Annotated in this window: 106 protein-coding genes and 2 pseudogenes (1 of these 108 only partly in view); 64 read left to right on the top strand and 44 right to left on the bottom strand. The window is 60.9% G+C overall.

The window, feature by feature from the left end:
• The 4 genes from tssC (EM858_RS12510) to tssA form a co-directional block, all read right to left on the bottom strand.
• A protein-coding gene (gene tssC, locus EM858_RS12510; protein ID WP_080820402.1) for a type VI secretion system contractile sheath large subunit crosses the window boundary here: on the bottom strand, window positions 1–471 show its 5' end (the start). 924 nt of this gene lie to the left of the window's left edge; only the first 471 of its 1,395 coding nucleotides appear in the window; it begins with the start codon at window positions 469–471; the stop codon falls past the left edge of the window.
• Between the two features lie 55 nt (window positions 472–526).
• Window positions 527–2,008, bottom strand: coding sequence for a type VI secretion system contractile sheath large subunit (gene tssC, locus EM858_RS12505; protein ID WP_035263814.1), 1,482 nt, complete (start codon window positions 2,006–2,008; stop codon window positions 527–529).
• A 99-nt stretch (window positions 2,009–2,107) separates the two neighbouring features.
• Window positions 2,108–2,617, bottom strand: a complete 510-nt coding sequence (gene tssB / locus EM858_RS12500; protein ID WP_035263819.1) for a type VI secretion system contractile sheath small subunit — start codon at window positions 2,615–2,617, stop codon at window positions 2,108–2,110.
• Between the two features lie 67 nt (window positions 2,618–2,684).
• On the bottom strand, window positions 2,685–3,740 hold the full coding sequence (gene tssA / locus EM858_RS12495; protein WP_127756869.1) for a type VI secretion system protein TssA: 1,056 nt from the start codon (window positions 3,738–3,740) through the stop codon (window positions 2,685–2,687).
• Between the two features lie 220 nt (window positions 3,741–3,960).
• Here tssA and tssH point away from each other — a divergent pair, with 220 nt between their 5' ends.
• The 8 genes from tssH to EM858_RS12455 all read left to right on the top strand — a co-directional run bounded on the left by tssH (window position 3,961) and on the right by EM858_RS12455 (window position 14,227).
• Window positions 3,961–6,615 (top strand): type VI secretion system ATPase TssH, encoded by a 2,655-nt coding sequence (gene tssH / locus EM858_RS12490; RefSeq protein ID WP_127756868.1) that lies wholly within the window; start codon window positions 3,961–3,963, stop codon window positions 6,613–6,615.
• Between the two features lie 57 nt (window positions 6,616–6,672).
• Complete coding sequence (locus tag EM858_RS12485; protein ID WP_003504561.1) at window positions 6,673–7,149, top strand: Hcp family type VI secretion system effector; 477 nt, start codon at window positions 6,673–6,675, stop codon at window positions 7,147–7,149.
• 109 nt (window positions 7,150–7,258) lie between these two features.
• A complete protein-coding gene (locus tag EM858_RS12480) occupies window positions 7,259–7,648 on the top strand; it encodes a Rap1a/Tai family immunity protein (protein ID WP_127756867.1) in 390 nt (129 codons plus the stop codon).
• Window positions 7,649–7,659: 11 nt separating this feature from the next.
• The gene (locus EM858_RS12475) at window positions 7,660–8,160 is read left to right on the top strand and encodes a type VI secretion system amidase effector protein Tae4 (protein ID WP_059761067.1); all 501 of its coding nucleotides are present in this window, start codon (window positions 7,660–7,662) and stop codon (window positions 8,158–8,160) included.
• A 13-nt stretch (window positions 8,161–8,173) separates the two neighbouring features.
• Complete coding sequence (tssI, locus tag EM858_RS12470; protein ID WP_127756866.1) at window positions 8,174–10,438, top strand: type VI secretion system tip protein TssI/VgrG; 2,265 nt, start codon at window positions 8,174–8,176, stop codon at window positions 10,436–10,438.
• A gap of 11 nt (window positions 10,439–10,449) precedes the next feature.
• On the top strand, window positions 10,450–11,565 hold the full coding sequence (locus EM858_RS12465; protein ID WP_080820410.1) for a DUF2169 domain-containing protein: 1,116 nt from the start codon (window positions 10,450–10,452) through the stop codon (window positions 11,563–11,565).
• On the top strand, window positions 11,562–13,130 hold the full coding sequence (locus tag EM858_RS27105) for a DUF4150 domain-containing protein (protein WP_080820412.1): 1,569 nt from the start codon (window positions 11,562–11,564) through the stop codon (window positions 13,128–13,130). The genes EM858_RS12465 and EM858_RS27105 overlap by 4 nt, the downstream gene beginning before the upstream one ends.
• Entirely contained in the window at window positions 13,127–14,227 is a 1,101-nt protein-coding gene (locus tag EM858_RS12455; protein WP_080820414.1) for a hypothetical protein, read from the top strand. Before EM858_RS27105 ends, EM858_RS12455 begins: the two co-directional genes overlap by 4 nt.
• Before the next feature lie 292 nt (window positions 14,228–14,519).
• On the opposite strand, the gene EM858_RS12450 is transcribed toward EM858_RS12455, so the two are convergent.
• The gene (locus EM858_RS12450) at window positions 14,520–16,505 is read right to left on the bottom strand and encodes a bifunctional diguanylate cyclase/phosphodiesterase (RefSeq protein WP_127756865.1); all 1,986 of its coding nucleotides are present in this window, start codon (window positions 16,503–16,505) and stop codon (window positions 14,520–14,522) included.
• A gap of 341 nt (window positions 16,506–16,846) precedes the next feature.
• Here EM858_RS12450 and EM858_RS12445 point away from each other — a divergent pair, with 341 nt between their 5' ends.
• The 4 genes and pseudogenes from EM858_RS12445 to EM858_RS12430 all read left to right on the top strand — a co-directional run bounded on the left by EM858_RS12445 (window position 16,847) and on the right by EM858_RS12430 (window position 21,763).
• Entirely contained in the window at window positions 16,847–17,686 is an 840-nt protein-coding gene (locus tag EM858_RS12445) for an inositol monophosphatase family protein (RefSeq protein ID WP_080820418.1), read from the top strand.
• Window positions 17,687–17,749: 63 nt separating this feature from the next.
• A complete protein-coding gene (locus EM858_RS12440) occupies window positions 17,750–18,358 on the top strand; it encodes a dual specificity protein phosphatase (protein ID WP_080820420.1) in 609 nt (202 codons plus the stop codon).
• Window positions 18,352–20,034: pseudogene (locus EM858_RS12435) on the top strand (metallophosphoesterase); the annotation flags it as partial. The gene EM858_RS12440 and the pseudogene EM858_RS12435, both read left to right, overlap by 7 nt.
• 85 nt (window positions 20,035–20,119) lie before the next feature.
• Window positions 20,120–21,763: a Na/Pi cotransporter family protein gene (locus tag EM858_RS12430; RefSeq protein WP_080820422.1), complete on the top strand. Its 1,644-nt coding sequence runs from the start codon at window positions 20,120–20,122 to the stop codon at window positions 21,761–21,763.
• Between the two features lie 48 nt (window positions 21,764–21,811).
• Here EM858_RS12430 and EM858_RS12425 read toward each other — a convergent pair whose 3' ends face one another.
• Entirely contained in the window at window positions 21,812–22,798 is a 987-nt protein-coding gene (locus EM858_RS12425; RefSeq protein WP_020811113.1) for a LacI family DNA-binding transcriptional regulator, read from the bottom strand.
• 513 nt (window positions 22,799–23,311) lie between these two features.
• Between EM858_RS12425 and EM858_RS12420 the strand changes: the two genes are divergently transcribed.
• The 7 genes from EM858_RS12420 (at window position 23,312) to EM858_RS12390 (ending at window position 31,441) form a co-directional block, all read left to right on the top strand.
• On the top strand, window positions 23,312–25,165 hold the full coding sequence (locus tag EM858_RS12420) for an iron ABC transporter permease (RefSeq protein ID WP_127756864.1): 1,854 nt from the start codon (window positions 23,312–23,314) through the stop codon (window positions 25,163–25,165).
• A complete protein-coding gene (locus EM858_RS12415; RefSeq protein WP_003522023.1) occupies window positions 25,165–26,298 on the top strand; it encodes an ABC transporter ATP-binding protein in 1,134 nt (377 codons plus the stop codon). The genes EM858_RS12420 and EM858_RS12415 overlap by 1 nt, the downstream gene beginning before the upstream one ends.
• A gap of 33 nt (window positions 26,299–26,331) precedes the next feature.
• Window positions 26,332–27,456: an ABC transporter substrate-binding protein gene (locus EM858_RS12410; RefSeq protein WP_127756863.1), complete on the top strand. Its 1,125-nt coding sequence runs from the start codon at window positions 26,332–26,334 to the stop codon at window positions 27,454–27,456.
• 14 nt (window positions 27,457–27,470) lie between these two features.
• Window positions 27,471–28,619 (top strand): ABC transporter substrate-binding protein, encoded by a 1,149-nt coding sequence (locus EM858_RS12405; RefSeq protein WP_127756862.1) that lies wholly within the window; start codon window positions 27,471–27,473, stop codon window positions 28,617–28,619.
• 49 nt (window positions 28,620–28,668) lie between these two features.
• Complete coding sequence (locus EM858_RS12400; RefSeq protein ID WP_127756861.1) at window positions 28,669–29,790, top strand: ABC transporter substrate-binding protein; 1,122 nt, start codon at window positions 28,669–28,671, stop codon at window positions 29,788–29,790.
• 61 nt (window positions 29,791–29,851) lie between these two features.
• The gene (locus EM858_RS12395) at window positions 29,852–30,766 is read left to right on the top strand and encodes an inositol monophosphatase family protein (RefSeq protein ID WP_164865415.1); all 915 of its coding nucleotides are present in this window, start codon (window positions 29,852–29,854) and stop codon (window positions 30,764–30,766) included.
• A 48-nt stretch (window positions 30,767–30,814) separates the two neighbouring features.
• A complete protein-coding gene (locus tag EM858_RS12390; protein ID WP_127756859.1) occupies window positions 30,815–31,441 on the top strand; it encodes a dual specificity protein phosphatase in 627 nt (208 codons plus the stop codon).
• A 19-nt stretch (window positions 31,442–31,460) separates the two neighbouring features.
• On the opposite strand, the gene EM858_RS12385 is transcribed toward EM858_RS12390, so the two are convergent.
• The 7 genes from EM858_RS12385 to EM858_RS12355 all read right to left on the bottom strand — a co-directional run bounded on the left by EM858_RS12385 (window position 31,461) and on the right by EM858_RS12355 (window position 37,905).
• Window positions 31,461–31,682 carry a hypothetical protein gene (locus EM858_RS12385; protein WP_127756858.1) on the bottom strand — a complete coding sequence of 74 codons (222 nt, stop codon included), beginning with the start codon at window positions 31,680–31,682 and terminating at the stop codon, window positions 31,461–31,463.
• A gap of 54 nt (window positions 31,683–31,736) precedes the next feature.
• Window positions 31,737–32,822 (bottom strand): ABC transporter ATP-binding protein, encoded by a 1,086-nt coding sequence (locus EM858_RS12380; protein ID WP_127756857.1) that lies wholly within the window; start codon window positions 32,820–32,822, stop codon window positions 31,737–31,739.
• Window positions 32,819–33,646 (bottom strand): carbohydrate ABC transporter permease, encoded by an 828-nt coding sequence (locus EM858_RS12375; protein ID WP_065655228.1) that lies wholly within the window; start codon window positions 33,644–33,646, stop codon window positions 32,819–32,821. The genes EM858_RS12380 and EM858_RS12375 overlap by 4 nt, the downstream gene beginning before the upstream one ends.
• Window positions 33,643–34,545 carry a sugar ABC transporter permease gene (locus tag EM858_RS12370; protein ID WP_127756856.1) on the bottom strand — a complete coding sequence of 301 codons (903 nt, stop codon included), beginning with the start codon at window positions 34,543–34,545 and terminating at the stop codon, window positions 33,643–33,645. The genes EM858_RS12375 and EM858_RS12370 overlap by 4 nt, the downstream gene beginning before the upstream one ends.
• 115 nt (window positions 34,546–34,660) lie before the next feature.
• Window positions 34,661–35,893: a sugar ABC transporter substrate-binding protein gene (locus EM858_RS12365; RefSeq protein WP_127756855.1), complete on the bottom strand. Its 1,233-nt coding sequence runs from the start codon at window positions 35,891–35,893 to the stop codon at window positions 34,661–34,663.
• A 62-nt stretch (window positions 35,894–35,955) separates the two neighbouring features.
• Window positions 35,956–36,858 (bottom strand): sugar phosphate isomerase/epimerase, encoded by a 903-nt coding sequence (locus EM858_RS12360; protein ID WP_127756854.1) that lies wholly within the window; start codon window positions 36,856–36,858, stop codon window positions 35,956–35,958.
• 12 nt (window positions 36,859–36,870) lie between these two features.
• On the bottom strand, window positions 36,871–37,905 hold the full coding sequence (locus tag EM858_RS12355; RefSeq protein ID WP_080820443.1) for a Gfo/Idh/MocA family oxidoreductase: 1,035 nt from the start codon (window positions 37,903–37,905) through the stop codon (window positions 36,871–36,873).
• Between the two features lie 139 nt (window positions 37,906–38,044).
• Between EM858_RS12355 and EM858_RS12350 the strand changes: the two genes are divergently transcribed.
• Window positions 38,045–39,073: a LacI family DNA-binding transcriptional regulator gene (locus tag EM858_RS12350; RefSeq protein ID WP_031234048.1), complete on the top strand. Its 1,029-nt coding sequence runs from the start codon at window positions 38,045–38,047 to the stop codon at window positions 39,071–39,073.
• A gap of 15 nt (window positions 39,074–39,088) precedes the next feature.
• Here EM858_RS12350 and EM858_RS12345 read toward each other — a convergent pair whose 3' ends face one another.
• Window positions 39,089–39,967 carry a hypothetical protein gene (locus tag EM858_RS12345; RefSeq protein WP_080820444.1) on the bottom strand — a complete coding sequence of 293 codons (879 nt, stop codon included), beginning with the start codon at window positions 39,965–39,967 and terminating at the stop codon, window positions 39,089–39,091.
• A 150-nt stretch (window positions 39,968–40,117) separates the two neighbouring features.
• Window positions 40,118–40,891, bottom strand: coding sequence for an SDR family oxidoreductase (locus EM858_RS12340; RefSeq protein ID WP_080820447.1), 774 nt, complete (start codon window positions 40,889–40,891; stop codon window positions 40,118–40,120).
• Window positions 40,892–41,028: 137 nt separating this feature from the next.
• Here EM858_RS12340 and EM858_RS12335 point away from each other — a divergent pair, with 137 nt between their 5' ends.
• On the top strand, window positions 41,029–41,928 hold the full coding sequence (locus EM858_RS12335; protein WP_080820449.1) for a LysR family transcriptional regulator: 900 nt from the start codon (window positions 41,029–41,031) through the stop codon (window positions 41,926–41,928).
• A 104-nt stretch (window positions 41,929–42,032) separates the two neighbouring features.
• Here the strand turns inward: EM858_RS12335 and EM858_RS12330 are convergent, their stop codons facing one another.
• On the bottom strand, window positions 42,033–42,428 hold the full coding sequence (locus EM858_RS12330; protein WP_080820451.1) for a cupin domain-containing protein: 396 nt from the start codon (window positions 42,426–42,428) through the stop codon (window positions 42,033–42,035).
• Between the two features lie 306 nt (window positions 42,429–42,734).
• Between EM858_RS12330 and EM858_RS12325 the strand changes: the two genes are divergently transcribed.
• From EM858_RS12325 to EM858_RS12275, 11 genes are all read left to right on the top strand, one after another.
• Window positions 42,735–43,757 carry a substrate-binding domain-containing protein gene (locus EM858_RS12325; RefSeq protein WP_080820452.1) on the top strand — a complete coding sequence of 341 codons (1,023 nt, stop codon included), beginning with the start codon at window positions 42,735–42,737 and terminating at the stop codon, window positions 43,755–43,757.
• A 103-nt stretch (window positions 43,758–43,860) separates the two neighbouring features.
• On the top strand, window positions 43,861–45,354 hold the full coding sequence (locus tag EM858_RS12320) for a sugar ABC transporter ATP-binding protein (protein ID WP_080820455.1): 1,494 nt from the start codon (window positions 43,861–43,863) through the stop codon (window positions 45,352–45,354).
• Window positions 45,351–46,295, top strand: a complete 945-nt coding sequence (locus EM858_RS12315; RefSeq protein WP_127756853.1) for an ABC transporter permease — start codon at window positions 45,351–45,353, stop codon at window positions 46,293–46,295. Before EM858_RS12320 ends, EM858_RS12315 begins: the two co-directional genes overlap by 4 nt.
• A 1-nt stretch (window position 46,296) precedes the next feature.
• Window positions 46,297–47,265: an ABC transporter permease gene (locus EM858_RS12310; protein WP_080820458.1), complete on the top strand. Its 969-nt coding sequence runs from the start codon at window positions 46,297–46,299 to the stop codon at window positions 47,263–47,265.
• A 3-nt stretch (window positions 47,266–47,268) separates the two neighbouring features.
• Complete coding sequence (locus EM858_RS12305) at window positions 47,269–48,291, top strand: LacI family DNA-binding transcriptional regulator (protein ID WP_020811084.1); 1,023 nt, start codon at window positions 47,269–47,271, stop codon at window positions 48,289–48,291.
• A 33-nt stretch (window positions 48,292–48,324) separates the two neighbouring features.
• Window positions 48,325–49,374 carry a sugar phosphate isomerase/epimerase gene (locus tag EM858_RS12300; RefSeq protein WP_080820460.1) on the top strand — a complete coding sequence of 350 codons (1,050 nt, stop codon included), beginning with the start codon at window positions 48,325–48,327 and terminating at the stop codon, window positions 49,372–49,374.
• A gap of 11 nt (window positions 49,375–49,385) precedes the next feature.
• Window positions 49,386–50,555, top strand: a complete 1,170-nt coding sequence (locus EM858_RS12295; protein ID WP_080820462.1) for a Gfo/Idh/MocA family oxidoreductase — start codon at window positions 49,386–49,388, stop codon at window positions 50,553–50,555.
• A gap of 129 nt (window positions 50,556–50,684) precedes the next feature.
• Window positions 50,685–51,539, top strand: coding sequence for a sugar phosphate isomerase/epimerase (locus tag EM858_RS12290; protein ID WP_162936920.1), 855 nt, complete (start codon window positions 50,685–50,687; stop codon window positions 51,537–51,539).
• Between the two features lie 150 nt (window positions 51,540–51,689).
• On the top strand, window positions 51,690–53,375 hold the full coding sequence (locus EM858_RS12285; protein WP_127756852.1) for a GMC family oxidoreductase: 1,686 nt from the start codon (window positions 51,690–51,692) through the stop codon (window positions 53,373–53,375).
• On the top strand, window positions 53,375–53,935 hold the full coding sequence (locus EM858_RS12280; RefSeq protein WP_080820467.1) for a gluconate 2-dehydrogenase subunit 3 family protein: 561 nt from the start codon (window positions 53,375–53,377) through the stop codon (window positions 53,933–53,935). The genes EM858_RS12285 and EM858_RS12280 overlap by 1 nt, the downstream gene beginning before the upstream one ends.
• Window positions 53,936–54,005: 70 nt before the next feature.
• Complete coding sequence (locus EM858_RS12275; protein ID WP_080821061.1) at window positions 54,006–54,401, top strand: cytochrome c family protein; 396 nt, start codon at window positions 54,006–54,008, stop codon at window positions 54,399–54,401.
• A 33-nt stretch (window positions 54,402–54,434) separates the two neighbouring features.
• Here the strand turns inward: EM858_RS12275 and EM858_RS12270 are convergent, their stop codons facing one another.
• The 3 genes from EM858_RS12270 to nirK form a co-directional block, all read right to left on the bottom strand.
• A complete protein-coding gene (locus EM858_RS12270; protein ID WP_080820468.1) occupies window positions 54,435–55,136 on the bottom strand; it encodes a Crp/Fnr family transcriptional regulator in 702 nt (233 codons plus the stop codon).
• A 149-nt stretch (window positions 55,137–55,285) separates the two neighbouring features.
• Window positions 55,286–56,203 (bottom strand): formylglycine-generating enzyme family protein, encoded by a 918-nt coding sequence (locus EM858_RS12265; protein ID WP_127756851.1) that lies wholly within the window; start codon window positions 56,201–56,203, stop codon window positions 55,286–55,288.
• 109 nt (window positions 56,204–56,312) lie between these two features.
• Window positions 56,313–57,455 carry a copper-containing nitrite reductase gene (gene nirK, locus EM858_RS12260; RefSeq protein ID WP_127756850.1) on the bottom strand — a complete coding sequence of 381 codons (1,143 nt, stop codon included), beginning with the start codon at window positions 57,453–57,455 and terminating at the stop codon, window positions 56,313–56,315.
• A 236-nt stretch (window positions 57,456–57,691) separates the two neighbouring features.
• Between nirK and EM858_RS12255 the strand changes: the two genes are divergently transcribed.
• Window positions 57,692–58,924, top strand: coding sequence for an NnrS family protein (locus tag EM858_RS12255; RefSeq protein ID WP_127756849.1), 1,233 nt, complete (start codon window positions 57,692–57,694; stop codon window positions 58,922–58,924).
• A gap of 86 nt (window positions 58,925–59,010) precedes the next feature.
• On the opposite strand, the gene EM858_RS12250 is transcribed toward EM858_RS12255, so the two are convergent.
• The 8 genes from EM858_RS12250 to EM858_RS12215 all read right to left on the bottom strand — a co-directional run bounded on the left by EM858_RS12250 (window position 59,011) and on the right by EM858_RS12215 (window position 65,738).
• Window positions 59,011–59,544 (bottom strand): DUF2249 domain-containing protein, encoded by a 534-nt coding sequence (locus EM858_RS12250; protein WP_065117775.1) that lies wholly within the window; start codon window positions 59,542–59,544, stop codon window positions 59,011–59,013.
• Window positions 59,545–59,622: 78 nt separating this feature from the next.
• Window positions 59,623–59,928: a DUF2249 domain-containing protein gene (locus tag EM858_RS12245; protein WP_164865414.1), complete on the bottom strand. Its 306-nt coding sequence runs from the start codon at window positions 59,926–59,928 to the stop codon at window positions 59,623–59,625.
• Window positions 59,929–60,074: 146 nt separating this feature from the next.
• A complete protein-coding gene (locus EM858_RS12240; protein WP_127756847.1) occupies window positions 60,075–61,973 on the bottom strand; it encodes a nitric oxide reductase activation protein NorD in 1,899 nt (632 codons plus the stop codon).
• A 67-nt stretch (window positions 61,974–62,040) separates the two neighbouring features.
• Window positions 62,041–62,853: a MoxR family ATPase gene (locus EM858_RS12235; protein WP_127756846.1), complete on the bottom strand. Its 813-nt coding sequence runs from the start codon at window positions 62,851–62,853 to the stop codon at window positions 62,041–62,043.
• A 65-nt stretch (window positions 62,854–62,918) separates the two neighbouring features.
• Window positions 62,919–64,265: a nitric-oxide reductase large subunit gene (locus EM858_RS12230; RefSeq protein WP_110758675.1), complete on the bottom strand. Its 1,347-nt coding sequence runs from the start codon at window positions 64,263–64,265 to the stop codon at window positions 62,919–62,921.
• 24 nt (window positions 64,266–64,289) lie between these two features.
• On the bottom strand, window positions 64,290–64,742 hold the full coding sequence (locus EM858_RS12225) for a cytochrome c (RefSeq protein ID WP_046800955.1): 453 nt from the start codon (window positions 64,740–64,742) through the stop codon (window positions 64,290–64,292).
• A 166-nt stretch (window positions 64,743–64,908) separates the two neighbouring features.
• Window positions 64,909–65,199: a hypothetical protein gene (locus EM858_RS12220; RefSeq protein ID WP_065117942.1), complete on the bottom strand. Its 291-nt coding sequence runs from the start codon at window positions 65,197–65,199 to the stop codon at window positions 64,909–64,911.
• A 5-nt stretch (window positions 65,200–65,204) separates the two neighbouring features.
• Entirely contained in the window at window positions 65,205–65,738 is a 534-nt protein-coding gene (locus tag EM858_RS12215) for a cytochrome c oxidase subunit 3 (RefSeq protein WP_127756845.1), read from the bottom strand.
• Between the two features lie 137 nt (window positions 65,739–65,875).
• Between EM858_RS12215 and EM858_RS12210 the strand changes: the two genes are divergently transcribed.
• Together EM858_RS12210 and EM858_RS12205 are read left to right on the top strand one after the other, a co-directional pair.
• Complete coding sequence (locus EM858_RS12210) at window positions 65,876–66,031, top strand: hypothetical protein (protein ID WP_003520964.1); 156 nt, start codon at window positions 65,876–65,878, stop codon at window positions 66,029–66,031.
• 12 nt (window positions 66,032–66,043) lie between these two features.
• Window positions 66,044–66,721, top strand: a complete 678-nt coding sequence (locus EM858_RS12205) for an NnrU family protein (protein ID WP_127756844.1) — start codon at window positions 66,044–66,046, stop codon at window positions 66,719–66,721.
• 4 nt (window positions 66,722–66,725) lie between these two features.
• Here EM858_RS12205 and EM858_RS12200 read toward each other — a convergent pair whose 3' ends face one another.
• Genes EM858_RS12200 through EM858_RS12190 form a run of 3 tightly spaced genes read right to left on the bottom strand, consistent with a single transcriptional unit; the run spans window position 66,726 to window position 69,234 of the window.
• Window positions 66,726–67,310, bottom strand: a complete 585-nt coding sequence (locus tag EM858_RS12200; protein WP_205529923.1) for a UbiX family flavin prenyltransferase — start codon at window positions 67,308–67,310, stop codon at window positions 66,726–66,728.
• 2 nt (window positions 67,311–67,312) lie between these two features.
• On the bottom strand, window positions 67,313–68,827 hold the full coding sequence (locus tag EM858_RS12195; protein ID WP_162936923.1) for a UbiD family decarboxylase: 1,515 nt from the start codon (window positions 68,825–68,827) through the stop codon (window positions 67,313–67,315).
• A 56-nt stretch (window positions 68,828–68,883) separates the two neighbouring features.
• Window positions 68,884–69,234: a DUF488 domain-containing protein gene (locus tag EM858_RS12190; protein WP_080820490.1), complete on the bottom strand. Its 351-nt coding sequence runs from the start codon at window positions 69,232–69,234 to the stop codon at window positions 68,884–68,886.
• Between the two features lie 149 nt (window positions 69,235–69,383).
• Between EM858_RS12190 and EM858_RS12185 the strand changes: the two genes are divergently transcribed.
• From EM858_RS12185 to EM858_RS12120, 14 genes are all read left to right on the top strand, one after another.
• Window positions 69,384–69,899 carry an SCP2 domain-containing protein gene (locus EM858_RS12185; RefSeq protein ID WP_080820492.1) on the top strand — a complete coding sequence of 172 codons (516 nt, stop codon included), beginning with the start codon at window positions 69,384–69,386 and terminating at the stop codon, window positions 69,897–69,899.
• On the top strand, window positions 69,890–70,867 hold the full coding sequence (locus tag EM858_RS12180; RefSeq protein ID WP_080820494.1) for a peptidase U32 family protein: 978 nt from the start codon (window positions 69,890–69,892) through the stop codon (window positions 70,865–70,867). Before EM858_RS12185 ends, EM858_RS12180 begins: the two co-directional genes overlap by 10 nt.
• 5 nt (window positions 70,868–70,872) lie before the next feature.
• A complete protein-coding gene (locus EM858_RS12175) occupies window positions 70,873–71,811 on the top strand; it encodes a U32 family peptidase (RefSeq protein WP_080821064.1) in 939 nt (312 codons plus the stop codon).
• Window positions 71,808–72,191 (top strand): hypothetical protein, encoded by a 384-nt coding sequence (locus tag EM858_RS12170; RefSeq protein ID WP_080820496.1) that lies wholly within the window; start codon window positions 71,808–71,810, stop codon window positions 72,189–72,191. The genes EM858_RS12175 and EM858_RS12170 overlap by 4 nt, the downstream gene beginning before the upstream one ends.
• Window positions 72,192–72,339: 148 nt before the next feature.
• Window positions 72,340–73,323: an ABC transporter substrate-binding protein gene (locus EM858_RS12165; protein ID WP_080820498.1), complete on the top strand. Its 984-nt coding sequence runs from the start codon at window positions 72,340–72,342 to the stop codon at window positions 73,321–73,323.
• Between the two features lie 5 nt (window positions 73,324–73,328).
• Entirely contained in the window at window positions 73,329–74,138 is an 810-nt protein-coding gene (locus tag EM858_RS12160) for an ABC transporter permease (protein ID WP_127756843.1), read from the top strand.
• Window positions 74,135–74,887, top strand: coding sequence for an ATP-binding cassette domain-containing protein (locus EM858_RS12155; RefSeq protein ID WP_080820501.1), 753 nt, complete (start codon window positions 74,135–74,137; stop codon window positions 74,885–74,887). Before EM858_RS12160 ends, EM858_RS12155 begins: the two co-directional genes overlap by 4 nt.
• On the top strand, window positions 74,884–76,071 hold the full coding sequence (locus tag EM858_RS12150; RefSeq protein WP_127756842.1) for an NnrS family protein: 1,188 nt from the start codon (window positions 74,884–74,886) through the stop codon (window positions 76,069–76,071). Before EM858_RS12155 ends, EM858_RS12150 begins: the two co-directional genes overlap by 4 nt.
• 201 nt (window positions 76,072–76,272) lie before the next feature.
• Entirely contained in the window at window positions 76,273–76,458 is a 186-nt protein-coding gene (napE, locus tag EM858_RS12145) for a periplasmic nitrate reductase, NapE protein (RefSeq protein ID WP_022557563.1), read from the top strand.
• 7 nt (window positions 76,459–76,465) lie between these two features.
• The gene (locus tag EM858_RS12140) at window positions 76,466–76,966 is read left to right on the top strand and encodes a ferredoxin-type protein NapF (RefSeq protein WP_035208404.1); all 501 of its coding nucleotides are present in this window, start codon (window positions 76,466–76,468) and stop codon (window positions 76,964–76,966) included.
• The gene (locus EM858_RS12135; RefSeq protein ID WP_080820504.1) at window positions 76,959–77,246 is read left to right on the top strand and encodes a chaperone NapD; all 288 of its coding nucleotides are present in this window, start codon (window positions 76,959–76,961) and stop codon (window positions 77,244–77,246) included. The genes EM858_RS12140 and EM858_RS12135 overlap by 8 nt, the downstream gene beginning before the upstream one ends.
• Window positions 77,221–79,725 (top strand): periplasmic nitrate reductase subunit alpha, encoded by a 2,505-nt coding sequence (gene napA / locus EM858_RS12130; protein WP_080820506.1) that lies wholly within the window; start codon window positions 77,221–77,223, stop codon window positions 79,723–79,725. Before EM858_RS12135 ends, napA begins: the two co-directional genes overlap by 26 nt.
• Complete coding sequence (locus tag EM858_RS12125) at window positions 79,695–80,186, top strand: nitrate reductase cytochrome c-type subunit (RefSeq protein WP_080820507.1); 492 nt, start codon at window positions 79,695–79,697, stop codon at window positions 80,184–80,186. The genes napA and EM858_RS12125 overlap by 31 nt, the downstream gene beginning before the upstream one ends.
• Before the next feature lie 2 nt (window positions 80,187–80,188).
• Entirely contained in the window at window positions 80,189–80,884 is a 696-nt protein-coding gene (locus EM858_RS12120) for a cytochrome c3 family protein (RefSeq protein WP_031234041.1), read from the top strand.
• A 36-nt stretch (window positions 80,885–80,920) separates the two neighbouring features.
• On the opposite strand, the gene EM858_RS12115 is transcribed toward EM858_RS12120, so the two are convergent.
• Entirely contained in the window at window positions 80,921–81,394 is a 474-nt protein-coding gene (locus EM858_RS12115) for a LysR substrate-binding domain-containing protein (protein WP_244557358.1), read from the bottom strand.
• Between EM858_RS12115 and EM858_RS12110 the strand changes: the two genes are divergently transcribed.
• From EM858_RS12110 to EM858_RS12080, 7 genes are all read left to right on the top strand, one after another.
• Complete coding sequence (locus tag EM858_RS12110) at window positions 81,357–81,824, top strand: metallophosphoesterase (protein ID WP_233284796.1); 468 nt, start codon at window positions 81,357–81,359, stop codon at window positions 81,822–81,824. The genes EM858_RS12115 and EM858_RS12110 overlap by 38 nt on opposite strands.
• A gap of 144 nt (window positions 81,825–81,968) precedes the next feature.
• Window positions 81,969–82,736 carry an FCD domain-containing protein gene (locus EM858_RS12105; RefSeq protein WP_080820509.1) on the top strand — a complete coding sequence of 256 codons (768 nt, stop codon included), beginning with the start codon at window positions 81,969–81,971 and terminating at the stop codon, window positions 82,734–82,736.
• On the top strand, window positions 82,723–83,496 hold the full coding sequence (locus tag EM858_RS12100; protein WP_080820511.1) for an SDR family oxidoreductase: 774 nt from the start codon (window positions 82,723–82,725) through the stop codon (window positions 83,494–83,496). Before EM858_RS12105 ends, EM858_RS12100 begins: the two co-directional genes overlap by 14 nt.
• Before the next feature lie 124 nt (window positions 83,497–83,620).
• A complete protein-coding gene (locus EM858_RS12095) occupies window positions 83,621–84,694 on the top strand; it encodes a Gfo/Idh/MocA family oxidoreductase (RefSeq protein ID WP_080820512.1) in 1,074 nt (357 codons plus the stop codon).
• A complete protein-coding gene (locus EM858_RS12090) occupies window positions 84,694–85,515 on the top strand; it encodes a sugar phosphate isomerase/epimerase (RefSeq protein WP_127756841.1) in 822 nt (273 codons plus the stop codon). Before EM858_RS12095 ends, EM858_RS12090 begins: the two co-directional genes overlap by 1 nt.
• Window positions 85,512–86,339 carry an alpha/beta hydrolase gene (locus EM858_RS12085; protein WP_127756840.1) on the top strand — a complete coding sequence of 276 codons (828 nt, stop codon included), beginning with the start codon at window positions 85,512–85,514 and terminating at the stop codon, window positions 86,337–86,339. Before EM858_RS12090 ends, EM858_RS12085 begins: the two co-directional genes overlap by 4 nt.
• The gene (locus tag EM858_RS12080; RefSeq protein WP_080820517.1) at window positions 86,336–87,037 is read left to right on the top strand and encodes a ribulose-phosphate 3-epimerase; all 702 of its coding nucleotides are present in this window, start codon (window positions 86,336–86,338) and stop codon (window positions 87,035–87,037) included. Before EM858_RS12085 ends, EM858_RS12080 begins: the two co-directional genes overlap by 4 nt.
• An 84-nt stretch (window positions 87,038–87,121) precedes the next feature.
• On the opposite strand, the gene EM858_RS12075 is transcribed toward EM858_RS12080, so the two are convergent.
• The 5 genes from EM858_RS12075 to EM858_RS12055 all read right to left on the bottom strand — a co-directional run bounded on the left by EM858_RS12075 (window position 87,122) and on the right by EM858_RS12055 (window position 92,037).
• Window positions 87,122–87,937, bottom strand: coding sequence for a DeoR/GlpR family DNA-binding transcription regulator (locus tag EM858_RS12075; protein ID WP_127756839.1), 816 nt, complete (start codon window positions 87,935–87,937; stop codon window positions 87,122–87,124).
• Between the two features lie 125 nt (window positions 87,938–88,062).
• Window positions 88,063–88,806 carry an ATP-binding cassette domain-containing protein gene (locus EM858_RS12070; protein ID WP_080820521.1) on the bottom strand — a complete coding sequence of 248 codons (744 nt, stop codon included), beginning with the start codon at window positions 88,804–88,806 and terminating at the stop codon, window positions 88,063–88,065.
• Window positions 88,799–89,845: a ribose ABC transporter gene (locus EM858_RS12065; protein ID WP_233284797.1), complete on the bottom strand. Its 1,047-nt coding sequence runs from the start codon at window positions 89,843–89,845 to the stop codon at window positions 88,799–88,801. Before EM858_RS12065 ends, EM858_RS12070 begins: the two co-directional genes overlap by 8 nt.
• 125 nt (window positions 89,846–89,970) lie before the next feature.
• On the bottom strand, window positions 89,971–90,960 hold the full coding sequence (locus tag EM858_RS12060; protein ID WP_080820523.1) for an ABC transporter substrate-binding protein: 990 nt from the start codon (window positions 90,958–90,960) through the stop codon (window positions 89,971–89,973).
• A gap of 159 nt (window positions 90,961–91,119) precedes the next feature.
• Window positions 91,120–92,037 (bottom strand): sugar-binding domain-containing protein, encoded by a 918-nt coding sequence (locus EM858_RS12055; protein WP_127756894.1) that lies wholly within the window; start codon window positions 92,035–92,037, stop codon window positions 91,120–91,122.
• A 262-nt stretch (window positions 92,038–92,299) separates the two neighbouring features.
• Between EM858_RS12055 and EM858_RS12050 the strand changes: the two genes are divergently transcribed.
• From EM858_RS12050 to EM858_RS12040, 3 genes are all read left to right on the top strand, one after another.
• A complete protein-coding gene (locus EM858_RS12050; protein WP_080820525.1) occupies window positions 92,300–93,217 on the top strand; it encodes a tagatose-bisphosphate aldolase in 918 nt (305 codons plus the stop codon).
• Between the two features lie 21 nt (window positions 93,218–93,238).
• On the top strand, window positions 93,239–94,702 hold the full coding sequence (locus EM858_RS12045) for an ROK family protein (protein ID WP_120947773.1): 1,464 nt from the start codon (window positions 93,239–93,241) through the stop codon (window positions 94,700–94,702).
• Between the two features lie 309 nt (window positions 94,703–95,011).
• Window positions 95,012–96,442 carry an NAD-dependent succinate-semialdehyde dehydrogenase gene (locus EM858_RS12040; RefSeq protein WP_080821067.1) on the top strand — a complete coding sequence of 477 codons (1,431 nt, stop codon included), beginning with the start codon at window positions 95,012–95,014 and terminating at the stop codon, window positions 96,440–96,442.
• Between the two features lie 236 nt (window positions 96,443–96,678).
• Here EM858_RS12040 and EM858_RS27390 read toward each other — a convergent pair whose 3' ends face one another.
• A complete protein-coding gene (locus tag EM858_RS27390; RefSeq protein ID WP_245482991.1) occupies window positions 96,679–96,954 on the bottom strand; it encodes a hypothetical protein in 276 nt (91 codons plus the stop codon).
• On the opposite strand from EM858_RS27390, the gene EM858_RS12035 reads away from it, so the two are divergent.
• The 3 genes from EM858_RS12035 to EM858_RS12030 are packed head-to-tail and all read left to right on the top strand — an operon-like array spanning window position 96,953 to window position 99,879.
• On the top strand, window positions 96,953–98,350 hold the full coding sequence (locus EM858_RS12035) for a type I secretion system permease/ATPase (RefSeq protein ID WP_280960145.1): 1,398 nt from the start codon (window positions 96,953–96,955) through the stop codon (window positions 98,348–98,350). The two genes, EM858_RS27390 and EM858_RS12035, sit on opposite strands and share 2 nt — an antisense overlap.
• Window positions 98,233–98,571: an ATP-binding cassette domain-containing protein gene (locus tag EM858_RS27385; RefSeq protein ID WP_280960144.1), complete on the top strand. Its 339-nt coding sequence runs from the start codon at window positions 98,233–98,235 to the stop codon at window positions 98,569–98,571. Before EM858_RS12035 ends, EM858_RS27385 begins: the two co-directional genes overlap by 118 nt.
• Before the next feature lie 33 nt (window positions 98,572–98,604).
• Entirely contained in the window at window positions 98,605–99,879 is a 1,275-nt protein-coding gene (locus EM858_RS12030) for an HlyD family type I secretion periplasmic adaptor subunit (protein WP_127756838.1), read from the top strand.
• Window positions 99,880–100,281: 402 nt separating this feature from the next.
• Here EM858_RS12030 and EM858_RS12025 read toward each other — a convergent pair whose 3' ends face one another.
• The 6 genes from EM858_RS12025 to EM858_RS12000 form a co-directional block, all read right to left on the bottom strand.
• Entirely contained in the window at window positions 100,282–102,195 is a 1,914-nt protein-coding gene (locus EM858_RS12025) for a PhoX family phosphatase (protein WP_080820533.1), read from the bottom strand.
• A gap of 128 nt (window positions 102,196–102,323) precedes the next feature.
• On the bottom strand, window positions 102,324–103,037 hold the full coding sequence (locus EM858_RS12020) for a 4'-phosphopantetheinyl transferase (RefSeq protein ID WP_127756837.1): 714 nt from the start codon (window positions 103,035–103,037) through the stop codon (window positions 102,324–102,326).
• Window positions 103,038–103,100: 63 nt separating this feature from the next.
• The gene (dhbA, locus tag EM858_RS12015; protein WP_127756836.1) at window positions 103,101–103,856 is read right to left on the bottom strand and encodes a 2,3-dihydro-2,3-dihydroxybenzoate dehydrogenase; all 756 of its coding nucleotides are present in this window, start codon (window positions 103,854–103,856) and stop codon (window positions 103,101–103,103) included.
• Between the two features lie 13 nt (window positions 103,857–103,869).
• On the bottom strand, window positions 103,870–104,739 hold the full coding sequence (locus EM858_RS12010; RefSeq protein WP_127756835.1) for an isochorismatase: 870 nt from the start codon (window positions 104,737–104,739) through the stop codon (window positions 103,870–103,872).
• A 97-nt stretch (window positions 104,740–104,836) separates the two neighbouring features.
• Complete coding sequence (locus EM858_RS12005) at window positions 104,837–106,462, bottom strand: (2,3-dihydroxybenzoyl)adenylate synthase (RefSeq protein ID WP_127756834.1); 1,626 nt, start codon at window positions 106,460–106,462, stop codon at window positions 104,837–104,839.
• Window positions 106,463–106,480: 18 nt separating this feature from the next.
• Complete coding sequence (locus tag EM858_RS12000) at window positions 106,481–107,656, bottom strand: isochorismate synthase MenF (RefSeq protein ID WP_127756833.1); 1,176 nt, start codon at window positions 107,654–107,656, stop codon at window positions 106,481–106,483.
• Window positions 107,657–107,737: 81 nt separating this feature from the next.
• Between EM858_RS12000 and EM858_RS11995 the strand changes: the two genes are divergently transcribed.
• Complete coding sequence (locus tag EM858_RS11995) at window positions 107,738–112,186, top strand: amino acid adenylation domain-containing protein (RefSeq protein WP_127756832.1); 4,449 nt, start codon at window positions 107,738–107,740, stop codon at window positions 112,184–112,186.
• A 60-nt stretch (window positions 112,187–112,246) separates the two neighbouring features.
• Entirely contained in the window at window positions 112,247–113,593 is a 1,347-nt protein-coding gene (locus EM858_RS11990; protein ID WP_127756831.1) for a condensation domain-containing protein, read from the top strand.
• A 61-nt stretch (window positions 113,594–113,654) separates the two neighbouring features.
• Here the strand turns inward: EM858_RS11990 and EM858_RS27305 are convergent.
• Window positions 113,655–113,925 (bottom strand): annotated as a pseudogene (locus tag EM858_RS27305) (IS481 family transposase); the annotation flags it as partial.

Raw genomic sequence — 113,925 nt, 5'->3', positions numbered from 1 at the left:
TTCGGCGAAGTCCTGCAGGCCGACGGCGGAAGGTGCTGCCGCCGCGACGAAGGGGCAGAAGGCGGCCGCAGCCACCATGCCGATCTGCGACAGCGTGGTGATGGAATCGGCGCCCTGAAGATCATCGGGGGAAAAGGCGTAGTCGCCGATCAGCAGGCCGACCGGCTCGCCGCCCGGCATGCCGAATTCGCGGTTATAGACGACTTCGAAAAGGTGGCTCTGGTCGAAGTCGGTGGCGCGTTCGGTGTTGCGGGCAAGATCGCGCCAGCTGGCGTTCAGCAGCTTCACCTTGACGTCTGCGCCGCGGCCAGCCTCGCGAACGACCATGGCAAGCCCGCGCCATCTCGCTTCCATCGCCTGAAAATCAGGGTGGTGGAGAATGGCGTTCACCTGGCCGGTCAGCGCATCGTCGATGAGGGCGATGAGCTGGTCGGCGAAAATGCGGGCGTCCGGAAAGGACTGATACGCCATGAGCGGGCTCCGGGTGACGAACGGGGCCGGGGTGGCGGACCACCCCGGTCCGGGTTCAGTTCTTGGACGGAATACGGGCGACCATGCGCAGCGAGGTCGTCAGTTCTTCCATCTGCAACCAGGGCCGCATCCATGCGACCGCATTGTAGGCGCCGGGTTTGCCCGGCACTTCCTGCACGGTCACCTTGGCATCGCGCAGCGGATATTTCGCCCGGCTTTCCTCGCCCGCCTCGTCATTGGCGTTGACGTAGTTGGCGATCCAGCGGTTGAGCCAGACTTCGCAATCGGACGCCTCCATGAAGGAGCCGATCTTGTCGCGGCCCATCACCTTGAGGTAATGCGCGAAGCGGGACGTGGCCATGATATAGGGCAGGCGGGCCGAAACGGCGGCGTTGGCCGTGGCTTCCGGCTTGTCGTAAAGCTTCGGCTTGTGCGCGGTCTGGGCGCCGAAGAACACCGCATAATCCGTGTTCTTGTAGTGGCAGAGCGGCAGGAAGCCGAGCTTGCCGAGTTCAGCGTCGCGGCGGTCGGTAATGCCCACTTCCGTCGGGCATTTCAGATCGAGATCGCCGTCATCGCTGGAGAAGACGTGCATGGGCAGATTTTCCACCCGGCCGCCATTTTCCGCACCACGGATTGCCGTGCACCAGCCGCTCTTTGCAAAAGCGTCGGTCAGCTTCGTTCCCATGACATAGGCGGCGTTCATCCAGCAATATTCGTCATGCTGCAGGTCGCCATTCACCGCACCCCTGGTTTCGTCATAGGCGAAATCGTCAATCGGGTTGGTTTTCGGGCCATAGGGCATGCGCGCCAGCACACGCGGCAAAGCGAGCGTCACGAAACGGGAATCGTCGCTTTCGCGGAAGCTGCGCCACTTGGCATATTCCACCGTGTCGAAAATCTTCTCGAGATCGCGTGGACGGGCGAGATCGCGATAGTCCTCGAAACCGAACATGTGCGGGCTTGCCGCCGAGATGAACGGTGCGAAAGCCGCCGCCGCAATCGATGAGACGCCCTGCAGCAGCTGCACGTCATCGAAGGAATTGTCGAATTCGTAATCGCCGATGATCGCGCCGAGCGGCTCGCCGCCGGGGGTGCCGAATTCGTCTTCGTAGATCGCCTTGAAGAGGCGCGACTGATCGAATTCCACGGCCTTTTCCAGATCGCGCGCCAGTTCCCGCTTGCCGGCGTTCATGACGCGGATCTTCAGGTTGACGCTCGTTTCGGAATTCTTGACGAGATAGTTGAGCCCGCGCCAGGTGCCTTCGAGCTTGGCGAATTCCGGCGCCTGCATGATGGCGGCGAGCTGTTCGGAAATCGTCCGGTCCAGTTCGGCAATGGCGTGGTTGAGGGTGACGGTGAGGTTGCGGTCGTATTTGACCGTTCCCTTCAGCGCCTGGTCTGTCAGCGTGCGCAGAAGATTTTGCGCGCGGTCCGGTTCGGTCTGGCGGGTTGCGGCAACCACCTTGGACAGCAGTCCCTGATCTTCGGCGGTCGTTGCCTGTGCTTCGTTTTTCAGCAGGCTTTCAGCGCTCATGTTTCAGTCCTTCCACATGCGGCTTTGAAAAAATGCCGCTTGAACAGTTGAAGCCCCGCAGTCGGGGCCGTTCGGGGAGGTTTTCCTCCGCACAGGCGATTATTTGCTCGCGCCGTTCTTTTCCTTGAGTTCGGAAACCAGCGTTGCGAGATCGGTCTTGTTCTGCAGAATATCTTCCAGCATCCGTTCCAGATCTTCCGAACGGTCGGCCTTGGAAAGCAGGTCGCGCAGCTCGTTGCGGGCGTCCAGAAGCGCCTTGAGGGCAGGAACCTGCTGCACGACGGCGCCGGGTTCGAAATCGTCCATGCTTTCGAACTTCAGGTTGACCTGCATGTCCGTGCCGTCTTTCTGCAGCGTGTTGGCAACGGCAATGTTGAGGCCAGGGGTCATGCGGCGCATCACCTCATCGAAATTGTCGCGGTCGATCTGAACGAACTTGCGCTCGCCGAACGGCTTCAGCGGCTGGGTCGGATTGCCCGAGAAATCGCCGAGAACGCCGACGACGAAGGGCAGTTCCTTGACCACCATCGCGCCTTCGGTTTCGACTTCATATTTGATGTGGACGCGGGGCTTGCGAACCCGTTCCAGCTTTTCGTGTACACTTGCCATTTCAACCTCCTTGATGCCCCTTGGCATGGCTGACTGTGAGGGGACGGGGTTTCCGTCCCTTGCCTCGTTATTTTCCGTTGTTGTCTCCGCCGGGTTTGATCCCGGCGGCCGTCAGAACTGCATTGCGGGCCTGTGCTTCGGGCAGAAGCTCCGCCAGCAGTTCGGAAAAATCCATGCGCCCCCTGCGAACCAGCGTTTCGATGGAGAGCGAGATCGGCGAATGCGGTTCGGTCCGGCGAAAGTAACGCGCAACCGAAAGAAGAGTTTCAAACGCTTCATCGCGTGAAGATATGCCTTCCGGTGACGTCGTGGGTGTTCGTACGGCCGGTTGCCCGTTGTCGTTCGTTCCAGGAATTGCGGCTACCGTCTGCTCGACCGGTGCCGGCTCCAGCTCGCGCCCACCCAGCGTGCGAATGGCCGCAGCAGCTTCGATGAGCGTGTTGCGGATGTTGGAGCTGGGCGGTGCGGACTGGCCGCAGCGTTCGGAAAGAACCGCCATGATGGCGTCGAAGCTGGAGAGGCAGGCGTTTACCTCGGCCAGATGGGAAGACATGGCGGCAACGCCCGCTTCCGATGCCAGCCGATACAGTTCTTCGCGCCGTTTGCTCTCGTTGGGTCGCTGCGCCAGCTGGAAATCCCAGAGGCTGTGCTCTCCAAATTTCCCTCCGGGGATCAGCGGCGCAAGCCGAAGCGGCTGCACAAGCGTTCCCTCGGTGCCGATGCCGTTCAATCCCGCAAAAGGTGCAAATTTTTCCTCATCATTATCATCGCTGATGGAGCGTAATGAGTCCCAGTGGTTGTAAAAAAGATCGCCACAAAGCTCATAGATTTCTCGCAGTCCAGGAAAGCCGCGCAGCCGCAGGCTTGCTTCGGCAAGCCACGCCAATATTTCTATGTCCTTGCTTTCGGAATATATAATCTGCAATCCAAGATTGCTGACATTGTCCCAGCTACTGGAGATCTTTAAGTTATCCTGTGGGGACGCGGCACGCTCTTCTGTGCGTGCCTGGTTTCTTTCATCCTTAATTCTATAGTATATTTCACGCGTTCTTGAATCGATGCGGATGTTTTCTCCGCAATCTTCAAAAAATTCTATATCTCTTTTAACATGCGGCGCGTTCAAGAGCAGTCTATCCCCAGAAAATAGTAATGGATTTTTTGCATTTACTTCCCTTACGTAAGGCTATTCCTCAGACAGACTTATTCAAAATGTGTCTAAATTGTGGCGTCTACTGCCTAATCTAACCCGATAAAAAATAAACTTCGGGGTGGACAACCCGGTTTCATCATCATAGTTATTCCACGTCACGTTGTGGAATGAACCCGGGCAGGAGGCTCATTGCATGTCGCATATCGATCTCAATCGCCTCGTTGAAGCGCTTGAGCCTGACCTGCGCGTCACCCTTGAAGCTGCGGCTTCTGTTGCGGTGCGTATGGGGCACAGGTACGTGGATATCCCGCATTGGCTGCTGGCGGTTGTAGATGCCGGCATCTATGCGAAAACATTCGAAGAATTAAAAATTCCACTTCCGGTATTGCAGGCGGAAATCGGCCGCAGCCTGGAAGAAGCCGTTATCGGCGATGGAGAGGCCTTGTCGCTCTCCCAGAACATTCTGACGGCAGGCCGCGAGGCATGGGTTCTCGCGTCGCTGGAGGCCGGGCGCGACCGCGTGACGCTTTGCGACCTGCTTCTGGCGATGGACGAGGAAACCTCGCTGCGCTCTTTCGTCCGCTCGGCATTTCCGTCGCTGAAGGCGATGGATCGCGCGGCACTCGAACGCCTTCGCAGTTCGGTTGAAGACAGCAACGGAAGAGCGGTTCCTTCCGCGACGGCGGGTGCTGCGCCGGCCGCGGGCCAGAACGATTTTCTGCGCCTTTACACGCAGGACATGACCGCCGACGCCCGGAACGGCAAGGTCGATCCGGTGATCGGGCGCGATGATGAACTGCGCCAACTCGTTGATATTCTTACGCGCCGTCGTCAGAACAATCCCATTCTGGTGGGTGAGGCCGGTGTCGGCAAAACGGCGGTCGCCGAAGCGCTGGCGCTGGAAATCGCTTCCGGGAATGTGCCGGAAAAATTGCGCAACGTCCGCCTGCTGAACCTCGATATTTCGCTGCTGCAGGCCGGCGCCGGCGTGAAGGGTGAGTTCGAGCGCCGTCTTCATGGCGTGATCGATGCGGTAAAACGCTCGGCCGAGCCGGTCATCCTGTTCATCGACGAGGCGCACGGGCTTGTCGGCGCAGGCGGTGCGGCCGGACAGGGCGATGCGGCCAATATTCTCAAGCCCGCTCTTGCGCGCGGCGAAGTGCGCACCGTCGCGGCCACGACCTGGAGCGAATACAAGAAATATTTCGAAAAGGATGCGGCGCTGACGCGTCGTTTCCAGCCCGTGCATGTGCGCGAGCCGGATGAGACGACTGCGATCCGTATGTTGCGCGGCGTCGCCGATAGCTTTGTCAGCCATCATAACGTTATCGTTCGTGACGAGGCGATTGTGGCGGCGGTGCAATTATCGGCGCGTTACATGCCGGCGCGGCAATTGCCGGACAAGGCCGTCAGCCTTCTCGATACGGCCGCGGCCGCCGTTTCGCTGGCGCGGCAGACCCTGCCGGAACGGCTGCGCGCCATGGAAAGCGAGCGGCGTCTTCTGACCGATGAGTTGAACTGGCTTCTGCGTGAACCGCAGGATGACGAGATGCAAAGCCGTATCCAGTCGATACGCGACGAAGTCGAGAAGGTCGAGAGCGGGATCGACGACCTGCGCGGCAGTTACGATGCGGAAATGGCTGAACTCGGCGAAGAGCAGCCCGTTGAAACCGGCGCGTCGAATGTGTCGCGCCTGCGGCCTGCGGCTGAGACCAAACCGGCAAATGCCGAAAGACTCGTGCCGACGGTGGTCGATCGTGAAGCGATCGCATCCGTCGTATCGCGCTGGACCGGAATTCCGCTCGGTAAGCTTCTGGCCGACCAGATCGAAAGCGCGCGCACATTGGATGCGCGCATGCGACAGCGGGTCGTGGGGCAGGATGCTGCAATCGGCCGCATTGCCGATGCCATGCGCACCGCCCGTGCCGGATTGTCCGATCCACGCCGCCCGCCCGCCGTGTTCTTCCTCGTCGGCATGTCCGGAACGGGAAAGACCGAGACGGCCCTGTCGCTGGCCGACCTGCTCTATGGCGGCAACAGCCATCTGACGACGATCAACATGTCGGAGTTCAAGGAGGAGCACAAGGTTTCGCTGCTTCTCGGTTCGCCGCCCGGTTATGTCGGTTTCGGCGAAGGCGGCGTGTTGACGGAAGCGGTGCGCCGCCGGCCGTTCGGCGTTCTCCTTCTTGATGAGATCGACAAGGCCCATCCTGGCGTCCAGGATATTTTCTATCAGGTGTTCGACAAGGGTGTGCTTCGCGATGGCGAAGGCCGCGATGTCGATTTCAAGAACACCACGATCTTCATGACGGCCAATACCGGATCAGAGCTGCTGGCCGCGCTTTCCGCCGATCCGGATACGATGCCGGAAGGCGAGGCGCTGGAAGCGCTGCTGATGCCGGAACTGACCAGACAGTTCAAGCCCGCATTCCTCGGGCGCACGATCATCCTGCCCTTCATGCCGCTCGGTGCGGAAGAGCTCGCAAGGATCGTGGATATGCAGATCGGCAAGATCAGGGAGCGTGTTCTCGCAACATACGGCGCCGACCTGACCCTTTCCGATGCCGCGCGCGACGCGTTGGTGGCGCGCGCCGGTGCAAGTGAAATTGGCGCACGCGCCATCGAAATCATGATCGGCAAGGATCTCCTGCCGCCTCTTTCCAGCTTTTTCCTCGAAAAAGTCATCGCGGGAGAACGCGTGGGCAAGATCGTTGTCGATTTTGGTGAAAACAGGTTCGGCATTCGTGCCGAAGCGGCTGGGGAAACAGATGAATTCGCCGCGCCCGAAGAGGGTGGGGTGGATGAAGTTGCCGCGTCGGAAGGGGCTACCCGACGCATGCGGCATTAAACGAAGGGTAACGCGGCCTCGAAGCAAGAGGTCATTTCAGCTACAGGAGCTTACAGCATGCCAATTTATCTGCAGATTGACGGTATCCAGGGCGACGCCACGCATGAGGAACACCGCAAGTGGATGGACATCGAAGCCATTCACTGGAACGTAGCGCGCAACATGAACACGTCTGCCGGTTCTGCTGCAAACCGCGAAGCATCCGAACCGACCATTTCGGAAGTCATTCTGACCAAGGTTAGCGATTCTTCTTCCACCAAGCTTTTCCAGGAAGCCTGCGCCGGCCGCACTGGCAAGCTTGCAACCATCCATCTGGTGACCACGGGCAATCCGGGCAACACCTATATCGAGTATCTGCTGACGAACACACTCATCGCCAGCTACTCGGTGGATTCCAGCGGTGACCGTCCGGTGGAAACCATCAAGCTCAACTTCACCAAGATGGAAGTGAAGTACACGCCGTTCGACGACAACAACTCGCCGCAGTCTCCGATGATCGCCTCTTACGATCTGGCGACGACGAAGGCCGCTTGATAGCGACGCGACCCGGTGCCGGTATTTGCCGGCACCGGAACGTTTTCATTGCAGTTTTGCAGCTCACGTCGTGATGTTTCTCATCCACGCTGGACGAGGCGGGTTTTTCATGCGCTCCCTATATGCGTTTTTTGTTTCCGTGCCGGTTGTTCTGGCTCTGTCCGGTCTTTCGCCGGCGGGTGCCGAGGAACGGACATGGATATTCTCCGGTGCCGAACTCAAGCAGGGCATCGAGGGCAAACTTGCCCCGGAAGTGTCTGATCCGGAAATGCGGCGGCTGGTTTCCGTCGCAAAATCGAGCGCCTATATCGCCGGTGTGGCCGATCTGACAAGCGGATCGGACTGGTGCGGTGCGGGTGCCGTGGCGCCCCATGAACTCACCGACCGGATCTACACCTATCTCGGCGATCTTCCTGCGGAAAAACTGGATGAACAGGCAGCCACTCTCGTGCGGGAGGCGCTCAAGGTCTCCTTTCCCTGTGAGCAGAAAAGTAACTAGTGGGACGAACCATGCGCGTTAACTTTGACACTCTCTATAAGAATTATCCGAGCAGCGACCCGTCGCATCCGAACTATCTCAGCCAGCGTGATCTGTTCACGGAAATCGGCTGGGACGATTTCATCGGCAATCCGAACTATCACAATACCTGCGCCATCCGCGTCAGCATCGCTTTCGTGAAGTCGGGCATCAACATCGTGCCCGCCTCGCACCGCATCCAGAAGGGCCCCTATGCCGGTAAGGGCATAGAGGTGAACATGCGCCGCCTTGCCAGCCTGATGAAGCGGACGAGCTATCTTGGCGAACCCGAACCTTTCACCCCCGCGACGGCGCGCAATGGCATCGGCGCTCGCAACGGTGTCGTGGCGTTCAACAATATCCCCGGCTACACCGGCGGCGGTCACATCGATCTTGTGCGGGGCGGCTCGGAAGCCACCCAGTGCGCTTCGGCCTGCTACTACAATTCGGAAACGATCTGGTTCTGGCCCCTGCAGTCCAGCCGCGGGTCCTGATTAGGAGTATCCCATGAACGACCAGCCTTCGTTTTCCGATTTCGTTCAGGCGAGCCGCGTTCTGAAGGTGTCTTCGCCACTCGGCGAAGATCAGCTTCTGCCGGAGCGCCTGTCCGTCGAGGAGGGCGTATCGCAGCTCTTCGACATTCGCCTGACGGTGCGGGCCAAGAAGGAAGCGGTCAAGCCCGAGGAACTGATCGGACGGCTGGTCGATATCTCCATCGAAATCAGCCAGGGCGAGGGCGATGGCGGCGGTGTTCGCCGCCCCTTCAACGGCCTGGTGACGGAGCTGCATGAGGGCCCGCCGATCACACGCGGCATGCGCTCCTATGCGCTGACGATCCGCCCGCAGATGTGGCTTCTGTCGCGCCGCTCGGATTGCCGCATCTGGATGGACAAGACGGCGGTGGAGGTCGTCGAGACGCTGTTTTCCGAACACGGCATTCCCGCTCCCGATACGTCAGGCATCATTTCTCCGCCGCCTGCACAGCACTACAGCGTCCAGTTTAACGAGACGGACCTCGACTATCTTTTGCGCCGTTTCGAGGAGGACGGCCTGTTCTACTGGTTCAGCCATGAGGATGGTTCCCACAAGCTGCATGTGGCCGATAGCGCCAGCGGCTGGCTTGGGCCGTCGCCGGCCGCGCAAGGGGAGGGGACGGTGCGTCTGGCGCAGGGGTCTTCGGATCGCAACCACATCAACGACTGGGCACGGCGTTTCTCCTATGTCTCGGGCCAGCGTGCGGGCGCCGACTGGAATTTCGAGACGCCGGGCATGGTGCCGGGCACGATGACGCCGTCGCTGGTGCAGATGCCGGATGCGACGAAGCGCGAGCTTTACGAATATCCGGCCCGCATCAAGACGGTGGAAGAGGCCGAGCGGGCGCAGAAACTGCGCACCCAGTCCATCGAAGCCGATCACGACCGGGTTTTCGGTTCGTCCACCTCGCGCATTCTGGAGGCCGGCCGCCGCTTCACGCCTTACGAGGTTGCCCATCCCGAACACGCCTATGAAGAGCATGTGATCATCAGGGCAAGCCACAATATCGTCGACCTCTCCTATGAGACCAATGGCAACGAGCCGGAATATCGCAATCACTTCGAGGCGATCCCCGCCCGTGTGCCGCTGACGCCGCACCGGTCGACAAAACGCCCGCGCATCGAAGGCACGCAGGTGGCGATCGTCGCCGGCCCCGAGGGCGAGGAAATCCATCCGGATCAATATGGCCGCATCAAGCTGTGGTTCCCGTGGGATCGCAAGGCGAAGAAGGATGGCACGGATACGTGCTGGGTGCGGGTCAGCCAGGCATGGGGCGGCGGCACATGGGGTGCGCAGGTCATTCCGCGCATCGGCATGGAAGTGATGGTCGCTTTTGTCGATGGCGACCCGGACAAGCCGCTGGTCATCGGCGTGGTCAACAATCCGGCCAATTCCGTGCCCTATGACCTGCCGGCCAACAAGACGCGGATGGTGCTGCGCTCGAACAGCCACAAGGGCGACGGTTTCAACGAAATCACTTTCGAGGATGAGGCCGGCAAGGAGAACCAGTTCTTCCACGCCCAGAAGGACCAGACGACGCGGGTCTTGAATGACCGGACCAAGCGCATCGACCGGCATGAGGTTGCCTCGGTTGGCGGCAACCGCGCGGTGGAAGTTTCCGGCAACCAGAAACACGAGATCGGCGGCTCGGTAAACACCGTCGTCGGCGGCACGGGGCCGATGGCGATGATGGCCATGGCCGGCGTGCAGGCGCTCTCCGGTCAGACGGCGGGGCTGCTTTCGCAGGCCGCCCAGATCGCCGGCGGCGGTGGCCCGGGCGTTGCGGCCTTCGCCACCACGCTCGCCTCATCAGCACTCGGCTTCCTCGGCGCAGGCGGTCTTTCCTCGCGTGAGGGCGTCGTTTCCGGCCCGAGCCCGCGTGCGGATGCGGGCACGGCGCTTGCCGGCTCCGGCTCGGGCGTGGGTTCCGATGCTTCGGGATTGTTTCCGCTGCCGGGCATCATGAACACGATCGTCGGGGCGTTTCAGTCTACATCCGTCGGTGTGGCGCAGGCTGAACAGATCGGGGTGAGCAAGGTTACGAATGTAGGCCAGACGTCGCTGGAGAGCGTCGGAAAGTTTAAGAAGATTGCAGTCGGTGAAGAGTTCGTCATCGAATGCGGCGATTCCAAATTCATCATGAAGGCGAATGGCGAGGTCATCATTCTTGGCAAGACCTTCAACTTCGTGGCGACGGATCATTTTCAGCTTCGCGGCAAGCCGATCGATCTGAACTGACGGAGGCGGTCTTGGAACTTCAGAACCGCCTGCCGTTTCCCGCCATGGCTTTCCGTCAGTTCGATGCCGAAGGAGGGCTCGATTGTATTGTCTCCGTGCGTGCAACATTCATGCATGCTCAGGGCGGTTCGCTGGATGTCGCAGCCGAGCAGGAAAGTTTTCAGTGGGAGGATGCCTATGAGGGCGATCCGCACCAGACCGTCCTCCTGCGCCAAAGCGATCTTACCCCGGACAAGCCCGGCACGGATATAACCTTTCTCGGGAATGCGTGGTCTGCGAGTGGCGAGCCGGAGAAATCCTGGCGTGCCTCCATCCGCGTTGGTGGAGTTTTCAAGGAAATCGAGGTTTTCGGCAGACGCTTTTGGCAACCTGTCGTTAAGGAGAAATGGGCAGGTTTTGCCGCTAGGGAAGCCAAACGTGTCGTAGCGGATTGGAAACTGAGCGATCCTGAACCGGCTAGAAGCGTGGCCATATGCTGGCGTAACGCTTATGGCGGCGCGATCCCTGGCACAGGTGACGCGGGGACGGAAACACCGATTGACGTGGAGCGCCGAAACCCGCTTGGGTGCGGCATCGTCAATCTTGAGATGCCTGCCGACGCCGGGCCTGTTCCAGCTCCGCAGATCGCTGCCGTTGGTGAGCATTCCGATTGGCGGAGCACGCCGGAACCGCAGGGATTTGGGCTCGTTTCGCCTTGGTGGCAGTTCCGTCAGCAATATTCCGGAACTTATGACGACGGTTGGCGGGAGGAGAGGCACCCCCTCTTGCCGCGTGATTTTGATCCACGCTTCTGGCAGGCGGCCCATCCTGATCTCATCGCGACGCCTCACCTCAAGGGTGACGAGAACTACGAGCTCGTTAATCTGAGTTCTGAGCATCCGGTCGCGAAAGGCTCGTTGCCTGGCCTTACCCTCGGTGTCCATTGCTCTCGCGAAGATCGCGATGAATGGCACGTGCTGAAGCTCGATGGCGTGCAATTCGACTGGCGCAATGACGGACGGGTGCTTCTGACCTGGCGCATCAGGTTTCCTCTTACCGATGCCGGTGAAACAAAACTCACCCTGACGCGCGTTCGTCTGAAGTCGCCCGAAACCGAAGCGGCTCTGACCGAGAGGGAGACAGCATGAGCATCCCCCGCGACAATTATATCGGAGAGCCCGAATATCCCGGCACATGGACCACGGGCACACCGCGTGAGGGACTGCGTGACATCGATGAGGCGCGCATCGTCTCTTTGGCACCTGATGTATGCCTGACACCGGTTGGCTCGTCGGTAGTGCCTATTCCCTATCCGGTCGTGGATTTTTGCGGCCATGATAAAAACTATACGCCGTCTGTTCGGTTCACCGGCAAAAAGGCAATGGTGATGCGTTCGTGCACGACACATGTGCACGGCGATGCGCCCGGCAGCCGCAAGGGGGTAAAATCCGGTACGGTGGAAAGCATCTGCGAACCCATCGGGCACGCCGATCAGGTGCGTGCTGAAGGCTCGCATGTCATTCGCCACCTCGATCGTTTTTATATGAACAACAGGAATACCCAGGGTGAGGCGATCTTCGTCCGCAGCACGCAGACCTATGACCCTCCCAAGGACGATGATCCGGTGCGGGGATCGCTCCGATGGCAGGACGGGTCGGACGAAGGCCGGGTTATCAGCGATGCGTCGCCCGAGCCGTTTAAAGAGGGCGAGAAATACGCTTATGCGGGATCGGCTGCCGCAGCGACGACTGGGGCTGCTCAAAACTCTGCGCAAGCACTTCGCGGAGGAATGCCGGCGACAAGGCCGACTGTCCCCCAGACTGTTCCTCGTGGTCCGGGAAGGGTGATAACCCCGGGACCCGCCCGAGCGCCTCAGTGGTATCGTACCCCGCCTCACAGGGTTGTGAGCGATCTTGCAAAAGTTGGCCGTCTCGCGAGGGTGGGCATTTGGGCCCGCCGCCTAAATGTCATCGGGATATTATCAAGCGTCCTTATCCCCGATAATGGTGCAAATCTGTCTGACGTCGTCCCACGGGACGATCAGGAGCGGCGGATCAAAGAAATGTTCGACGAGGGTGTCGACGCCGGACATGACAGCTGGGAGATGCGGGATTGGGCGATGGAGGAGCTCCGTCGGCATCGGCAGCGAGTGCGTGAGGAACCAGAAAGTCGGCCACAGGCATTACCCCAGAGCGAAACCGTACGTGTCTCCGATCGGGACGAATACCGCAAGAAGTGTCAGGTCGACCGTTACGGCAAGATGAAGAGCGTCTGCGGTCAGTACGGCATGCAGGCTCACCATATAGTTCCGGACTGGACGCTTCGTTATGGCGCGAGAGAGGAGGCCGATAAGCGCATTCCGAATATGCCCAGCCTTAATGATGGTATGGCTATATGTGTTATTGGCAATGCCCGGGTAGAGCAAACCGAGCACTGGGGTGGTCATCTGGCGGACAAGGCGATCGAAAATGCCGGTAGAAATTCAACGCCACCTTTTACGGCGCCCTTACATAAAGTAGTTCAGGCGTCGGCCCAGGCTATGATAAGCGTGAGGCCCGATTGTGCAAAAGAGATTATGGCAGCCCTGACGACCCAATATGCTGGAAAAAATCCGTTCCAGCTTTTACGAGCTAAACAATATCCTCCCCTTCCTGAAGAAACCATATCGGCTTTGAAGTCTGGAGCTGTTGAAGGAGCGACCAGAAAACCATGAAAACCAAGCTGCCTATCGATTTTACGAGAGCATATGCGAGGTCGGGCAAAACGCTCGCCGTTGTCGCAACGAGAGACAATGCTGAGCCTTTCGATCCTGATGGCCGATTTTATCGGTATGATCGTGACGACGTGCCGCCGCAGGACTGGACGTATTCCGACTTCGGTTTCCATATTCAAAGCATGACTGTGTATCATAGCGCTGAGCACGCTACGCCAGATGGTTATTTCGTTTTGCTGTCGTCGGAGGGTGACGTTTATCACACCTACTGGAAGGAGAATTTTCAAGAGAAAATTCAGGGAGCCGGTAGTTGGAGTGACGATTCGAAAGGCTATGGGCGTCTCACTCGCATCCGCGAGATCGGGCAACACCTATATGCCTGCGGAGAGGGGGGGCAAATCTATGTTCGCAAGGGGAACAATGATTGGCGTCTCCTGACCGATAAATTGTTGCTGAACCCAAATGCGCAGGAGGAAGCAAAGCCTGAAAAAGAGCCGGAATTTCTTTCTCCGGAATGGCAGGAATGGGTCACTCAGTCGGCCCTCAATCCAGCCTCCCGCGATATACTGTTCTTTGACATAAACGGGTTGTCGGAAGAAGCCATCTATCTTTGCGGGGAGGAGGGACCCGGTACCAAACCGGTCCTTTGTTTCTGGGATGGTCATGAGTTGCACGAACTGAAAATTCCAATTCCGGTAGCCGCTTTGACCGGAATTTACATCGAGAATCCTGACAGCGTCTGGATATGTGGGAGAGAAGGTGTTCTCATACACGGAAGTCACACACGGGGATTTTCGCCTGTCGCATTACGGCAGCAGCATAATCTCTTTCACATGATCACTCCGTATCGGGAAAAACTCGTCATGGCGGCGAGCGTTCGTCCCGGCGGTCTTTATGAGTATGACCCCAAGACAGGACGTTTTGGCAGATTTGATCCTCCTCTTCCGCGCTTGAGCAATCGTGATGATAACGAATCTATCGACAATGGTCCGTTTTTTGCGCAGGTGATCGAAAACGTGCTTTGGGTCGTCGCATCGAAAGATGTTTTCCGCTTCGATGGTGCGGCTTGGGAGCGGATAGAACACCCAGATCTCTGAGTTGCGAGCTTCCGAAGGCTTCGAATGTTATTGGTGCGGCGGTCTGCCTGAGGCCTTCTAAAATCGCAGCAACGTGGACCGGGAGGGAAATGGCATGAGCCTCCCCCGACAACTACAGCGGCGAACCACAATACCGAGACACATGGGCCACCGGGACGCTGCAATAGGCTGCATGTCCTTGATGAGGCCCGTATCATCTCTTTGGCGCTTGATGTATCCCTGACTCAGGTTGGCTCATCGGTGATGTCTATTCCGGCGCTGGGGAAGTTTTAATTGGAGAGGGCATCGGAGCTTACCACCAAGCCTTGTTTGGATTTTTGAGAGCTATGGATTTGGTGCGATGTTTGGGACTCGCCTGTCCCGAGAGAAACGCACTGATATCCTCTTCCCGAAGCGGCGGCGCATAGATATAGCCCTGCACCAGCGTGGCGCCGAGGCCTTCGAGTGCGGTAAGCTCGGCTTGTGTTTCCACCCCTTCCACCACGCATTCCAGTCCCATGTCGCGGCTGAGGGTGAGAAGGGATTTTACGATTTTGTAGCTGGCCGGTTTTTCGTGCAGGTCCGTGACGAAGCTGCGGTCGATCTTGATCTTGGTCAGCGGCAATGCATGCAGTCGCGTCAGGCTGGAATAGCCGGTGCCGAAATCGTCCAGCGATATGCCGCAGCCGAGACGCCGCAGCATTTCGACCGATTGCCTGACCTGTTCGAAATCATGGGCAAAAGCCGTCTCGGTAATTTCAAGGTCCAGCCGCCGCGCATCGAAGCTGCTGTTTTCGATGATGCCGAGCAGGGAAAGCACGCCCTCATGGGAATTGAGGTCCTGCGCCGAAAGGTTGAACGACAGGCGCAGGGAAGGCTCCCATTTGGCGGCGGAGGCGAGCGCCATCTTGAGAAGCGGCCGCGTCAGCGAACCGACGATGCCGGCTCGCTCGGCGATGGGGAAGAACTGGCAAGGCGGCACATATCCGAGAACCGGGCTATGCCAGCGCGCCAGCGCTTCAAACCCTGCCGTCCTTCCGTCGCGTATATCGACGATCGGCTGGAAAACGACCGAAAGCTCGTTTTCCATATCCCGCTGTTTAAGCAGGTGCTCGATGCGGGCTTCGATATTGATCTGCTTTTCGTGCTCCGCATCGAACAGAACGGCGTCGCCACGCCGGGTTTTCTTGGCGTGGTAAAGGGCATAATCCGCCCTGTCGAAAAGCTGTTCAAGCGTGGAGGCGAGGTTCGGAAACACGGCAATTCCCATGGAAGCGGAAACATGCACGGTGCCTTCCGGCATATGGTAAGGCGCCCTCAACTGCTCGGAGATCGCATTGGCATTTGCGACGAGTTGCGCGTCATCCGGTATGATCGGGGCGACGATGGCGAATTCGTCACCGCCCAGCCGAAAGGCCCTGCTGGCTTTCAGATTGGCGGTGAGGCGTTTGCTGACATTGACAAGCAGCCTGTCTCCCACGGAGTGTCCGTAAAGATCGTTGACGGGCTTGAACCCGTCCAGATCGATGACACCCAGCGCCAGCCGGGTTCCGTTGGCCCTGGCTTTTTCGAGCTCGGCTTCAAGATGGGCGAAAAAGGCGCGGCGGTTGGGCAGTTCCGTCAGGCTGTCGATATTGGCAAGCAGCAGGTTTTCGTTGCTCAGCGCTTCCGTGCGCTGTTGTGAAATGACCATGCGCTCGAAATTGCGGTAGTTGGTCAGCAGAATGGACATCATGCCGGTGCAGACCAGCAGCACGTTGATGGCGATGGCAACAAAGGTCGGTTGCCGCGATGCCAGAAAAAAGGCGATGAAGGCGCCATTGACGATGAGCGTCACCGTGAAGGCGGCCGAGCGCACATACATCAGACAGAAAATGCAGGAAATGACGGTAATCGCCATATAGAAGGCGACGTGGGATTGCGTATAGGCATCCCCATAGGGCACCAGCAGGAAAGACCAGAGCGTGAATGCCATGGCGATGCCGGCAGCGAGGCGATTGGTGCGCCGAAGGGCTGCATGCGCCACCCGCGGTTCGGGATCCATGCCGCGCGTCCTCCACCAGAAGGCGACCCTGAGCGTGCAGCCGAGTGTGAAGAGGGCGGGAACACCAACGGTGAGCCAAAGCGGCGCCAATCGCATATGCGTCACGGCAAGCGCCCATGTGCTTGAAAGCAGGATGAAATACATCATCGGCATCTGTCGGGTGAAAGCGCGGTACTGTGCTTTCAGCAGATCAGGATTGTCGGACCGGACGGACATGAAGTCCTGCAGTTTCTGTGTGGCGGTCAGTATTTTCATTCATGGCTCTTCAAGTACAGAGCGGCATTTGTAACATAATTCCCGTTACATCATTGGAAATACACAGGGTTAACCGAGAGACAACTACATCAACCGCAAGATGCAGGCACTGCGTTTCGCAACATTCCAATGTTTTCAGTATTAAATGTTTCCTGCGGGGATATTGGTAGTGGTGAAGCAACCCTTTGCTTCATGCCACGTGTTGCGACGAATCCATTCCATTGGCCTGATCGGCCCGCCCTCCTCCAATGTCCATCAACTCCTTTTCAAGGCCCCTTGAAAAGTTTGAACACGCGTGCAATATGAACGCGTGTTCAAACTTTGAGAAATGGTTCCTGCGCATGGATTCGATCCACTATCCCGATACACTGGCGGCGCGTGCCGAATTGTGCCGCAGCGTTATTCTTTCCGCCGGCGAACTGGTGCTGAAAGGTTTTCAGGGCGAGGCGACGCGCAGCTTTTCGATGAAGGGGCCGCAGGACTTTCTGACGGTGACGGATGCCGCCTCCGAAGCGCATATTCGCGGCGCGATCATGGCCGCTTTCCCGGAAGACAGTTTTTTCGGGGAAGAGGGCGGCGGCGAGATCGGTGAGCGCGTCTGGGTCGTGGATCCCATCGACGGCACCGCCAATTTTGCCCGTGGCATTCCGCATTTCTGCATCTCCATCGCCTATGTCGAAAGCGGCCAGACCGAAATCGGGGCGATCTATAGTCCCGCCCTTGGCGAGCTTTATTTCGCCCGTCGCGGTGAGGGAGCGACGCGCAACGGGCAACCGATCCGAACTGCGGAAACGGAGCGCTTCGATGCGGCTTCGATCGAGATGGGGTGGTCCACCCGTATCGCGAATACGACCTATCTCGATGTCGTCCGGAACCTGCTCGATATGGGCGCCAATGTCCGCCGCGCCGGCTCCGGCGCGCTGGCGCTTGCCTATGTGGCTGACGGCCGTTCCGATGGCTATCTCGAATTGCACATGAATTCATGGGATTGTCTTGCGGGGCTGCTACTCGTCAGCGAAGCTGGCGGCGATGTGTGCCCTTTTCTGGAGATCGGCAGTCTTCGGGATGGCGGGCCCGTGCTGGCCGCAGCCGCCGGAGTTGCCAAAGGCGTCAGCCAGGCATCGAATATAGCGCTGGCCGCGCGGCAGCTGTCGGATCGTCCGCGGGCGGCATCGGCGTGATTTAGGGGGCGGAGGCCCTTTCGCAGAGGGGGGCCTCGTGCTTCGTGCATGTGGAGGAATGAAATGGATGGACCCGTTTATGCCCGGCCCGCAATCAGCCTGATTGCGGAAGGGCTCGGTCTGCACAATGCCGCGCTTTACATTGGCGGCAGCGATGGTGCGAGCGATCTCGGGCTCCTTCGCCGGCATGGCATCACCACCGTCGTCAATTGCGCCGTCAATCTTGATATCAATCTCGTGCCGGCGGTGGCGGAAGAGGGCGACAGGCGCGCCGTGGGTTATGGCGATATCCGTTATTACAAGCTCGGCCTTATCGATGGCGAGGGCAGCCCCGACACCATGATGCTGGGCGCCTATTACATTCTCGACGGCGCGCTCCGCCAGACCATGCCGAAGCGGGAAACCTATCCCTTTGCAGATGGCGGCAATGTGCTCGTCAATTGCCGCAGCGGCCGCAGCCGTTCCGTCTCACTGGTGGCGCTTTTCCTGCACAAGCAGCAGCCGGATCTCTATCCGACCCTCGACGATGCGCTGGCCGTGATCCGCACGAAACGGGAATTGCGGCCTGACGAATGGTTCGAAACGCCGAAACCGATGCTTTACGCCGCCGCCCGCCGTGCTTCCGACTGGATCGACATGGTCGAGGGCAGAAAGACCGCTCAACCATGCTGACACGCACGCTTCCCTCCGTTGCCGTCATCGCAGACGCGCATTTCCATGACACGGCAGCCGATTTCGGATTTCCCGGCATCGAAATCGATGGCCAGCGCATCACCATGCGCAGCTGGTCGGATACGCGTGAATCCACCCGGGTTTTCAACGAGAGCGCCGATGCATTGCATGCGGCGCTGGAAGAAGTGCGGCAGCGCGGCATTCGCCATGTGGTGCTGCTTGGCGACTATACCGATGATGGCCAGCGCGTGACGACCGAAACGCTGAAGAACATCCTGCAACGCCACAGCGACGCCCACGGCACGGCCTTCTACGCATTGCCCGGAAACCACGATATTTTCGGCCCGCGCGGCCGGCACCATACCAAGGAGTTTCTGACGGAGAACGGCAAATGCCTTTCCGTTTCCAGCGATGCCCGGCGGGCCGGTGAGCGCGTCGTCGTGAGCCACGGGATGTATTGCGAAGGCTATCCTGTCGGCCTTGGCCCGATGGCGGCTTTCGGTTATTTCCGCCAGCCGGATTATCTGCATTGGGAAACCCCTTTCGGTGTTTCCGATGCGCCGGAGGACCGGCTGTACGCGGTGCGCTCACCCGATGGGCGCAATGTCTACCGCCTGATGGATGCCTCCTATCTGGTCGAGCCGGAGCCGGGCCTGTGGCTGCTGATGATCGACGCCAATATTTTCGAGCCGCTCGATGGCGAGTTCGAAGCGGGTGAGGAGGCGGCTTTCATCGACAGCACCTCCGGTGGCTGGAATGCGCTTTTGCGCTGCAAGCCCTTCCTCATCGACTGGATCGCTGATGTGCGCCGCAGGGCGGAGCTGCACGGCAAGACATTGCTCGGCTTTTCCCACTATCCGGCGCTCGATCCTTTCGATGGCGCAAGCGGTGCGGAAGGCGCTCTGTTCGGTGAAACCAATGTCGTGCGCCGCACGCCGCGCAAGGCGGTGGAGGATGCGCTGTTACAGGCCGGGCTTGCCGTTCATTTCAGCGGGCACCTGCACGTGGAAGGCGTGACCCGGCGCGGGGAGGGCGAAAATTCGCTCACCAATATCGCCGTGCCGTCGCTCGTTGCCTTTCCGCCCGCCTTCAAGGTCATCCACCCGTCGCGGCAAGAAATCCTTGTCGAGACGGTGGAGATGGCCGCTCTGCCGGTCAATGGCCGCATTTGCGCCGGTTACGCGCAGGAGACAGCACTGGCGGGCGAGGCGAGCGACCGGGCTTTTGCCGCCGGCAATTACGGTGAATTTCTGCTGGGCCACAAGCAGGCGCTGATCAGGCACCGTTATTTCCCCAGGGAATGGCCGGTCGAGGTTGTTACGGCAATTGCCGATAAAAGCGTTCGGGAGGTTCTCGACCTGCTTGGAGAAGAAGGCCGATCCTCCTCTGATGTTGCTGTCCTGTCTCTGGACCTGCCGATGTTCGAGCTGATTGCCGACTGGTATTGCCTGCGCCAGGGTGCCGGTCTGGCGCTGCCGCATATCGCGCCGCAACGGCTTTCCCTTTATCGAACGCTGGCGGAGCGCTTCGGCCGCGAGCCGGATCGCCACGATGGTTCGGTCGAAAGCTTTCTTGAAATCTTCTTCGGAGCCCTCGGCCTGTTTCTCGAGCGTGCCGAAGGCAGTCCGCGCGATCTGGAGCTTGGGCTCTCACCGCAGCATGAACGGATTGCGGTTGGAACTGAGGTGTTTGCAACAAGTGCGGCCGCCATGGTGGGTCTGAGCCCAGACCGGCGGCGAGAATGACAAGCGGGGTGATCCGATGGAATCTGTCGTGGTCAGCATCAATCTGTTCGGCGCAGTGGCGCTGCTGCTTTTCGGCCTTGGGCAAATCAAGGACGGAATGTCGCGCGCCTTCGGCGCCCGGCTCCGCATCGGCCTTGCGGCCGGCACGCGGGGCGGGTTTCGTTCTTTCATCGCCGGTCTCGTGGCGACAATCGCCTTGCAGAGTTCGACCGCCACGGCGTTGATGGTCGCCTCCTTCGTCGAAAAGGACCTCATCGCGCCGGCCATGGCGCAGATCGTGTTGCTCGGGGCCAATGTCGGCACGGCGATGACCGCCTGGATTGTGGCGCTTGGGCTTGGCTGGCTGTCGCCGATGCTCATCCTTGCCGGTGTTGTCCTGTCACGCGGAAAATCGGTGCAACGGCAGGGGGCCGGTGCGGCGCTCGCCGGTGTCGGCTTGATGCTGCTTTCGCTGCATCTTCTTTCGGCTGCGACATATCCCATAAGGCAATCGCCGGCGCTCGGTCTCTTCATCGGCATGCTCGGCAATGCCTGGCCGGTGGCTCTGATCTTCTCCGCCGTATTGGCCGCGCTCGCCTCCTCCAGTCTGGCGATTGTCGTTCTTATCCTGTCGCTTGCCGCAAGCGGCGGGGTTGAAACGAGCCTCGTGATCGTTCTGGTGCTCGGCGCCAATCTCGGCGGCGCGGTGCCGCCGGTGCTGGCGACGCTGAGAGCACCGGTTGCAGCGCGTCGGGTGGCCGTCGGCAACCTCATCGTCAGGGCAATCGGCTGTCTCGCGGCGCTGCCTCTTGCCGGATATGGCGCTGCGCTGCTGGAGATGTCGCCTTTTTCTCACGCCAATCTCGCGGTCGATGCGCATCTTTTCTTCAACCTGGCCGTCGCCGCCATCGCCTGGCCGCTCTCACCGCTGTTGCTGCGGGTAACGACGGCGCTGCTTCCGGAAAAAGAGAAAAGCGAAAGCCATCGCAGCTATCTCGACAGCCACGATCTCGATCAGCCGGTTGCCGCCCTTGCCGGCGCGAGCCGCGAGGTTCTTCTGGTCGGCGATCTGATCGAGCGCATGCTGCGGCAGGCGGGCGAAGCCATGCGTGACAGCGACGTTGCGAAACTCAATGATATCAGCGCGCTGGAAGGCCGGGTCGACCGGATACAGCACGACATTAAGGTCTATGTCTCGAAGGTGGGGCAGGACGGCTTGAGCGGGAAAGACCAAAGGCGTGCGATGGATATCGTCGAATATGCCATCAATCTCGAACATATCGGCGATATCATCGAGAAAGGCATCCGCCCGGAAATCGCCAAGAAGATCGATCTCGGACTGCGGTTTTCCGATGATGGCAAGAGCGAGCTTGAGCGTCTTTTTACCGTCACTCTCGACAATATCCGCATGGCGCAATCCGTCTTCGCAACCCGCAATGCCGCGCTTGCACGCCGGCTGGTGGAGGTGAAGGAAGATGTGCGGCGCCTCGAAAAGCAGTCGTCGGAGCGCCATCTCCAGCGCCTGCGCGACGGGCGGGCTGACAGCATTCAGACCAGCTCGGTGCATCTCGACATGTTGCGCGATCTGAAACGCATCAACGCCCATATTGCCGCCGTCGCCCATCCGATCCTCGATGAAAGCGGCCTTCTTATCGAAAGCCGCATCAAGCAGGTCGGTTAGGGGATATGGTAAAGCCGCATGACGGCTTATGCCCGGAACGCATTTGCTCTAGCGCGCGGTGATACGCTCGACCATGGAAACGGGTACGACCTGAAGCCGGGTTTCCGGCTCATCGCTATCGAGCGCGGTTAAAACCTTCTCGGTCAATGCGTCGAAGGATTGGGCAACGGTGGTCAGCTGGTAGCTTTTCCAGCCCGCCTGCGGAATATCGTCGAAGCCGACAATCGAGAGATCTTCCGGCACCCGGCGGCCCATTTCCAGCCGCGCGGCGTCCATGAAACCGAGCGCCAGCAGATCGGTCACGCAGAAAGCGCCGTCTATCGTCTTGTCGGATAGCAACTCGCAGCCGGCCTGATAACCGCTGTCATAGCTCGTCGGCCCGCCGGACCATGGAACGACCTCGATGCCTTCGATGGTCATGCGCTGGGTAAAGGCGGCGGCGCGGCGCAACTGTGCCGGCGTCTGGCTGCCGCTGGAAATGACCGCGACCTTTTTGCATTTCGCTTCCACAAGCCGCATGGCGGCAAGATCGGCGCCGCGGGAATCGTCGCTCAGCACCATATTTGTATCGGTGCGATCAAGACGCTGATTGATGAGAATGAGGCGTACGCCATTGGCGATGCATTCATCGACGATCGAGGCCGGCGGTTCGCCGGAGAGAACGACGATGGCCTGCGCACGGAATTCGAAGAGAAGCTCGATCAGCGGCGCAATGTCTTTGCGGGCATCCGCCGCATTCAGCAGCAGGCATTGCAGGCCACGACGCAGAAGGCCGATGCTGAGGAGATCGAGCTGCTTTGAAATGAAGGGAGAGCTGAGGTTGGCGCCGACGACCCCGATGAGATTGGAGCGGTCATTGTTGAGGCCCTGCGCCAGCCGGTTGACACGGTAGCCGAGTTCCTGCGCGGCTTTCAGTACCTTGCGCCGGACGGCCTTCGATACGCTGCCGCCGGGTGTGAAGGTGCGCGAGACGGCGGAGCGCGAAACCCCGGCCTTTTTCGCCACTTCTTCGGCCGTCACGAACCCTCTCGCCATTCAACTCCCCCGTTGCGAAATCCTATGCCTGATATCACAGGCCATATGATGTCGGCTATTCCAATTGAAATTTTTCACCCGCGCTCGGCAAGGCTGAGAAAAGGCCGCCTGCATTCCAGGAAAATGCCTCATCCGTTCCATTGTCGCCATGCAGGGGAAAAACGTTTCCCACGCAAGCTCGTTCAAAAATTACAGTTTTGTGACAAAAAACCATTTTAAAACAAATAAATAAGTTAGTGATCACGTGTGCATTTTTTCATTGACAAAATGTCTTTTAAGACGGATCATGCATTCCAAGGTCAAGGAAGATATGGAATTTTTATTCTACATCGGCCTTGCCGGCGATGTTTTCGGGAGGAGCTGGATCATCGTTATTTGTGGGCTGGACGCCCGCTTGTGAAGCATTGACGCATTGCTGAAGGTCAACGCACGCGCCGCCTGTTCTGAGGGTCGCGCGAAGGCGGGTGCTTGCCGGCGTGTGGCGGCAATTGCGTGGCCATATGGGGAGAGATAATGGCTCTTTTAAGCGAATCGACGAAGGCGGAGGCGCTGGGAAGTCCCCCGGCGACCGCGCCTTCGGCATGGCAGGCCTGGCGGTATCGTCTCAAGGTCGCGCTCAGGGAGCCGACGACGCTGATCGGCGTCCTGACGGCGCTGCTTTTCACCTATCTGATCGTCGTTCCGATCATTTCGATCATTCTCGACGCCGTCCGCGTCCAGTTCGGCCACGAACGGCGTCTCAGCAAGGATGTCGGCGATCTCACGCTTTATTATCTCGACAGGGCGTTTTTTTCGCCCGTCGCATCGGATCTTTTCTGGCGTCCGCTCTTCAATACGCTGACCGTGGCATTCGGGGCGATTGCGCTTTCGCTCGTCATCGGCACCGTGCTCGCCTGGCTTATCAGCCGGACGGACATGTTCGGCCGTCGCTGGTTCGCCACCGCCTTGATCGTGCCCTATATGCTGCCGGCCTGGACCTTTGCGCTTGCCTGGACGACGCTGTTTAAAAATCGCACCGTTGGCGGTCAGCCCGGCTGGTTCGAGGCGATAGGCCTCACTCCGCCGGATTGGGTGGCTTATGGGCGTTTCCCGATCACCATTATCCTTGCCCTGCACTACACGCCTTTCGTCATCCTGCTGTTCGGCTCGGCGCTTCGCCGCTTCGACTCGCAGCTTGAAGATTCCGCCCGCATTCTCGGCGCCCATCGTTATCAGGTGGCGTTGCAGGTCATCCTGCCGCTGATGCGCCCGGCGCTGCTTTCTTCCATGGTGCTGATCTTCGCGAAGTGCCTCGGCGAGTTCGGCGTGCCCTATGTTCTCGGGCTGCCCGTGAAGTTCGAGGTCCTGTCCACCTCGCTGTTCCGCAGCATTGCTTCGCGCCAGACCGGCGTTGCCGGCGTCGTTGCCGCCTCGATCATGCTCATCGGCATCATTACGCTCATGATCGACGCCCGCCTCGTTCGCGAAGCCCGCCGTTTCGTGACCATCGGTTCGAAGGGCTCGATGAACCGGCAGAGCCGTCTCGGCAAGATGCGGCTTCCGGCAACCGGCTTTGCGGCTGCCATCTTCATCCTCAGCGTCGGTCTGCCGCTTCTGACCCTGGCGCTTTCGACCGTCATGAAAATGCCGGCCCGCTTCACGTTCGACAACTTCACGCTCGATTACTGGATCGGCAGCAATCTCAACACGGTGGCTTTGCAGACCGGCGTGCTCCTGAGCCCCGATCTGTGGGCAGCCGCGAAAAACACGATGATGATCGTCGGTCTTGCCTCGCTCACATCCGGTATTCTCGGCCTGCTTGTCGGTTATGTCGTCATCCGCACACCGGTGCGGGCCCTGTCGGTCTATCTGCGACAGGTGACGTTCCTGCCTTATCTCGTGCCCGGCATCGCTTTTGCCGCCGCCTATCTGTCGCTCTTTGCCGTTCCGCGCGGGCCGATGCCGGCGCTTTATGGCACGGTGACGATCCTCATCCTGGCGCTGATTGCCGACCAGATGCCCTATGCCTCGCGCGCCGGCATTTCAGCAATGACGCAGCTTGGAAAGGATCCGGAAGAGGCGGCGCAGATCGCCGGCGCGGGCTGGTTCCGCCGCATGATCTCCATCGTTATCCCGATCCAGAAGGGATCGCTGGTGACCGGGGTTCTCCTGCCCTTCATTTCGGGCATCAAGGGCTTAAGCCTCTTCGTGATCCTCGCCGTGCCAAGCACGGATGTTCTGACCACCTATTCGCTGCGGCTGGTCGACTATCACTACACGCAGGCCGCCAACGCCGTGGTGCTGATCATCGCCGCCATCGCCTATTTCGGCACGCTGTTGGCCCAGAAGATGACCCGCACAAATCTTGCAGAAGGACTTGGAAGCTGATGCCTACCATCAACCTGCGCGGTGCGCAGAAAAACTATGGCGTGAACTCCGCAAATGCGGTTTCCGATCTTGATCTCGAAATTCGCGACGGCGAGTTCATGTGTCTGCTCGGCCCTTCCGGCTGCGGCAAGACCACGACGCTGCGCATGATCGCCGGCCTTGAAAACCTCTCCGGCGGGGAAATCCGCGTCGGCGACCGGGTGATCGATTCCGTTACCGAAGGCATCTTCGTGCCGCCGGAAAAACGTGAAATGGGTCTGGTCTTCCAGAGCTACGCTTTGTGGCCGCATCTGACCATCGAGCGCAATACGGATTTCGGTCTGCGCCTGCGCAAGCTGCCGAAAGCGGAGCGCGAAGCACGGGTGGAGCGCGTCATGCAGGCGCTCGATATCGCCAAATATCGCGACCGCTATCCGTCGCAGCTTTCCGGCGGACAGCAGCAGCGCGTGGCGCTCGCCCGCATGCTTGCGGTCAATCCGGGCGTTCTGCTTCTCGATGAGCCGCTCTCCAATCTGGATGCCCGCCTGCGGCTAGAAATGCGCGCCGAGCTGAAGCGGCTGCATAAAGAGTTCAAGACCACCATCGTCTTCGTGACGCATGACCAGTGGGAAGCCATGACGCTTGCCACCACCATCGCCGTCATGAACGAGGGCACACTGCAGCAGATGGGCACGCCGAACGATATCTATGACCGTCCGGCCAATCGTTTCGTCGCCGAATTCGTAGGAAGCCCGCCGATCAATATCCTGACCTTCGGCCAGCCCGGCGTGTCGGATATAGCCGACAGGGCGGAAGCCTATTTCGCAACGCGTTATCCGCAACTGCGCGGCATCGCCTCGATCGGCATGAGGCCAGAGGCGATGGGTTATGCGATGAAGCCCGAGGATGTGCCGCAGGGCAGCTTCTCCGGCGAGATGACGGTGACCGGCGTGCTGCCGACCGGCGGTAGCTGGATTCTCGAACTCAGAAGCGAGAACCATACGCTGTTCCTGACCACCCATTCTCTGCCGCGTATCGACAGCGGCGACCGCGTGTTCTTCCACGTGCCGCCCGAGGCCCTGCACGCCTTTGACGTGAGGGGTCAGCGCATCACCGAGGCGGACGCCGTTCTGCGCAACAGCACCTACAACTGAAAACGCCGCCGAGACGGCTGAAGGAGAAGCAGTATGAAGCGGACAATGACGTGCCTGAGCCGGCTGTTATGCGCAACGGCGATCGCCGCAACGCTTGGCGGCGCGGCGAAGGCGGGAGAACCTTTCGACCTCAATGCCCTGATCGAGGCGGCGAAAAAGGAAAAGCCGATCACCGTCTATGACAGCACGGGCAAGATCGTCGAAATGGCGAAGAACTTCGCGGCAAAATATGGTGTCGGCGCAGAGGGCGCGAAGGTGAAGGCCTCCGCCCAACTGGAAATGATCATCCGCGAGGCGCGCGCCAACAATATTCAGGGCGATGTCTCGATCATCAGCGATGCGCCTGCGGCGATGGCGCAGCTTATTCCGCTCGGTTTCGTCGAAAGCTGGCTGCCGCCGGATATGGCCGGCAATATTCCCTCGGAATATCAGGACCCGCTTACCGTCGTCACCAGCGCCAATGTCTGGGCCTATAACAGCGAGCTTTTCGACAAATGCCCCGTTTCCAACATCTGGGAACTGACCGACCCGAAGTGGAAGGGCAAGGTGGCGATGCAGGATCCGCTCGGCAAGGCCTCCTACGTCGACTGGTTCAACCAGATGGCCAGCCACGGCGACGGCGAGGTGAAGGCGGCCTATAAGGCGCTTCACGGCAAGGACCTCGAAACCGGGGAAAAGAGCGCGACTGCGGCCTGGGTGAAGGCGCTTGCCGCCAACGCTCCGCTGCTGACCGACGCCGATGCGGCCGCCGCCGAAGCCGTAGGCGCTCCCGGCCAGAAGGAGCCCTTCATGGGCCTCATCAGCTCGGCGAAGTTCCGCGACAATGCCGAGAAGGGCATGAAACTCGGCCTCTGCAAGGAGCTGAAACCCTGGGTCGGCTGGCTCTATCCGGGCGTCGGGCTGATCACCAAGGGCACGAACAGCCCGAACGCGGCGAAGCTCTTCATTCACTACATCATGACCGCCGAAGGCATCGCGCCGCAGGCGATCGACGGCAAGATGTCGACCAACAAAGAAGTGAGCCTGCCTGCGGATGAGCCGTCGGGTATCGGCGCCGTTCTCGATGACATTCTGCCCTACAGCATGGCGACCAGCCTTGAAGACTGGGACGCGCGTGAAACCTGGCAGGACTTCTGGCGTGTGAACTACAAAAAATAACGGGGGACCATCTGGTGACGATCACTACTCAGAACAAGAATGGCAATGAGCGCAGGCGGCGGAGGACCGCCTCCGTACTTTGCTTCGGCTTTTCGCTGGCGCTCAGCGGGGCCGCCCATGCGCAGGATGCCTTCAATCTCGATGCGCTCATCGACGCCGCGAAGAAGGAAAAGCCGATCACGGTTTATGCGGTGACCGGCAAGATCGTCGATACGGCACAGGCCTTCACCGCCAAATACGGCGTGCAGGCGAGCGGCAAGAAGGTGAATGAGGCAACGCAGGTCGAGTTGATGATCCGCGAACATCGGGCGGGCAATGTCGTCGGTGATGTCAGCGTGGCAACCGATGTCGCCTCCGCCATGGGCGAGCTTTTGCCGGAAGGCATCGCCACCAGCTGGACGCCGCCCGATCTCGAAGGCGATATTCCGCAAAAGCTGCGCGATCCGCTCGTGGTCGTCTCGGATCCGCATGTCTGGACCTACAATACCGAGAAATACGACGCATGCCCGGTCACCAACATCTGGCAGCTGACGGAGCCGAAGTGGAAGGGCAAGCTCGCCATGCTCGATCTCTTCGACAAGCCGCTTTATGCCGACTGGTTCAACCAGATCGAAACCCATCACGATGCCGATGTCGCCAGGGCCTATGAGGACCTTTACGGCAGGAAGCTGGAAACGGGCGAAAAAAGCGCAACCGCGGCCTGGGTGAAAGCCTTTGCCGAAAATGCACCGCTGCTGACGGATTCGAGTTCGGTGGCGGATGCGGCCGGTGCGCCGGGGCAGGCCGATCCTTTCTTCGTCATCACTTCGGTGGCGAAGTATCGTGACAACGAGGCCAAGGGGTTGAAGCTCGGTCTTTGCAGCGGCGTAAAGCCCTTTTCCGGCTTTCTTTATCCCGGTTTCGGGCTGATTGCCGGGCAAACGAAAAGCCCGAATGCGGCGAAGCTTTTCCTGCATTACCTGATGACGGAAGAAGGCATCGCGCCGCAGACCGCTGACGGTAAACTCTCCGGCAATATGAAAATAGCACTGCCGGCGGATGAGCCCTCGAAGGTCGCCAATCATCTCGATGAGCTGATGGCTTTCGACGCCGCAACGGCGGCCGACGACCTCGACAAGCGCGAAGGCTGGCAGGATTTCTGGCGTGTGAACTACAAAAAATAAACGGAAGGCGGGTGCGAGCCCGCCTGTCTTTTCCTTGGGAGGGGAAACGATGCGAAGAACCAATTTTAGAACCGCCTCGGCCATGGCCGCAGCTGCAGCGATTATGGGCGTTTCCGCACTGACTGCCACGGCTGAAGAGACTTTCGATCTCGATGCTGTTCTTGCGGCTGCGAAGCAGGAGAAGCCGATCAACATCTATGACAGCACCGGCAAGATCGTTGAGATGGCCGATAAATTCAGCGCCAAGTACGGGCTGAAGGCGACGGGAGTGAAGGTTTCCGCCAATAGCCAGCTGGAGATGATTATCCGCGAAAGCCAGTCGAACAATGTGCAGGGCGATGTGGTGCTGATCACCGATGCGCCTTCGGCGCTCGCCCAGCTTCTGCCGGCAGGTTTCGTCGAGAATTATCTGCCGGGCGACATGGCCTCTAAAATCCCGGCGCAGTTTCAAAACCCGCTGGCCATTTCCACCAATGCCAACGTCTGGGCCTATAATACCGAAGCCTATGGCAAATGCCCGGTGACGAATATCTGGGAACTGACCGAGCCGAAATGGAAAGGCAAGGTCGCCATGGTCGATCCGCTCAGCAAGAGCACCTATACGGACTGGTTCAACCAGCTTGAAGCCCACGGCAATGAAAAGGTGGCGGCAGCCTACAAGGCCCATTCCGGCAAGGAGATGGAGGAAAAGGGTGCGGCAGCCGCCTGGATCAAGGCGCTGGCCGCGAATGGTCCGCTCGCCACGGATGGCGACGACCCGGTGGCGGAGGCGGTGGGCGCGCCGGGTCAGAAGCAGCCCTTCTTCGGCCTGCTGAGTTCGGCCAAATTTCGCGACAATGCCGACAAGGGCTACAAGCTCGGCCTCTGCACCGATCTCGATCCCTGGGTCGGCTGGACCTATATCAAGCTCGGCCTGATGGCCTCCAAGACCAGAAGCCCGAACACGGCCAAGCTCTTTATCCATTACGTCCTGACGGAAGAGGGCATCGCCCCGCAGATGAAGGACGGCAAGCTGCCGACCAATACCGACATCAAGATGCCGGATGACGAGCCTTCGGGGCTGATGAAGGTCGCTGACCGGCTGATGGGCTACGATTCCGCCACCGGTCTCGATGATTTCGACCGCCGCGAGGAATGGCAGGATTTCTGGCGCGTCAACTATACGAAATAACCCCGGCTGGCGCGGCCCGTGCCGCGCCGCCTCCTCCTCTTTGCGAACGAACGGACTGGACATGCCGATGCAGACCTCATTGAGCGAACGGAAACCTGGAGACGAGGATGCGTTTTCCCGCTCTGTGCGGTTGATGAAGATCGCTGAAACAGCGGCGCGTGCCGTGCGCGATCCGCTGCTGGCGGCGTTTCGGTCGGATATGGCGGTGGATTACAAGGTCGATCTCCACGATATCGTGACCATCCATGACAAGCGCGCCGAGGCTGCCATCCGCGCCGTCATTCTCGAACGGGAGCCCAATTCGGCGATCATGGGCGAGGAGGGCGGCCAGATCGGTAGCGGTGAGGTGCAATGGTATGTCGATCCCATAGACGGCACGGCAAATTTCGCCCGCGGCCTTGCTTTCTGGTGCGTGTCCATCGCTGCCGTCATCGATGGAGAAGCCGTCGCCGGCGCGGTTTACGATTCCGTGGCGGACCAGATGTTTTCCGCCGATCTCAAAACCTCCTATCTTGATGGCGAAAGGCTGCATTCCCGCAGCGTTGCAGATGAGACGCGGGCGACGCTCATCACAGGCTATCCCGTCTCGCGCGATTTCCGGCTGGATGGGCGGGAAGCGGCGCTCGCCAATTTCGGCACTCTCGCCGAGACCTTTTCGACATTGCGCCGACCCGGCAGCGCTGCGCTCAGCATTGCCCATGTCGCGGCCGGCTGGACGGATGCGGCCGCCGGTTTCGGCGTCAATGCGTGGGATGTGGCCGCCGCCATTCTCATTCTCAAAAACGCCGGCGGAACCTATGAGCCGCTGACCCTCGGAAAGGTGGCGGAAGGTTCCGCCGATTTCCTTTGCCCGGGCTATATCGCCACGGGTGAGGGGGGCAGCTATCCGACATTGCAGCGGGTGGCGCGATCCATATCCGAAAGCCGCATCGCCAATGCAGCGATGCAACTGAACCAGTCGGCCGCGAAGGCCTGAAGACGCAATAGATGACGGCGGCCGTATAGACGCCGATGGAGACATGACATGCCGCAATCGCGACCGACCCCATTCCGTGAGCAAGAAACAGGCGAGCTGCCGAAGCTCAGCCGCATCTATGAGCAGCATCCGCTTTACAGCGTCGATCTCTTCATTTCCGGTAAGGAGGGGGCGAGCGACCTCAATCTTCTACGCCAGAACGGGATTACCACCGTCGTCAATTGCGCCGTCAATCTGGATTTCAATTTCGTGGAGCAGTCACAGGTCGTTTCCGACCACGAAGGCAGCGTCTATGGGCCGGGCGAAATCCGCTATTATAAGATCGGCCTGATCGACGGGAGCGGAAATCCCGATACCCAGATGGTTGCGGCCCATTATATCCTGCGAGCGGCGCTGGAGCAGATATTGCCCGACAAGCCCTCCTATCCCCGGCGGGAGCGTGGCAACGTGCTCATAAATTGCCGGGGCGGCCGTTCGCGTTCCGTCGCCATCGTTGCGCTTTTCCTGCATCTCACGCTGCCAACGGAGTTTCCGACGCTGGATGACGCCATCGGCTTCGTTCGCCTGAAACGCGAATTGCCGGAGAACGAATGGTACAAGGCGCCGAAACCCGTGCTTGCGGATGCTGCCCGCCGGGCCGCCGGCTGGATTGCCATGATCGACGCCGCGCATTGAAAGGCGGAAGACTGTCTGGTCAGTTTTGCGGTTCCAGCGCGTTTGCCGCAGCCTCGGCACGTGCGGCTGCCTCTTTTGCTTCCCGCTCGGCGCGCGAGGCCGCTTCCGGGTTGCTCGAACCGTCGTAACCTCCCATGGCGCGTTCCCCGATGGCGATGTGGACATCCTTGAGCTGGATGACGACGAGACCGGCGAGGATGGCCGCGCCGATAAAGAATACTGTTTTCCCGTTTATGGTCATTCGACTCCACGCTTCGTGTTTGCCGGCGGAGGAAACAGCCGGCAAAACCGCCGCTCAACGGGTCAGGAGGCCGACGCCCGTTTCCGCATCGAACAAATGCATATCGGACGGGTCGATGTCGAGGCCGATCGTTTCACCGGCCTTGACAGCGCTGCGTCCCTGCACCGCGATGACCAGTTCGATGGCGGTTCCCGTTGTGAGAAAGGTGGCCGAACCGGTCGTTTCCACGGCGGAAACCGGCAGCGTCAATGCCGCCCTGTCTGCTGCGGCCGGCCGGATATGTTCCGGCCTGATACCGACGATCACATCTTTGCCGGGCGGCAGGGAGGCCGGATTCCCGATCGATTGTTGCGGCTCGCTTTCGCCGAAGCTGAGCTGAAGGGACGCGCCATCCGGGCTGACGGTCGCCGGAATGAAATTCATGGCCGGCGAGCCGATGAAGCCCGCAACGAAACGATTGACCGGGCGGTCGTATAGTTCCAGCGGTGTGCCCTGCTGCTCGACGACCCCATCGCGCATGACGACGACATGATCGGCCATGGTCATCGCTTCGATCTGGTCATGCGTGACGTAGACCGAAGTGGCATGCAGGCGATCGTGCAGCGCGCGGATTTCTTTGCGCATGTGGACGCGTAGCGCCGCATCGAGATTGGAAAGCGGCTCATCGAACAGGAAGGCCTGCGGGTTGCGGATGATCGCCCGGCTCATGGCCACGCGCTGGCGCTGGCCCCCGGAAAGTTCGCGCGGATAACGCTTCATCAGCTTTGAAAGACCTGTTGTGGCGGCAACTTCTTCCGCCGCCTTGCGGGCCTCGGCCTTGGCGACGCCGCGCATACGCAGCGAATAGGTGAGATTTTCCTCCACGGTCATATGCGGGTAGAGCGCATAGGACTGGAACACCATGGCCACATCGCGCTTGCGCGGCGGCACGCCGTTCATGAGCCTGCCGGCAATGCGCATGTCGCCGGCCGATATGGTCTCCAGCCCGGCGAGCGAGCGCAGAAGCGTGGACTTGCCGCAGCCCGACGGGCCGACAAGCGCGACGAAGGTGCCCTTCTCGATGGAAAGGTTGATGTTCTTCAGCGCATGGAAGGCGCCGTAATATTTGTTGACGCCGGAAAGTTCGATCTGAAGGGTCATTTGAGCGCTCCTGAGGTCAGGCCGGAAACGATGCGGCGCTGCAAGAGAATGAAGAGGGCGAGAATGGGCGTCACATACATGGTCGCATAGGCCATGATGTTGTTCCATTCGCTGGTGTTGGGGCCCATGAAGGAATTGAGGCCGACGCTCGCCGGCTGTAGTTCGGCCGCCTGGATCATCGATTTCGAATAGACGAACTCGCCGAAGGCCTGCATGAAGATGAGGATGGCGCTGACGAGAATGCCGTTTCTGGCAAGCGGCAGCACGATGTTGAAAAACGCGCCGACTCGGGAATTACCGTCCACCAGCGCCGCCTCTTCCAGCTCCTGCGGCACGGCCATGAAAGTGGCGCGCACAAGCACCACGAAGAAGGGCATGCTTTTCGCCGCAATGGCGAGGATGACCGACAGGCGCGGATAATCCAGAAGCCCGAATTGCGAGAAACCAACGAAGATCGGTGTGATCATCAGCGATGCCGGCAGAACCTGCAGCATGAGGATGAGGAACAGGCCGATATCCACCCAGACATTGCGATAGCGCGCCAGCACATAGGCGCAGCCGACGCCGAGAATGGTGATCAGCAGCACCGCGCTGGAGGCAATCAGCACCGAATTCCACAGGTATCGGCCCATGTTGCGGCTGTTCCAGACATAGGCATAGGTCTGCCATTGCGGGTCCGTGGGCCAGAAGGCGGGCGGATTGGCGAACATTTCCGACCCGCTTTTGAGCGAGGTCAGATACATCCAATAAAGCGGGAAAAGGTAGATGATGGCGAGCACGATGGCGATAGCCAGCATCAGGCGGTTGCGGGTCGTGATGCTCATCCGCGCACCTCATGCCGTGTGGAGCGCACATAAACGATGGAGGCCAGCATGACGAAAACGATCATGATGACGGAGATCGTGGCGCCCCTGCCGAAATCATATTGCCGGAACGACAGGTCCCAGGCCCAATATTGCGCCACGTTGGAGCTGTTGTTCGGTCCGCCATCGGTAATGGCGGCGAAAAGATCGAATTGCTGCAGCGTGAAGATCAGCCCGAGCGAGACGATTGCACCGATGGTGGAGCGCATCATCGGCAGGGTGATGGTGTAGAAGCGCTGCCAGGCATTGGCGCCGTCCAGCTCCGCGGCTTCGTAGAGATCGCCGGGAATGGAGGCGAGGCCGACGGAAAGCAGGATCATGTTGAAGGAGGTGCCGAGCCAGACATTGGCGATGATGACGGCCCAGAGCGAAAAATTCGCATCGGAGCGCCAGAAGATATTGCCCGATATCAGGCCGCTTTCCCGCAGGAAGAAATTCAACACGCCGAAATCGCCCGAGAGGATCCAGTTCCAGATTGCGCCCACCACGAGGCCGGGCATGACCCATGACACGAGAAACAGGCCGCGCAGCCAGGTGGCGCCGGGAAAATTGACCCAGAAGAACAGCGCCAGACCGAAGCCGATGGCGAATTGCCCGGCAATCGAGGCCACGACAAAGGTGACGGTGTTGAAAAGGATCGGCAATGTTTCCGGCTGCCGGAACAGATCGATGTAATTCTTGAAGCCGACGAAGGGGCGCACGACGGTGCCCAGACTGAACATGTCGACTTCCTGAAAACTCATGACGATGTTGTAGATGAGCGGCAGCCCCGCCATGACGAACAGGAAGCCCAAAGGAAAGGCGACAAGGACGATATCGAAACCGCGACCGTCACTGAGGCTGGAAAACAGTTTTTTCATGAAACATCCTCGCAAGCTCCAGGCGGGGCCGCCGCCGCTTGTCGCGGCAGGCAGCCCCACCGGGAGGAACCCCTTGGGTGGAGGCCGGAGAAATCCGGCCGCCCGCCCAGATAGATCAGCCTTCGACCAGCTTTATCTTTTCAGCAGCCTGGTCGAGCGCGGCTTTCGGCGTCATCTGTCCCGAAAGCGCACCCTGAATGGCGTCCTGAATCGCCTTGGAAATCTTAGGCCATTCGGGCGAGGGGCCGCGCGGCTGCGCATATTTCAGCTGTTCTGCGAAGGTCTTCAGCGCCTCATCCTTCAACGCATTGCCGGTTGGCGGAACCGGAATATCCGAGCGCGCCGGCAACTGGCCGAAGTTCTTGAACATGTCCTTGTCCTTAGAGGCGAAGAACTCGATTGCCTTGAAGGCCTCTTCCGGATGTTTCGTCTTGGAGAAGATCGCCCAGTTATAGTCGCCCATCGCCGAAGACCGGGGGGCGTCGGGCGTGGGCACCGGCAGCAAAGCAACACCCCAGTCGAATTTGGCGTCCTTCAGCATGCGGTCGATTTCCCATGGGCCGGAAATCACCATGGCGGCGTTGCCGGCGTTGAAGGTGGCAGTGGAGTCCCACTGGCTGCGCGTCAGCGTATCCGGCGATGCCAGCTTTTCATCCAGCATCAGCTTCCACGTTTCGAGCGCTTTGACGGCGCCCTCGGTATTGATGTTCTTGTAGGTCGCGCCCGCCATCTGCGCCCAGGGCAGGAACTGGAAGGTGCCTTCTTCATTCGCCTTGGCGCTGAAGCTGATGCCATAGATGCTCTTTGAGGGGTCGGTCAGCTTGCGCGCCGCTTCCACCAGCTCGTCCCAGGTCTGCGGCGGTTTTGCCGCGTCCAGCCCTGCGGCCTTGAACAAGTCCTTGTTGTAATAAAGCGCAATCGTATTCGTGGCCTTCGGCACGCCGAAATATTTGCCGTCCCACATCACCGATTTCAGCGGTCCCGGAAAATAATTCTCCGTCCTGATGACATCCGACTTGGCGATCATATCGGTCACATCGAGAAAGGCGCCGCGTGCGGCGAACATGGCGTGGTTGGGGTTGTCGATGGCGATGATGTCGGGCGCATTGCCGGTGGAATAGGCGCGCATGGATTCGCTCACCACATCATCGAACTGCAATTGCCGGTATTCGATCTTGATGCCGTTATTGAGCGCGTTGAACTCTTTGATGAGGTTCGGCGCGGGCTGGATATCGCGATCCAGCGACCAGAGGGTCAACGTCACATCTTCTGCCTGCGCCGCAATAGCGCCGGCGGACACGCCCGCCAGCAGAAATGCGCCGGCCATCATGCATTTCGCAATACCCATAATCTCCTCCTCTTGGTTATCGTCTCTGCAATTTTCGAAAACCTTCTCCCAAAAGGTTTCCGTTATGTCGGATCGACGACGAAATCGCCGCCGCGGCATTTCTTCAGATAATTCAGGCCATGCACCTGGCCCGTCATTTCCAGCGCATCGCGATAGACGGGGTCATGCCAGCCTTCGATGTCGATGGAGCCGGTCCAGCCGGCGAGGCGCAGTTCGGAAATAATGTCCGTCCAGTTGCTGTCGCCGAAACCCGGCGTGCGCATGAAGACGAATTTTTCCTTGCCGAAAATGCCGTGCTCGCGAATGACATCCCAGCGGATGGTCGCGTCCTTGCCATGTACGTGGAAAATCTTGTCCGCCCATTTGCGGATCTGCGGCAGCGGGTCGATCAGATAGACCATCTGATGGCAGGGTTCCCATTCGATGCCGATATGCTCGTCCGGCGTTTCGTTGAAGATCAGTTCCCATGCGTCGGGATTGTGCGCGATATTCCAGTCGCCGGTTTGCCAGTTGCCGTCCATGGCGCAGTTTTCAAAAGCGATCTTCACGCCCTTGTCGGCGGCGCGTTTTGCAAGCTCGCTCCAGATTTGCCTGTATCGGGGAAGGCTCTCCGGCAGCGGTTTGCCGCGCAGCCGGCCGGTGAACCCCGCAACGCAGGTCGCGCCGAAATGGTGGGCATTGTCGATGCAGTCTTTCCAGCCCTGCAATGTCTCAAGGTCGATGTCGGTCTCTTCCAGCGGATTGCCGAACATGCCGAGCGTGCTGATGGTGATGTCGCGCTCACCGATCGCCTCGCGGCAGCGCTTGCCGAGTTCGGCAAGGTCCTGACCGTTGGTGGTCTGCCAGAAGAAGGGTTCGAAGCTTTCAAAGCCGAGGTCGGCGATCTGGCCGATGCGCTCAGCCGCCTGTCCCTTGGTGGCGCTGACCATGGTGCCGATGCGGATGGATGTTGCCGGATTGCTCACGTCTTTCAGTCCTTATGCTGCAATGGAAACACGCTGGCCGAGGCGGGCGCTTTCAATCGCGCCGATCACCATGGCAAGGCTGTTGATGTTGTCGAAGGAGGCCGTTTCCGGCATCTCACCCGTACGGATGGATTGAAGGAACGATAGAATGACGCTGGCGTGGCCGCGCGTATCCTTCTCGGAAATGGCTTCGGAAACGTTTACGGTCCTAAAGCCCCGCAGAAGCCCCTGTTCGTCGCCGGCCACGGAAGCGGAGAAATTGTCTTCCCCGTCCCAGAGGATCATGCCCTTGGAGCCGATCAGCCGCCAGCGTGCTTCCCAGCTGGTCCGCTCGCCTTCGGCGCACCAGGAGCCGCGATAGGTGAAGACGACATCATTCGAAAACTCGAAAATGGCGTTGGCGCTTGCTCCATGGGCATACCATGAGCCGGCCGGGTTCTTTTCCACGCAGAAGACGGAGAGGGGTTTTTCATTGGCGACGAAACGGGCCGCGTCGAAAGTGTGGATCGCCATGTCGAGAAGCAGGACGTTCTTCATTTCCTCGCGGAAGCCGCCGAAATGCGGCCCAAGGAAGAAATCGCAGTGGATGGCCGTCAAATCGCCGATGACGCCGTCTTCCAGCGCGCGGCGTAGCCGCCGGATACCCGCCACAAACCGCCGGTTTTGCACCACGGCATGAATTTTTCCGGCTTTTTTCGCCAGTTCTACCAGCGTGCCGGCTTCTTCCATGGAGGCGGCAAGCGGCTTTTCGCTCAGCACATGGCACCCGGCCTCAAGACCGGCCTCAACCACGGCGAAGCGCGCCTGCGGGATGACGATATCAAAAAGGATGTCGGCTTTCGTTTTAGCGAGAACCTCGCGGAGATCCGTGCCGATGACCGCATCGGTGAGGGCGAATTCTTCGGCAAGCACGCGGGCCGTGTTCTCGTTCAGGTCGACCAGACCGGCGATCCTGATCGCGCCGGCGATTTCCGGCGTGGATTGAATGGCACGCAGCCAGCCTTTGGCCATGGCTCCGCACCCGCATAAAACGGCATTGAATGTCATCTCATCTCCCCGGACTCTTTCGCAAACTCCTCTTTGCGCAGAGCGTCGTAAACGTTTACGAGACTATGCCGATGATGTTAGATATGTCAAGACCGTTAAGGGGCGCGTCGATTGCGCGCCGGGCCTGGGAGGGGAGTGCATGAAAGGAATTCGTCAGCTTGCCGATTATCTGGAGATATCGATAGGCACTGTTTCCCGTGCCCTGAACGGCAAGCCGGATGTGAATGAAGAAACGCGGCGGCGTGTTCTGGAAGCGGCGGAAAAGCTGGGTTATGTCGCCAACCAGTCCGGCCGCAGCCTCAGGCAGGGAACCACCAATGTCATCGGCCTGATGACCGGCAGCGACGCGCAGACCGTTGAAAACTCCGACAACTTCTTCCTGGGGGTGACGGACGGTCTGCAAAGCGTGTTTTCCGGGCATAATCTTGATCTCATCGTTCTGCCCTGCCCGGGGGAAGAGGATCCGGATGAATATCTGAAGCGCATGGTGGCGCGCCGCATGGTGGACGCGATGATCATTTCCGCGACGCGACGGATAGACAAACGTGTGGATTTCCTGAAGCAGACCCGGCTGCCTTTCGTGGCGCTCGGACGGACCGCTTCCAGCGACACTCACGCCTGGATCGACCTCGATTTCGAGGGCGTCGCGAAAAACGCGGTCGACCGCCTTGCCGCTGCCGGGCATCGTTCGATTGCGGTGGCGGTGCCCGACAGCGATATCAATCTCGGTTATGTTTTTCTGGAGGGATACAGGCGCGCGCTGGAAGACAATGGCATCGCCTACGATTCCTCGCTGGTCATCCGTGCGAAATCGAGCGAGCAGGGCGGTTATCACGCCGCCAGCGAGTGGCTGCAGATGCGGCCCCGGCCAACGGCGATCGTGCTGATCTACGAACTGATGGCGGTCGGCCTTTATCGCCGGCTTGCGGAAGTGGGCCTGAAACCGGGGCGCGATCTCGCCGTCATCGGCTTCCGCGATGGCCCGCGCGGCCAGTTTCTGGAACCACGGCTGACCAGTTTCCGCATGTCCCTGCATGATCTCGGCGTCACGGTGGCCCAGACGCTGCTATCGACCATGCCGGCCTACGCGCCGTTTTACCCCGATCAGGCGCGCCATTGCGTGTGGCCCATGCTTCTGGTGGCCGGCGAGAGCGACCCCGCCCCATAAGGAAGCAGAGGGGTATCAAAGCTTGAGGTCGTCAACGCTCACGACGCCGAAAGGATTGAATTTATATTCGTCCTCCTCATACCGTGTGTCGTCGGAGAGGGAGGCGCGACGGCCCTTCAGGGTGGCTTCAACGCCGTCACGCGCCAATTGCTCGGCGATATCGTCTATCAAGGCGGCGATCTTCAGCTGTTCGGCGTTCGTCGATGGTCGGTCTTGGTCTTTTTTGGTGAAGCGTACCTGCACATCAGGCAAGCCGATCAGGTGAAACCCAACGCTTGTCATGCCTTCGGCATCGTCTCCTATGGGGCGGCGTGCGAAAGCCAGACGGCAGGTTCTGGCAAGCGCCATCCCGTCATCGGCGGCCGCCTCGCCGCGCGACTGCTCGTAAAGCTGCTTCCAGCGCCTTGCGCCATGGGCGACGCCCGCACTTTCACCCTTCACCGCGGTAGCGCCGTGATCGAGCATGTGCTGTACAAATCCGAGGGCCTTTGCGGATGTCTTCACGGCCGTTTCGGCATCCATGGATGGGCCGAGCACGTAAAGAACCGAGCCGTGCGCGGCGACGGCTTGCTCATCCTCCGGCTGGTAGGCATCGGGGTCGACGCGATCCCAGCAGACATTGAACGATCGTTCCATTCGGTCGTCCGCCTCATCCTGTGAATAATCGTCATCCAGGCTGAAATCGGGCGCAAAATCATCGATGGCGGCGCGGGCGCTCTTCTGCAGCGCCGCCAGCCCATTTTCCGCGCCAAGAAAGCAGAGGATATGCCGGGGTTTGTATTCGGAACGGGATTCGGCAAAGGCCGCAGGCTTGCCCGATGCTGCGCCGAGAGACGGCCTTGCCAGTACAAGGCCGCCCAGAAATGCGAGAACGCCACGACGCCCGGAATTCATCCGATACCCCCAAGGTTTCCATCAACAGGATGAGGGGGTTTTACACCGGCATATATAATTCAGGCCATATGGCGTTCGATACTTTTTTGCATCGCGGTTCTGCTACCCGAAACGAGCCGCTGGCCTGAGCCGGGTGCCATCCGGCAGCGACTATTTCGTGGTGTAACCGCCATTGACCAGAATGGTCTGGCCGGTCATCCACCAGCCATCCGTGACGAGGAAGCGGATATAGGGAACGATGTCCTCGATATCGGTGAGACCGGTTTTCGAGAAGCCGGAAAGAGCGGCGGCGCTCTTGTGATAGGCCTGCGCCTCTGGCGTTTCCTGACCGTAGAAGAATGGTGTGTCCATCGGTCCGGGACCGATTGCCGTCACGGATATGCCGCGTTCGCCAAATTCCTTGGCCGCCGCGCGGGTAAAATGTTCCACCGGGGCCTTGGTGCCGGCATAGCTGGCGTAAAACGGCGTGAAGGCGCCAAGGAGCGATGTCACGAGGGTGCAGATCTTGCCGTTATCGCTCACCTGGCGACCGGCCTGCTGGAGGAAAAAGAAGGCCGACTTGGCGTTGACGGCAGTCATTTCGTCATATTCGGCTTCCGACGTGTCGAGGATCGGCTTTTTCAGCACCTTGCCGACGGTATTGATGGCGATATCCGGGCGGCCGATGGCGGCGACGGTATCGGCAAACAGCTTTTCGACCGCACCTGCCGTGGTGAGATCGGCCTGAAGGGCGACAGCCTCAGCGCCAGCCGCCTTCACGTCGGCCACCGTTGCCTCGGCATCCGCCCTGGTTGCGGGGCTGTTATAATGGATGGCGATGGCGCGGGCGCCCTGGCCGGCAAAATCGCGGGCAATCAATCCACCGAGATTTTTCGCGCCGCCGGCGATGATGGCGGTTTTGCCCTTGAGGGAATGGTCTGTCATGGGTCGGCCTCCTTTTGCCGTGCTCGGCCACGCTGGTGGCCGCTTTCGTTGCAGCAGGATATCGTCTAGCTTTGCGCGATAAAGGCGCTTATTCTGACATAACTTGTCAGAAAAACCGCACAATAAGGTGTTTTCGGTTGGACCGTATCGACCTGTTCCGCATCTTCACACGCGTCGTTGACTGCGCGAGTTTCACGCGGGCCGCCGATACGCTTGGCATACCGCGTTCTTCGGTTTCGGCGGCGGTGCAGGAACTGGAAGGGCGTGTCGGTGCGCGGCTGCTGAACCGCACGACGCGCAAGGTCTCGCCAACCGAGGATGGTTCGGCCTTTTACGAGCGCTGCCAGCGGCTGATCGCCGATGTCGAAGATGCGGAAAATCTCTTCCGGCAGACGGCGGCGCAGCCTTCGGGCCGGTTGCGGATCGACGTGCCGGGCCGGATCGGGCGGCTGGTCATCGCACCGGCACTGCCGGAATTTCTCGACCTTTATCCGCAGATCGACATAGGCCTCGGCGTTACCGACCGCGCTGTCGATCTGGTGGAAGACAATATCGATTGTGTGCTGCGCGTCGGACCGCTCAGCGATTCCGGCCTGATCGCGCGGCCGATCGGCAAGCTGCCGTTGATCAATGTCGCAAGCCCCTCCTATCTCGCGCATCATGGAGCGCCGAAAACGCCCCACGATCTTTCCCGCCATTGGGCGGTCAATTACGCGTCGCCCTCCAGCGGGCGGGTGGAAAACTGGGAATGGTTCGAAGGCGAGACGCTGCATTCGCTTTCCATGCGCGGCCGCGTCACCGTCAACAATGCCGAGGCCTATATCGCCTGCTGTCTCGCCGGTCTCGGCTTGATCCAGATACCGGCTTACGACGTCAGTCCGCATCTGGAGAACGGCGAACTCATCGAGGTCATGCCGGCCCATCGGGCCGAGCCGATGCCGATGACGTTGCTTTATCCCCATCGACAGCATCTGTCGCGGCGGCTGCAGGTCTTTGCGGAGTGGCTGGAGGCTCTGCTGCGACAACGGCTTCTGTAGCGTCGCGGTTTGCAGGCCACCGCCATTGGTTGCGGATGTTTCGTCACCGGTCGACGCTGCTGCACTGTTACGGGCTATTCATCCGCCACGCCGGCACATCCGCGTCAGCCGCCATATTGGTCATCCGTCACCTGTTCCATCCAGTCCACCACCTTGCCGTCCTTGACCTCCTGAAGTGCAATATGGGTCATGGCGACATCGGGTGCGGCACCGTGCCAGTGCCTTTCGCCCGGTGCGAACCATATGACATCACCGGGACGGATTTCCTCCACCGGGCCGCCTTCGCGCTGCGCCCGCCCGAGGCCGGAAACCACAATCAGGGTCTGGCCGAGGGGATGGGTGTGCCAGGCGGTGCGGGCGCCGGGTTCGAAGGTGACCTGAGCGCCCTGAACCCGCTCGGCATCAAAGGGGTTGAAGAGGGGATCGATGCGGACCTGCCCCGTGAACCACGCCTCGGGGCCTTTCGCCGATGCCCGTGTTCCTGCGCGCAATATTTCCATTGGTCATTCTCCTGATGGCTGACTCGAGGCGATTTGAAGCGGGAATCCTCCCATTGTCCACAGTGAAATGAAAACCGATATGATCTGCCGGCCAAGGACGTTTTCCGAAGCTCCGTGCCGCGATGGTTCCGGCCCATGTCCCCGATTTTTTCATGTCTTTTCCGCAGGTCGGAACCGCTCATCCGCCACCGTTCCACACCCTCCGATAAAAATTATTCTCGGGATTGACTCATTTATGAAAACGGTTACATTCGTCAATGTAAACGGTTTCATTAGTCAAAAACCGTGCTTGGAGGAGCAAATTTCATGTTTAGACATTTGATGGCTGCTGCCGCGATGGTGCTGGCGGCAGGCACGTCGGCGCATGCCCAGGAGCAGAGCTTCAAGATCGGTCTTTCCAATTCTTTCGTCGGCAGCGAATGGCGCACGCAGATGATCGAAGAGGCTCAGGCTGCCGCGAAAGCTTGGGGCGAAAAAGGCGTCAAGGTCGAAGTCGTCGTTCAGAGCGGCAATGTCGATGTGCAGGGGCAGATCGGCCATATCCGCAATTTCATGAACCAGGGCGTTGATGCGATCCTCATCAATCCCGGCAGCCCGACGGCTTTCGATCCGATCTTCGCGCAGGCCAAGGCGCGCAACATTCTCGTTATCGCGACTGACGCTGAAGTGTCTTCGAAGGATGCGATGTATGTCGGCATCGACCAGAAGGCATGGGCGGCACAGTCCGCGCAATGGCTTGCGGATGCGCTGAAGGGCAAGGGAAGCGTCGTCGCCATCAACGGGATCGCCGGCAACCCCGCCAACGAAGCCCGCGTTGCCGGTTATCGCGAAGTGTTCAAGAAATACCCTGACATCAAGGTACTGAACGAAGCCAATGCGAGCTGGGATCAGGCGCAGGGCCAGCAGGCCATGCAGAACCTTCTCGCCACCTATCCCGATATCAGCGGTGTGTGGGTGCAGGACGGCATGGCGGACGGCGCATGGCGCGCCATCGAAGCCGCCGGCAAGACCAAGGACATTGCCGCGACCGGTGAAATCCGCAAGGACTTCATGACCCGCTGGGAAAAGGAAAAGTTCAATTCCGGCGCTTCGGTCAATCCTCCGGGTGTCATGGCCAGCGCGCTCAACGTCGCTGTCCTGAAGCTGCAGGGCAAGGAATTCAAGGACGGTATTTTCGGCGGCACCTATGGTAATGCCATCTACATTCCGATCCCCTTCGTCAGCAACGACAACCTTGCCGACAATATCAAGGCCGCTGATGGCAAGCCTGGTTACTGGTCAGTCACGGCAACCGTGACGCCGGAGCAGGCCGGCGAGTTCTTCAAGTAAGAGCCGTTTCGGGTCGGCGGCGAACGCCGGCCCGAACCACAATTTCGTGTGCGGAAAGGGCCTTGGCCATCCGCCTGTGACAAGCATTATTCGGGGACTTGCGATGGCGAACGCTTTGGAAGCGGCCGGCATAACGAAGAATTTTGGCGCCGTGCGCGCGCTTTCCGACGGCAGGCTGACGGTTGGTCGCGGTGAAATTCACGCGCTTCTGGGCGCCAATGGCTGCGGCAAGAGCACGCTCTGCAAGATCGTTGCGGGCGCGGTCGCGCCGACCAGCGGCGCGATCAGGTTCAACGGCGCGGACGTGCGCTTCAAAAGCCCGCGGGACGCCGAAAATGCCGGTATTGCGCTATTTTATCAGGAACTCAGCCTCGTTCCGCAGCTTTCTGTCGCCGATAATATCTTTCTCGGTCGCGAGCCGAAGCGTGGCATCTTTGTCGACGGCAAGGAGCTGAAGGCCGAAGCGGCGAGACTGATCGCGCTGTTCGACGGCGTGGCTGGCGAAGGGCTGGAGCCGGATGCAATCGTCGGCAATCTGCCGCCAGATCAGCGCCAGCTCGTCGAAATCCTCAAGGTCTTCGCCCAGAATGCCAGCCTGATGATCATGGACGAGGCGACGGCGGCGCTCGATGGCCGCCAGTCCCAGCGCTTTTTCGAGATACTCCGGGCCAAGAAGGCGGACGGTATATCCACCATCATGATTTCCCACCGTCTCGACGAGGTCTTTGCCGTCTGCGACCGCATCACCGTGATGCGCAACGGCGCTACGATTTCCGAACTCGATACGGCGGCAACCACCCGCGAAGCCGTCGTGCATGACATGGTCGGCGATGTTCGGGCCGCTCCTGCCCGTCAGAACGGGCGTTCGGCTGCTGCGCCGAGCTTGAAGCTGGCGGATGTGGCGGGTGAGGGTGTTCGCGGTGTCTCTCTCGAAGCCTATCCGGGCGAAATCGTCGGTCTGGCCGGCCTGCAGGGGCAGGGCCAGTCGGCCTTGCTGAAGGGCCTTTTCGGCGCCAACCCATTTGCTGCCGGCCAAATCCGGTTTGAGGGCCGTGAAATCACCATCGGCAAGCCCTCGCAGGCGGTTCATAGCGGCTTTGCCTATGTCTCTGGCGACCGTGGCCGTGACGCTTCCCTTCAGGGCCGGTCGATCTTCGAAAATCTCGTCGCGGCGCTGATGGTGCGCGAAAAGATGCGGCTGGTCCGTCCCGCGACTCTGAAGCCGCGCGTGCAGAAGGTCGCGGATGACATGAAGACGAAGTTCGCCGGCCTCGATATGCCGATCGGCACGCTTTCGGGCGGCAACCAGCAGAAGATTTTCATCTCCCGCTGGCTCGCCACAGCACCGAAACTGCTGCTGCTCGACGATCCGACCAAGGGCATCGATCTTGGCGCGAAAGCGGATCTCTTCGCCCTGATGCGGCAGCAGGCCGATGCTGGCGCGACCATCCTTCTTTATTCCTCGGAGGATGCGGAAATCCTCGAATATGCCGACCGCATTCTTGTGTTCAACGGTGGACGCATTTCTGCGGAACTGACCGGAGCCGATATGACATCCGTAAACATGACCCGCGCCGCCTATGGAGATGCCGCATGAGCGCCTCCGGTTTTCTGCGCAGGCAGCCATGGGTCATCACCCTCGTCGTACTGGCGCTTCTCATCGCCGTGAACACGTTTCTGCAGCCTTCCTTCGTTCAGCCTTCCGTGCTGCAATCGAACCTGACGACGTTTCTGCCGCTGATCCTGGTGGCCATCGGCCAGACCTATGTCATTCTGGCGGGCGATATCGATCTGTCGGTCGGCAGCATCGTGGCGCTCGCCAATGTCGTTACCGTCAGCGTCATCGCCGCACTCGGCGGCACGACAGGCGCCGTCTTCGCCGGCATGGCGGTGGGTGCGGCTGTCGGGCTGCTGTGTGGACTGGTCAATGGCCTCTTCATTTCCGGCCTGCGCTTCCAGCCTATCGTCACCACTTTCGCGACCGGTATCATCTTCGCCGGGCTGGCGATCTGGGTCTTGCCGCAGGCAGGTCTTCCTGTGCCGGAAGCCTATTGGCAGACCTATTCCGGCAGCTTCATCGGCCTGCCATTCGTGTTGTGGGTACTGCTGGCGGGCATCGCCTTCACCCTCATCGTGTCGCGCATTCCTTTCCACACGCATCTGCTTGCCGTCGGCGGCAATCGCACCGGCGCCTTCCAGACGGGCCTGCGCCTTTCCGGCATTCGCATCGGCGCATACATGATCTCCGGCTTGTTCTCGGCGCTGGCAGCGCTCTGCCTGACGGGTGAAACGGCGTCGGGCGACCCGCTGCTCGGCGCAAGTCTGGCGCTGTCTTCCATCTCGGCGGTGGTTCTGGGCGGCACCGCATTGTCCGGCGGTTTCGGCAGCTCGACCGGGTCTATCGCCGGCGCGCTGGTGCTGGGCATGATCGGCAATGTGATTTTCTTTGCGGGCCTGCCCTTCGAGTACCAGACACTGGTGCAGGGTTTGATCGTACTGACGGCGCTGGCCGGCGGTGTTCTGGTGACGAGGCGTTGATATGACGAATCCCGGCTTGCAAATCAAAACCCTCCTTACCGATCCCCTGACCATCGCCATTGGCGCATCGGCCTTCCTGCTGCTGGTCGGCGAATTGTTGTCGCCCGGCTTCGCACAGGGGTCGCAGATCGTGCGGCTGCTGACGATTGCCGCCATTCTCGGCATCGTCGCGGCGGGCCAGAACCTCGTCATCCTCGGCGGCCGTGAAGGCATCGACCTTTCCGTCGGCGCGATGATCTCGCTTGGTGCCGTCCTTGCCGGCAATATGATGAACGGCCAGAATGCCGGCATTCCGCTTGCCATTCTCGTTGCCGGCGGCATTCCCTTCCTGATCGGCCTCATCAACGGCCTCGGCATTACCTTCGTGCGCATTCCGCCGCTGGTCATGACGCTTGGCATGACGGCGGTTATTCAGGGCGGGCTGGTCGTTTATTCGCAGGGCGTTCCATCAGGTGCGGCAGCGCCGCTGCTGGCAGGCTTCATCAACCGTCCGCTCATCTTCGGTATTCCCGGCGTGTTGTTCGTCTGGCTTGGCATCGCCGCGATCATGCTCTTCGTGCTGCGCCGCACCGCCTTTGGTTTCGCCATATATGCTATCGGTTCCAACGAGCGGGCGGCGACGCTCACCGGATTGCCCGTCTCTTTGATCCGCACGCTGCTTTATGGCCTTTCCGGCCTGTTTGCCGGGCTAACCGGGGTGTGCGTCATCGGTTACACCGGCACGTCCTTCATCTCCGTCGGTGACCAATATGTGCTTCCGTCGATCATTGCGGTCGTCATCGGCGGCACCTCGCTTGCCGGCGGTGCGGGCGGATATGTCGGAACCATGGCCGGGGCAGTTGCGCTCACCATTCTGCAAAGCGTACTGATAACGCTCAACCTCGATGTATGGGCACGGCAGATCATATTCGGTGTCACGTTGCTAGCGCTGATGCTGCTTTATGGCCGCCAAAAGCAGTTGCGTGTGTGACAGATGAGCAAAGACCAAGGTTCGAATATCAGGGAAGTTGCAGCTCTCGCGGGCGTTTCCATCGCGACCGTATCACGGGCGCTGCAACAACCCGACAAGGTTCGCCCGGAAACCCGCAAGAAGGTTTTCGACGCCGTCCGGCAGGCTAATTTCGTTCCCAACGCCCAGGCCGCGAGCTTCAGGCGTCAGTCCAACAACACCGTCATCCTTCTCGTTCGCGATATCGGTAACCCGTTTTATCTCGAAATCTACAAGGGCGTTGAGGAAGCGGCGGGCGAAGCGGGCTTCAAGGTGCTGATGGGCGATGCCCGCAACGACGAGAACCGCGTGGCGACCCATATCGACATGGTGCGCCAGAAACATGCCGACGGCCTGATCCTGATGACCGGCCAGTTTCCCGCCGAGCTTCTCGATCAGGGCGACGCGCTGCCGCCGATCGTGATCGCGTCGGAAACGGTACCCGGCCTCGCGCTGCCGACCGTCAAGGTGGACAACCGCGCCGCCTCCAAAAACGCCATGCGCCACCTCATCGAGGCGGGACATCAAAGGATTGTGCATCTGGCCGGTCCGGTCCCGGAAAGTCTGGCGCAGGAGCGTTTCGATGGTTATCGCGCGGCACTTGCCGAAGCCGGCATCGCTTATGCCGACGAACTGGTGGTGACGGGCGATTACAGCATCGAGGCCGGACGTCAGGCAATAGGCAGCCTTCTCGAAGGCGGCATTGCCTTCACCGCAATCTTCGCCTCGAGCGACCAGATGGCGATTGGCGCGATCAGCGAGTTGCGCGCGCGTGGGGTTTCGGTTCCGGCCGATGTCTCCGTCATCGGCTTCGACGACATCATCTTCGCCAATGCGTTTGAGCCGCCGCTGACGACGGTGCGTCAGCCCCGGCAGGAAATGGGCCGCAGGGCCATGGCGCTGATGGTGGACCGGCTGAACGGCAAACGCACGGCCGAGACCATCGTGCTGGATACGGAACTGGTGGTGCGCGGCTCGGTCGCGCCCTGCCGCCCGCCGCATCGGTAGCGGCCAGACTGTGAATGCAAGGAGTGTAAGGACATGAAGACGATCAAAGGCCCGGCGATTTTCCTCGCGCAATTTGTCGGGGACAAAGCCCCCTTCGACACGCTCGACAATCTCGGCCAATGGGCGGCTTCCCTCGGTTACAAGGGCATTCAGGTGCCGACCGATCCCAGGCTCTTCGATCTCGAGAAAGCCGCTGCATCCAAGACCTATTGCGACGATATCAAGGGTCGTCTGGCGGAAATGGGTATCGAGATCACCGAGCTTTCGACCCATATTCAGGGTCAGCTTGTCGCCGTTCATCCCGTTTATGATGAAATGTTCGATGGTTTCGCGCCGGCCGAACTGCGCGGAAAACCGCAGGCGCGGCAGGAATGGGCCGTCAATCAGCTGAAGTATGCGGCGAAAGCCTCGCAGCACCTTGGCCTCAAGAGCCATGCGACTTTCTCCGGCGCGCTTGCCTGGCCGTTCGTTTACCCATGGCCGCAGCGGCCGGCTGGGCTTGTCGAAATGGCCTTTGCCGAACTGGGCAAGCGCTGGACACCCATTCTCGATGCCTTCGAGGAGAATGGCATCGATCTCTGCTATGAGCTGCATCCGGGTGAGGACCTGCATGACGGCATCACCTTCGAGCGTTTCCTCGAGGCTACCGGCAATCACCCGCGCGCCAACATCCTCTACGATCCCTCCCACTTCGTCCTGCAGGCGCTGGATTATCTCGATTTCATCGACATCTACCACGAGCGTATCCGTGCCTTTCACGTGAAGGATGCCGAGTTCAATCCGACCGGCCGTTCCGGCGTTTATGGCGGTTATCAGAGCTGGGTCGACCGGCCGGGGCGGTTCCGCTCGCTGGGCGACGGGCATGTCGATTTCGGCGCCGTCTTTTCCAAGCTTACCCAATATGATTTCGACGGCTGGGCGGTGCTGGAGTGGGAATGCGCGCTGAAACACCCGGAAGACGGAGCACGCGAAGGCGCCGGCTTCATTGAAAACCACATCATCCGCGTGACCGAACGGGCTTTCGACGATTTCGCCAAAAGCGGTGTCGATGATGCCGCCAATCGTCGCCTTCTCGGTCTCTGAAAGGAAACTTCATGTCCTCCACGATAGCAAAATTTGATAGCCGCCGTATTCGTCTCGGCATGGTCGGCGGTGGTCAGGGCGCCTTTATCGGTGCGGTGCATCGCATCGCGGCCCGGCTGGATGACCGTTACGAACTGGTAGCCGGCGCGCTTTCCTCCGATCCCGCACGTGCAGCCGCTTCGGCAACCCTGCTCGGCATTGCACCGGAGCGTTCCTATGCCTCGTTCGAGGACATGGCGGCGGCCGAGGCTGGACGCGAGGACGGTATCGAGGCGGTCGCCATCGTCACGCCGAACCATCTGCATTTCGCCCCGTCCAAGGCCTTTCTCAAAGCCGGCATCCACGTCATCTGCGACAAGCCGGTTACCGCGACGCTGGAGGAAGCAAAAGCGCTGGCCGAGATCGTCAGGGCGTCCGACAGCCTGTTCGTTCTGACGCATAATTACACCGGCTACCCGATGCTGCGGCAGATGCGGGAAATGGTGGCGAGTGGCGAAATCGGCAAGCTGCGCCATGTTCAGGCCGAATATGCGCAGGACTGGCTGACTGAAGCCGTTGAAAAGACCGGCGCAAAGGGTGCGGAATGGCGCACGGACCCCAGCCGTTCCGGCGCTGGCGGGGCAATCGGCGATATCGGCACGCACGCTTTCAACGCCGCCGCCTTTGTGACGGGTGAAATCCCAAGCAGCCTTTATGCCGATCTGACGTCGTTCGTTCCGGGCCGGCAGCTGGATGACAGCGCCAATATTCTGCTGCGTTATGAAAGCGGCGCCAAGGGGATGCTCTGGGCGAGCCAGGTCGCCGTCGGCAATGAAAACGCGCTGTCGCTGCGGGTCTATGGCGATAAAGGCGGCCTTGAATGGCACCACCGGGTGCCGGACGAGCTGTGGTTCACGCCTTATGGCGAGCCTAAGCGGCTTATCACCCGCAACGGCGCAGGCGCAGGTGCTGCCGCCAACCGTGTCAGCCGCGTGCCATCCGGGCACCCGGAGGGATATCTCGAGGGTTTTGCGACGATCTACCGCGAAGCCGCAGATGCAATCATCGCGAAGAGGGAGGGAAAGACAGCCGCCGGGGATGTGATTTACCCCGGCATAGAGGACGGCCTTGCGGGTCTCGCATTCATCGATGCGGCCGTCCGGTCCAGTCGGACCTCGTCCTGGGTAGGGATCGACATCTAGATCATCGCTTATCGAGGACGGACGACGCAGGGCACAGGAGGTGGTGCCCGGCATAACCTGGCCGGAAGGCCGGGAAAGGCGTGGGCACACGTATCGTCATATTGATCAAACGGAAAGGGAGTTACGCGTTTGAAAACGTTCAAGTCAAAATTCGCTGGCATGGCATTCGTCGTTGGACTGGCGGCCGGTTTCGCAAATCCGGTTTTTGCCGATGACAGCAAGGTACTGCCGATTGCCGCGCAGATGTACACGCTGCGCAATTCCGGAACGCTGGAGGAGCAGCTTGCCATTCTCAACCGCGCCGGCGTCTCCGCCGTGGAAACGGTGGATATGCAGAAGGTCAGCGCCGGCGAGCTGAACACATTGCTGGAAAAGCACAAGATCAAGGTCATTTCCTCGCATGTGCCGATCGACAAGCTGCGCGGCAATCTCGATGAGGTCATCACCGAACAGAAGGCTGTCGGCAACCCCGTCGTGACCGTGCCGTTCCTGAAGCCGGAAGACCGCCCGAAGGACGCCGCCGGCTGGACCGCCTTCGGCAAGGAGCTTGGCGGTTACGCGGACAAGCTTTCCGCAGCAGGCCTCTCCATGGCCTATCACAACCATGACTTCGAGATGGTCAAATTCGATAGCAAGACGGCGCTTGAGCTTTTGCTCGACGCGGCAGGCCCGAAGCTGCAGGCCGAAGTCGATGTCGCCTGGGTGGCGCGCAGCGGCAACGATCCGGCCGAATTCCTCGGCACCTTGAAAGGCAAGGTTTTTGCCATCCACGCCAAGGACAATGCACCGGCCGGTACGGCGGAAAACGAGCGCGGCTTCGCCACACTGGGCACCGGCGTTCTCGACTGGAAGACGATCCTGCCGGCGGCCAAACATGCCGGCGCAAAATGGTTCATCCTTGAGCACGATCTTCCGCTCGATGCCGAAGCGGTGGTGACCAAGGGCAACGCGTTCCTCAACGAACACCTGCCGACCATTCAGTAAACACTGCAAGTAAAAACCAGAACCGCTCCCCGGCGGCCGGTTTCGCCGGGGCGCATGAGGTTCGACAGACGCATGACCAGTTTCCGCCGCGCCGCGACGGGAAGCGCTTTGCCCTGTCGTTTTTTCCAAGCTCACATCGGAGGAGTTATCATGGCAAACAATCATTATGATGCGATTGTTGTCGGCTCGGGCATCAGTGGAGGCTGGGCCGCAAAGGAGCTCACGCAAAAGGGCCTTAAGGTTCTGATGCTGGAGCGCGGCCGCAACATCGAACACATCACCGACTATCAGAATGCGGACAAGGAAGCCTGGGACTATCCCCACCGCAACCGCGCCACGCAGGAGATGAAGGCGAAATACCCTGTTCTCAGCCGCGACTACCTGCTGGAAGAGGCGACGCTCGGCATGTGGGCCGATGAGCAGGAAACGCCCTATGTCGAAGAAAAGCGCTTCGACTGGTTCCGCGGTTATCACGTCGGCGGCCGCTCGCTGCTCTGGGGACGCCAGACCTATCGCTGGTCGCAGACGGATTTCGAAGCCAATGTGAAAGACGGTATCGCCGTTGACTGGCCCATCCGTTATGAGGATGTTTCTCCCTGGTATGATTATGTCGAGCGTTTTGCCGGCATCTCCGGCAGCCGTGAGGGGCTGGATATTCTTCCCGATGGCGAATTCCTGCCGCCGATTCCGCTCAATTTCGTCGAGCAGGATGTCGCAAGCCGGTTGAAGAAGGCGTTCAATGGCACGCGCCACCTCATCAATTCGCGTTGCGCCAACATCACCCAGGAGCTTCCCGATCAGGAACGCACGCGCTGTCAGTTCCGCAACAAGTGTCGGCTGGGCTGTCCCTTCGGCGGCTATTTCAGCACGCAGGCCTCGACCCTGCCTGCGGCGGTCGCCACCGGCAATCTTACGCTCAGGCCTTTTTCAATCGTCAAGGAAATCTTGTATGACAAGGACAAGAAGAAGGCTCGTGGCGTCGAGATCATCGATGCCGAGACGAACCTGACCTATGAATATACCGCCGATATCATTTTCCTCAACGCTTCGACGCTGAACTCGACCTGGGTGCTGATGAACTCGGCCACCGATGTCTGGGAAGGCGGGCTTGGAAGCAGCTCGGGCGAACTTGGCCACAACGTGATGGACCACCATTTCCGCATGGGCGCCACCGGCCAGGTGGAAGGTTTCGAGGACTTCTACTTCAAGGGTCGCCGCCCGGCGGGCTTCTACATTCCGCGCTTCCGCAATACCGGCGACGACAAGCGCAAATATCTGCGCGGTTTCGGGTATCAGGGCTCGGCCAGCCGTTCGCGCTGGGAGCGGGAAATCGCCGAACTCAATATCGGTGCCGATTACAAGGAGGCGCTGACAGAGCCCGGTGGCTGGACCATCGGCATGACCGCCTTCGGTGAAATGCTGCCCTATCATGAGAACCGCGTGAAACTGGATCAAGACAAGAAGGACAAGTGGGGCCTGCCGGTCCTGTCAATGAATGTCGAGATGAAGCAGAACGAGTTCGATATGCGCGAAGACATGGTCAATGACGCCGTCGAGATGTTCGAGGCGGTCGGCATCAAGAATGTCAAGCCGTCGCGGGGCAGTTACGCCCCCGGCATGGGAATTCACGAAATGGGAACAGCCCGCATGGGCCGCGACCCGAAAACCTCCGTCCTCAACGGCAACAACCAGGTCTGGGATGCGCCCAACGTCTTTGTCACCGATGGCGCGTGCATGACTTCGGCCTCCTGCGTCAACCCGTCCCTGACCTACATGGCGCTGACGGCGCGTGCCGCCGATTTTGCCGTTTCCGAACGCAAGAAGGGGAACCTGTGATGAACAGACGCGAACTGCTGAAACTGATAGCCATTGCCACCGGCCTTCCGCTGATCGGCGCGGATGTTCTGACGGCCGCCGAAAGCGCTACCAAACCAGCCGGTAGTGTTCATGTCTTCACCGCGGAAGAAATCCGGTTTATGGACGAGGTGGCGGAAACCATCATTCCCCGCACCTCCACGCCGGGTGCGAAGGATGCTGAAGTGGGAGCATTCATGGCCGTCTATGCGGCCGATTGTTACACTGACGAACAACGGACGCTCTTCCTTTCGGCAATTTCCGATATTGAGAAGCGCAGCCAGACCGACCACAAGAAGGGCTTTCTGGAGCTGACGGCAAAACAGCGGCAGGCGCTGCTTTCCGCGCTGGACAAGCAGGCCAAGGCGGAACAGTCGCCGGCAAAGCCGCACGCCTTCACGCTCGTCAAGCAACTGACGCTGCTTGGTTTCTTCACCTCGAAGATCGGCGCCACGGAAGTTCTCGTTTATGACGAAATTCCCGGCGGTTTCGAAGATCGTGTTCCCTATAAGAAGGGCACGCCCGCCTGGGGCACGACCTGAACAGAGCAACCTCCGGCCCGTCCGCTTTTGCGGGCGGGCTGTATTTATGCGGCAAGACAAGGATGACACGATGCGCAAGACAATAATCATCGCGGCGGCAATGCTGACTGCAAGCGCCATTCCCGCTCTCTCGGAAGGCGATGTCGCCAAGGGAGAGGCGGCCTTCAAACGCTGTTCCGCCTGCCACGCCATTGGCGAGGGCGCGAAAAACCGGGTAGGCCCGCAGCTTAACGGCATCATCGGCCGTGCAGCGGGCGGCGTGGCTGACTATAATTATTCGGCAGCGATGAAAAAAGCGGGCGAGGACGGTCTTGTCTGGACGCCCGAAGAATTGCGGGATTTCCTGAGCGCGCCGAAAAAGAAAATACCCGGAAACAAGATGGCGCTGGCCGGCATCAGCAAGCCGGAAGATCTGGACAATCTCATCGCCTATATCGAAAGCGCGGCTTCGAAGCCGGCCGATTGACAGCAGCGGGACTGTCCGGCGGGCGTCTGCGCGCTATACCTGGCTGGTTTCGCCCTCTGCCAACTGAGCAAGCCCCGGCAGATTGCAGACCAGAAGCTTCTGCCGCCCGCCCTGCACCAGCCCCTTGCTCTCCCAGCTGGAGAGGATGCGGGAGACGGTGTGCAGTGTCGTGCCGGTCATCTCGGCAATATCCTGCCGCGAGATCGGGAAATCGATACGGATGCCGTCTTCCTCCTTGCGGCCCGCCTGCTGCGAAAGGCGCAGTACGGCATGGGCCACGCGGCGCTCCACTTCCTGCGTCGACATCTCGCGGATGCGCGTATGGGCTTCCTCGAGACGCTGGCCGATCGTCTGCATGGCGGAGACGGCAAGATGCGGGTTCTGCTCGACGAATTGCGGCCAGAGGTCCGTCTGCCACGACAGGATGACGCTTTCGGCCGCCGTCGTGGCGGTGCCGGGATAATCGGACCGTTGTAGGGCTCTTGCGAAACCGAAGAGATCACCGGGATGCACCACGCGCACGATGATCTGCTGGCCGTCATGCGTCACCTGCGTCACCTTCAGGCGGCCGTGGATAAGCAGGAAGAAATGCGTTGCCGACTGGCCCTGCTCGAAAATGGCTTCGCCGGGCGGTACCAGCCGGGATGTGGCGTGGGTCAGCAGTCCGTCCAGCTCATCGTCGGCCATCTTGGCAAACAAGGCCAGCGACCGGATGACGCTTCGGTCAATCTTCACTTGCACCCTCTCCGGTGATCGGACGATCCTCAAGGTGATTGCATTGGCAACCGGGGATCGGCCTTTTCTGTATTGTCAGCATACAGCACTATCATCGGCGGCAGAAGATCAAATGATATGAATCAAGCGCTTGTTTTAATTGACGATTATCAAGAAAACGGGGTGGTGGCACGAAGCCTTTCGAGAAGTGGCGCGTACCAGCGTGTGTCTCTTACGAGCCTGAACCCGAGATTATCAGGCGGTACGCCAACGGCGCAGCCGCCGCTTTTCGGGTTTTTGACGAAGGCGCTCATCGCCGCCCGGTGTTTTCCCGAAGCGACCGGGATACCGCAGGAGGCGACGCTATCGATCGCCTCACCATCCTTGCCGAGCGTCACGCGGTGGCTGCAGCTGGATGTCCATTCCCAGACATTGCCGCCGAAATCGGCAAGGCCATATTCGTTTTCGCCGAAGCTGCCATAGGATTGCGGAACGGGGTTGCCCGAGGCCTTGCGGCTGGTCTGCCGCTCGTAATCCGCCAGCCAGCGCAAAGCCGGGTTTTCACTATCGGCAGCGACACCCAGCGTCTCATCCGGAAAAAGCGAGCCGGCGGCGAAAGCCAGTTCAGCGTCGCTCGGCAGGCGCCAAACCTCGCCTGTCCGCTCGCTCAGCCACTTTGCATAGGCGTGGGCGTCATCCTGGCTGATACCGGTTGCCGGTATCTCGCCGCCGACCGGAGCGGCAAAGCCGGGTTCCGGCTGCTGGCAGCCGCCTTCCGCCACGCAGCGCGCATAATCCGCGCTCGACACCTGATATTTCATGATCGTCAGATTTTGTCGCATCGCCACGTCGACCATTGGGCCATCGACGGCATAACCATTGCGGAAATATTCGCCCTCCGCCCGGTAGGTGAAATGTCCGGCGGGCACTGTAACGACCTGTGGAGCCATCATGGCCGCGCGGTCATCAGCGCCGCTGCAGATGATCCCGGACTGGAAACCGATGGCCGTTGCCAGCAGTGTTGCAATCGAGAGCGGGAGAAGAAGCGAGACGGCATTTGGGAAGTGACTGTTGCCGGGAATGCCCATGGGAACCTGCCTGCGTCAAGAAGACGCCAAAGTTCGGGCCTGCTTTCAGGCCGCATAGCAGAAGGGGGAGCGCGCCACGACCGCTGGCGGCGGCGCGCTCCCGTTTGCGTCAGATGCTCGAGGGGGCGAGCACCGCCTGCATCAGGCTGTTGTTCCACTCACCAGTCACCTTGAAATGGGCGGCTGCACCCAGCTCGAAGGCCTCAATGAGGTTGTGGTTGACATAAGCGTAGATGCCGGGCTGCTCGAAGGTGTAGAAGGCCGCACCCGCCGTGCCGCCGGGAATGAACCAGGTTTCCTGGTCGAGATCCGGTGGGTTGCGGAACTTGCCCGTCGCCCAGACATAATCGCCATGGCCGCCGATGAGGTGCGGACGGGTATCACGGTTTGCCTGCGAATGGACGATCAGCACCTTCTCGCCAACGGCGGCCTGGAGGGCATGTTCCCCGGTCAGGGCGCCGACTGCGCCGTTGAAGACGATGTGGCTCGGCGTCAGCTTGCGCATCACCTCCAGCGTGTCGGCCATGGCGTCGCCGGCGCTTTCATATTTCTTGAAATTGCCGTTCTCGTCGCGCGGGATGTAAAAGTCCTGCTCGCCGACATAATAGATCTTGTCATAAACAAGCTCCTTGCCGTGGCCGTCCGTCAGGCCCTCACGCGGCAGTACCATGATCGCGCCGTTCATGCCCGAGGTGACGTGCCACGGCACCATGCCGGGAGGTGCGCAATGATAGACGAAGACGCCGGCCTTGGTGGCCTTGAAGCGCAGGATCGCCTTTTCACCGGGGTTGACGATGGTGAGCCCGCCGCCGCCGAGCGCGCCGGTGGCCGAGTGGAAATCGATATTGTGCTGCAGCTCATTGGTGTCGGGGTTGATGAGGGTCAGTTCGACATAGTCGTCCTGGTGCACCACCATCAGAGGCCCGGGAACCGAACCGTTGAAGGTCATGGCGTGGACCTCGGTGCCCTTGTCGTCGAGGATCATCTTCTGCTCTTTGATCGTGAGCGTGAACTCGACGATCTTCGGTCCGCCTTCGGCTTTCTGCGTGTGGGCATGCACGAAGGGCGGTTTGACGAGATCAACTTTTGCGCGAGGCAGCGCTGCAATTCCAGCGCTCGTCAATGGCTTGGCTGCGGCCTTCTTTTCCTCTGCCGCGCTCGCTGCCGATGGCATGATGACGGGAGCTATAGCCCCTGCAAATGCTGCGCCTGCGAGAATATTACGCCGTGTGATGTGGAAGGTTTCCGTCATCATTCTTCTCCTATCCCTCTTGGGGCAGAGCATGTTTCGCTCTGTCACAGCATTTGTAGCGGAGGGGCGGAAATACAATTTGAGATGGAGCAAACTTCGCTTTCGGCACCCTGCGACATTTTGGCAGGCGGCTGAAGGCCGGTGTGGAAGCGTCGCACCGCCTCTTTGCCTGTTCGCAAAGAAGTCGGACGGGCTTGCGTCTAGACATATGTCAAGACCAAGCAAGGAGCATTATAATGAGTGGCAGCGAAACCGTTCTCACAGAAGGGCGCAGCCGGCCAAAGGGCGGCATTCCAAGAGGGCTGGCGCGCACCGGCCCGGTTATCTTTTCGTACGGCTTCCGGCCGTTTTTCCTCGGCGGCGCCCTCTGGGCCATCGTGGCGATGGTGTTGTGGATCGCAGCCCTTTCCGGCTTCATCGACCTCGGCGGGGATTACGGCGCACCGAACTGGCATGCCCATGAGATGCTGTTCGGTTTTGCCTCGGCGGTGCTGGCCGGCTTTCTTCTAACGGCCGTGCCGAACTGGACGGGGCGGCTGCCGGTGTCGGGTAAACCCTTGGTGTGGCTGTTTGCGCTCTGGTGCGCCGGCCGGCTTTTCCTGCTTGTGCCGGACCAGGTGGGCGTGGTCACTGCCGCAGCCGTGGACGGGCTTTTCCTGCCGGCACTTCTCACGATCTGCGCGCGCGAGGTCATTGCCGGGCGAAAATGGAAAGACCTGAAGGTGCTGGGCGGACTGCTGGCGCTTTCCGTCGCCAACATCATATTCCACGTTGCGGCGATTGGGGGCGATCATAGCCAGATCGCGACCCGCCTTGCGGTCTCGGCCTATACCGTGCTTGTCATCATCGTCGGCGGCCGCATCGTGCCGAGTTTTACCCGCAACTGGCTGAACCGTTTCGGCCGCACGGATTTCCCCGTGCCCTATAACGGTTTCGATACCGCCGCCATCCTCACCGGCATCGCGGCGCTGGCCGTCTGGACGATAGAGCCCGAAAGCATCGTGGCAGTGCCAACGGCGCTTCTGGCGGCTTTCATGCACGCCGTGCGTCTGATCCGCTGGCGCGGCTGGACGACATGGCCGGAGCAGGTGCTGGTGGTGCTGCATGTGGCCTATGCCTTCATTCCCGTCGGTTTCATTACCATAGCGCTGGCGGCTCTTGACGTCATGGACACGCGCTCCGTCCTGCATGTCTTCACCGTCGGCGTTATCGGCTGCATGATGCTTGCTGTCATGACGAGAGCGAGCCTTGGCCACACCGGACGCAAGCTTGCGGCCAGCAGGGTTACCATTGTCGCCTATGTGGCGCTGATCGCCTGCGCGCTGCTGAGACCGGCAGCCGAGTTCTTCCCCGGTGCGATGATGCATCTCTACGCTTGCTCGGCGCTCTTCTGGATCGTGGGTTTTGGTCTGTTCTGCTTCGAATACGGACCTATCCTGATGCGCGAGCGCAAACCGCTGAAAGCGTAGAGAGCTTGCATGCGATACTGCCAAAAACGAACCGCCCCGGAGGCAACTTCCGGGGCGGTTCGGTTTTGGGGAATTTGATTTATGGCTTAATGCGCGCCGGCACCGGCGCGGATGAAGATGCGGAACGCGGTGCGCGCCTCGTCGAAATTGCCGGCCCATTGATGGCCCCGGGCCAGAAGTTCCGGGTAAAGGAAAGTCGGCTCCTGCGGCATCAGCACGAAGATCACGGCACCCGGCGGAAGACGGTCAAGTGCGGCAAGCGTGCGGCTCGCCTGGCCTTCGGCCGTCTCGTCGCTCAGATCGAGATAGATGACCGGATCGGGCCATATCTGCGGCTCCTCGGCATTGCCCGCAAGCGCCGGTGACACGGAAATCTGTTCGGTCTCAGTGGATTGCGGCGTAAACAGCACTTCCCAGTCACCGCCGCCGATTTCCCTGACCTGATGGTCGAAACCGCGCTCGGCCATCACCTTGAAAAGCGGAACGGGCCGGAAGGTGGCGTATAATCGCAGCGCCTCACCGGGAGCAAGCCCGGCCACGGCTTCCATGATGGCCGGAAAGGGCTCGCCGCCGCTCAGCAAAAGCGGCCGCACATCGAGTTCCCTGATCATTTCCGTCATTGCATCACCTCATCTGTCGGCTGGCGGCGGCAAGGGCCAACCGCCAGAGGTCTTTTCACCACACCGCCGGGGCAGGGGTCAATGTTCGGATCCGCAGCAGCATTCGCAGCCGGACATATCGTCTTCGGAACCTTCGGCCTGTTCTTCCAGCCGGCCGATATCGAGACGCCAGACGTCCGGGCCCTGTTCGAGGTATTCCCAGCCGAACTGGCCGGGGAAATTGGTGGCCAGCTGGTAAAGCAGTGGACGGGGATCGTGATCGCTGGTGATCTGTAGCGATTGACCTTCGGTCAACGCGCCAAGCGCACCGAAAATACGCGGATGGCGTTCGCGGTGCGGAATGATGCGCACGTCGATATTGGTTGCGGTTTGGGCTTCGGACATAGGCTGGCTCCACGGCCGCGGATGGAATGATGTCCGGCGGTGCGGCCAGCCGACGGACTGGAAAAACCTATCCGCCGGGCGGTCGGGAGACATTGTCGCCGCGCAAACAAACCTGAGATTCGTCAGGTTCGTCTGCGCGACATGCTTCAGCCGGCAAGGCTGCGATAAATTGCCGGCAGCGCCGATGGCAGCTTGGTGATCCTGTTGACGATGGCATAGCCGTTCTGGCCGAACATGGCCGGAATATAGGATTGCGCTTTGCTGTCCACCGTTACGCCGAAGACGCTGACGCCAGAGCGTCGCGCCTCGGAGACCGCCCGGCGGCTGTCCTCGATGGCGAAGCGGCCCTCATAATGATCGACATCGTTCGGCTTGCCATCCGTCAGCAGCAGAAGCAGCTTGCGGCGCTCCGGCCTCTCACGCAGCTTGGCGCTGGCGTGGCGGATGGCGGGGCCGATGCGGGTGTAGAAGCCGGGTTTCAGCGCCGCGATGCGCCGCTCGATAGTGTGGCCCATCGGCTCATCGAAATCCTTCACCGCTTCCACCCGCACCCAGGAACGGCGGCGGGAGGTGAAGGTCAAGATGGAGTGACTGTCGCCACAGGCGGAAAGCCCGTGGGCAAGCACCAGCAGGGCTTCCTTCTCCACATCGAGCACCCGGCGATTGTCGAACCAGGCATCGGTCGATAGCGACACGTCGACGAGGATCGTTACGGCAAGATCATGCGCCTGTGGGCGGCTTGCCATATGAATGCGGTCGCTGCCCTGTCCACCGGCGGCAATATCGCTTCTGGCGCGAACCACGGCGTCAAGATCGAGATCATTGCCGTCAAGCTGGGCGCGCAGCATCTCGTGGCGTGGCCGCAGCACCTCGAATTGCCGCCTGACCCGGCGGATGAGGCTTCTGGTGTCCGGGTCGGGTTCCGGTGCCGTCTCGGCGTCTTTCGCCGGACCGGCGATCACCCGGCAATGGTCGGCGAGATAGGCACCGCTGCGATAATCCCATTCGGGATAGGTCAGCTCTGCTGTCAGCGGGGTATGGTCCAGTGCTTCAGGCGGCAGGTCGAGATCGAAGCGGAAGCGGGCGGAAGGCCGCCCCTTTCTTTCACCCAGCGTCATATCGTCAAGCTCGTCCGCCGCGCTGCCGTCGGCATCGTCGCTGTCGTCACCCGGCCGGTCGACATTGACCATCTCCGCCATGGCAAGGATTTTTTCGAAACGGTTGAGGATGAAGGGGCTGCGTTCGGTCTGGCGGTTCTCGGTCTTTTCGCGCACGGCGATATGGCGGGCGGCCTCCGCCCCCTGCGGCGCGGCGCCCGCTGCCGGCTGGTCCTCGCTCTGCCGGGCATCGGATGTTTCGCGCAGCAGCGTGTCCGGCCATAGCGGCACCGGCAACATCGGCAGGTAGCGCGGCGGCGCCTTGGCCGGAAGACCGGCGGGTGGCGCAAGGCCGTCGATCCCTGCCGCATCGGCGAGCATGGAAAGCACCCGTTGTTCCACCTGCTGCTCCGCCTGCGGCAGCGGCCGCTTCTGGCGCACCGCGAGCATGGCGGCGCAAAGCCGGCGATACCGGGTCTTCATTCCGGGGAAGGCATGGATGACGGCTTTTGCCAGTTCTCCGGCACGGTCGAGCCGGGCAAGATCGTTGCGAAGCGGGTCGGCGGCCATGACTGGTTCAAGCGGCATCATCGCCATGGCGGCGGCAAGCCAGAGATAAAGATCGCGGTTGAGGCACCGGTCGGGAAACAGATCGAGTACGGGCGGCAGCATCAGCGTGGCATGATCACGTCCGGGCTGGGCGAGCTTCTCTTCGCCAAGACCCATGCGCTGGCGCAGCCTCAGCCGGTGGCTGGAGGTGCGGGCGCGGGCCGGAGCGATCTGCACCGCATGTTCACCGCCAAAACCGCGGAAACATATGGCCAGTACGGCCTGCATATCCTCCAGCTTTACGGCATGATCCGGGAAGCGCAGCCATGTGCCGGTTTCGCCGATCAGCCTGTGCCAGGCGCGGCCGACGGTTTCTTCCAGTTCCAGAAAGTCCAGCATGGTTTATCCTCATGGCATCGGACCGGAACGCGCGGGGCCGCGCAATCCGGTGTGGATATCAAAGCGCCTATCGAATGATCGCATCCGCGACTTCATGCAGCGCGGCCTTCACATCCGGCTCGTCAGTCAGCGGTTCGATCATGGTCGCGCGCACGGCCTGACGGGCGGGAAGGCCGGTATCGATGAGGCTGGCGCAATAGACGAGCAGACGGGTGGAAACGCCTTCTTCCAGATCGTGGCCTTTCAGACCGCGCAGCCGGTGGGCAAGATCGACGAGTGGCTCGACGTCGCGCGCATCCAGCCCGCTTTCATGCGAAACGACGGCGATTTCCTGCTCCCTGGGCAGAAAATCGAATTCAATGGCGACGAAACGCTGGCGGGTGCTGGGCTTCAGGCTCTTTAAAAGGTTCTGGTATCCGGGATTATAGGAAACGACGAGCATGAAACCCGAGGGTGCTTCCAGCACTTCGCCCGTGCGCTCCAGCGGCAGGATGCGGCGGTCGTCGGTGAGGGGATGCAGCACGACAGCCACATCCTTGCGCGCCTCGACGATCTCGTCGAGGTAACATATGCCGCCCTGGCGCACGGACCTCGTCAGCGGGCCGTCCATCCACACGGTTTCGCCGCCTTTCAGCAGGTAACGGCCGGTCAGATCAGCGGCAGCAAGATCGTCGTGGCACGAAACAGTGGAAAGCGGCAGGCCGAGTTTCGCTGCCATATGGCTGACGAAACGGGTCTTGCCGCAGCCTGTCGGGCCTTTCAGCAGCAGCGGCAATTGCCGCACCCAGGCGCTTTCGAACAGCGTGCATTCATTGCCGAGCGGGGTGTAGAACGGCGTGTCCGGCTGGGGCTGAGGGATCGGACGGAATATTGTGTTCATGGTCATCTCCATGTTTGTTGATAAGGAACCGGCTCTCCGGGGGAAAAGGAGAGCCGGTCCGTTTCTCATTCGGCGGGCTGCACGAGGCGGGCAACGTCGCCCTGTTTCTGCTTGCCCGGTACCAGGATTGCCCAGATGAACATGACCGCCGAAATGAGAACAGCGAAACCAGAACCGAGACGGATCCAGTAGAAGATCGCCAGCTGGTCCTGCACATCCATGAAGCTTTCGCCCATGACCCGCTGAAGCTGGATCTGCACCACGCCGGCGAAGGTCAGCGCGAAGGTCATCACCGACATGGCCGTGCACATGACCCAGAAGCTCGTCATCGAAAGCCACTGGTTGTAGGGCGCGCGTTTTTTCATTTCGGGGATGGCATAGGCCATCATCGCAAGGTTCAGCATCACATAGGCGCCGAAGAAGGCGAGGTGCCCGTGGGCGGCGGTAAGCTGCGTGCCGTGGGTGTAATAGTTCACCGAAGACAGCGTGTGCAGGAAGCCCCAGACGCCCGCGCCGAAGAAGGCCATGACCGAGCAGCCGATCGACCACAGAAGCGCGGCGCGGTTCTCATGCTTGCGGCCAGCCTTCCAGGTCATGACGAAGGTGAAGATGACCATGGTGAAGAAGGGGGCCACTTCCAGCGTCGAGAACAGCGAACCGATCCACTGCCAGTAACCCGGCGCGCCGATCCAGTAATAATGGTGACCGGTGCCGAGGATGCCCGAGAAGAGTGCAAGACCGACGATGACATAGAGCCATTTTTCCACCACTTCGCGGTCGATGCCGTTGAGCTTGATCATCAGGAAGGCGAGGATCGACGCCATGATCAGTTCCCACACGCCTTCCACCCAAAGATGGATGACGTACCACCAGTACATCTTGTCGAGCGCCAGATTGATGGGGTTGTAAAAGGCGAAGAGGAAGAAGATCGCCAGACCCCAGAGACCGAAGAGCAGGATGTTGATGACGGTGGTCTTGCGGCCCTTCAGTGCCGTCATGGTGATGTTGAACAGGAACATCAAAACGACAAGCACGATGCCGACCTTGATGGCGAAGGGCTGTTCGAGGAATTCGCGCCCTTCATGGATGCGGAACATATAACCGACCACGGCAACCGCGGCGGCCACCAGGAAGATCCAGAACTGCGCGATGGCGAGCTTGGGGCTGTAAAGCTCCGTTTCCGTTTCTTCCGGCAGAAGATAGAAGGTCGAGCCCATGAAGCCCATCAACAGCCACACGACCAGTGCATTGGTGTGGATCATGCGCACGATGTTGAAGGGCAGAAGCTCGGAAAGCGTGTTGGGCAGCACGTAGATCGTCGCGGCGATGACGCCGAACAGGATCTGCGCCACGAACAGCCCGATTGCGCCGTAAAAATACAGCATGGCGACTTTTTGCGTCTGGTATTTCATCTCGTCATCTCCTTGCCGTCAACCTCAACCCGCATCGTTCGGCGGCCAGTTCTGCGTCTTGATCCGGCTCGTCCATTCGAGGAAGTCGACGAGATCATCGAGTTCCTGTTCGGTGAGATTGAACTGCGGCATCTGGCGCCGGCCCTCGATGCCGGTGGGCTGGGCGGCCATCCAGGCCTTGATGGAATCGCGCGCCGTCTCCTTGTCTTCCACGCCGCCATAGCGCTTCCAGACATTGCCGAGTTCGGGCGCGAAATAGGCGCCTTCGCCGAGCAGCGTGTGACAGTTGATGCAGGAATTTTTCTCCCACACGTGTTTGCCGCGCGCGACGCTTTCCGTCAGCGTGCTTTCATCCGTCGAGGTGGTGCGCATGTAATAATGGCTATGGGCGGTCAGCCCGACGAATATGGCGAAGAAGAAGATGGAGCCGCCGTAAAAGACGTTTCGCGCTCCTGTTTTGGTCAGGCGTTCTGCCATGCCAATGGTCCTTTCCATCCGGAAGACCGCTTATGCGGACTGGCTTGATCGAACCCTCTTGCCGGGATTTGCCAGCAGGCTGGGGGTCTGAAGCCTTTCTAGCCGCTGGTCGCCGGCGTTCTTTGCCATTTGGCAAACAAGTGGAGAGGTGGTGTGGTCCGCCTTTTCAGAGCGACAAAATGCCCTGCAGGAACGCCCGCAAAAGGGCTGCGGCGGCAAAGATTGCGGGCCATGCCAGAAGTGCCGTGCGCAGCAGGCCCCGCTCTTCGCCAAAACCCAGAAAGTCGTCGATGACGCGTCTGGATTTCATGAGCGCGAAAAGCAGCATCAGGCAGGCGGCGGCAACGGGCGGCAGAAGCGCTGCCTTCCACGAGGTGACGACAGCCGTACCGGCGAGAACAAGAATGGCGAGCACTGCAAAACTTCTTGCGAGCTGGCGGGAGGTGCGGTGGATCATGACTGTCAAACCAGATAGACGATGGGAAAAATGACGATCCAGACCAGATCGATGACATGCCACAGCGTCGTCACCAGCGTGACATTCTCGTTTTTCGGGAAGACTGCGACGAGAAACAGCAGCATGGCCACGAAGACCACATGCAGCAGGTGGAAGCCGGTGAGCAGGAAATAGAGCTCGAAGAACGCGCCGTAGGCTGGGTCAGACGCGAAGGCGATTTCGGTGGAATATTCATGGAGCTTCACTCCGACGAAAGCGAAACCCAGCAGGCCGGCAAGGACCAGCGCCCGTCTTTTGCCCGCCAGCGCCGTGTGGCGGCTGGCCGCGACGGCCGCCTGCCAGCCGCTTGCCAGCAAAATCAGGGTGTTGAAGCCGGCAAGCTGCGGCTGCAGATGCTGGCGCGCGGCGGCGAACGCATCAGGGTTGAGGGCGAAGGCGATGATGAAGGCGCCGGTCAGCGCGCCGAAGGCGGCAAGTTCGCTCCAGACCAGAATCCATAAAAGCAGGTTTCCGCTTTCCTCTTCCGTATTGATCGCCATGGCCTCGCCCGTAATTGTAAAACAGCAAGCCACGCTTATGCGTCCTCAAACCCCGCTTCTTTGCGGTCGGTCAAAGAAGGGAGCGCGCAAAGCCCTATTGTCATGACAAAGCGCAACTCTGGAAAATGGAGCTTCCCATGAACGACGCGCAGGTCGGGCTGATTGTCGCAACTCCTATTATCATTGGCTTTGCGGTGCTGTTGTACCGTATGGGAGTGTTGCAGCGCATGGGCGCGGTTTCCGCCGTGCTGGCCTCCGTGGCCATTGCTTCGGTGCTGTTCCTGAACCAGTGAGAAGACAGTCGCATGCTTGAACTTGTCGCCGCTCTTTCGCTTTTTGTGGCGCTGCATTCCATTCCCGCCGTGCCTGCCGTGCGCGGCCGGTTGATTGCGGCGATCGGCCGGCCCGCCTATTTCGGGGCTTATTCCGTGGTCTCGCTTCTGGCGCTGGGCTGGGTGTTTTATGCCGCGCTGTCGGTGGATTATATTCCGCTTTGGGATGTCGCGCCCTGGCAGGCGCATGTCACCTTTCTGGCAGCGCCGATTGGTCTGTTTTTCGTGCTCGCTGGCCTTCTCAGCGTCAATCCGCTTTCCATTTCCGTGCGGCAGGGAGATAAACCGGGGGCGATCGTGCGCATCACGCGGCATCCGGTGCTTGTCGGTTTCCTGTTTTGGTCGCTCGGCCATGTCGTGCCGAATGGCGACCTGCGTTCCGTCATCCTGTTCGGCGGTTTTGCGCTGTTTTCGCTTGGCGGAATGGCGAAGACTGAAAAACGCGCGCGGAAAAGACTGGGTAATGCGTGGAGCGCGGCGGCCGCTAAAAACGCAACGATCCCTTTCGCAGCAATCCTTTCCGGCAAAACGCGCCTCGCCGTGGACGGGCCGATGCTGCTAGCCGCGGCGCTGACAGGGTTGACGGTCTGGTGGCTGCTGGCCGGCGGCCATGCCGCGCTCTTTGGCGCGGACCCCATGGCCTATTTCTGATCGCTCACGACGTCTTCACTACGTGCGGCTGCCATATCGGCGCCTGCGGTGCGGAGCCGATACCGAGTTGATCGATGGCGCGGGCGGCGAGCTGGTCGACAATATCGAGGACGCTTTGCGGCCTGTTATAAAAGGCCGGCACCGGCGGCATGACGATGGCGCCTGCCTCCGTGACAGTGCACATGTTGCGCAGATGGATGAGATGCAGCGGCGTCTCGCGGGTCATCAGCACCAGCTTCCGGCGTTCCTTCAAATGCACATCGGCAGCGCGGGTGACGAGATTGTCCGAAAACCCGGTTGCAATGGCGGCAAGTGTGCGCATGGAGCAGGGGGCGATAATCATGCCCGCCGTCGGGAAGGAGCCGCTGGCGATCGCCGCACCGATATCATCAACGGCGTGATTGACGCCGGCGAGCGACAACATCCGCCCCATTGCTTGCGCACCGTCCTCCTGCAGCACGGTGCGTCTGGCGGATTGCGACAGGACGAGATGGATTTCGACGTTCTTCATATCGGAGAGGCGCTCGATGATGCGCAGCGCAATGCCGGCACCCGATGCACCGGTGACGCCGACCACGACGCGGCACAGGTTCATGGTCGTTCTCCAAGTCCGAGATCACGCCACATCAGATCCACCTTTGCGATGACGTCAGGTGTCATGGAGAGCACACGGCCCCATTCGCGCTCCGTCTCCGGCGAAAGCTTGCGGGTGGCGTCCAGCCCCATCTTGCCGCCGAGGCCGGTTTTCGGCGAGGCGAAGTCGAGATAATCGATCGGCGTATCGTCGATGATCGTTGTATCGCGCGAGGCGTCGAAACGGGTGGAAAGCGCCCAGATCACATCCGCCCAGCTGCGCACATTGATGTCGGGATCGACCAGAATGATGAGCTTCACATAGCTGAACTGCGGCAGCATCGACCACAGGCCCATCATCACCCGCTTTGCCTGGCCGGGATAACGCTTGTCGATGGAGGCGACCATGACGCGGTAGGAACAGGCTTCCGGCGGCATCCACAGATCGACGATTTCCGCAAACTGCCTCTTCACGAGCGGCAGGAAAATCTCGAGCATGGCTTCGCCGAGAACCGAGGGCTCATCCGGCGGCCGACCGGTATAGGTGGAAAGATAGATGGGGTCGCGGCGCGTGGTGATGGCCGACAGCGTCATGATCGGAAAGGCTTCGACGGAATTATAATAGCCGGTGTGGTCGCCATAGGGGCCTTCCATTGCCGTTTCCGTGGCCGAAACAGTACCTTCCAGCACGATCTCGGCATTGGCAGGCACCGGCATCGGCACCGTCAATGCCTTCGCGATGCGGCTTTTCGAGCCGCGCAGCAGGCCGGAAAAACCAAGCTCGCTGATATGTTCAGGAAGCGGCATGACGGCGGAAAGAATGGTGGCGGGATCAGTGCCGATGGCGACGGTAACGGGCATATCCAGCCCGCGTGCCTGCCACAGCCGGTGGTGCTGCGCGCCGCCGCGATGCGCCAGCCAGCGCATGATCACGCTGTCCGGCCCCAGCACCTGCATGCGATAGATGCCAACATTGATATCGTCGGGGTCATCAGGCGAACGGGTGATGACCAGCGGCCAGGTGATAAGCGGGGCCGGTTCGCCCGGCCAGCACCATTGCACCGGCAGGCGGGCAAGATCAACTACATCGCCTGTCAGTACCTTTTCCTGCACCGGCGCGCGGGAGACGTTGCGTGGCCGCATGGACAGTGCGGCTTTCAGCAAAGGCAGCTTACCCCATGCCTCGGCCATGGATTTCGGCGGCCGTGGTTCGCGCAATTCGGCAAGCTTTTGTCCAAGTGCTGGCAGGCCGCCCGTTTCCAGCCCCAGCCCCCATTCGATGCGTTGCCGCGTGCCGAAGAGATTGGCAAGCAGCGGCATGTCCCGCACCTTGCCCTCATGGTCGACGGGTTGCTCGAACAGCAGCGCTGGCCCGCCATCGGCGAGCACCCGGCGGTGGATTTCGGTGATTTCGTGCACCAGCGAGACCGGCTGGCGGATTCGCCGCAGCTGCCCGCGTTCTTCCAGCAACCGGACGAAACCGCGCAGATCGGCTGCGTGGGCGGGTTTAATTTCTGTTTTCTCGTCTCTCATGCCGCCTGTTTGCCGGTGGCGGTGCGGCATGTCCTTGCGCTGCCGCAAATGCGGCTTCAGTGCGAACGAAGATAGTCGGCAAGAACGAGGGCGTGGTTGTGTTCGGTATCATGGGCGGCATAAAGCAGCGTGACGCGGCCCTTCGCCATCAGCTCCTTCATGCGCGCCACGGCATCGGGATTGGCGGCCAGCTCCTCATGATAGTGCCGGGTGAATTCCGCAAAACGCGACGGCATATGCGAGAAACTCTTGCGCAATTCGTTGCTGGGCGCAATGTCCTTCATCCACAGCGAAAGCTGTGCGGTTTCCTTGCGCATGCCGCGTGGCCACAGCCGGTCCACCAGAATGCGTGCGCCGTCATCATCGCTGGCGGCATCATAAATCCGTTTGATCCTTATATCGGACATGGGCGGCCTCCTTCGCTTCGCAAGTGAATGATTTATAGCGGCTTTTGTGAAGCCGCGCCCGAAAATCTCTCTGTCTTTGCGTTCGCTCAAACCGGTGTCGGCGCGCTGCGGTTAGGTTCCTGCCCGCAACTGACCTGACAGGACCATCTATGAGACCGTTTCCCGCCGCCATCGCTACCCCCATGAATTTTATGCCTCTTGCCATGGTGCAGCGAGCGACGGCGGCGATGCTGGCGCAGATCATGAAACGGCATCCTGATCTGTTCGGCCGGCTCGGTGAGCATAGCGGCAAACGTTATGCCTTCCTGCCGGTCGATCTGCCCTTCGCCTTCATGGTCGAGCCGGCGCGTCCGGCCATCACCGTCAGCCGAAAGGGCCGCTTGCCCAAGGTGGATGCGGCGGTGGAAGGGCCGCTTTTCATGCTGCTGGCGCTGATGGAGGGGCGGCAGGATGCCGATGCGCTGTTCTTCTCGCGGGATCTCAGCGTGACCGGCGACATGGAGGCGATGCTGGCACTGCGCAATGCGCTTGATGACAGCGGCATTGATCTGCCGCGCGATCTCGGTGCCTCTGCCGGGCCTTTCGCGCTGGTGGTAACGGGCCTTGCAAACCGCCTGCGCGGCCATGTTCTTTCGGATACACGGGGAGGTGAGGCATGGAGCTGATCTGTCCTGCGGGAACGCCCGCCGCCTTCCGCGAGGCCGTGGATGCCGGGGCGGACGCGGTCTATTGCGGCTTTCGCGATGAAACCAATGCCCGCAATTTTCCCGGCCTCAATTTTTCCCGCGAAGAGCTTGCCGAAGCCATCGCCTATGCGAAGAAGCGCGGCGTCCAGACTTTCGTCGCGCTCAACACCTTCATGCGCGCGGGCAATGAGGATATCTGGTATCGCGGTGCGGCCGATGCCGTGAAGGCGGGGGCGGATGCGCTGATCCTTGCCGATTTCGGTCTGATGGCGCATGTGGCGGAACACCACCCGCAGCAGCGCATCCATGTCTCCGTGCAGGCCTCCGCCTCCAATGCGGACGCTGTGAACTTTCTCGTCGATGCCTTCGGCGCGAAACGCGTGGTGCTGCCGCGCACGCTGACGATTTCCGACATCGCCCGGCTGGCGCGGCAGATCCGCTGCGAAATCGAAATCTTCGTGTTTGGCGGCCTCTGCGTCATGGCGGAGGGGCGTTGCTCGCTCTCGTCTTACGCCACCGGAAAATCCCCCAACATGAACGGCGTCTGCTCGCCAGCAAGCCATGTGCGTTATCGGCAGGACGGGCAGGAGCTAGTGTCGGAACTCGGCGATTACACCATCAACCGCTTTCCGGAAGGCGAAGCGGCGGGTTATCCGACGCTGTGCAAGGGCCGTTTCGAGATTGCCGATGACAAGTCCTATGCCTTCGAGGACCCGGTGTCGCTTGATGTGATGAACCAGATCGATGCGCTGCGCGAAGCGGGGGTCAGCGCGCTGAAGATCGAGGGCCGCCAGCGCGGCAAGGCCTATGTGGCGGAAGTGGTTTCCACCCTGCACCGGGCGCTGGCCGCCAGTGCCGAAGAGCGGGGACGGCTGCTCTCACGCCTGCGGCTGTTAAGTGAAGGCCAGCGCACAACTGTCGGTGCTTATGAGAAACGCTGGAGATGATGGCGATGGCAAAGCCCGCAAAAGTCACATTGGCGCTCGGCCCGGTTCTTTATCTCTGGCAGGGCGAGAAATGGCGCGATTTCTATTTCCGTATCGCGGATGAAGCGCCCGTCAGCCATGTCTATCTCGGTGAAACCGTCTGTTCCAAACGGTTTCATTTCGCCGAGCCGCATCTCGCCGACGTGATCGAGCGGCTGGAGAGTGCCGGAAAGCAGGTGATCCTCTCGACGCTTTCACTGGTGACGCTGGAGCGGGAAAGCCGCCACCTGCGCGGCCTGATCGCCGACAGCCCCTATCCGGTCGAGGCGAACGATCTTTCCGCGCTCGGCATGCTGCACGGCACGCCGCATGTCGTCGGGCCAATGGTGAACGTTTATAATGCCGCGACCGCGCGGCTGCTTTCTTCTCGTGGGGCGAGTGCCATCTGCCTGCCGCCGGAACTGCCGATGACCTCGGTGGAGCGCATCGTGGTGGAGACGCCTGATGTGGACTTCGAAATCCTTGCCTTCGGCCGCCTGCCGCTCGCCATTTCGGCGCGCTGCGCCCATGCCCGCGCCAAGGGCAATATCAAGGATAATTGCCAGTTCGTCTGCGGCGACGATCCGGATGGATTGCCGGTACGCACGCTCGACCGGCAGTCGTTTCTGGCGCTGAACGGCGTACAGACGGTGTCGCATACCTGCCAGTCGCTGCTTGGCGAATTGCAGGATCTGGCCGCCGCCGGCATTTCCCGCTTCCGGCTGTCGCCGCAGGACTGCGACATGGTCGCCGTGGCGCAAATCCATGACGATGTTCTGGCCGGCAGGCGGGAGGCGGAGGACGGTCTTGCCCATCTCGGGCACATCTATCCGGACGTGCCCTTTTCCAACGGTTTTCACCACGGGCAGGAAGGGGCGGCCTGGATCGCACGTGCCCGCAACACGGCGCATGGGGTGAATGCATGACGACGAACGGGCAAAGCGAGCAAAAGCTGCCCGCAGCCGCACCGGGCGGAGCGGATATCGCGGCGGCAATCCATCTGGTGCGCGATATTGTCTTGCAGAGCGCGCTTGATTGCAGCTGCCGCGACAGGGTGCACGAGGCGCTGCGCGAGCTGGAGGATTTCGAGCGCCAGCGCAATATCGTCAAGCTTCTGGCCGCCGCCCGCGAGGAGCGGCGCAAGATCGCGCTTTTGACCGAGATGCTCTGCGATTTCGCCGAAGACGACACGGTGGATGAAGGTGTGGTCGAAACCGCAAGCCTGATGTTTCTCGATATCGCTGCCGCCGCCCAGGAGGGTTCGCGAATCCTGCGGGACGCGCTCTCACTCAAGAAGGATGAATAAATCCCTGTTTTCGGCCCTGTTTGATCCTGCGCAAAGAGCGGGCGCTTGCAAAATGTCATTTCCGGGTGGTGACGCGCCGGGACCGGAAGACAGGTCTGAGCGGGTGTCACGCGCATTATGGCGCTTCCGGCGCGAAAGGATCAGGACCATGGCCCATCTCACCCGTCGTCAGGCTCTTTCAGCCTTTTCCGGGCTCGCGGTCGCGACACTTGCCGCACCGCATGTTGCGAAGGCGGAAGCGCCGCTCACCTTTTATGGCCCTCCGGCCGCGCCGTCGGCCGTGCTGGCCCATGCGGTAAAGGGCGGGTTCCTGAAGGATGTCGCACCCGGAGCCGTCTTCAAAGCCTGGAAAACCCCGGATGAAATGCGTGCCGCCGTCGCCTCCGGCTCCATGGGAGCGATGGTGATGCCGAGCTACGGCGTCGCCAATCTCCACAATCGCGGCCTCGGCCTCGGGCTGTTGAACGTGCTGACCACGGGCCTGCTCTATATCGTTTCGAAAGACGGGACGCTGAACTCCCTGCAGAGCCTTTCCGGCAAGACCCTCGCTTTGCCGTTCAAGAACGACATGCCCGATTTCGTGCTGCGCCGCCTTGTTGCCGAAAACGGCCTGAAGCCCGGCGACATCAAGCTGGAATATGCCGCTTCGCCGCCGGAAGCCGTGCAATTGCTGCTGACGGGACGGGTGGATGCCGCCCTGCTGAGCGAGCCGGCCGCGACCGCCGTGCTCATCAAGGCGAAGTCTTTTTTCATGACCGTCCATCGCACCATCGATATTCAGCGGGAATGGGCGAAGGTGGCCGGCAAGGCTGAAATTCCGCAGGCTGGCCTCGCCTTGACATCGCCAGTCCAGCAAAAACTCGGCAGGGCCGGCATCGAGGCTTTGCAGGGCGCCATGGAGACGGCGCTCGCCAGCGCCGTAGCCGATCCGAAGACGGCGGCCGATGCGGCCGCCGATGCCTTGGGTTTCCCGCCGGAAATCATCGCCGCCTCCTTTCCGACAAGTCATCTATGCGCCCTGAAGGCAAGCGCTGCGCGCGCCGATCTCGAGGCGTTCTACGATGAGCTTGCCAAGGCCGACCCGGCAATCATCGGCGGCCGGCGGCCGGATGACGGGTTTTATCTGGTGTAGCAGGCATGAACCGCATTCTCGAAAGTCTTGGCTGGATGGGCCGCTATCTCTGGGCGGGCTGGGCCGGGCTTTCAGGCATTTTCTGTTTTCTCGCCGCCTGGCAGGCCGGGCATGAGATTTATGGCTCCTTCATCCTGCCTTCACCGGGGGAGACCTTCGCGGCAATGGGGCTTCTGGCGGCGCGGCCGGATTTCTTCGCCATCCTGTCGCAGAGCGCCGTCAGGGCCCTGACCGGCTTTGCCATCGCCGCCGGCATCGGCACGGTGGCGGGCGTGCTGGCGGGCTATTCCTTCGCGGCCATGCGGTTGATGAAGCCTGTCGTCACCGTTCTGCTCGGCGTGCCGCCCATCGGCTGGATCGTGCTGGCGCTTATCTGGTTCGGCTCGTCGGGGGGCACGGCCGTCATGACCGTCATCATCGCCTCGGCTCCCGTGTCCTTTGCCGGTGCGCTGGAAGGTGTCGCCAAGCGGGACCGTCAGCTGGAGGTGATGGCGCAGGCCTTCGGCGCTCCGTGGTTTTACCGGCTGCGCACCGTCACCATGCCGCATGTGCTCTCCTACCTCTTCCCGGCCTGGACGACGACGGCCGGAAGCGCGTGGAAAGTAACCGTCATGGCCGAACTCCTTTCGAATTCCGGCGGCATTGGCGGCGAACTGGCCACCGCACGCGCGCTGTTCGACATCGCACAGGTCAGCGCCTGGCTCGCCATCACCGTCACGCTGGCGCTGCTGACCGATTACGGCCTGCTGCATCTGCTGCGCGAGGCGCTGGAACGCTGGCGCGCCGCCGGGCTGCCATGGGGTGTCAAACGATGAGCGACCGTTCCATCCTGCGCTTCGAACATGTCGGCCACGCCTTTCTCGGTCGCAGCCTGTTCGAGAATTTCGATCTCGGCATCGCGCCCGGGGAAACCGTGGCGCTGCTTGGCCCCTCCGGCAGCGGCAAGACGACGATTTTGCAGATCGCGGCTGGTATCATCGATCCTGTTCGCGGCCGCGTGCACCGCCATTATCGCCGGCAGGGGCTGGTGTTTCAGGAGCCAAGGCTTTTGCCGTGGATGACACTTATCGACAATATCGCCTATGGCCTTGCGGCGGCCGGCATGCCGAAACGGGAGCGGCGCGAAAGGGCGGGCCTTTTCGCGCTGGAAGTCGGTTTGGAGGCGGGGGATTTCGGCAAATATCCGGTGGAACTCTCCGGCGGCATGCGCCAGCGCGCCGGCGTTGCGCGGGCGCTCGCCGTGGAGCCGGACATGCTGTTTCTGGACGAGCCCTTCAGCGCCGTCGATGTCGGCCTGCGCCGTCATTTGCAGGAGCTTCTGGTGGGCGCCGCCTGCCGGCGCGGTTTTTCCACCCTTCTCGTCACCCATGATCTTCATGAGGCGTTGCTGGTTGCCGACCGGCTGATCGTGCTCTCCGGCGTCGATGGTCGCGTCATTGCCGCGCATAAGCCCGCCGGTTCGCCGGGCCGGCGCATGGCGCGGGCGGTTTTCGACGAAGCGGAACGCCTGTCCGAGAGCCCGGCCTTCGCCGAACTGTTTTCGGCAAAGGAGCGGGTGCGATGAGGCAGCCCCCCATCCTTTCCGAAGCACTGCGGCTGTTTTTCCCGCTGGCCGCCCTGCACGGCGCGGGCTGGCCCTTCCTGTGGGTCGTCATCGGTGGTTATGCCCTGCCTTTTGCCGATGCGGTGCCTGCATCGCAATGGCACGCCCATGAAATGATCTTCGGCACCTATGGCATGGCACTTGCCGGTTTCCTCGGCTCGGCGGTGCCGGAATGGACGGATGCGAAGCCGGCGCAGGGACGAACGCTGCTTCATCTCGCCGGTCTCTGGCTGCCGGGCCGCCTTATCGGCTTTCTCGGGATGGAGGCATGGAGCCTGTTTGCGGGTTTTTTCGATCTCGTCTTTCTGCTTGCGCTCTCTGTTCTCATCGGCAGGGCGATGCTGGCGCGGCGCACGATGAAACACCTGGCATTCCTTATCTGGCTTCTTCTGTTTACGGCGGCTGAAGCGGGTGTGCGTTATGCCTGGTGGAGCGGCGATCCTGAATTTGCATCCCGCTTTCTGGAAGCGGCGCTGTGCATCTTCACCGTGCTGTTTTCACTCTCCGCCGCGCGTATCAATGTGGTCGTCATCAATCTGGCGCTCCATCCGGGTGGCGAGACCACGCCTTACCGGCCGCATCCCGGCCGCCAGCATATGGCGGGCGCCATGGTGACGCTTTACATGGCGGCGAAGCTTTTCTTTCCGCTAAGCGATGTCTGCGCCTGGCTTTCGCTTGCGGCCGGGGCCGCCTTTTTCGACCGGCTGGCCGAATGGTTCATCGGGCGTGCCGCCTTCAAGACCGAGGTGCTGTTGCTCGGTCTCGGCAACGCCTTTGCGGGCGCGGGTTTTCTGGCGCTCGGCGCAACAAGGCTCGGTTTTTCCGTCACGCCCGCCGCAGGGCTGCATCTGCTGTCGGTCGGGGCGCTGGGATGCGCGATCATGGCCGTCTTCATCATTGCCGGGCTGCGGCATACGGGCCGCAACCTGACGCATCTGCCATGGCAGGCGCATGTGGCCGCCCTTCTGATGGTGATGGCGGGGCTGGTCCGCATCCTGCCGGAATTCGATTTTGCCGCAACATTGTCACCCTATCACCATGGCCTCAGCGCCATTTTGTGGGCGGCGAGTTTCGGGGTCTGGTTGCAGGGCTTTCTGCCCTTCATGCGCGCGCCTGGCATCGATGAGGCGGGGGCATGCGGATGAGAGACACCTTGCCCCGCGGCGGCGACATCACTGTCCCGACCGGTTTGTTTATTTTTTTGGCAAAAGCACAAAGTGAAATCAGTGACTTAGGGGAGGGATATTGATGAATGTTAGTTTTGATAAATAATCAATAAAATCAAGTAGTTGAACATATCTTTTTTTTGGTCGATTATAACTCCAACCGAATAGGGAAACGCGAATATGCCTAAAATAGTCGCGCCTCAACACGCAGATGAAAAGCCAGGTCGGACGAGGGAACTTGTCACCTTCGCCGTTCTGGCATTCGGAATCTGGCCCATTCTGGCGGTCGGATTTGTCGGAGCCTATGGCTTTATCGTCTGGATGTTCCAGATCATTTACGGCCCGCCGGGGCCGCCTGGCCATTGAGGGCGAGATGATGATGGAAGTCTCTCTCAGCCGGCGCGATTTCCTGCGCGGCGGGCAAAAAAATAGACCACGCATCTGTCCCCCCGGGGTCGCGTTGAGCGACCTCGCCGCGTGCAGCGGTTGCGCAAAATGCGTCGAGGCCTGTCCTACCGGCATCATCGCCATGGCGGACGGTTTGCCTTGCGTGGATTTCTCCGCCGGGGAATGCACCTTTTGCGGCAAATGCGCGGAGGCCTGTCCCGAACCGGTCTTTGCTGCCCCCACGGCACAGCGCTTCGGTCATGTCATGGCGATCGGTGAGGGGTGTCTCGCCTTCGGCAATATCGATTGTCAGGCCTGCCGCGATGCCTGTCCGACCGAGGCCATCCGGTTTCGGCCCCGCCGCGGCGGCCCCTTCGTTCCGGAACTGCTGGAAGATGCCTGCACCGGTTGCGGGGCCTGCGTGTCCGTCTGTCCCGCCAGTGTGATCGAGATCAAAGATAGAGCCACGGAGATGCAATATGCCTGAAAATACAGGCCGGTATCATGTCTCAAGCGCTGTCGTGGCGGTGATGCCGCAGATGCGGGACGCCGTGTTCGGAACGCTTTCAACGCTCGACAATGTCGAGGTTCATGGCGAGGGCAACGGCAAGATTGTCATCGTCATAGACGGCACGAGCACCGGCATGCTGGGCGATACGCTCACTTATATTTCGACACTCGACGGTGTGATTGCCGCCAACATGGTTTTCGAACACGTCGACACAGAGGAGACAAGCGGCGATGAGCAGCGAACTGACGCGGCGTGATCTATTGAAGGCCCATGCCGCCGGCATTGCGGCGGCAACGGCGGGCATTGCACTGCCGGCCGCCGCCCAGCCGGTGCCGGGCGGTGTTTCCGCATTACAGATCAAATGGTCCAAGGCGCCCTGTCGTTTCTGCGGCACAGGCTGCGGCGTCATGGTCGGCGTCAAGGAAGGCAAGGTCGTCGCCACACATGGCGACATGCAGGCGGAGGTCAACCGCGGCCTCAACTGCATCAAGGGCTATTTCCTGTCCAAGATCATGTACGGCAAGGACCGCCTGCAGACCCCGCTTCTGCGCAAGAGAAACGGCGTCTACGCCAAGGATGGCGAGTTCGAGCCGGTGAGCTGGGACGAGGCCTTCGACGTGATGGCGCAGCAGTGCAAGCGGGTGTTGAAGGAGAAGGGGCCGACAGCCGTCGGCATGTTCGGCTCCGGCCAGTGGACGATCTTCGAAGGTTATGCGGCAACCAAGCTGATGCGCGCCGGCTTTCGCTCCAACAATCTTGATCCCAATGCCCGTCACTGCATGGCTTCGGCCGCTTACGCCTTCATGCGCACCTTCGGCATGGACGAGCCGATGGGCTGTTACGACGATTTCGAACATGCCGATGCCTTCGTGCTCTGGGGCTCGAACATGGCGGAGATGCATCCCATCCTGTGGACCCGCATTGCCGACCGGCGTCTGGGATTTGACCACGTGAAGGTGGCAGTGCTTTCGACCTTCACCCATCGCAGCATGGACCTGGCCGATGTTCCGATCATCTTCAAACCGGGTACGGACCTCGTCATCCTCAATTACATCGCTAACCACATCATCAAGACCGGCCGCGTCAACGAAGACTTCGTGAAGAACCACACGAAATTCGTGCGCGGCGTCACCGATATTGGTTATGGCCTGCGGCCCGACAATCCGGTGGAGGTGAATGCCGCCAATTCCGCCGATCCGACCAAGACGGAAGCGATCGATTTCGAGACCTTCAAGGAATTCGTCTCCGAATACACGCTGGAAAAGACCGCTGCCATGACCGGCGTGGAAGCCGGTTTTCTGGAGGAGCTGGCCGAGCTTTATGCGGACCCGAACCGCAAGGTCATGTCGCTGTGGACCATGGGTTTCAACCAGCATGTGCGCGGCGTCTGGGCCAACCAGATGGTCTATAATATCCACCTTCTGACCGGCAAGATTTCCGAGCCGGGCAACAGCCCGTTCTCGCTCACCGGCCAGCCCTCGGCTTGCGGCACGGCGCGCGAGGTGGGCACCTTCGCCCATCGCCTGCCGGCCGACATGACGGTGACCAATCCGGAACACCGCAAACATGCCGAGGAAATCTGGCGCATCCCGCACGGCATCATCCCGGAAAAGCCGGGTTACCACGCCGTGCAGCAGGACCGCATGCTGCATGACGGCAAGCTGAATTTTTACTGGGTGCAGGTCAATAATAACGTCCAAGCCGGTCCCAACACCAAGAACGAGACCTATCAGGGCTATCGAAACCCGGAAAACTTCATCGTTGTTTCGGATGCCTATCCGACCATCACGGCCATGAGCGCCGACCTCATCCTGCCCGCCGCCATGTGGGTGGAGAAGGAGGGGGCCTATGGCAATGCCGAGCGGCGCACCCATGTCTGGCACCAGCTTGTCGAAGCCTCGGGCGAGGCGCGTTCCGATCTCTGGCAGCTGGTGGAATTCTCCAAGCGCTTTACCACGGATGAGGTGTGGCCGGCGGAGATACTGGACGCCAATCCCGCCTATCGCGGCAAGACGCTGTACGAGGTGCTCTACAAAGACAGCGATGTCGGCAAGTTCCCGTTAAGCGAGATCAATGGCGAATACGAGAACCAGGAAGCAAAACACTTCGGCTTCTATCTGCAGAAGGGTCTCTTCGAGGAATATGCGGCCTTCGGGCGCGGCCACGGCCATGATCTGGCGCCCTACGATGCCTATCACGAGGTGCGCGGCATGCGCTGGCCGGTGGTGGACGGCAAGGAAACGCTGTGGCGTTACCGCGAGGGTTACGACCCCTATGTCAAGCCGGGCGAGGGCGTGAAGTTCTACGGCAACAAGGACGGCAAGGCGGTCATCATCGCCGTGCCCTACGAACCGCCGGCGGAATCCCCGGATGCGGAATTCGATACCTGGCTGGTGACGGGCCGCGTGCTGGAGCACTGGCATTCCGGTTCCATGACCATGCGTGTGCCGGAACTCTACAAGGCTTTCCCCGGCGCCCGCTGTTTCATGAATGCCGACGATGCGCGCAAGCGCGGGCTCAACCAGGGCGCGGAAATCCGCATCGTTTCGCGCCGTGGCGAAATACGCTCCCGCGTGGAAACACGCGGCCGCAACCGCATGCCGCCCGGCGTCATCTTCGTTCCCTGGTTCGATGCCAGCCAGCTCATCAACAAGGTGACTCTCGACGCAACCGATCCCATCTCCAAGCAGACGGATTTCAAGAAATGCGCAGTCAAGATAGAGCCAGTCGCATGATCAGGAAACACGGATGGATCGCCGCCACGCTTCTGGTCGTGGCGCTGGCGACGGGGGCCGTTGCGCAGATGGTGCCGGAATTGTCCGGCCCGCGCGGCGACGCCATGCAGACCGAACCCGCCAAACCCCTGCCGAAATGGGTGATCGACGATTTCAGGCGCATGCGCGCTTACCCGGAGCAGCCGCCGGTCATCCCGCATTCGATCGACGGTTACCAGCTTTCGGTTAATGCCAACCGCTGTCTCTCCTGTCACAAGCGCGAATTCACCCAGGACTCCGGCGCGCCGATGATCAGCGTCACCCATTACATGACGCGCGAAGGCCAGATGCTGGCGGATGTTTCACCGCGCCGTTATTTCTGCACGGCCTGCCATGTGCCGCAGGCTGACACACGGCCGCTCGTGCCCAACACCTTTCAGGACATGAGCGAGATGGGCGTCAAACCGGCGGGTAGCGAATGATGATCGCCCGTGTGAAAAAACTTCTCGTTTGGCTCTGGGCGGTTCTGACGACGCCGGCCGGCACGCTCAGCCTCGCCTTCCTCACCCTTGGCGGTTTCGTCGGCGGTGTCATGTTCTGGGGCGCCTTCAATACCGCGCTCGAAATGACCAACAAGGAGGCCTTCTGCATTTCCTGCCACGAGATGCGCGCGAATGTTTATGAGGAACTGACGCGGACGGTGCATTTCTCCAATCGCTCCGGCGTGCGCGCCTCCTGCCCGGATTGCCATGTGCCGCATGAGTGGACGGACAAGATCGCCCGCAAGATGCAGGCCTCGAAGGAGGTCTGGGGCAAGATTTTCGGCACCATCGATACGCGCAAGAAGTTCCTCGACAAGCGGCTGGAGCTTGCCCAGCACGAATGGTCGCGCCTCAAAGCCAATGACAGCCTGGAATGCCGCAATTGCCATTCCTCCGCCGCCATGGATTTTACCAAACAGACGCAGCGCGCCGCCGATATTCATTCCAAATATCTGCTGACGGGTAAGGCCACCTGCATCGATTGCCATAAAGGCATCGCCCATGAATTGCCCAATATGGAAGGCATAGACCCCGGCTGGAAAATGCCGCCGGCGCTCAACGACCAGCCGGGGCCAACGGCGTCCGCCGTCGACGACCTGCGTCGGGCGATGACGGATGTGCACCGGAACGTTTTTTGAATATCGAGGCGATCGGTTGAGGAGCCGTGACCGGCTTCAGACCCGGCCGGCTTCTTCGATGAACCGGCGCACCAGCGGCAGATGCCGCCTTTCGGCAAGGCAGATCGCATATTCGTCGATGAGTTCGTTGGCGTCGCTGAGCGGCACGAAGGAAAGGCGTGCATCGTGGCCGAATTCCAGATCGGCCACCACGCCGCATCCCACCCCGTTGGCGATGGCTTCCCGTACGCCTTCGCGAGAGGAAATCTCGATGACGGGCTGGATGGAGATGCCGTGATCGGCAAGGTTCTTTTCGAAGATTTCACGGGTGCGCGACCCCCGCTCGCGCATGACGAAGGACAGGCCTTCGAGCTCGGCCATGAAAACGCTCTCCCGCTCAGCCAGCGGGTGAGAGACGGGCACGCACAGTCCGAGCCGCATGCTGAGGAATTTGACGCCGTAGAGGCGCGGATCGTCCGGTGCTCGGGCGGTAATGGCGACATCGGCCACCGACAGCGCCGGCAAGAGCATCGCGGACGATTTTCGCGTGCGCGTCGCCGGCCCGAACGCCTATACCATCGCCGTGTTCCCCGATACGCAGGACTATACGTCCAATGACGGTATCAAGCATCTGTTCGGCGAGATGACGCAATGGTTGGTCGACAATCGCGATAGCCACAAAATCGTCTTCATGAGCCATGTGGGCGATATCACCCAGAACAATCGTCCCGCTGAATGGGATGTCGCCGAACCGGCGCTGCGCAAGCTTGACGGCAAGGTGCCTTACGCGCTGCTGCCCGGCAACCACGATCAGGCGAATGGCGGAACCGCGGCCGATCACAGCTCGGTCGAACTGGACCGGTTACAGCGCCTGCGAAGCGATCCCCAACGCCTTCGCTCTCCCCCGCGGCCTTTTGAGCGCAGGAATGGTCATGCAATTTGCCGGCCGTCCGCGCGGTGAACGTCGGCAGGCACAGACCCAACCGTGTTTTGACGACGTTCTTACTTATTTGTTGGACCAGTATTAAGCATTTTTGCCAGGGTCGAGCAAATATGGCCTCTTCAATTGACATTTTCTTCGTAACATCCAACAATTGAACATCGGATGGGAGGGGCCATGCACATCATTGATAAAGCGCCTTCCCTGGATGCGCCGCGTGGTTCGGCCGTTGAGCGGCTGATAGCCAATATCCAGCGGATGATTTCGGACAGGAATCTCGCTTTCGGCGATGCATTGCCCACGGAGCGCGAGCTTGGCCTTATGCTGGGGGCGAGCCGCAATACGGTGCGCGAGGCTTTGCAATATCTGCGCGCCTACGGCGTCATCGACATCAGGCCGAAAACAGGCGCGGTGTTGACCAATCGTCAAAGTCACGCCGTCGATCGGCTGATGACATTGCATCATGCCATTTCGCCCGCCTCCTTCCGCGAGGTGCAGGGCTTCCGCAAAGTGGTGGAAACAGCGGCGGGGGAGATCGTGCTCTTGCGCGCGGCGCAAAGCGACCTCGACGCGCTGGATGCCGCCAATCGCAGGGTGCGGGAAAGCGTCGGCGTGGAGGAGGCCGCAGTGAATGATTTCGTCTTTCACGATCTCCTTGTGCAGTTGGCGGGTAACAGCGTGCTGCACGCCAGCTATCTTTCGCAGCGTAATGCCATGCTTGAAATCATGCGGATTGGAAAAGGCAATCGGCCCATTCACGATGCCACCTATACCGCGCATCAGGAGATTATCGATGCGCTGCGGGCGCGGGACCGCCTCGCTTTCAGTTATCTTCTGAGCCGGCACTTGGATTTCGGTCTCAGATTCATCGAGGCAAAAGACGGCGTTTCAGAAGATGTTGACGGGGCAGGAGGCGTTGATGAGGGAGTTTGAGGGCAAGATTGCCCTGGTAACGGGAACCTCCGGCATTGGCCGCGCGTCGGCGCTGGAATTGGCGCGCGCCGGCGCGCATGTCACCTGTCTGGGCATTGATGAAGCTGCAAATGATGGGTTGCGGGATGTGGCGCGGTCGGAAAAGCTCGATCTTGCCATCCGGACCTGCGACGTTGCCAGCAGCAGCGAGGTGGAAGCGGCCTTTTCGGCTTTCGAAGGGCTCGATGTGATCGTCAATTCCGCAGCCATTCACCCCTACGGAACCGTTGTGGACACCGATCCTGAAGTCTTTCTAAAGGCTTACGCGGTCAATGTCGGCTCCATACAGCTCACGGCCCGCCATGGCATCCCTTTGATGCAAAAGCGTGGCGGCGGCGCGATCGTCAATATTTCCTCCGTGCAGGGGCATGCCTGCCAGAAGAATGTCGCAGCCTATGCCGCCACAAAAGGCGCCATTCATGCCCTGACGCGGGCCATGGCGCTGGATCACGCGGGCGATCGCATCCGGGTCAACTCGGTCAGCCCCGGTTCCGTGCGCACGCCCATTCTGGAACTCGCCGCGCGAACCTTCGATGGTGCTGACGCCGACGTAGAGGAGGCCTTCCGCAGATTTGGCACCGCTCATCCCATTGGCCGGATTGGGAAGCCGGAAGAGATCGCGGGGCTGGTGCTGTTTCTGGCCTCGGACCGCGCCGGTTTCATCACCGGTGCCGATTACCTGATCGATGGCGGTCTGCTGGCGGGACTGGGGGTAAAATAGAGGCGATGAGCGCCGGCCTTCGTATGCGTATATTTGCGCTTTTGTGCTGTTTGATGCTGTATCTCTCTTGACATCGCCCTGCGAAAGGGCCGAGATTAAAGCGGCTTCGCATCGGGAGGACAGCGTGAAAAAACTGGATCGGCAATTGCGCGTCGGTGTGCTCGGTTGCGGGCCGATCGCCCAGTTCGCGCATTTCGAATCCACGGTGAAGGCCCGGAATACCAGGCTCTATGCGATCTGCGACGTCGTGCAGGATCTTGCCGCGCGCATGGGCGCGACCTATGAGCCGGACAAGGTGTATCATGATTACGATGCCATGCTTGCCGATCCGGAGCTTGAGGCGGTCGTCATCGCCACGTCCGACGCTTTCCACGTCCCGGCGGCGATCCGCGCGCTGGAAGCCGGCAAACACGTGCTGTGCGAAAAACCGGTTGGCGTCAGTGTCGAGGAAGTCGAGACCCTAGCCGAAACCGTGCGACGGACTGGCAAGGTGCTGCAGATCGGCCATATGAAGCGTTTCGATCCCGGCATAGAGGCGGCCAAACACTTCATCGACAATGAGATGGGCGAGCGATTGGCGCTGAAGGCCTGGTATTGCGACAGCACCCACCGCTACACGATGACCGATGCGGTGCAACCCTTGCCGGTTCTGTCGAAGGCGGCCCTGAAGCCGCGGGAAAATCCGAAGGCTGACCTCAAACGCTATTACATGCTGGCGCATGGCAGCCATCTGGTCGACATCGCCCGTCATCTTTGTGGCGATATCGAATGGGTGAGGGCGAGACTACTTCAGCGTTTCGGAGCCTATTGCTGGTTTGTCGAAACCGGCTTTGCCGATGGCACGCTCGGCCATCTGGACCTGACCGTGGCTGTGCGGATGGACTGGCACGAGGGCTTCCATATCTATGGCGAGAACGGCAGCGTCCTCGCAAAAACCCATAATCCCTGGTATTACAAGGCAAGCGAGGTGGAGATTTTCCGCGAGCGCACCGCATCCTATGAGCGGCCGCTGGGCGCGGACGGCCATTTCTATCGACGGCAACTCGAGGGTTTTGCAGAGGTCGTTCTCGACAGCGCACCGATGCGCGGCGCCGGCATCGAGGATGGGCTTGCTTCGGTTCGCGCCATGGCTGCCATCGCGAGATCCGTCGAGACCGGCCAGCGGATCGATGTCGCAACGATGACAGGGGCGGTCTGATGCAGGTGGGCATATTCGCCAAGACCTATCCGGGCACGGATCCTCTCGCGGTTCTCACGCGTGCTGCGGCCGATGGCTACGCCTGTGTGCAATATAATCTCGCCTGTTCCGGTCTCGCCTCGATGCCCGACGCCGTATCCGAGGAGGCCGTGGAAGCCATCGCCACCGCCACCCGTGCGACGGGTGTCCGTATTGCCGCCCTTTCCGCGACCTATAACATGATCCATCCCGACCATGCGCGACGCATCGAGGGCATGAGGCGTCTTGGGGTCTGCCTTAAGGTCGCCGCGTGTCTTGCCATTCCCGTGGTGACGTTGTGCACGGGCACGCGCGACCGCGAGGACCAGTGGCGCCATCACCCCGACAATGACACGGCGGAAGCCTGGAGAGACCTTGTCGAACAGATGGCCGCTGCGGCGGAACAGGCTGATACCCTGGGGATCAGGCTCGGTATCGAGCCGGAGCAGGCCAATGTCGTGCGCAACGCGGACGATGCTGTTCGATTGATGCGGGAGATCGGCTCGCCATCCCTCGGCATCGTGCTCGATCCGGCCAACCTGTTTGAAAAGGCGGATGCCGACGGCGCGCGAGCGATCGTGGCCGACGCCATCGACCGGCTTGCCGGCCATATCGTGATGGCGCATGCCAAGGATCGCGATGCCGAGGGCGGATTTGTAACCGCCGGGCGCGGCGTCATCGACTTTCCGGATTTCATCAGGCGCCTCGATATCGCCGGTTTCGATGGCCCGGTCGTCACCCACGGACTTTCGGAACAGGAAGCACCGGACGTGCGGCGTTTTCTTGCCCGTCTCATCGCATGAGCAGATATCTTCACAGGCTGCCGGATGGGCGAAAGGTTCATATCGAAGATTGCGGCGCGGGCTTTCCGGTTATCTTTCAGCATGGGCTTGGCGGCGATCTCAGGCAGGTTGCGGATGGTTTTCCCGATGGGCTTTCATGTCGCCGCATCACGCTCGAATGCCGTGGCCATGGCCTTTCAGGGCTGGCGAGCGGCGAGTCTTATTCCATCGCCGGTTTTGCCGATGATCTGATCGCCGTTGCCGATGCGCTTGGCCTTGCGCGGTTCGCGATCGGCGGCATCTCCATGGGCGCGGCGATTGCGCTGCGTATCGCGGCCCTGCACCCCGGTCGGGTGACGGGCCTGATGCTCATCCGTCCCGCCTGGCTGGCGGAAGCTGCGCCGGAGAATATGAAGGCCTTTTCCGTGGTCGCCGATCATCTCCGGCAATCCGGGCGGAACGGACGGGCGGCGTTTCTTGCATCGCCCACGGGCCGCAGGCTTGCGCATGAGGCGCCGGACAATCTTGCCTCGCTTGCCGGCTTCTTCGATCATCCTGAACCCGCAGCCATTGCAGTGCTTCTGGACGCCATCGCAAGGGACGGTCCGGGTGTGGATGAAAGACAGATCCGCGCGCTCAAGGTGCCGGCCCTGGTGGTCGGACATGGGCTCGATCTCGTTCATCCGCTGGACTACGCCCACAGGCTGGGTGAAATGATCCCCGATGCCCGCGTCATTGCAATCACACCCAAGGCCGTCGACAGGGCAGGCTACAGCGCCGACTTGCACGCTGCCCTCACCGACTTCATCCGGTATCTCGACACATTCCAGGAGACATGCGCATGACCATGAAAGCCGCAGCCAATTGGTTCGAGGCTCTGCCGCGGGACCGTCTCCTGGGCGAGTTTTCGTTGTGGTCGGCCGATCTCGCCAACCTGGAACGGGAAATCGCCCGCGTCGATCCGCATGTGGATATTTACCATGCCGATGTCGCCGATGGCCGTTTCGCGCCCTCGTTCCTGTTTTTCCCGGATCAGCTTTCGCGTATCCGTAAATTGACGTTTCGTCCCATACATGTCCATCTGATGGTGGAGGGCGATATCGTGCTCAGCCAGATCCGTCAGTTCGCCGAAGCGGGCGCCGACCTGATTTCCATACATCCGGAAAATGGCGCGGTGACGCCGCAGGCCATTGCGCTGATCCGTGAATTGGGTCCCAAGGCGGGTGTGGTGCTGCGTCTGGAAACGCCTGTCGAGACAATCCGGCCGCTTGTGGCGGATATCGACTTCGTCACGCTGCTGGGAACGGCCATCGGCGTCAAGGGGCAGGGGCTTTCCGAGGCGGCTTGCCCGCGCCTGATCGAGGCGGCGGCCATCCTCAAGGCGCAGGGGCGCGGCGATGTCGTGCTGGCGGCCGATGGCGGTATTCGGGATAATACGGTGCCGCTGTTGCGCGAGGCCGGCGCACAGACCGTGGTCCTCGGATCGCTCGCCTTCAACGACCCGGATCTGGCGGGTCGTATCGCCTGGCTGCGCGCGCTTTAGTGCATTTCCAGTAAAAGTGCGAAGCGGTTTTACGTCCGGAAAATGCGTGAAAACAAAGAACTGGAGCACGTCCATCGACGAAGCTCAGGCGACGATCAGCTGGGTGCCCGCCTTCCTGATCGCCGTCATGATGGCATCCGGCGGCCAGGCATCCGTCACGACAAAAGTGATCTGGCTGAAGGTCGCCACGCGCGCGAAGGCGGTGACGTTGAATTTACTCTGATCGATGAGAGCGATGGTGCGCGTCGCCATTTTGATCATGGCCGCCGTTTCGGAGGCTTCCTCGAGCCTGCCCATCGAAATACCGCTAGCTGAAATGCCTGTCGCGCCGATGACGGCGGTGTCGGCGCTGATGCCCGGTACTTCGGCAAAGCCAACGGTGCCGATGGTGACCTGTGAGACCGGCCAGTAGATTCCCCCGAGAATATGCAGCGTGCGCAGCGCGTTTTCCGGCGCCACTGGCGGCAGGCGCAGATTGTTGGTGATGACCGTCAGGTTCTGCCTTTCGCCAAGCGCCGCAGCGAAATAACAGGTGGACGATCCGCCGTTGACGATCAGTGTTTCGCCGTCGCGGATGAGGTCCGCTGCCGCCTTGCCCATACGCTGTTTGGCGGCAGTAAAGGCGTCCATCCGCGTGCCGAGCGTGGTGTCGACCCTGACCAGCGCGTCATTGTAGATCGCCCCGCCATGGGTACGCAGGATCAGGCCGCGACTTTCCAGTTGGTCGAGGTCGCGGCGGATCGTGTCGCGCGACACCGAAAGCTGCTCGACCATCTCCGCGACGGTCATTTGACCGTTCCGGCGCAGGAGATCGATCAGGCGATTGTGACGAACGGCCGGAAGCGCCGCGCTGCCCGGGCTTTGGGCAGGAGAGGCCGCACTGTCGGTTTCGTCTGTCATCGGCGTTTACTCACGGTCATGAAAAAAGGCCAGCTTGCCGCCGGCCGCTTTCCTTAAAACATGCACCCGGCAGTGGGAGCAACCTTATTCCACGCAAAGACACAGATGCTGTCGCTCCGCATGGCTCAGCCTCCAATCATCAGCTTCACGACCTCGTCATGCGTGGTCTCGGAGATTGCTCTCTCGCCCGCGACAATCCCGCGGCGCAGGACGACGATCCGGTCGGAGACGGCGAAAATATCCTGCAGATTGTGCGAGATGAAAATCACGCCGCGCCCCTGCGCCTTCAGCGATTTGATCAGTGAAATGACCTTGCGCTGCTCCGGTACGCCAAGGGCCGCCGTCGGCTCGTCCATGATCAGGATTCTGGCGTTCCAGTAGACCGCACGTCCGATAGCCACCGCCTGCCGCTGGCCGCCGGAGAAATTGCTCACCGGCGCATCCAGGCGTTTGACGTGGAAATCGAGCCTGGCCATGGTTTCTGCGGCGGCATCCGCCATGCGCTTGCGATCAAGAACCGGCAGGAAGCCGAAGAGCTTTTTCATGGGCTCGCGACCGAGGAAGATATTTGCGCCGATTGTCAGATTATCCGCCAGCGCAAGATCCTGATAGATGGTCTCGACACCCAGTTCCCGCGCCTCCTGGGGCGAGGAGAATTTGACGGGCCTGCCTTCAATCAGGATTTCGCCCGAGCTTGGCGGATAGACGCCCGACAGTGTCTTGATCATGGTGGTTTTGCCGGCGCCATTGTCGCCGGCCAGCGCCACCACCTCACCCGGACGAACCAGCAGGGAACAATTTTCCAGCGCCTTCACCGCGCCGAAATGGCGGGAAAGATTGCGAACCTCGAGAAGCGGTTGACTATTCATCCTGCTTGCCTCCGCTGAACCGGCGCTGGGCCTGATCGATCAGCACTGAAATGATGATGACGATGCCGACGGCAATGAATTGCCAGAATGGCTCGACGTTGAGAAAGACAAGGCCATATTGGATGACGGCGATCACCAGCGCGCCGGCCACCGTGCCGATGATCGAGCCGGAACCGCCGAAAAGCGATGCGCCGCCGATCACCACTGCGGCGACCGAGTCGAGCAGCAGGGGCTCGCCCGCCTGTGCGGCGCCGGCGGTGAAGCGGGCCGCATAGAGCGCGCCGCCGAGACCTGCACACATGGCCGAGAGGACATAGAGCTTGAGAATATGTTTCTTGATGTCGATGCCGGCGCGCCGGGCCGCCTGAACATTGGCGCCGATGGCGTAATTATGTTGACCGAAGCGCGTCTGGCTCAGCACATAATGCATGATGAGCACAAAGGCGGCGGCGACCAGCACCAGATAGGGAACGCCAAAAAAACGGCCGTTGCCAAGGGCGGCTAGCCACGAGTTGGATACCGGGACAGTCGTGCCGGAAGCAAGCAGAAAGGCGGTGCCGCGCGCAACGCCGAACATGCCAAGCGTACCGATAAAGGGCGGCACCTTCAGCCGTGAAATCAGCAGCCCATTGATCACGCCCGGTACGCCCGCCGCCAGAACCGCAAAGGCGATCCCGATCAGCATCGCGACGGGAGCGGGGAAATAAAGCCCGGCAATATTGGTCACATGGGCCGCCACGACCGCTGCCAGCCCCATGATGAAACCAGTCGAAAGGTCGATGCCGCCCGAAATGATGACATATGTCTGGCCGATGGCGATCAACAGCGGGGCGACGGCGAATACCGCCACGGATTGCCAGTTGAAGGCGGACAGAACGAAGGTGCCGCCGAAAGACAGCCGCGCCCAGATTTCAAACGTTACGATGAGCGCCGCGAGAAAAAGCCAGGCGCGAAGCTGAGCCACCCGCTGCACGAACGTCTTGCTCACTTCGGCGTGGTCCGCCTGCGGGGCGACGGACTTTTCATCTGAAGTCGTCATGGTGGGGATATCCATCATTGTATCTTCCCGGCGGCCGGGCGCCCATCGCCCGCCGCAAAACATCCAGGTAAAATGACGCCCGCCCCGCTGGCGGGACGGACGCCCAGTTGTCGGGAGGCTACCTGTTATTCCGAGTAGATGAACTTCGCGACCTTCGGATCGGACAGGTTCGACTTGTCGATCACCGTGAAGCCGGTACCGATGGCGGTGGGAATGGAATTACCGGTCAGGTGCGCGTAGGCTGCCATGACGCCGAAATAACCGATTTCCGCTGGATGCTGGGCAATGGCCATGTCGACAAGGCCGGCATTGATATTGTCGACAATGCTGCCGGGCGCATCAAAAGCCACGACCTTGATGGTGCCGGATTGACCCGCCTGCTTTACGCCATTCGCGGCGCCAAGTGCGGAAAACAGGTTCGCGCCGAAGACGCCGGCAAGGTCGCTGTTGCGCGCGTAGACGGCCTGAAGCTGCGAAGCCGCCTTGTTGGCGTCGTTATCGTTAAACTGCGTTTCCAGAACCGTGATGCCGGGATATTTGGCCATCTCCTGCTTGAAGCCCTGCTCACGCTGATCGGTTGTCGAAATTCCCGGTTTAACGTTGGAGACGTATACCTTGCCTTTTTCACCGATCGCCTTGGCCAGCGAGCGCGCGGCGATCTCTCCGCCGAGCACATTGTCAGACGCAATGTAGGAGATCGGGAAATCAGCGTCGCCGCCGCCGGTCTGATAAACGCCGGTTCCGATGAATGTATCGACGGTGATCACCGGAATGCCGGCATCCGCGGCCTTTTTCAGCGGTTGCACGAGCTGGGTCTTGTCCGTCGGGGCAATCAGGATGGCGTCCGGATTTTTGGCGATCACGGCGTCGAGAACCGGAACCTGGGTGACGGGGTTAAAATCCGGTGCGCCCTGAAACACCAATGTAACGCCGACCGCCTTGGCGGCGGCTTCCGCGCCCTTGCGCATGGTGATGTAAAAGGCGTCCGTGGTCAGGCCCGGAACGAGGGCGATGGTATATTTCTTGTCCTGCGCGCTTGCCGGTCCTGATGTCAGCGCGGCAGCCGCGGCAATCGATGTGACTGCTGCGGCCTTGAAGAATGAACGGCGCTCCATAGTCTCCTCCTTATGTGAGCTGAATTCTTCACGCCGGCAAATCCTCCATAAACCGGCTGAAAATCATATTCACGCCCGCAAAGTGCGTCCGTCAAGTGAAATTTCTTCCTGAAAATAATTTCTTGCGTTTTTATGCGTTTTTCAGAGGGCCGGTGACGGTTAGGCCGCCGCGCCCCCGTCGCTTTGCAGAAGGTCAAGAATGGCCTGTGCGGTCGCGGTATCGGTCACCACGGCGTTGATCATGCCCGAACGCACTGCGCCGATGACGCCAGCTGCCTTTTCCACCGTGGCCAGAACGCCGATCGACAGCCGGGTATTGCGCAATTGATCCGGTGAGGCGGCGATCATTCTTTCCTCGCCATCCCAGGCCAGCGGATGCCCCTCAATATCGAAATAATGGCGGATGACATCGCCGACAGCGCCCAGACTTTTTTCGTTGTTGGTGGCGGCGCTCGCTTCGGGTGGGTTGATGGCATGCGGCAGGCCGATGCCGACGATGCAGCAGTCGAGCCGGTCCCAGAGGCCGGTGGTTTCCTGCACGCCCGGATCGTTCAAAAACGCGTCTCGCAATGTCGTCGACGAAAGGTAAGGGGCGTGCAGGAAATGCGGTGTCCCCCCCAGTTGTTCGGCCGCCTGTCTTGTAAATTCGTTGATCTGGAAATGCGCCGCTGCCTGCTGCATCCCGCCATTCATCGGCACGGCCACAATGCCCGGAATGCGTATCAGACCCGCCGTGAGCACTTCGCGTACCGCACGTCCCCAGCCTATTCCGATAACCGACCCCGCGCCGAGGCCTTCCTCTTTCAACAGGGCGCCAAGCGGCGCGGCCAGCGCGCCAAGCACACCGGTTGCCGGTGTGTCGATCACCGCCGCCCGTTTCAGGCCCAGCGCCTGAATGAGGTTCTCGTTTATATCTTCGGGGGAGACGAGATCGAGCACTTCGATGCGCACGATGCCGATGGCGCGGGCCTTTTGCAGCAGGCGTGACACGGTTGCCGTCGATACGCCGAGCTTCCGGGCGATATCCACCTGGGCCATGTCGGCCTCATAATGCAGCTTGGCCACCATATGGATCATGGCGCGTGTTGCGGGTGTTTCCTGGGCTGGTTGGGGAGGCATCTTGCAATTCCTTTCTGAAACGTGTTACAAGAACACGCCTTGGAGGAGTTATCGCTGAAAACCCGCAAAACCGCAATGCACTGAAAGCCCGACATTTTTTGGCTGTTTCAGGACGCGTCCTTCGCCGGGCGCGTCGCGGTTGAATATTGCGTTTTTTCCGATCCTCGCCGGGCATTCCATCAACAAATGCTGACCAGACAGCGGAGTCGGAGATTACACCATGACAGCCATGACAACAGCGGAACGACGCGGATACCACCAGATTTGCGGCGCCAATGGCGCGATGATGGTGATCGCCTGCGATCAGCGCGGCGGCATGCGCTCTCTGCTGGCCGCAACGCCCGAGGAACAGGCGTCCATCGGCAACGATGTCTTGGGCGATACCAAGGCTGATATCACACGGTTTCTGGCCGCCCATGCCGGTTGCGTGCTGGTTGATCCCATCTGCGCCGTACCCAAACTGGTCGACAACGATCTCCTTCCCCGTGACACGGCGCTTTTGATCGGCATCGATGCTTCGGGTTGGGACACCTCGCCGGAAGGGTACCGGATTTCGAAGATGGTCGATGGCGTCAATGCCCGGCGGGTGCGGGAACTTGGCGGCACCGGCGGCAAGATCATGGTCTATCTCAGAATGGACACGCCGGCCGCCAATACGAAAAATCTCGAAACGCTGAAGGCTTACATCGAGGATTTCGCCCGTGAAGACCTGCTTCTGGTCGTCGAATTCCTCACCTACCGGCTGGAGGGGGAAAGTGCGGAAGATTACGCGGTGAAAATTCCCCTGCTCATCAGACAGGGGTCTGAAGCCTGCCTCGCTCTTGGCGCCAAGGTGCTGAAAATCCCGTATCCGGGCTCTGACGAAGCCTGCGCTGAAATCACACGAATTGCCGGCGATGTTCCCTGGGCTGTGTTATCGGCGGGGGTCGATCACGAGACATTTCTGGGCCAGGTTGAAGCGGCGATGAAGAATGGCGCTTCCGGCGTCATAGCCGGTCGATCGCTGTGGAAGGACTGCATTTCTCTTGACCGGGCGGTTTCACAGAAAAAACTCTCGAGCGTGGCCGTGTCGCGGTTGCGCGATATCCAGGCGGTGATTTCGCGTTATTATCGGGGTCAGAACAGCAAGGCTGCATGAAACCAGTGGGTGGAGATGGACATGCAAGATTGCACCATTGGTGTGGATATTGGCGGCACGAATATTCGCGCCGCCCGGATTTCACCGCAGGGTGAAATTCTGCGCAAGAAGATCGTGCCGGGCAGCCGCGACCCTTCGACGGCGATCAAGCTGATCTTCGGTCTGATATCGGAGATGGATGCTCCCGACGTCCTTGCCATTGGTATCGGTGTCCCCGGCCGTGTCGATGGGGAAACCGGTGCAGTACTCTCCGGCGGCTACCTCGATCTGTCTGGCTGCGATATCAAGGCTTTGACCGAAAAGACCTTCAATCGCCCGGTGGCGATCTCCAACGATTGCAGCATGGCGCTGGTGGGCGAGACCGCCGTTGGAGCGGCGGCGGGGGCTGCCAGCGCGGTCATGCTGACCATTGGCACCGGCATCGGCGGCGCGTCCATGGAAAACGGCCGGATCGTGCAGGGCAGGCAGAGCGCCGGTCAGCTCGGCCATATCATCGTCAATCACAACGGTCGCAAATGTGTGTGCGGCCAGCGCGGCTGCGTCGAAACGGAATCCTCCGGTACGGCGCTTGGCCGTCATATCGAGGAAGCAGGTTATCCCGCGGAAACCCGTTTCGACGATATTCTGCAATTGGCCCGGGCAGGCGACGAAAGGGCGCTTGAGGTGCTGCGCAACTGGGCCGGGCCTCTGCGTGCGGCCATCGGTACATTGTCTGCATCCTTCGATCCCGCCGTATTTCTGCTGGGTGGCGGCATGGGACAGGCGGCGGTTACCGCGCTCGGTTTCTTACCCCGGGCGCAAGGCTGGTATTCGACGGACATACGTGCGGCAGCGCTTGGCGATGACGCCGGCATGATCGGCGCGGGCCTGATGGCGCGCCGGCTTGTGGAAACCTCGCCCGCCGTGCCGGCAAAGACGAGGGGCAAACATATCGTCTTCGTCAACGGCATCCCGGCGTCCGGAAAGAGCACTCTGTCGCGTATGCTGTCGCAGCAGACGGGCTGGCCGGTGCTGGCGCTGGACACGATCAAGAACCCTTTCCTTGAGCATATCGAGGGTGTCGACCGGCTGTTCAATCGGACGCTTGGCAAAGCCAGTTATCAGGCGATCTTTCAAATCATAAAAGACGCGCCGGAAGGATCGGGTTTCATCGTCGATGCGTGGTTCGGCTTTCAGCCCATCGAGTTGTTGAAGGAGCACCTTGAGAAAGCAGGTGCGGCGGAACTCGCAGAAATCTGGTGCCATGCGCCTGCCGAGGTCGTGGCGGAACGGTATCGCGCGCGTCTCGCGGACAGGCTGCCGGGCCATCCGGGCGAAAGCTACATCCCTGAACTCATTGCGCTTGCGGCCAGAGCTGAACCGACAGGGCTCGCGCCTGTTTTCGATCTCGACACCACCCTGCCACCTGACGATGTCGCGGTTCTAAGGTGGGTGAAGGCCGCCTTCGCGAAGGGACCTCCCGGCTGGCAAAGGCGCGTGGCGTGAATTGCGGTTCAGCCCAGGGTCACCGAAGGGCCGGCCGGTGCGCTGGTGGACATGCCTGAAATGACGGGAGCAGTCAGATTCCGGTTCGATATTGTGCGATAAATCATGAATTTTATTGATCGATTGCTGCGAATGCACGCGCAATATTGACGTTTTTCGGGCGCGGCGCTACCACCGGTGCCGGCGCCTTTCAACCGGCGGTCAGTCGCTAAAATAGCGGTGTGTCGGCCTGTTCGGGTCGTTGTGTCAAAGGGGGAACCGTCCTTGTCGCTTTTTCCTGCTCTCCTCGACAGGCTTGCCCGGCCAGATCTGTTTGCCGATCTCGCGGGCGTCACTTTCGGCGACCGGGCGTGGTCGGGCGCAGAGTTTGATGTTTTCAATCCTTCGACCGGTGCGCAGCTTGCGCGGCTGCCGGATATGGGGGCTCTGGAAACGCGGGAGGCGATTGACCGCGCGGCCGAAGCGCAGGGCATATGGGCGAGCCTGCCGGCCAAGGACAAGAGCGCAGTGATGCGACGCTGGCACCAGCTGATCGTCCTCCATTCGGATGACCTCGCAACGATGCTGACCGCGGAGATGGGCAAGCCGCTGGCGGAAGCAAAATCAGAAGTCTCCCACGCCGCCGCTTACGTGCAATGGTATGCCGAGGAGGCGAACCGCATCTATGGCGAAACGATTTCCGCCCCTTCCAACGATCGGCGGATGCTCGTTATCAAGCAGGCAGTGGGTGTGGTGGGCACGATCACTCCGTGGAATTTTCCCGCATCCATGGTAGCTCGCAAGATTTCGCCCGCACTTGCGGCCGGCTGCGCCATCGTACTGAAGCCCGCCGAACAGACGCCGCTGGTGGCGGGGGCCATGTTCGTGCTGGCCCGGCTCGCCGGTTTTCCGGAGGGGACGCTCAACCTCATTTATGCGAGCCACGGCGCCGACGTCGGTGCGGAATTGTGCGCCAATGCCAAAATACGCAAGATCAGCTTCACGGGCTCGACCGAAGTTGGCCGGCTGCTGATGAGCCAGTGCGCGCCGCAGATCAAGAAGCTCAACCTCGAACTGGGCGGTAACGCCCCTTTCATCGTTTTTGACGATGCCGATATTGATGAAGCCGTGGAAGGCGCCATTCAGGCGAAATTCCGTAATGGCGGTCAAACCTGCGTCTCTGCCAACCGCATCTATGTGCAGTCGGCGGTTCATGATGAGTTTGCGGAGAAATTCGTCGCGCGCGTGGCCGAATTGAAGGTCGGCGATGGCTTCGATCCCGATGTCACCATCGGCCCGATGATCGACAGCCACGCCATCGACAAGATCGAGGGGCATTTGGCCGACGCCAGCGCAAGAGGCGGCACAATCCGTTGCGGCGGCAAGCGCGCCGCGAATGGCGGAACCTTTTTCGAACCCACGGTCGTCACCGGGGTTACAGGCACGATGCGGGTTGCCCAGGAAGAGACTTTCGGACCGCTCGCCCCCATCATCCGCTTCGAGGATGCGGAGCAGGTTGTGCGCGAAGCCAATGACACGATCTACGGTCTGGCCGCCTATTTCTACGCCTCCAATCTCAAGCGCGTGTGGCGTGTCGCCGAAGCCCTGGAATATGGCATGGTCGGCATCAATACGGGCCGCATGTCGTCGGAGGCAGCGCCCTTCGGCGGCGTCAAACAATCCGGCATCGGCCGCGAGGGTTCGCGCCATGGCATGGAGGATTATCTTGAAATGAAATATCTCTGCATGGGCGGTATATAGCTTCGGGCATTACCGGGCTTCGTTGGAATAAAGCCCGTCGCCGATCACCGGATCATCACGCCTGACGCAATTTTGCTCTTGCCTTCCGGAAATCCGGGCGGCGATCCGGCCTGGATCTTCATCAAAGACAGCGTAGGGTGGACTGGTGATTCCGCGACCCCGTTGGGAAACCGATGGCGGGCATGGGAAATCACTATGGCGCGTCTACGATTTATCGGGAATCCGTCATCCGCCCGTTAGCCTTCGCCACTAGGCGTGCCGACATGGCCCTCGGGCCGATCCGTGTCGTGCAAGGAAGGCCAGGAGATGACGACCTCTTCAAACATGATCGCCAGCCGCCTCGGCTGATCCTGTCGCCGCGATTTCAATGGATAGTAAAAATGCGTTTTCAATCCGCCAATAATAATGTGCGTCAGATCAAGGGTGTGTTTGCCGGCTGTGCTGTCGCTTTCATCGGCGTCGGCCTCATGAGCGCTCTGGTCGATATTCTTTCTCACCGGCTCGCTCTTCATGATGGAGGTCTATGACCGCGTGTTGCCGAGCCGCAGCCTGCCGACGCTCTTGGCCCTGTTCGCCATCGTGGTGGCGCTTTATGTGTTTCAGGGTCTGTTCGATGCCGTGCGCGGCCGCCTGCTGGTGCGCATCTCCGATCGTCTCGATCAGGTCCTGTCCTCCAGGGTTTACGATGCGGTGATCGGTCTGCAAGTCCGACTGCCTGTCAGCGGCGCTCAGGCGCAACCGCTTCGTGATCTCGATACAATTCGCTCCTTCCTGTCGGGAAGCGGACCGACCGCTTTGTTCGACCTGCCCTGGCTGCCTTTTTATATTGCCATCTGTTTCGCCTTCCATTTCTGGCTCGGGGTCACTGCGCTCGCAGGCGCCGCAATTCTCACGATGTTCACGCTGATGACGGAGCTTGTCTCCAAGCGTCCCGTGGAAGAGACCGCACGACACGCTTCCGCGCGCAACCGGCTGATTGAGAGCACCCGCCGCAACGCCGACATCATCGCCGTCATGGGAATGACGCCGCCATTGCGGGAGCGCTGGCAGGTGGACAATCGCGCTTATGGCCGTGGGCAGCGCACCGCAAGCGATATCGCCTCCGGTTTCGGTGTGGCGAGCAAGGTGCTGCGCATGCTGCTGCAATCGGGTATTCTCGCTGTCGGGGCGTGGCTGGTCATTAATGAGCAGGCGACACCCGGCATCATCATCGCCGGTTCCATCCTGTCGGCGCGGGCGCTCGCTCCGGTCGATCTCGCCATCGCCAACTGGAAGGGCTTCATCGCCGCGCGGCAAAGCCGCCGCCGTCTTGAAAAGACGCTTGCGCTGCTACCGGATGCCGCCATGCGCATGGACCTTCCAGCGCCCCGCTCCCTTCTCTCCGTCGAGCGTGTCGGCGTCATCCCGCCGGAGGCGGCAGAGCCGGTTCTGCAGGATGTCGCCTTCACGCTTGCGTCGGGCAGCGCCCTTGGCGTGATCGGGGCCAGCGGTTCGGGGAAAAGTTCGCTCGCGCGGTTGCTGGTCGGGCTCTGGCGTCCGCTCAAAGGCTCGGTTCGACTGGATGGCGCGACACTGGACCAATGGCCGGCTGAAGCGCTGGCCCGCCACATCGGCTACATGCCGCAGGCGATCGAACTGCTGGACGGCACCATTGCCGAAAACATCGCCTCATTCGACCGAGAGGCAAGCTCGGAAAAGATCATTGCGGCCGCGCGCGCAGCGCGAATTCACGATCTCGTCGTGAGCCTGCCGGAGGGCTATTCCACACAGGTGGGGAAGCCGGGCGGCAATTGTCAGCGGGGCAGAAACAGAGGATCGCGCTCGCGCGGGCAGTTTATGGCGACCCGTTCCTCGTTGTGCTCGATGAGCCGAATTCCAACCTTGATTCCGAAGGCGAGGAGGCGCTGACAGCAGCCATTCTCGGCATTCGTGAGCGTGGTGGCGTGGCCGTCGTCATCGCTCATCGCCCCAGCGCGCTTTTAGCCGTGGACAAGGTGTTGATGCTCGCCGAAGGGCGGCAACAGGCTTTCGGCCCGAAGGATGAGGTGCTCGCCAAGGTGCTGCGCCCGGTCAGCGGTGCGGCCGGCGCTCTCAAGGTCGTTCAGGGCGTGGAAACAGGAAAGGCATGAAGATGGAATGAATGGCAGACACTCAGACGCTCGATCCGCAGCCACCTTCTTGTCGGTGGACTTGGTTTTCTCACCCTGACCGGCATCTTCGGCGGTTGGGCAATTGGCACCGAAATCGTCGGCGCGGTCATTGCCCAGGGCTCGCTGGTGGTGGAAACCAGCCTGAAGAAGGTACAGCATCCCGTGGGCGGCGTCGTCAGCGAATTGATGGTGCGCGATGGCGACCGGGTGAAGGCCGGCGATGTCGTCATGCGCATCGATGCGACGATGACGCGGGCAAATCTGGCCATCATCGTCAAAAGCCTCGATCAATTCAACGCCCGCAAGGCGCGGCTGGAGAGCGAGCGTGACCGCGCCGGCAAGGTCGTGTTCCCGCAAGCGCTGCTTGGGCGAGCCGCCGATGCCGAGATCGCCGCGATGATAAATGCCGAACAGCGTCTTTATGAAAACCGCAAGGCCGTTCGCGAAAGCAAAAAACGCCAGCTCGAACAGCGTGTGCAGCAGCTTCGCGATGAGATTGCCGGCATGGATGCCGAGCGCGCTGCGAATTTCCGCGAACAGGGCATGGTCGGCGAGGAGTTGAACCGCTTTCGCTCCCTGCATGAGCGAGGCCTGATGGAAAAAAGCCGGCTCAGTACGCTGGAGCGTCAGGCTACGGATATCGATGGCGACATCGGCCGGCTGATGGCTGGCATTGCCGGGGTCGAGGCGAAGATCAGCGAAACCAGGCTGCAAATTCTTCAGATCGACGAACAATGGTCGGAAGAGGTGGGAGCCGATCTGCGCGAAATGGATGCCCGCATCGGCGAATATGTCGAACGCCGGGTGGCGGCCGAAGACCAGCTGAAACGTGTCGATATTCTCGCGCCGCAGGATGGGGTGGTGCATCAACTTTCAGTACACACTGTCGGCGGGGTCGTTGCGCCGGGCGAACAGATCATGATGATCGTGCCGGAAGTCGACAAGCTGGTGGTGGAGGCCAAGGTCGCGCCGCAGGACATCGACCAGATATTTTACGGCCAGGCGACGAACCTGCGCTTTTCCGCCTTCAACCAGAAAACGACGCCGGAAATTACAGGCACTGTGGAGCGTATCTCGGCTGACGTGACGGTGGATCAGCGAACGGGCACGAGCTATTACCTCGTGCGCGTCGCCACCTCGCAGGAGCAGATAAAGCGATTGGGCGAATTCAGCCTCATGCCCGGAATGCCGGTGGAAGCCTTCATCACGACAGGCGAAAGAAGCGTATTGTCCTATTTCCTCAAACCCCTGCTCGATCAGGCGAACCGCACCTTCCGCGAAGCCTGAAGGCAAGATCCGGGTGCGCCGCTGGACGAAATAATGCGATCCAACTAGCAACGCCGTGCATCTCCAAGGATGCACGGCGTTGCTTTGCTTATAAAGTGCGCAGAGCTTTCTTCCGCCAAGCCGCCAAGCCGCCAAGCCGCCAAGCCGCGATGTGGAAATATGTCGGCGGGCGCCTGCGTCGTAAACAGTCTCCTGCGATCCATGACGGGCCGTACCGGCCTGGAGCAACCGTGTGATCAATGAGGGAGGGGCTGTCCGAGATGAGGACGTGGAAATGTGCCGCTTCGCAAACATGCCTTCGCAACCCGGCAAAACGCCGCGCGTCCCTTTGGCCGCGCGGCGTCTTATGGTGAAACGGGATCGCGATTTCCGTCGCGATCCGGCTGCCAATACGTCTATGGCTTAGCCGATCTTCACATTGTCATCGCGCTTGATGGCGATGACGGTCGAGCGCGGCAGCTTGCCTTCGCCATCCGGGAAGGGGGCGTCGGGGTGCTGGATGCCGACGAAGTGGGTGCGCTTGTCGCCGGACCATGTCTGGCCGGTGACTTCGGAACCCTTCGGGGCGGTGAGGAAACGTTCGATACGGCCGGTGGCCGGATCGCCCGCCAGCATCTGGTTGTTGCCCTGACCGGCGAAGTTGCCTTCATTGGTGTCCTCGCCATCGGTCTGGATCCAGAGCAGGCCCGTGCTATCGAACATCATGCCGTCAGGCGAATTGAACATGTTGCCTTCGTTGATGTTCGAGGAGCCGGCATAGGCGTCCTTGTGGACGGTGGGATTGCCGGCCATGCAGAACAGGTCCCACTTGAACTTGCCGTCCGCATGGTCGTCATTTTCCGGATACCAGCGCACGATCTGGCCGTATTCGTTCTTTTCGCGCGGGTTGGCGGCATTGATCGCCATGGCGTCACCGCCGGCATTGGCGCGCAGCTTGCCGTCCTTCATTTCACCACGGCGGCTGTTGTTGGTCAGCGCGCAATAGGCTTCGATGGCGACCGGGTTGATGGCGACCCATTCCGGGCGGTCCATGGTCGTCGCGCCGACCTTGGAAGCGGCCTGACGGGTGAAGACGCAGATTTCGTCGATCTTCATGCCGGTGGTTTCAGGCGTCAGGGCGAGCCATTCGCCGGCGCCGTCGTCGGAGAATTTCGCGACGTAAAGCGTGCCTTCATCGAGCAGCTTAGAGGTGTCGCCGCCCGGCACGTAGATGCCGTTGGAGACGAATTTATAGAGGAATTCGCCACGCTCGTCGTCACCCATGTAAACGACGACACGGCCATCGCGGGCGATCACGACGGCGGCGTTTTCGTGCTTGATGCGGCCAAGCGCGGTGCGCTTGATCGGGGTGGAGGAGGCGTCCGAAGGGTCGATCTCGACCACGTAACCGGCGCGGCGCGGTTCGTTGGGGTTCTTGGCGACGTCGAAACGCTCGTCGAACTTCTCATAGGCGTAGCGGGTTTCGGCGACGATGCCGTAACGCTTATAATCGTCAGGCAGCTTGAAGGCGGCGTCGGTGGTGCCGAAATAGCCATTGAAGTTTTCTTCGCAGGTGAGGTAGGTGCCCCACGGCGTGCGGCCGGCGCCGCAATTGTTGAAGGTCCCGAGACAGTCGACACCCTTCGGGTCGGCGGCGGTCTTGACGAGATCGGAGCCTGCGGCCGGGCCGGAAAGCTTCATCGGCGTATTGTGGTGGATACGGCGGTTGAAGGGGCTGTCGAGAACGATCTTCCAGCCGTCCTTGTCTTCCGCGACTTCCATGACGGTGACGCCCTGCATGTTCTGCAGGATCTTCACATCATCGGCCGTCTTCGGATTGCCTTTTTCGGCGTGCGGCAGGTTGGTTTCCGGGTTCACATATTCATGGTTGACGGCGATCAGCTGGTGGCTGCCGACCACGAAGAGTTCCATACCATCGGTGTTTTCGCCGAAGACCTTGTCGGAGTTTTCAACGCTGACGCCCTTGGCGGGGTCGAGATCGGGAACGTTGGAGAACAGCGGCTGGCCCCATTTCGCCAGCGGCTTCCAGTTATAACCTTCCGGGACATGGATGGTGTTATCGGTGGCTGCGGCAACCGGCTTGAAGGGGAAACGGCCGACGGCGGCTTCCTGCGCTTCGGCCGAGGTGCTGCTCATCAGGTTGCCGAGCGTGCCCATGGCGGCCGCGGCTGAACCGAAGGCAAGCACGCCGCCGAGAAAGCCGCGGCGGGAAATCGCGGTTTCGACCACGCGGTCGAAATCGGTTTCGGCCGGCGGCGGGTTCTGCAGTTCGTCCCACTCGTCCCAGGACAATTTGCTCGTATCGATGTCGGTCATAGTCTGTCTCCACCGTTGCTTGTTTGGAATCATTCCAGCAAGGTGCCTACCGTCCCAATATTTCATGCGGATGACGGAAACGGCACTATCGGCGGTCATTTTCCCTGCGCCGGGGCGGGTTTTTTTCGTCAGCGCCCGATCAGGATGCGGGTGACGAGAAAGCCGTCGAAGCGGCAGAAACGGAAAGGAATCTCCGTTCCCCTGCGCCATTCGCCGCCTATGTCGGCGGTCAGCCGCAGCGAGGCCGAGCCGCTGTCGTCAAAGCCGGATAATTCCGCCGCCTCGAAAAAGAAAAACCGTTTCACTGTCGGATAAATCGCCTTGAACAGGCTTTCCTTGGCCGAAAAAATCAGGCCGGTCATGAAGGGGTCGATGGCGTTGCCGAGGTTGTGGCGTTCACGCTCCGTGAGGGCCTGCGTGGCGATATCGCAGGCCTCTTCCTCGGTCAGGGGCCTTTCGATATCGATGCCAATACCGCGGAACCGCCCCGAAGAGCCGGCAATGGCAATCGCCCGCTCATGGCTGTGGGAAATCGCGCCGATCACGCCTTCGGGCCAGAGCGGCGCGCGGTCCTCACCCATGCCGGGAAAGGTGGAGCGGCCGGTGAGGCGGCGGATGGCCTCGGCCGCGCATCTGCGCCCGGCGACGAATTCTGCCTTGCGTCTGGGCAGGGCGTGTAAAAGCTGCGGCGGCAAGGGAGGGACCTCGCCGCCGCAACCCTCATCGGCGCTGTAACGAAGGGTGAGGCAATGGCAATCGCAGCTGTCGTCCGGCCAAGGCCAGATGGCCTCCGGTGGATCGCCGAAGACGGCTTCGCGATGAAACGCCGTTGCAATGGCCATGTCCGTCACCCTCATCCAGCGGCCTAGATCATGCGCTCACGCTTTTCGCCCTCCCGCTCCCGTTCAGGCCGCAAGCGTTGCGCCGCCATCGACGACGATCTGCTGCATCGTCACATGGCCGGCCTGATCGGAGGCGAGGAACAGGACCGTATCGGCGATATCGTCCGGCCTCGCGATCTTGCCGAGCGGGATGCCGAGCTTGAACTGCTCGGGCACGCCGGCAACCAGCTGGTCCTTGCCGGAAGGATCGCTCAACATGCCGGCAAGCATCGGCGTATCGGTGGAGCCCGGTGAAACGACATTGCAGCGCACGCCATAGGGCGCAAGCTCCAGGGCGGCGCAATGGCTGAGGCTGACTAGCGCCGCCTTGGAAGCGCAATAGGCCATCATGCCGATGCGCGGCACGACGGCGGCATTGGAGCCAACGTTCACGATCGCGCCACGCCGCTGCCGCTTGAAGGCGCCGCTCCATTGCCGCAGCATATAGAACGGCCCGGCAGCGTTGACATCCATGCAGGCTTTCCAGTCCGCCGGCGTCAGGCTCTCGCTGTCGCCGAGCCGCAATATGCCGGCGGCATTGACCAAAATATCAAGTCCGCCCCATTCGCTCTCTATCTCCTTGCAGGTCGTCTCCACTGCCGCCGCATCGGTGATGTCGAGCGCGATCTGGCGGAAGGGGGCCTCCACTGTGTCGGCCAGAAGGTCGAGGCCGATGACCTCGGCCCCTTCCTCGATGAAACGTTCGGCGATGCGGCGGCCGATGCCCTGGGCCGTGCCGGTCACCAGCACGCGCCGCCCGGTAAATCTCTGTTGCGTCATCTTGTTCGTCCGCTCAGGCTGCGAGCCGCTTTTCTTCGATCAGCGCCCACCAGGCGGAGAGTGTCGGCACACGGGCAAGCTCATCGAAGCCGACGGTGACGCCGCGTTCCTTCAGTTCGCCGGCAAGCTTCATCACCTGCAGCGAATCCAGCCCGTAGAAAATGAGGTTTTCATCGGGGTCGATATCGCTTTCATCCTCCACCATTTGCAGGACTCGGGCTTTCAGCCATTCGCGGGTTCCGGTGGCCTCGCCCGCGCCGACAAGGCTTGCGGTGTCGATCACCACGCCGCAACGCGTCGCCACATATTGCAGCGCCATGCGGTGTTCGGCCTCGGAAAAATCGGCGACGCCGTCACCAATCATGAAGGGCTGGATATCCTTCATGAAGGCTTCCACCGCCGTCATCATGCAGCCGATATGGGCGTAAACGCCGCCGACGATGATCTGATCGCGGCCCCAGCCTTTCATGCGCTCTGCAAGGTCGGAACGCTGAAAGGCGCTGTAGCGCCATTTGGTCAAAACCACGTCGTCGGGCGTCGGCGCGAGCTTGTCCACCACCTTCTGCAATTCCGGATCGACGACGGTAAGCCCCGGTCCCCACATGTCGTTCAGGAGCGCGCGGTCGCCGGGCGGCTGGTTATGCGGCTGGGCGGTATAGATGACCGGCACGCCGTTCTGAACGGCCCATGCCTTCACCTTGGCGAGATTGTCGATGAGGCTGGTCATCAACTTGCCGTCGGCCTCGTAGAACCGCAGGAAATAACGCTGCATGTCGTGGATCAGAAGCACGGCGCGTTTCGCATCGGGCTGCCATTTTGTCTTGTTGGCCGGAAAGCTCGCGGCGACCGGCATCGGATAGTCGGAAATGGTGGGGATCGTCATGATGACCTCGGTTTTTTTGCTGCGCCGGCTCGGGCGGCGCGTAATCTTTGGAATTGGGGACGCCCTCTTGAGCGTCCCTTTCGATTGGCGCTGCTTGTCAGGCGCTGATGGCAACGGGGGCTGTCAACAGGTCGCGCAGGCGCTTCTTGTCGATCTTGCCGACGGCGGTGAGCGGCATGGCCTCGATGAAGCGCACGCGGTCGGGCAGCTTGTAATCCGCGACGCCGAGACCGGCGAGATGCTGGCGGATGGCCGGCGCCTTGAGCGCGGGATTGCGCGACACCACGAAGACGCAGCTTTTTTCGCCGAGAAGTTCGTCCTGCATCGCCACAAGCGCCGCGTGCGTCACATCTGGATGCCGCAGGATCAGGTTTTCCACCTCTTCCGAAGCGACCTTTTCGCCGCCGCGATTGATCTGATCCTTCACCCGGCCAACGACCCGGAGATAGCCTTCGGGCGTGCGCTGCACGACATCGCCGGAATAATAGAAGCCATCCTTGTCGAAGACCCGGGCGCTGTGTTCGGGCGCGCGGTAGTAGCCCCGGAATGTATAGGGACCACGGGTCGCCAGCATGCCGGCTTCACCCTCGGGCACGTCGTTGCCATCCTCGTCGACGATGCGGATTTCATCGTCCGGGCTGATCGGCCTGCCTTGCGTGGTGAAGACGATATGGTCGGGGTCACCGAAGCGGGTGTAGTTCACCAGACCTTCCGCCATGCCGAACACCTGCTGCAGGTCGCAGCCCAAGACCTCCGGCACCTGGCGGGCGAGCGCTTCGGCAAAGCTTGCGCCGCCGACCTGCAGGAGCTTGAGCGACTTCAACCGTTCACGATGGGCGGGAGCCGCCTGCAGCCACAGCGCCACCGCCGGCGGCACCAGCGGCACGATATCGACGCCGTGTTTTTCGATCAGATCGAAGCAGGCAAGCGGCTCCGGATTGGCGGCCATGACCACCGCGCCGCCGGCGTGGAACACACCGAGCGCGCCGGGCGAGCTCATCGGGTAATTATGCGCCACCGGAATGGCGCATAGGAAACGGGTCTGCGGCGAAAGTTCGCAAATCTCCGCGCTGGCCCGGGCGCTGTAGTCGTAGTCGTTATGCGTCCGGGGGATCAGTTTCGGCGTTCCGGTGCTGCCGCCGGAAAGCTGGAACAGCGCCACCTCATCGGCGGCGGAAGGGGCGTAAGCCGGTGGATTTTCGGCAGGCGACGCCAGCTTCTGCTCCAGGCTGCGCTGCGGATCGGTTTCGCCGAGCAGCAGGGTCACGGCAAGCTCTGGAGAGACCGCCTTCAGCGCCTCCACAAATGTGTCATCGGCGAAAAGCTCGTGGCTGCGCGAGGCGATCACCAGCTTCGGCGCGATCTGTTCCGCATAGGAGGTCATTTCCAGCCGGCGATGGCTGAAAAGCGCATTGACGGGGGCGGCGCCGATTTTGATGAGCGCGAAAAAGACGAGATAGAACTCGGCTATGTTCGGCAATTGCACCAGCGCCGTATCACCCCTGCCGATGCCTGCGGCGGAGAGATGTCCAGCCAGATTGGAGGATTGCCGGTCGAGATCGGCATAGCTGAAACGACGGTCGCCGCAGATCAGTGCCGTGGCGTCCGGCCGGCGCTCCACCTGTTCGGCGAGAATGCCGCTCAGCGACCGGTCGATCCAGTAGCCGCGTTCGCGGTATCGGCGAACGAAATCCTCGGGCCAGCGTTGGAATTCGATTGTCATGGTTTGTCCCTGGAAAAATTAGGCAGAAAGACCGCAGGCGTTCAGCATGGTCTTGAGCTTGGTCTGCACCTCGGCCCATTCGGATTCGGGCTCCGAGGCCTCCACGATGCCCGCACCGGCGAAGAGCCGCACGGTTTCCCGCTGCACAGTGCCGCAACGGATGGTCACCACCCATTCGCCATTTCCTTGCGAATCCGTCCAGCCGACCATGCCAGTGAAGAGGCCGCGCTCGAAAGGCTCGACGAAGCGGATGAGGCGATGGGCGCGCTCGGTGGGGAAGCCGCAGACGGCTGGCGTCGGGTGCAGCAGGCAGGCAAGCTGTAGCGCATTGGTTTCCGGATCGGCGAGACGGCCTTCGATGCGGGTCGAAAGATGCCAGAGTGCCGCCGTGTTGATGAGGGAGGGTTTTTCGGGAACATCGAGTTCCGCGCAGACCGGCGAAAGCAGCGAGCGGATATCCTCGATGACGAGGCTATGCTCGTAATGGTCCTTTTCCGAGGCCGAAAGCCGATCCGCATTGGCCTTGTCCGCTGCCGGATCGACCATGCGTTTTGCCGATCCCGCCAGCGGGTTCGAGATGATTTTCTCGCCCTGCTTGCGAATCAGGAGTTCCGGGCTGACGCCGATCAGGTCGCCGCCATCGGGCAGCGGGATGCGGAACTGGTAACCTTCGCGGTTCTGTTTGGCGAGGCTAGCCAGCAATCTTTCGACATTGACCTCGGAGGCGAAGGTCAGTTCACGCATGACGGAAAGCACCGCCTTGCGGACTTCGGAATGGCGGAAATTGACGATGGCATGTTCGACGGCATGCTTGAAACCGCTCTCGTCCGGCAGGCTGTTCTGGCCGACAAGGGCGGGCATGGCCGAATCGGCGACGATCGGCTCTGCATCCTTGGAATTCCATTCATAGTTGTATGGAATATACAGGCATGAAGGTTCGCTGACATCGAAGGGGATCGCGCCGATGGCGATGGGGTTCTGCTCGCCCTCCCGCTGCGCACGCTCGAAGGCGTAGGCCAGTGCCTGCTGCAGCGGGCTGGCAATATCTTCGCCGCCCCGGGCGGGAATCGCTATTTTTTCGCGAATGCCCTTGGCGCGCAATTGCCCGCTGCCGGAAGTAAACATAAATTCTCTATTAAATTCAGTAATTTCGTCGGATTCGACGTCATTCGTCCTGAGTGCTCCCGTTTTCATGGGATGCCTCCTGTGCGAGTGGTTGACGATGGCTTATACTTGAGTATGCTAATCATGTTTTGTCAACCGGTTCAAATTCACATGCTAAATTTAACCCCCATGCAGGTGGCCTATTGGGTCGGCCGCGAGGCGGATGGAATACTCGGGAAAGTTACGCCGCATCTTTACCTCGAATTCGACGGGCAGGCGGTAGATGCGGAAAAACTGGCCGTCGCCGTGGAAAGGCTCTGCCGGCGTCACCCCATGCTGAGCGTCAGGATCGATGCTGAAGGCCATCAGTCCGTCGATCCTGCCGGCCGGCTGCTCCGCCTCGATGTGGAGGACATGACCGCGCTCGATTCGGAGGCGCTTGCACGTCGTCTTGAGGCGAAGCGCGAGGAATGGAGCCATCGCCGGGCCGATCTTCGCATTGCCGCACCGGCGGCGATCTCGCTCAGCCTGTTGCCGGAGGGACGTTGCCGTCTGCATGTGGAAACGGACATGCTGGCCGTCGATCCAGCCAGCGTGCGGATCGTGATGGAAGACCTTGCCCGTTTTTACGAGACGGCGTCAGACGCAGACGAAACCCGGACTGTCGAACCGGTAACGCCGTCGTTTTTCGACTGGGCGGCACGTCTCATGTCCGACCCGGACTTGAGGGGCTTGCGCGAAAGGGACCGCCTGTGGTGGCGGCAACGGCTTGCCGATGTTCCGGACGCTCCGCCGCTGCCGTTTCTGTCGGATGACCCCTTGCGCGCCGTTCACACGGACCGGCTCGCCACGCTGCTTTCAGCGGCGGAGCGCGGCAGTCTGGAGCGGACAGCGCGGCGTTTTTCCGTAACGACATCGACCCTTCTGCTCGGCGTTTTCGCACTGGCGCTGTCGCAGGCGTCGGGGGCGGAAAAATTCCGGCTCTCCGTGCCGGGTTTCTGGCGCGCGCCGCTGGTGCAAGGGGTCGATGAGATCGTCGGCGAGTTTTCCAACGTGCTCGTGCTCGGCGTCGATATCAGGCCTGAAGAAACGCTCGAAGCGCTGCTCGGCAGGCTGTTCGATGAGATGAACGGGCTTCTCGCACACCAGTCCTATCCGGGCGTCAGCGTCATGCGCGATCTCTCCCGCCAGCGCGGTGGTTTGCAGACCTCGCCGGTGGTTTTCACCGCCGGGGTCGATCTTCCGGGCGGGGAGCTGTTTTCGCAACGGGTCGGGCGGGTGTTCGGTCCGATGGTCCACACCGTCTCGCAGGGGCCGGGGGTCGCGCTGGATGCGCAGGTGGCGGCGGTGGATGGCGGTCTGCTGATCAACTGGGATGTGCGGCTCGATGCGCTGCCGGAACGCTGGCTGCGCGCCCTGTTCGAAACCTATGTCGCTCTTCTCCGCCGGATCGCGGAAAGCCCCGATCTTGTTTGCGAAAGCGTGGAGCGATTGGTCGCGCAGCGGTCGGAAACGGGAGCCGAGGCAAAAGGAAAACCCATGGAACGTCCCCTCTCACCCCTGCAACAGGCCTATCTGCTCGGGCGCGGTACCCATCTGCCGCTGAGCGGCGTGGCCATGCAGGAGTTCCGCGAATATCGCGGCGATATCGACCCGGAACTGCTGCGGTCGCGGCTTGCCGCGATGGTCGCGAGACATGAAAGCCTGCGCACCCGCATCGACGAGCGACGGCTGGTGCAGATGGTCGCCGATAAGCCGAAGATCAATCTCGATCTCGTCGATCTTTCGGCCCTGTCTCTTTCGCAAGCCGAGGCAAGGATCGACGCGGTGCGACGGGATTTTTCCCATGCACATTTCGATCTCGCAGCCTCGCCATGGCAGGTCACGGTGTTTCTTATGCCCGATGCCGGGCCGACGGGGCACAAGGTCGTGGTCTTCCTGCGTTTCGACGCGCTTATCCTTGATGGGCGGGCCATTGCCAGCCTCGCGGCGGAACTCTTCGATGGTGTCGTGCCGCCGGAAGCCGCCGCTACGACCGGAATGCCGAAGGAGGATATCTCGGCGGCCCGTGCCGGGGATGCCGCCTATTGGGCTGAAAAGTTGAAAGATGCCGCGGTGCCCTCGCAACTGCCGTGGAAAGCACCGCTCGAAACCATTCCCACCTCGCGTTACAGCCGCCGGAGCCTGACTGTCGAAAAGCCGCGTTTCACCGCCTTTTCGCGCATCGGTGCGAAAGAGCGGCTGTTCAAGAATTCGGCGCTGACGGCCGTTATCCTAGATGTGCTCTCGCTCTGGCTCAACGAAGGCGCGCTCGTCGTCGGCATTCCCGTCGCGCCGCAGGTGGAAGGCGCCTTCGCCAACCGCTCCAGCTTCATCGCCGTCCAATGGGATGTGGCCAGGAATAGCTTTGCGGAGCGGGCGGCGGGCCTCCAGACGGATGTGCTGGAAGGGCTGAACCATCTCGCCTTTTCGGGTATCGATCTCAATCGTGTGCTTCTCAATGCCAATCCGGGCGGGCTCGCCTTGCCGGTGGTGATCACCAACGGTCTGACCTGGCCGACGCTTTCATCCGAATCGACGATGCAATGGGCCGGCGGGCTTACGCAGACGCCGCAGGTGGCGCTGGATTTCCGCTTTTCGCAGAATCCGCAGGGCGATCTCTTCCTCGATATCGACTATGCCGAGCAGGCGATCGATGCGGCGACGGTGGCGGATATTCTCGCGGCCATCGAGCGTGCGATTGCCGGAATCGCCGATAGCGGCGCTTTCTCCTTCAACGCCCGCGATATTGTCGACCATTCTCATTACCGACTGAACGGCGACGAAGGAAGCTTCGTCTGCCCGCCATTTCTGGAACGGATCGCCGGCCATCTTTTCGAGGGCGACCCGTCGCGCACGGCGCTCGTCAGCGGCAAACGGCGCATCGCCTATGGCGAACTCGGTCAGATGGTGGCAGGGGCGATGGCGGGCCTCAGGGCGCGCGGCATCGGCCGGGGCGATGTCGTGGCCGTGTGCCTGCCGCGCAGCCCGGAACATACGGCCATCACGCTTGCCGCAGCGCTGATGGGTGCGGTCTGGGTGCCGGTCGATGCCGGCTCGCCGGAAGACCGCCTGCGCTATCTGCTGACCAACTGCCGCCCGGCGATCATCGTCGCCCGCAGCGTTCCGCAGGATTTCGACGCTGTCGATCCGGCGCAGCTTCTGTCCGCGCCCGCACCGGCTGGCGCACCCGTTACCATGGCGGAGGTGACGGCGCTTTCCCAAAGCGAAGAGCCTGCCTATTATCTCTATACCTCCGGCACGACGGGCAAGCCGAAATGCGTCGTGCTTTCCAACCGCGCCACGGCCAATGTCATCGGCAGCACGCTTGCGGAATGGGCGGTGACGGATAGCGATGTGTTTATCTCCGTCACGCCGCTGCATCACGACATGTCCGTCTTCGATGTTTTCGGCGCGCTTGTCGCGGGGGCGACGCTGGTGCTGCCGGAACCGGGAGAGGAAAAGGATGCGGTGCGCTGGAACGAACTGGTGGCCGAGCATGGCGTCACGCTCTGGTGCTCGGTGCCGGCCATCCTCGAAATGCTTCTCTCCTGCCGCCGTGGCGACCAGCTTGCTTCGCTCCGGCTCGTGGCGCAGGGCGGCGATTACATCAAGCCGATGATCGTCGAAGAACTTCGCCGGCTGAAGCCCGGCCTGCGGCTGATATCGCTCGGTGGACCGACGGAAACCACGATCTGGAGCATCTGGCACGAGATCGTTGCGGAAGATGTGGCGGCCGTGCCCTATGGCCACCCGCTGCCCGCCAATCGTTATTTCGTCCTCAACGATCAGGGCGGCCATTGCCCGGCTGGTGTCGTTGGCCGCATCCATACGGCCGGCGTGAATGTGGCAATCGGCTATCTCGAAGATGGCGCGATTACCCAGACGGATTTCGTGACGGTTGCCGATCCGGAAGGAAACCCCGTGCGCGCCTTCCGCACCGGAGACCGGGGCCGTTACCGGCCGGATGGCAAGATCATGTTTGCCAGCCGCGTCAATGGTTACGTCAAGGTGCGCGGCGTGCGCGTTTCGCTGCCGGATGTGGAAAACGAGCTTATCCGCCATCCTTCCATCCAGCGCGTTCTGGTGGTGGATTACGGCGTCGAACAAAAGGGCGAGGCGGCCATCGGCGTGCTTTACGTCGTTGGGCCGGGCCTTGAACTCCCGACCGCCGATCTGCGCAATTTTGCCCGGAGCCATCTGCCGGAATCGCATGTGCCCGGCCGGTTTCTCAAGGTCGACGATCTGCCGCTCTCGGCCAATGGCAAGCCGGATCGCCGTCGCGCCCGCGAATTGCTGACCGGTGCTGCGGAACCGGCAAAAATCTCCGCACCTGCGGCTCCCGCCGTCGATCAGGGCGACCGCCGGGTGCTGGATATCTATCTCGGCGTGCTGGGTAAAAAACCGGCGAATGTGGATGCGAACAGCGACCTGTTGGCGCTCGGTCTTCTGCCTTCGCATCTGAAAACAGTCTCGGCTGAAATCCGCACTGCCTTCGGCGTGGAGCTCACACCGCAGCAGCTTTTGCGGTGCCGCAACGCCAGGCAGGTGACTTCGCTCCTGGCCGCCCGGGCGGCGTGAACCCAATCATTTCGGGCGGCACTTCGCGCCCGATAACGGAAATTGTGCAAGGAAAAACAGATGGCGCATATCGATCCTGCCGGCGGCTGGCTTCCACTGACGCAGCCGCAACTTGATTTCTGGGAGGAGTTTTCCTTCCATCCCGACGAGCCGGTTTCCACCGTCGCCCATTACATCGATCTTTCCGGTGCGGTGAATGAAAGCGCGCTCATCGAGGCGATCAAACGCACCGTGCGCGAATCCGAAGTCCTGTCTATCCGTTTCCGCATCAGCGTCGACGGCGAGACGCCGCAGCAATGCTGCGACCCAAACCATGCCCCGGTGGTGGAGCTTGTCGATCTCCGCAGCGATGCCGCTCCTCTGGAAGAGGCGCTGCGGCGCATGAACGCGGATGTGGAAGCAAGGCTCGATCTCAGAACCGACAGGCTTTCGGCGCAGCTGCTCTACCGTATCGCCGACGATCGTTACCTCTGGTACATCCGCGCCCATCATATCGTCGTTGATGGCTATGGCCTGACGCTGGTTGAGCAGCGCTGCGGCCAGCTTTACGGGCACTATTGCGGCAAGGGCGAAGCGGGTCCGGATTTCCACCCCTTCGGCGATTTCCTTGCCGAAGAGGATGCCTACAAGCAAAGCCGGCGTTTTGAAAAAGACCGCGATTTCTGGGCGGCCTATCTCGCCTCACCCGCCGATCTGCCGGTGCTGGACAAGGATTGCGAGGACTATGGCGGCGGCGGCCTGCATACGGACGCGGCCTTGCCGCAGGGTTTCAGCACGCGGTTGCAACAGGTGGCGGGCGCAATGGAGATCGGCTGGCCGGACCTTCTGGTGCTGCTTTCCGGCCTTTATCTCCACTGCGTCCTGCCACGGCCGGACCGCGATGTGCTGACATTGTGGCTGCCCTTCATGAGCCGCTGGGGCAGCGTCGGCGCGCATATGCCGGCCATGCTCGTCAATATTTTGCCCTTCCATCTCACCATCGAGCCGGGCGAGAGCCTCGGCGCATTTCTGACGCGCAACGCCGCCAATCTGCGAAAGCAGCGCCTGCATGGCCGCTACCGCATCGAGCAGATCGCCGCCGACCGGGAAGTCCCGAAGGGCCGGCGCTTCTTCTTTTCGCCGCTCATCAATGTCCTGCCCTTCAGCGCGCCGGTCTTTGCCGGGCTTACCGTTGTCAGGCACATCCTTGCCAACGGTCCCGGCGACGGGTTCAACCTGACCTTCCGTGGCGAAGATGACGGCAGCGAGCTGAACCTGCATATCGATGCGGATTCGGCGCTGACGCAAGCGGAGGATTTCGCCCGTTACCGCGAGGAGCTGCCATTGTTCCTCGATGCCATGCTGCGCGAGGAGGCGCTGACGCTTGCGGCGGCGGAGGCGTCCACGGCGTTCCGTCTGGCGGTTTGAGGGGGAAGGCCGATAACGCTTCCCCTATACTCCACGTCATCCTCGGCCTTGTTGTAAAGACCGGAGACGTCCCTGACAGATGTTCGGAGACATCCCTGACAGTTTTCATGGGTTTTCGAGGTTTATTTCTGCGACCTGAGTTGCGCCGAAGAAGACGCCATAGAGGCCGGTCTGGTTGAGGGATCGTATGGCGAGACGTTCGTTCCGGAAGGCGTTCGGCACCCGCCAGGCTTTGCCCTTGAAACTGACATAGCCCTTTGTTGAGCTGACGCATCGGATGGTTTCGCTGCTGTCGTAGGCCGGCTCTGGAAGTGCATCTGGAAAAGGACGCG

The sequence above is a fragment of the Agrobacterium sp. CNPSo 2736 genome, assembly GCF_004005385.1.
Taxonomy (GTDB): Bacteria; Pseudomonadota; Alphaproteobacteria; order Rhizobiales; family Rhizobiaceae; genus Agrobacterium; species Agrobacterium leguminum.
Note: the sequence above shows the minus strand (reverse complement) of the source record. Positions and strands in the feature narration are given on the sequence as shown.

Excerpts from the sequence above, each read along its gene's own strand:
- tssC (WP_035263814.1), bottom strand. The coding sequence starts at position 2,008 with ATGAGCGCTGAAAGCCTGCTGAAAAACGAAGCACAGGCAACGACCGCC.
- tssB (WP_035263819.1), bottom strand. The coding sequence starts at position 2,617 with ATGGCAAGTGTACACGAAAAGCTGGAACGGGTTCGCAAGCCCCGCGTC.
- tssH (WP_127756868.1), top strand. The coding sequence starts at position 3,961 with ATGTCGCATATCGATCTCAATCGCCTCGTTGAAGCGCTTGAGCCTGAC.
- EM858_RS12485 (WP_003504561.1), top strand. The coding sequence starts at position 6,673 with ATGCCAATTTATCTGCAGATTGACGGTATCCAGGGCGACGCCACGCAT.
- EM858_RS12480 (WP_127756867.1), top strand. The coding sequence starts at position 7,259 with ATGCGCTCCCTATATGCGTTTTTTGTTTCCGTGCCGGTTGTTCTGGCT.
- EM858_RS12475 (WP_059761067.1), top strand. The coding sequence starts at position 7,660 with ATGCGCGTTAACTTTGACACTCTCTATAAGAATTATCCGAGCAGCGAC.
- tssI (WP_127756866.1), top strand. The coding sequence starts at position 8,174 with ATGAACGACCAGCCTTCGTTTTCCGATTTCGTTCAGGCGAGCCGCGTT.
- EM858_RS27105 (WP_080820412.1), top strand. The coding sequence starts at position 11,562 with ATGAGCATCCCCCGCGACAATTATATCGGAGAGCCCGAATATCCCGGC.
- EM858_RS12455 (WP_080820414.1), top strand. The coding sequence starts at position 13,127 with ATGAAAACCAAGCTGCCTATCGATTTTACGAGAGCATATGCGAGGTCG.
- EM858_RS12450 (WP_127756865.1), bottom strand. The coding sequence starts at position 16,505 with ATGAAAATACTGACCGCCACACAGAAACTGCAGGACTTCATGTCCGTC.
- EM858_RS12445 (WP_080820418.1), top strand. The coding sequence starts at position 16,847 with ATGGATTCGATCCACTATCCCGATACACTGGCGGCGCGTGCCGAATTG.
- EM858_RS12440 (WP_080820420.1), top strand. The coding sequence starts at position 17,750 with ATGGATGGACCCGTTTATGCCCGGCCCGCAATCAGCCTGATTGCGGAA.
- EM858_RS12430 (WP_080820422.1), top strand. The coding sequence starts at position 20,120 with ATGGAATCTGTCGTGGTCAGCATCAATCTGTTCGGCGCAGTGGCGCTG.
- EM858_RS12425 (WP_020811113.1), bottom strand. The coding sequence starts at position 22,798 with ATGGCGAGAGGGTTCGTGACGGCCGAAGAAGTGGCGAAAAAGGCCGGG.
- EM858_RS12420 (WP_127756864.1), top strand. The coding sequence starts at position 23,312 with ATGGCTCTTTTAAGCGAATCGACGAAGGCGGAGGCGCTGGGAAGTCCC.
- EM858_RS12415 (WP_003522023.1), top strand. The coding sequence starts at position 25,165 with ATGCCTACCATCAACCTGCGCGGTGCGCAGAAAAACTATGGCGTGAAC.
- EM858_RS12410 (WP_127756863.1), top strand. The coding sequence starts at position 26,332 with ATGAAGCGGACAATGACGTGCCTGAGCCGGCTGTTATGCGCAACGGCG.
- EM858_RS12400 (WP_127756861.1), top strand. The coding sequence starts at position 28,669 with ATGCGAAGAACCAATTTTAGAACCGCCTCGGCCATGGCCGCAGCTGCA.
- EM858_RS12395 (WP_164865415.1), top strand. The coding sequence starts at position 29,852 with ATGCCGATGCAGACCTCATTGAGCGAACGGAAACCTGGAGACGAGGAT.
- EM858_RS12390 (WP_127756859.1), top strand. The coding sequence starts at position 30,815 with ATGCCGCAATCGCGACCGACCCCATTCCGTGAGCAAGAAACAGGCGAG.
- EM858_RS12385 (WP_127756858.1), bottom strand. The coding sequence starts at position 31,682 with ATGACCATAAACGGGAAAACAGTATTCTTTATCGGCGCGGCCATCCTC.
- EM858_RS12380 (WP_127756857.1), bottom strand. The coding sequence starts at position 32,822 with ATGACCCTTCAGATCGAACTTTCCGGCGTCAACAAATATTACGGCGCC.
- EM858_RS12375 (WP_065655228.1), bottom strand. The coding sequence starts at position 33,646 with ATGAGCATCACGACCCGCAACCGCCTGATGCTGGCTATCGCCATCGTG.
- EM858_RS12370 (WP_127756856.1), bottom strand. The coding sequence starts at position 34,545 with ATGAAAAAACTGTTTTCCAGCCTCAGTGACGGTCGCGGTTTCGATATC.
- EM858_RS12365 (WP_127756855.1), bottom strand. The coding sequence starts at position 35,893 with ATGGGTATTGCGAAATGCATGATGGCCGGCGCATTTCTGCTGGCGGGC.
- EM858_RS12355 (WP_080820443.1), bottom strand. The coding sequence starts at position 37,905 with ATGACATTCAATGCCGTTTTATGCGGGTGCGGAGCCATGGCCAAAGGC.
- EM858_RS12350 (WP_031234048.1), top strand. The coding sequence starts at position 38,045 with ATGAAAGGAATTCGTCAGCTTGCCGATTATCTGGAGATATCGATAGGC.
- EM858_RS12345 (WP_080820444.1), bottom strand. The coding sequence starts at position 39,967 with ATGAATTCCGGGCGTCGTGGCGTTCTCGCATTTCTGGGCGGCCTTGTA.
- EM858_RS12340 (WP_080820447.1), bottom strand. The coding sequence starts at position 40,891 with ATGACAGACCATTCCCTCAAGGGCAAAACCGCCATCATCGCCGGCGGC.
- EM858_RS12330 (WP_080820451.1), bottom strand. The coding sequence starts at position 42,428 with ATGGAAATATTGCGCGCAGGAACACGGGCATCGGCGAAAGGCCCCGAG.
- EM858_RS12325 (WP_080820452.1), top strand. The coding sequence starts at position 42,735 with ATGTTTAGACATTTGATGGCTGCTGCCGCGATGGTGCTGGCGGCAGGC.
- EM858_RS12320 (WP_080820455.1), top strand. The coding sequence starts at position 43,861 with ATGGCGAACGCTTTGGAAGCGGCCGGCATAACGAAGAATTTTGGCGCC.
- EM858_RS12315 (WP_127756853.1), top strand. The coding sequence starts at position 45,351 with ATGAGCGCCTCCGGTTTTCTGCGCAGGCAGCCATGGGTCATCACCCTC.
- EM858_RS12310 (WP_080820458.1), top strand. The coding sequence starts at position 46,297 with ATGACGAATCCCGGCTTGCAAATCAAAACCCTCCTTACCGATCCCCTG.
- EM858_RS12305 (WP_020811084.1), top strand. The coding sequence starts at position 47,269 with ATGAGCAAAGACCAAGGTTCGAATATCAGGGAAGTTGCAGCTCTCGCG.
- EM858_RS12300 (WP_080820460.1), top strand. The coding sequence starts at position 48,325 with ATGAAGACGATCAAAGGCCCGGCGATTTTCCTCGCGCAATTTGTCGGG.
- EM858_RS12295 (WP_080820462.1), top strand. The coding sequence starts at position 49,386 with ATGTCCTCCACGATAGCAAAATTTGATAGCCGCCGTATTCGTCTCGGC.
- EM858_RS12285 (WP_127756852.1), top strand. The coding sequence starts at position 51,690 with ATGGCAAACAATCATTATGATGCGATTGTTGTCGGCTCGGGCATCAGT.
- EM858_RS12280 (WP_080820467.1), top strand. The coding sequence starts at position 53,375 with ATGAACAGACGCGAACTGCTGAAACTGATAGCCATTGCCACCGGCCTT.
- EM858_RS12275 (WP_080821061.1), top strand. The coding sequence starts at position 54,006 with ATGCGCAAGACAATAATCATCGCGGCGGCAATGCTGACTGCAAGCGCC.
- EM858_RS12265 (WP_127756851.1), bottom strand. The coding sequence starts at position 56,203 with ATGGGCATTCCCGGCAACAGTCACTTCCCAAATGCCGTCTCGCTTCTT.
- nirK (WP_127756850.1), bottom strand. The coding sequence starts at position 57,455 with ATGACGGAAACCTTCCACATCACACGGCGTAATATTCTCGCAGGCGCA.
- EM858_RS12255 (WP_127756849.1), top strand. The coding sequence starts at position 57,692 with ATGAGTGGCAGCGAAACCGTTCTCACAGAAGGGCGCAGCCGGCCAAAG.
- EM858_RS12250 (WP_065117775.1), bottom strand. The coding sequence starts at position 59,544 with ATGACGGAAATGATCAGGGAACTCGATGTGCGGCCGCTTTTGCTGAGC.
- EM858_RS12245 (WP_164865414.1), bottom strand. The coding sequence starts at position 59,928 with ATGTCCGAAGCCCAAACCGCAACCAATATCGACGTGCGCATCATTCCG.
- EM858_RS12240 (WP_127756847.1), bottom strand. The coding sequence starts at position 61,973 with ATGCTGGACTTTCTGGAACTGGAAGAAACCGTCGGCCGCGCCTGGCAC.
- EM858_RS12235 (WP_127756846.1), bottom strand. The coding sequence starts at position 62,853 with ATGAACACAATATTCCGTCCGATCCCTCAGCCCCAGCCGGACACGCCG.
- EM858_RS12230 (WP_110758675.1), bottom strand. The coding sequence starts at position 64,265 with ATGAAATACCAGACGCAAAAAGTCGCCATGCTGTATTTTTACGGCGCA.
- EM858_RS12225 (WP_046800955.1), bottom strand. The coding sequence starts at position 64,742 with ATGGCAGAACGCCTGACCAAAACAGGAGCGCGAAACGTCTTTTACGGC.
- EM858_RS12220 (WP_065117942.1), bottom strand. The coding sequence starts at position 65,199 with ATGATCCACCGCACCTCCCGCCAGCTCGCAAGAAGTTTTGCAGTGCTC.
- EM858_RS12215 (WP_127756845.1), bottom strand. The coding sequence starts at position 65,738 with ATGGCGATCAATACGGAAGAGGAAAGCGGAAACCTGCTTTTATGGATT.
- EM858_RS12210 (WP_003520964.1), top strand. The coding sequence starts at position 65,876 with ATGAACGACGCGCAGGTCGGGCTGATTGTCGCAACTCCTATTATCATT.
- EM858_RS12205 (WP_127756844.1), top strand. The coding sequence starts at position 66,044 with ATGCTTGAACTTGTCGCCGCTCTTTCGCTTTTTGTGGCGCTGCATTCC.
- EM858_RS12195 (WP_162936923.1), bottom strand. The coding sequence starts at position 68,827 with ATGAGAGACGAGAAAACAGAAATTAAACCCGCCCACGCAGCCGATCTG.
- EM858_RS12190 (WP_080820490.1), bottom strand. The coding sequence starts at position 69,234 with ATGTCCGATATAAGGATCAAACGGATTTATGATGCCGCCAGCGATGAT.
- EM858_RS12185 (WP_080820492.1), top strand. The coding sequence starts at position 69,384 with ATGAGACCGTTTCCCGCCGCCATCGCTACCCCCATGAATTTTATGCCT.
- EM858_RS12180 (WP_080820494.1), top strand. The coding sequence starts at position 69,890 with ATGGAGCTGATCTGTCCTGCGGGAACGCCCGCCGCCTTCCGCGAGGCC.
- EM858_RS12175 (WP_080821064.1), top strand. The coding sequence starts at position 70,873 with ATGGCAAAGCCCGCAAAAGTCACATTGGCGCTCGGCCCGGTTCTTTAT.
- EM858_RS12170 (WP_080820496.1), top strand. The coding sequence starts at position 71,808 with ATGACGACGAACGGGCAAAGCGAGCAAAAGCTGCCCGCAGCCGCACCG.
- EM858_RS12165 (WP_080820498.1), top strand. The coding sequence starts at position 72,340 with ATGGCCCATCTCACCCGTCGTCAGGCTCTTTCAGCCTTTTCCGGGCTC.
- EM858_RS12160 (WP_127756843.1), top strand. The coding sequence starts at position 73,329 with ATGAACCGCATTCTCGAAAGTCTTGGCTGGATGGGCCGCTATCTCTGG.
- EM858_RS12155 (WP_080820501.1), top strand. The coding sequence starts at position 74,135 with ATGAGCGACCGTTCCATCCTGCGCTTCGAACATGTCGGCCACGCCTTT.
- EM858_RS12150 (WP_127756842.1), top strand. The coding sequence starts at position 74,884 with ATGAGGCAGCCCCCCATCCTTTCCGAAGCACTGCGGCTGTTTTTCCCG.
- napE (WP_022557563.1), top strand. The coding sequence starts at position 76,273 with ATGCCTAAAATAGTCGCGCCTCAACACGCAGATGAAAAGCCAGGTCGG.
- EM858_RS12140 (WP_035208404.1), top strand. The coding sequence starts at position 76,466 with ATGATGATGGAAGTCTCTCTCAGCCGGCGCGATTTCCTGCGCGGCGGG.
- EM858_RS12135 (WP_080820504.1), top strand. The coding sequence starts at position 76,959 with ATGCCTGAAAATACAGGCCGGTATCATGTCTCAAGCGCTGTCGTGGCG.
- napA (WP_080820506.1), top strand. The coding sequence starts at position 77,221 with ATGAGCAGCGAACTGACGCGGCGTGATCTATTGAAGGCCCATGCCGCC.
- EM858_RS12125 (WP_080820507.1), top strand. The coding sequence starts at position 79,695 with ATGCGCAGTCAAGATAGAGCCAGTCGCATGATCAGGAAACACGGATGG.
- EM858_RS12110 (WP_233284796.1), top strand. The coding sequence starts at position 81,357 with ATGGCGACATCGGCCACCGACAGCGCCGGCAAGAGCATCGCGGACGAT.
- EM858_RS12115 (WP_244557358.1), bottom strand. The coding sequence starts at position 81,394 with ATGCTCTTGCCGGCGCTGTCGGTGGCCGATGTCGCCATTACCGCCCGA.
- EM858_RS12105 (WP_080820509.1), top strand. The coding sequence starts at position 81,969 with ATGGGAGGGGCCATGCACATCATTGATAAAGCGCCTTCCCTGGATGCG.
- EM858_RS12100 (WP_080820511.1), top strand. The coding sequence starts at position 82,723 with ATGAGGGAGTTTGAGGGCAAGATTGCCCTGGTAACGGGAACCTCCGGC.
- EM858_RS12090 (WP_127756841.1), top strand. The coding sequence starts at position 84,694 with ATGCAGGTGGGCATATTCGCCAAGACCTATCCGGGCACGGATCCTCTC.
- EM858_RS12085 (WP_127756840.1), top strand. The coding sequence starts at position 85,512 with ATGAGCAGATATCTTCACAGGCTGCCGGATGGGCGAAAGGTTCATATC.
- EM858_RS12080 (WP_080820517.1), top strand. The coding sequence starts at position 86,336 with ATGACCATGAAAGCCGCAGCCAATTGGTTCGAGGCTCTGCCGCGGGAC.
- EM858_RS12075 (WP_127756839.1), bottom strand. The coding sequence starts at position 87,937 with ATGACAGACGAAACCGACAGTGCGGCCTCTCCTGCCCAAAGCCCGGGC.
- EM858_RS12070 (WP_080820521.1), bottom strand. The coding sequence starts at position 88,806 with ATGAATAGTCAACCGCTTCTCGAGGTTCGCAATCTTTCCCGCCATTTC.
- EM858_RS12065 (WP_233284797.1), bottom strand. The coding sequence starts at position 89,845 with ATGACGACTTCAGATGAAAAGTCCGTCGCCCCGCAGGCGGACCACGCC.
- EM858_RS12060 (WP_080820523.1), bottom strand. The coding sequence starts at position 90,960 with ATGGAGCGCCGTTCATTCTTCAAGGCCGCAGCAGTCACATCGATTGCC.
- EM858_RS12055 (WP_127756894.1), bottom strand. The coding sequence starts at position 92,037 with ATGATCCATATGGTGGCCAAGCTGCATTATGAGGCCGACATGGCCCAG.
- EM858_RS12050 (WP_080820525.1), top strand. The coding sequence starts at position 92,300 with ATGACAGCCATGACAACAGCGGAACGACGCGGATACCACCAGATTTGC.
- EM858_RS12045 (WP_120947773.1), top strand. The coding sequence starts at position 93,239 with ATGCAAGATTGCACCATTGGTGTGGATATTGGCGGCACGAATATTCGC.
- EM858_RS12035 (WP_280960145.1), top strand. The coding sequence starts at position 96,953 with ATGATGGAGGTCTATGACCGCGTGTTGCCGAGCCGCAGCCTGCCGACG.
- EM858_RS27390 (WP_245482991.1), bottom strand. The coding sequence starts at position 96,954 with ATGAAGAGCGAGCCGGTGAGAAAGAATATCGACCAGAGCGCTCATGAG.
- EM858_RS12025 (WP_080820533.1), bottom strand. The coding sequence starts at position 102,195 with ATGACCGACATCGATACGAGCAAATTGTCCTGGGACGAGTGGGACGAA.
- EM858_RS12020 (WP_127756837.1), bottom strand. The coding sequence starts at position 103,037 with ATGGCCATTGCAACGGCGTTTCATCGCGAAGCCGTCTTCGGCGATCCA.
- dhbA (WP_127756836.1), bottom strand. The coding sequence starts at position 103,856 with ATGACGCAACAGAGATTTACCGGGCGGCGCGTGCTGGTGACCGGCACG.
- EM858_RS12010 (WP_127756835.1), bottom strand. The coding sequence starts at position 104,739 with ATGACGATCCCCACCATTTCCGACTATCCGATGCCGGTCGCCGCGAGC.
- EM858_RS12005 (WP_127756834.1), bottom strand. The coding sequence starts at position 106,462 with ATGACAATCGAATTCCAACGCTGGCCCGAGGATTTCGTTCGCCGATAC.
- EM858_RS12000 (WP_127756833.1), bottom strand. The coding sequence starts at position 107,656 with ATGAAAACGGGAGCACTCAGGACGAATGACGTCGAATCCGACGAAATT.
- EM858_RS11995 (WP_127756832.1), top strand. The coding sequence starts at position 107,738 with ATGCTAAATTTAACCCCCATGCAGGTGGCCTATTGGGTCGGCCGCGAG.
- EM858_RS11990 (WP_127756831.1), top strand. The coding sequence starts at position 112,247 with ATGGCGCATATCGATCCTGCCGGCGGCTGGCTTCCACTGACGCAGCCG.